Here is a 115,343-nt window from a genome sequence, read left to right on the forward strand (position 1 = left end):
ATCGTCTTATCGCAGACGCCGCCTTGGGCCGGCGTGGGTTTCTGCGGCGGCTTGCACCACAGCGCAAGCTCCATGCCCTCGAGCAACTCCATCGCCCAGGCCACCGTCACCGCCCCGCCATATACGTAGTGATCGGGCCGCACGATCACCACATTGCACCCTCGCTGTTCCAGCCATTGCGCCAGCAGTCCATCGACTTCCTGGTACTCATCGGCAGCGCGGGCTCCTGATTGCTCAGGGTTGACCAACCGCACGACGTGGATAGGCAAGCCTTTAAGCGACTGGCTGCTGCGCAGGCATCTCAACAACGCAGTGGCATCGAAGCCGGGGGCAACGACCACACGAAACGCCTGGCCGGTAAACTCATCAAGCAAGGCCTGCTTGCCGACATGGTTGATCACCATTGGCTGGGGAAACAGCTCACCGGCCGGCGACACTTGCGCGATAAACCCCTGGGACAGACCGGGGATCAGCGATTGCCGGATGGTCCCGCCCGGGTTCTCCTTCATATGTTCGATCAGCCGTGTATCCCGGTTCGCGGCTCTCTCGCTGTCGCGCTCGCAGATCACACCGCCGAACTCCTTGGCCGCCAGGGTGGTCTGGCGCACATGAGGGATACGCTCGATCTGATAGGTCTCCAGGAAATCCGGAGCCGCCAGCCCTTCTTTCACCAGGGCGATTTTCCAGACCAGATTCAAGGCATCGCGAATCCCCTGGCACATGCCTTGCGCCAGGAATGGCGGCGTCATGTGGGCCGCGTCCCCGAGAAAGAACACCCGGTCGGCTTTCCACTGCTCCAGGATCAATGCATGGAATCGGTACGCCGAAGCCCGCCATAACTGATAGTCCTGCTCTGGCAACCAGCGGGCAATCAGCTTCTTGATCGTTTCAGGCTTTGAGATTTCCGAAGGCTGCTCGTCCGGATTGATCATGAACTCCCAGCGACGATGACGCCCGGGGCCGACGACAAAGGTGCACGGCCTGGCCAATTCGCAGAACTGAACGTTCGTCTTCGGCAGGTCCTCCCCCGCCCCTTCGTTGAGGATCACATCGACCACCAGCCACGGCTCGTCGAACGCCAGGTCGTCCATCTTCAACCCCAAGCGGGTGCGGATCGGGCTGGTGCCGCCATCGCAGGCCAGCACATGGGTCGCCGTGACCGTGCGTTCTGTTCCGTCCTTCGCCTGGATGCGCACATTAGCCTGGGACTCGACGGAGTCGACCGACAGCACCTCGGAGCCAAGCTCAACGGTTACCGATTTGAAACGGGCAATTTTGTCGCGAAGGGCGCGCTCCACCGGCGGCTGGGAAAACACATAATTTGGCGCCCAGCCCAGTGGAAACGGCGGTTTGGCAGCGTCAATGCGCTTGATCAATTGTGAACCGGTCGTGCGGTATTCCGAGGGGCGATAAGGCATGACATGTTCGGCAATATCGTCAGCCAGGCCGATATTGCCGAAGACGCGCATCACCTCATGGTCAAAGCCCATGGCCCGAGGGTTGGCGTAGACCGTTTCGCACTTGTCCACCACCAGGGCATTGAGCCCCCACAGACCGGCCAGATTGGCGCACAACGCGCCCACCGGTCCCATTCCAACAATGATGACATCGTAGTCCATCGTCTACTCCGCTTCTTGTAGTTATCGATTGCGCGTGTTGGTTGATGCCGATAGCGACGCCTGCTCGTCAACCAGGCATCGCCTTTATCGGACGGAACGATCAGGCAATCCGGACCCGCTGTTCTTCGATTTTCGCGCGGATGGAGTCCATCCATTGCGCCCGTGTCTGGAACCCTGGACGGCGTATGCACATCGCCTCGGTCTGGGCCAGAATGACCTCAGTCGGTAACTCGAGATCCAGCGGTTCCTTGCACGGCTGAGCGGTATAGAACGGTGTATCCACATACATCTCGACGGGGTTGCCTTCAGGGTCCTTGAAATAGATCGACCAGGCATTCCCGTGATCCACTTGGGCGATGCCCTCAATGCCGCTTTTTTTGGCGAATTGGTAGTAGGCCTTCAGGTCATCCAACGAATTGAGCAGGAACGACAGTTGATTGATCGGGTTGAATGGCAGATCAACAGGTTTGCCGTCAAAGAGCACGACCTGATGGTGCAGCTCCGGATTCTGCGTCATGAAAAACAGGCGATGCCCGGTCGAGGCCACGCCTTTGTCGCTGACGATGAAACCCAGGACGCGACAGTAAAAGTCGACCATCCGATCCAGGTCTGAACAGAACACGCCGGAATGGGTGAAATTGATAGTGGGTAACGCGGGCATGTGGAACCTCCAATTTTTATGATTGTGTAGAGGACAACGCTCAGGCTTCGTCAATGACGCCGTTCGATAGGGTCCCGATTTCAGTGATGACCACCTCGAACACATCACCGGGTTTCAAGAAAATCGGCGGTTTGCGCTTGAAGCCGATCCCGCTCGGCGTGCCGGTTGCCAGAATGTCGCCCGGGTTCCATGGCAGCGCCTTGGACACGTAGGAGATCAAATGTGGAATGTCGAAAGCCAGCTCCGAGAGGCTGCCTTCCTGCAGTTGCTCACCGTTAAGAATGCCCCGTACCACCAGCGTACGGTAATCGGAAATTTCCGACGCTGGAATGATCCAAGGGCCCAGTGCGCCAGTTTTTCTGAACGTCTTGCCCATGCCGTACTGGTGCGTATGGAACTGCCAATCCCGCACGCTAGCATCGTTGAAACAGGTGTAGCCCGCCACATGGTCCATGGCATCGGCCGGATCGATGTGCGCGCCACCTTTCCCAATGACGACGGCCAGTTCAGCTTCGAAGTCGAACTGCTCCGAGACTTTTGGCCTGACCAGTGGTTCGCCGTGGGGCAGTAGCGTTTCGGCAAATCGCTGGAATATCACCGGAAACTCCCCGACCTTCCGGCCGGCCTCTTCAGCGTGAGCCACATAGTTGATGCCCACACAGATAACCTTGCCGGGATTCGGTATGACGGCCTCCAGTTGAATGCTGGAAAACGAATAATCGGCCTGGGCGGTCTCGACGATCTTGCGTGCCTCCTGTACCAGCAGTCGATTGGCCAGAAAGGTGGCGAGGTCCGGAACCTGCGCAAAACGACGGGTCAGCTCGACCACCCCATCACCTGACACGACGCCAAAATGGGCCCTCCCTTCTTTGCGGTACGAAATCAGCTTCATGTTCTTCTCCTGTTTTTTGTGCATAAAAACTAATTTCTTGCACCATACATCATTAAATGCATAATGCAAAAGATCGCGAAAAAAAATAATGAGCCCCATGAGGCTCCTGGTTCTGGAGGCAAGCATGTCGCTGGTGATGGTGCGTAAGATCAAACTGGACATCGAAGAAATATTCCACGAGGGAGGCCCCCGCACATCAACGCCGTTACGCATTGCGGTCGCCACTGCGGTGGTCACCAATCCCTACGCCGGCAGGTATGAAGAAGACCTGCTGCCATTCATGCAGGAGCTCAGGGGTTTAGGCGCACAACTGTCGGAGCAATTGATCCAGGCACTGGGCGGCGCCGCGCAAGTGCAGGCTTATGGCAAGGGCGCGATTGTCGGTGAAGACGGCGAGCTGGAACACGGAGCGGTCTGGCACGAAGCCGGTGGCTGGGCCATGCGTGAGGCACTGGGCAACCCCAAGGCCATCGTTCCAGCAGGCAAGACTATCGGTGGTCCTGGTTGCCGGGTGATGATTCCGCTGGGGCATATCCAGGCAGCTTATGTCCGCAGTCATTTTGGTGTGGCGGAAATGACGGTATGGGACGGCCCCCGCCGCGGGGAAATCGCTTTCGGCCTGGCCATGGCTACCGGCGGCAGGATCCATTCGCGACTGGGCGGCCTGGCGGTCGCCGACGTGAGAGGTGAAGACGGCTTACGTTGACGCCAAGGTTTTGAAGTGTCGCTCCACGATTACGCACTACGACAAAAATAATATGAGTATCGGAGAACATCATGACTGCAAAAACGATGCGCGCCGCACGCCTGTATGAAGGCGGTAAACCCATGGTCATCGAGCAGTTGCCCGTACCGGGCATTCGTCCAACTGAAGTGCTCGTCAAGATCAAGGCATGCGGGATCGTCCCCAACCTCCACAACATCCTGACAAACTGGGTCAAGTGGTTCCCGCAAAATCCCCTGCCGAAACTGCCGGCGACTTTTGGCCTCGACCCCACAGGGATCATCGAGGCCGTAGGCGAACAGGTCTACGACTTCAAGGTCGGAGACCGGGTCTACGTCAATCCGGGCCGCCACTGTGGTTCGTGTCGAGCTTGTCGTGCGGGCAATACCATCGCCTGCACGGCCTACACCTTCAATGGCTATTTCGGCTTCACGCCAAAAAGCCCGCGCATGTTCGAAGACTATCCCTACGGTGGTCTTTGCGAGTACATCCCTGCGCCGCAATACAGCCTGGTGAAACTGCCCGATAACCTCAGCTTCGAGACTGCCGCGCGACTGGGCTACCTGGGTACCGCCTACAAGGCGATGCTCAAGGCCAATGTCGGGCCTGGCACCGTCCTGCTGATCAACGGCATCAGTGGCACACTCGGCCTGGGCGCTGTCGCACTGGCCCTGGCGATGGGCGTTCGCAAGATCCTCGGCACAGCTCGCAACGCGGAGCTCTTCCAACGCGTGAAAGACCTCGCCGCGCCAGGCCGGATTGAGATCCATACCCTGGGCACGCTGCCAACCAATGAGTGGGTCAATGAAGTGACACACGGTGAAGGTGTCGATGTGGTGATCGATGCCCTGGGCCCAGGCGCCCCTCACGAGACCCTGACCCAAGCCCTCAAATCCATTCACCGCGGCGGTCATCTGGTCAATATCGGTGCTATCGCAGGTGAGGTCCCCATCGATCTGCACTGGATCATGGACAACGACATCCAGATCAGCGGCTCGGCCTGGTTCACCACAGGTCAAGGACAAGCCATGGCGGACATGGTGGAGTCTGGAACGCTGGATCTTTCATTCTTCGAAAACACGGCCTTCAGCCTGGAAAAGGTGAACGACGCGATTACCGGTATCGAAAATCGCCAGGGTGGCTTCAGCAACTACGTGATCTGTCCCTGACATTCACGAAACCCGTTCAACACAACGGCGGGCACCCTGATGCCCGCCCACCGAACCCAGGGAATGCCATGAAAATTCGAAGAGTCGTCACCGGCCTGGATGCCACAGGCCAATCCGTATTCATCAGCGATGATTCGGCCCCGCGGTCTTGTGCCTTTGAGTCCATTCCCGGCCATGCCATGGCGCACCTGTGGTCCACCGGTTCAACGGCCGGCGCGCAGCAGGACCCCACCCTGGGGCACCCTTCCCTGGTGCCTGGGCCAGGCGAAACCAGTCTGGCAATCTATGATTTTCCGCCGGACACCGTGATGCAGAACCCGACGGATGTCGGACAGATGATCGAGGAATTGGGCGGCGCCCTGCCCGGCTTGTTCGAATGCTTCGAACCGGACCATCCGGGCATGCACACGACGCCGACCATCGACTACGGCATCCTGCTCCAGGGCGAACTCTGGCTGGAGCTGGACAATGGCGAACAAAAACTGATCCGGCCCGGCGAGGTTGTCATCCAGCGTGGAACCCGGCATGCCTGGCGTAACAAGAGCGATCAAATCGCCCGCGCGCTGTTCGTGATGATCGGCACGAAGCGTGACTAGTCGACACACTCTCTCCCACCGAACCTTAGGTGCTCAACATGACCCTGCAGCACATTGCAGTGATTGGCGCCGGCACAATGGGCAGTGGAATCGCCCAAACCTGTGCGGCAGCCGGCCATACATTATTGCTCATCGATATCCATGAACAGGCGCTCGGCCGGGGCCTGCAAATCGTGCAAAAAAACCTGGACCGGCAAGTTGAAAAAGGGACACTCCTCCCTGCGCAAGCCATTGAGACCCTGCAACGCATCCATACCTCGACCCATTACACCGACTTGGATCAAATGGACGTAGTGATCGAAGCGGCCACGGAGGACTTGTTACTCAAGCGCAAGATCTTGCAGCAGGTTGACACCCATGCTCGCCTGGATTGCCTGATCGCCAGCAACACTTCATCGCTATCGATTACGCAATTGGCGGCGAGCATCAAACACCCGGAACGCTTCATGGGGATTCACTTCTTCAACCCTGTGCCGATCATGGGCCTGGTGGAGCTGATCCGTGGCTTACAAACCAGCGACGCAACCTGTTCCACCGCCGGGGCACTGATCGAACAGTTGGGCAAGACCGCGATCCACACACAGAATCGCCCGGGCTTCATGGTCAACCGAATCCTCATTCCGATGATCAATGAAGCGATTTTCGTCCTTCAGGAAAACGGCGATGCCCAAGCAATCGACGCGAGCATGCGCCTGGGCTGCAACCAACCGATCGGGCCGCTCGCATTGGCTGACCTCATTGGCCTGGATACCGTGCTGGGAATTCTGGACAACCTGCAAACAGGTTTTGGCGATCCGAAATACCGACCTGCCCCGCTGCTCAAAGAGATGGTCGCAGCAGGATTGCTAGGCAAAAAATCCGGACGTGGCTTTCATGTCTACAACTGAAACTTGCGGCGGGTATGACACGATCCGAGAACGGGCCCTGGAGCTTTTCGTCAGCAAGGGATTCGGACAGGTCAGCATGCGCGAACTGGCTCGCCACGTGGGCATCGCCCCTGGCTCGCTGTACAACCATTTCCCCAGCAAACAAGCCCTGTTGTTCGACCTGATCGAAGAGTTCTACGAAGAACTCCACCTGTTGGTCCAGCAACCTGTGCGGCAACGCACCGCTGGACCTCGACCACTGTCGAACCTGATTGCCGCCCACCTGCGCCTGCACCGTGAGCGGCCCCTGCATTTTCGGCTGGCGTTACAGGGTTTCGCCTATCTTGATACCGCCCAGAAGCAACACATCATCCTCAAACGCGGCAGATATGAGCATGCGTTTCTGCGCGCGGTGTTCAGCGATACGTTCAGCGCGCACGAAACAGTTACGGCAGCCGGGCCCATCATCACGCGACTTCTCAACTGCCTGCCGGATTGGCTTGAGGAACGCTCGTTGACTGATGAGGCTTATACCCACCTGGTCGAGCGGCTGATAAGGGGGGCTGTGCAGGAGTGTTCCGCACCTTAGTCTGTACATGTCGACTTGCACGAGGTCGACATTCCACTGGCAGTGCAGCATTTGGCTCGAGCAGGACTGGAAACACCTGATCGGCCAGAAGTTGACATCGCTTGCCGGATCACGAAACTTTCAATATTACATGGCATCCGACTGATCAGGCACTGGCCGCTGTTATTGCGCGGAGGTCGGTCTGGCCCGTGGCGCCTATCAGGTAGAGTTCGACCGCATGCCGGCCTCCTCCGGTGGCCAGGCCCTGCGGGAAATGGTCCCGGTGGTGCGCGCCCTGTGGCAAGGCGACTGCGCCCATGACGGTGAGATCTGGAAGTTCCCCACGTCCCCCAGCGTGCCCAAGCCGATCAGCAAACCTCACCCGCCGATGTGGATCGCCGCCCGCGACCCGGACTCGCACAACTTCGCCGTCGCCAATGGCTGCAACGTGATGGTCACGCCGGGTGCGATTCCCGGCGTTATTCCCTCGCGCAATGGTGTATTCAGCGTCCTCGCCGATCCATGCTGCGCTCGAAAATCGCCCCCTCGATACCCAGCACTTCGCGGGTATCGGCATAGATCCCGACGCCCTTTTCCCAGACATGCTTGATCGATTGATCAGCGCAGCGAATCCGGTAATTGAGTTCGAACGGCTCCTGCCGTGACAAGGCATATTGCACCTCGCGCCAGACGTAATCGGCATCCTGGGCCAGAATCAGGCTGTTGTAGGTGAATTCATGGTTGTCCAACAGCCGCTCCGGTGGATATCCGGTCAGTTGCAGGCAACCGGCACTGACGAATTCCATGGTCCAGTCGCGGTTGTTGCGGCCGCGATAGATCAGCCCCGGCATGCTGTCGAGCAAGCTCATGCTGCTACGCTGGCTGGCCTGCAAGGCAATCTCGCGCCGCTTGTGCGCAGTGATGTCGCCGGCCACCAGATAAAAACCCTGAGACCCGCGCTTCAGGCTGATGTCGAACCAGCGCAGTTCCCCGGAAGGGTGAACAAACCGCAACCGCTGGTTGAACGAGGTTTCAGGACGCCGACGCAATTCATGCAGCGCCTGGCGCCACAACGAACGGTCTTCGTGATGCACATAGTCGATGAGGTTGCGTTCCGTACCCGGCAGATCCATCAGCTCGACCCAGGCCAGATTGAAATGGACGATCTGTCCGTTATCGCTCAACTGGAGCAACGCCGCCGGAAAGCGATCCATCAGGTGCAAGGGCAGTGTCTGCCCAAATGCCTCGGCCTGTTCCATCATCTAATGACGCTCCTCGTGTCTCATCGATGTGCCGTTGTGCACCCACGCCGCCAGCTCCAGGCGCGAGTGCAGGTTGAGCTTCTGCAACAGATTTCTCACATAGATTTTGACCGTGCCATCGCTGATCCCCAGTTCCCGGCCGATCTGTTTATTGCTCATGCCAGCGGCGATCAGGGCCAGGGTCTGCCCCTCGCGCTCGGTCAGGTTGCCGGTGTCGAGCGGGGCCGAATCGTACGCAGGCCGGGGCATCGACTCGCCCTGATCGGCCAGCAGCGCAATCAGGGTTGAATCCAGAACGATCGCACCCTTGTGGCAATTGCGCATGTAGTCCAACAACGCATCAGGCTCGGTTTCCTTGAGCACATAACCACTGGCCCCCAGGCGCAGGGCGGTCAACAGTTCGGCGCGATCCATCGATGCGGTGAGCACCACCACCTGGCAATCGAGGCGCAACTGACGCAGTTCGTCGAGCACCTGCAAACCGCTCAAACCGGGCATGTGCAGATCAAGCAAAACCTGCTGTGGCGCCAGGCTCACGGCCAGGTTGATGCCTTCGCGGCCACTGGCGGCCTGCCCCACCACTTCGAAGTCGTCACTGGCACCGAACAGCTGTGCCAGTCCCTTGCGGAACAACGGGTGATCATCGATCAGTAATAAGGTCGTGCAGTCCATCGAAACTCCCCTGTGGCAGGTCTTGGTGACGGCGAAGTCCAAGGTGTACGCGGACCCCGTGCGGGCGGATCGCCTCAATGGTCAGTCGGGCGCCGATGCTCGCGGCGCGCTCGCGGATAATCGCCAGGCCGAAATGATTTTCCTCCCCTGAGGCCGGGCTCAGTCCGATGCCGTCATCCTCCACCGAAACAGAAGCATCACCGTCTTGGTTCTGCCGCAACTCGATGCGCACATGCCGCGCATGGGAATGGCGTACCGCATTGGCCAGCGCCTCGCGAATGATCTGCAGAATCTGTAATTCGGTTTCCGGGCTCAAAGCGTCATCAGCCAGGCGATTGTCCAGTTCAAAAACGATGATGCAGCGTCGCGAGAACTCGGCGATAGAATCGGCAAGCGCCTGGCGCAGCGAACGCCCGTCCATGGTCAGACGAGCGCTGGTGATCAGCTCGCGCACCTGACGCTGCAGCTGACTCAAGCCGCCGCACAGTTCCTGCAATACGGCGCTGGCCTGCGCGGGCTCGCCCAACTGCGACTGCAGCGAACGCGCCTGGAACGATAGGTAGCCCAACTGCTGAGCCACCGAATCATGCAGCTCGCGGGCCAGGGCGCCGTGCCGGGATGTAGCCTGTTTGCGCTGTTGTTCACGGGTGTAGCCGCGCAAGCGCACCGTGACGCAGACCGCCTGCGCCGCCTCCTCCACCAACTGGCGCCAGCTCGCGTGGACCGGATGTGGGGTATCGAGCAACAACACCCCTTTGCTCGAATCGTCGCTATGCGGCAAGGCACACAGCAGTCGATGCACGCCCCGTTGCCGGCAAGGCCCACAGGCCTGAGCCGCATCCGGCAGTGTCGAGTCACGCCAGGGGCAACGCGCAACGTCCTGACAGCCCTCGAGCAATCCGCGCCGTGCCGGCCCCAGGTCTTCGCCGTCGAGGATCAGATTCAGTCTGCAGGTTGGCAGCAGCGCTTCGAAACGATCCAGAAAACCCGACAAGGCACCGTCAGCGTGCACCTGACACAAGGGCAACCCGGCCAGCAGTTTGCGCACGCTGCGCGCCTGCTCGGGGCGGATACGCCCCAACCAGAGCGGCCACCACTGCGGTCGTGTTCGCACTCTCGATAACTCCCCGTCCGGTTGCTCAGCCATGAGTAAAGACCAGCAACTTCCATGCCCCGAACAAGCGTTGCGCAGGGCTTATCTCCAAAGACATAGCCCTTTTTCCGGATTGAGAAGATTTTCCCCATAGGAAAGTATCTTCCCCAACAGGAAACAAACGCCCAATCCAACGCCACCTTTCTCGCGCTTCGACAGACGCGGATCAGCCAGGAAAATCCTCATGACGGATAGACACAGCGCCGCCCCGGACCGACTTCACAGCCTCCCGCGCTATCGCCAGCCGCTGCCTCGTGAAAGCGCCACCCGGCACATCGTGGTCATGCAATCGGCGGCCGCCTGCTCGCCCTTTGCCGGGGAACTGGAACAACCCTTGGTGCTGGATGGCGAGAGCGCCGACTTTTCCCGGCGCCTGCATCAGGTGCTGGTTGGCGCGACCGTCGGCAGCCATCTCTACATCATGGGCGACGAGGCCTTTATCTGGCGCATCCACGGCGAGGCCCGCAGCGCCGGAATGGAAGATGACGAGATCGACATCACCCGCACGATTGCCGGTGCGCGCCGGGTGTATTGCGTGCACTGCGGCCTGACGCAGGTCGCCGGGCCAGAGGCGCTGCTGACTTGCCTCGGTTGCGACGTAGGGCTGGAAGTCCGCGAACATTTCTCCCGCCGCCTCGGGGCGTACCTCGGCGTCTGCACCAACCCCGACCAGCCTTATGGCGGAGTCCGGTCATGAGCGCCGCCATCGAAGTGCGGGTCAGCGCAGCGAGAATGCTTACCCCAGTGGTGCGCGAATTCACCCTGCAGGCGTGCGCCGGGCCGCTGCCGGCTTTCTCTCCCGGCAGTCATGTGCAGGTCCACCTGCCACTGGCCGAAGGCAAGCTGCGCAATGCCTATTCACTCACCAGCGAACCGGCGGACAGCCAGCATTACCGCATCGCTGTACGCCTGCAGGAGGCCTCCCGCGGCGGCTCGCACTACCTGCATCGGCAGGTCCAGGTCGGGGACAGGCTGCAGATTTCGCCGCCGGCCAATCTGTTCGCCCTGCACTCGACCGCCAGCCTGCACATCCTGATCGCCGGAGGCATCGGCATCACGCCGTTCATGACCTACATCGCGGCCCTTGAACAACGCCAGGCTCACTTTGAATTGCACTACCTCTGTCGTCCTGGCCTGAGCGATGCCTATGTCGAGGCGTTGCAACAACGGCTGGGATCACGTCTGCACACCTACGCCAGCCGCCCGGACCTGAGCCGGATCCTGCGCGATCGACCACTGGGCAGCCACGTTTACACCTGTGGTCCGCAACCGTTGCTCGATGCGGTTCGGCAACAGGCCAGGGCCCTTGGCTGGCCGCCGGGCCGGGTGCATTGGGAAGCCTTCAATGCCGCACAACCGGGCCAACCCTTCGACCTGGAACTGCTGCGCAGCGGCCAGCGCTTACGCGTCGGCGCCGAACAAAGCCTGCTCGAAGCCCTGGAGTCCGCCGGACTGCAGATCCCCAATCTGTGCCGTGGCGGCGTCTGTGGCCAATGCATCACCCGCCATGTGGCCGGCGACATCGAACACCGCGACAGTTTCCTGAGCCCCGCCGAGCAGGCTGACTTTCTCATGCCTTGTGTCTCCCGCGGCTGCGGCCCTTGCGTTTCGCTGGATCTTTAGGAGTCGACCATGACCATTCAATCAAGCCCCCTGCAGAGTTACCGAGACGACTTCAGTTTTCGCAACAGCCCCACGGCCATCCGCCGTTTTCCCTTCCCCTTCACCGAGGACAGCTACCTGTACTCGGTGAACATCGAGCCGGCGATTTCGCGGGACCCAGGCTCGGTTTACCAACACGGGTTCGACATCGACGAACACTACCGTTCGGAAATGGCTGAACGCGCCCTGGTACTGGACAAGGATCCGCGCCGTTACCTGGTGATGCCGCACATGCAAGTGGCAGCCTGGGATGCGTTGCAGATGCTCATGGAACATCTCGCCGCGGATTATCCGCAGTGGTTCTCGCTGGTGCGTGACGGTGATCGCTGGCATTGGCGCAACACGCTGCTGAACATCGATCAGCACTTTGTGTTCGGGGATGCCACCAGCCTGCCCTGCGAACCGTTGGAGTTCATTGGCCGACAGGTACAGGGGGACTTCGCCCTCCTCGATCAACGCGACGGCGATCTGTACATGGACGCCGGCCTGGTCACCAGCCCGGCCGACTGGTCCCTGGCCTTCGACGCCGGCATGAGTTTCAAGCAATGGCATTCACCGGTGCCCATGGCCCACCAGATGGGCATCTTCGACCGCGCGCTGAAGTACCTGCTCAACCTGCAAACGGGGCAGCCGGTGCGGCGCCTGAACTGGACACTGACGATCAATCCGCGCCTGGACTCCTCCCCCGAGACTTTCCATGAATGGGGCGCCGACCGCGGCCGCATCAGCGCCGAAAACGTCGGGCAACAGGTTCACCTGCGGGTCGAGTTGCAAGTGATGGCCCGTCTGCCGCGCAGCAACGCGGTGATGTTCAGCATCCGCACCTACCTGATCAGCATGCAGGAACTGGTCACCCAGCCCGGCTGGGGCTGCCGCCTGCACCGTGTGCTGCGCGACCTGCCCGAGCCGATCGCCGACTACAAGGGCATGAGTCGTTATCGACAGACCCTGGTGGAGTGGCTGAGCCGCTTCGACCCGCAAGCCTGACCCCTCACCTACTTTTCCCGACAAGGATCTTCACATGACGCATTCATGGCGTATTTCCGCGCTGGCCGAACGGCACCGCGCACTCGGCTCGAACCTGGAAGACTGGAACGGCATGGGCACTGCCTGGACCTACGACAGCGATCTGGCCGATCACCATCAGGCAATCCGCACCCGGGCCGGGCTGATGGACGTGTCCGGGCTGAAAAAAGTCCACTACGTCGGCCCCCACGCCGAGAGCCTGCTGCAGTGGGCCACCACCCGCGACATCGCCAAGCTCTACCCCGGCAAGTCGGTGTATGCCTCGATGCTCGACGAGGACGGAAAATTCGTCGATGACTGCATCGTCTATCGCACCGGCCCCAACGCTTTCATGGTGGTCCACGGTGCCGGCAGTGGCCACGAAATGCTGGTGCGTTCATCTCAGGGTCGCCAGGTGGCGGTGCTGTTCGATGACGACTTGCACGATCTGTCACTGCAAGGGCCGCTGGCGGTGGATTTTCTCGCCGAGCACGTCCCCGGAATCCGTCAGCTGCCCTATTTCCATCACCTGCAAACCCGCCTGTTCGATCGCCCGGTGATGATTTCTCGCACCGGTTACACCGGCGAGCGCGGCTACGAGATCTTCTGCAAGGCCGCCGATGCCCCGGCGCTGTGGGACACGATCCTCGAACAAGGCGCCGGCCTGGGCATCATCCCTTGCGCCTTTACCGCCCTGGACTGGTTGCGGGTGGAAAGCTCGCTGATGTTTTTCCCCTACGACAACTCGCAGATGTACCCCTTCGCCGATCAGAAGGCTGGCGACACCCTGTGGGAAATGGGCCTGGATTTCACCGTGTCCCCGGACAAGCGCGAATTCCGTGGCGCCGAAGAGCACTTCCGGTTGCGCGGCCAGGAGCGCTTCAAGATCACCGGCGTGTTGCTCGAAGGCGTCCGCGCTGCGGAGGCCGGGGACACCTTGTGGCAAGGCAACCAGCAAGTCGGGGTGATCACCTGCGGCATGTATTCGCGCCTGAGCAAGCGCTCCATGGCCATCGCCCGGATGAGCGTCGCCTGCTCGAGTCCAGGCGTTGCCCTGCAGGTGCGCGGCAGCCAGGAAAGCGCCGCCGTGACCCACGCCCTGCCCTTCGACGACCCGGAAAAAACCAAGCGCACGGCCAAGGGCTGAGCCTCCAACACTTTATCCAAGGGACCTTCGATGGACACTTCCAGCGAACATTACATTCTCAAGATCAACTGCCCGGCAGCGTCCGGCATCGTTGCCGCGATCACCACCTGCCTGGCCGGACAGCAATGCTACATCAGCGAGCTGGCGCAATTCGACGACGAGTTCACCGGGCAGTTTTTCATGCGCGCGGTGTTTCGTTTCAACACCGGCGTAACCGGCGATGTCGACGCTCTACGCAAAGGTCTGGGCAACCTGGCCGGCGGCTTCGACATGCAGTGGCAGCTGTTCTGCAGCAGTCAACCGACCCGGGTGCTGCTGATGGTCAGCAAGTTCGACCACTGCCTGACTGACCTGCTGTACCGCCACCGCAAAGGCGAGATGGACATGCACATCACCGCAGTGGTCTCCAACCACCTGGACCTGCGAGCCATGGCCGAACGCGAAGGCATTCGCTTCATCTACCTGCCGATCACCAAGGACAGCAAGGCCAGCCAGGAAGCCGAGTTGATGCGCATCGTCGAGGACACTCAGACCGATCTGGTGGTGCTCGCCCGCTACATGCAGATTCTGTCCGACGGCCTGTGTCAGCAGCTGTCCGGCCGGGCCATCAACATCCATCACTCGTTCCTGCCCGGTTTCAAGGGCGCCAAGCCCTATCACCAGGCCTACGACCGTGGCGTGAAGTTGATCGGCGCCACCGCCCACTACGTCACCAGCGACCTCGACGAGGGCCCCATCATCGAGCAGGAAATCCAGCGCGTCGACCACACCCACCTGCCTGATTCGCTGGTTGCCATCGGCCGCGACACCGAAACCGTCGCCCTTTCCAAAGCCCTGAAATACCACCTGGAACACCGGGTATTCATCAACCAGGACAAGACGGTGATTTTTCGCTGAGCGAGCCTTTTTTCCGAATCACAGCCACGAGAAACGACCATGACCACACGTGTAGCAATCATCGGCGCCGGCCCTTGCGGCATGGCTCAACTGCGGGCATTTCAATCGGCCAGGGACCAGGGAACGCCCATCCCGGAACTGGTCTGCTATGAAAAACAGCAAGACTGGGGCGGCATGTGGAATTACACCTGGCGCACCGGTCTGGATGAAAACGGCGAACCGGTGCACGGCAGCATGTACCGCTATCTGTGGTCGAACGGCCCGAAGGAATGCCTGGAGTTCGCCGACTACACCTTCGAAGAACATTTTGGCCGTCCCATCGGCTCCTACCCGCCTCGGGAGGTGCTCTGGGACTACATCAAGGGCCGCGTAGAAAAAGCCGGGGTTCGCGACTACATCCGTTTTAACAACGTGGTGCGCCAGGTCACCTTTGACGAAGAGACTCGCCGCTTCACGGTGGTCGCCCACGACCACGGCAGCGATACCCAGACCTCGGAAGAGTTCGACTATGTGATCAACGCCTGCGGACACTTTTCGACGCCGATGATGCCGTACTTCCCCGGATTCGAGCAGTTCGGCGGGCGCATCCTGCACGCCCACGATTTCCGCGATGCGCTGGAGTTCAAGGGCAAGGATCTGCTGATCGTCGGCAGCAGCTATTCTGCCGAAGACATCGGCTCCCAGTGCTACAAATATGGCGCCCGCAGCATCACCAGTTGCTACCGCACCGCCCCCATGGGCTATGACTGGCCGGCCAACTGGGAAGAAAAACCGCTGTTACAGCGCCTGGAAAAAAACCGCGCGTACTTTATCGACGGCACCCACAAGCACATCGATGCGGTGATCCTGTGCACCGGCTACAAACATCACTTCCCCTTCCTGCCGGACGAACTGCGCCTCAAGACCGACAACCGGCTATGGCCGATGAACCTGTACAAGGGCATTTTCTGGGAGCCCAACCCGCAGCTGATCTACCTCGGCATGCAGGACCAGTGGTACTCGTTCAACATGTTCGACGCCCAGGCCTGGTACGCCCGCGACGTGATCCTGCAACGCATCGCCCTACCCGACCAGGCACAAAGGGCCGCCGATAGTCAGCAATGGCATGCCCGTGAACAGCAGCTTGAAACCAACCAGCAGATGTTCGAATACCAGGGCGCCTATATCCAGCAACTGGTGGACGCCACCGATTACCCGAACTTCGATATCGCCGCGGTCAACGACACCTTCCTGCACTGGAAGCACGACAAGGCCCACGACATCATGGGTTACCGCGACAAGTCCTACCGATCGCTGATGACTGGCACCCAGTCGCCCCCCCATCACACGCCTTGGCTGCATGCCCTTGACGACTCCATGGCGGCGTACCTCGCGGAACCGCCGATGTCCGTCAAGTCGATCGGTTGACCCGGGAGCCTCACCATGAACGCACCTCGTGTTTCCAGCCCGCGGGAGCCCGGACTCTTTGCCCGGGCCCCGGCCCTGGAGCGCTATCGGGTGGCCGCTGGCGGCCTGACCCTTGTTGCGCTACAGCCCGGCGACAGCCTGCAAGTGATCGATCTCGAAGGCCGGCAACCTTGCGAATTGCTGGCCGTGGACAGGCTCGGTCGCAGCGCCTTGGCAGCCTGGGCACTGAGCGGCTCGACGGCCTGCAGATTTATCGGCGCACGGCTCAACGAACCGACCTTGCAGGCTCGGCGCATCTGCCAGGCGTTGAGCCAACGCGGGATTGACCCGCAACATCTGCCCAGCGCCGCGTCACTCTGGGACGAGGACAGCCCCGCCGACTTCAGCCGCCACTTCGTCGCCAGCGATGAGCTACTGGTGATCATCGCGGCGCCCGCCGGCCCGACCGCCGTTGACCGGCAATACCGGCCTAGCGAACTCAGGTCATGGGTGACACGGGCCAATCCCTCGCCCCTGCTACTCCCTGCGTTGCCAGAACCGTTGGGCGAATTAATTGACGAGTTCACCATTGGCGCCGGCACCGCCCACAGTTACACCGTCGGCAAAGGGCAGTACGTGCAGGTGCTGGACGTCGCCGGCCGCCAGTGCTCGGACTTCGTCGCTCTGGACCGGAGGGCACTGGATCGCGGCCAGGAACTGGACCTGGACCAGACCGTGACCCGCACCCTGAACGGCAGCGCCTACCCGGCACCGGGGCTGTTCTCGAAGTTTTTCGACCGGCAGATGCAACCGATGCTGGAGGTGGTGCGTGACACCGTTGGCCGCCACGATTCCTTCGCCCTGGCCTGCGCCGCGCGCTATTACGAGAGCCATGGCTACTTCGGGCACGACAACTGCAGCGACAACCTCAACCGAGTGCTCGCGCCCCATGGGATCAAGGCCCGCAATGGCTGGCCGGCGATCAATTTCTTCTTCAATACCGGGATCGACGCCCACCAGCAGATGACGTTGGACGAGCCCTGGTCGCGTCCCGGCGATTACGTACTGCTGCGGGCCATGACCGATCTGCTGTGTGGCAGCACCTCGTGCCCGGATGACATCGACCCGGCCAACGGCTGGAACCCGACCGATATCCATGTCCGCATCTACAGCGAAAAGGAGCGTTTTTCCATCGCCATGAGCACTCGAACCACGGCCGATGCCGACCCGATCCTTACCCGTGAGTCAGCGTTCCACTCACGTACCAGCGCCTTGACCGGCAGCTTCATCGACTACCGCAATTGGTGGCTGCCGCTGCGCTACGACGGCTATGGCGCCATCGAGGAATACCTCGGTTGCCGCGAACGTGTCGCGGTGATGGACCTGACCGCCCTGCGTAAATTCGAAATCATCGGCCCCGACGCCGAAGCCCTGCTGCAGTACTGCCTGACCCGGGATGTGCGGCGCCTGGCGGTCGGTCAAGTGGTGTACTCGGCGATGTGCCACGAACACGGCGGCATGCTCGACGACGGCACCCTGCTGCGCCTGGGCCCGGACAATTTCCGCTGGATCTGCGGCGAGGATTACGCCGGGGTCTGGCTACGCGAGCAGGCGCAAAAGCTCGGCATGAAGGTCTGGGTCAAATCCGCCAGCGAGCAGATTCACAACCTGGCCGTCCAGGGCCCGATGAGTCGTGAGCTGCTCAAACAGATGGTCTGGACCCCACCGACCCAACCGAGCCTGGAGACCCTGGGCTGGTTCCGTTTCCTGGTGGGCCGCCTGGACGGTTACGACGGCTGCCCGCTGATGATCTCGCGCACCGGCTACACCGGCGAGTTGGGCTACGAAGTCTGGTGCCAGCCCGAGGATGCCGAGCAGGTCTGGGACCGGATCTGGCAACTGGGCCAACCCTTGGGCCTGGTGCCGCTGGGCCTGGAAGCGTTGGACATGCTGCGCATCGAAGCCGGGCTGATTTTCGCCGGCTACGAGTTCAACGACCAGACCGATCCGTTCGAGGCCGGTATCGGCTTTTCCGTGCCGCTGAAAAGCAAAACCGACGATTTCATCGGCCGGGATGCGCTGTTGCGGCGCAGCGCCCATCCCGCTCACAAACTGGTGGGCCTGCAACTGAGCGGCAATGAAGGCGCCCACCACGGCGACCCGGTGTACCGCGGCCGAGCCCAGGTCGGGGTCATCACCAGTGCCTGCCGCTCGCCGCTGCTGGCCAGCAATATCGCGCTGTGCCGGGTCGACGTGGCCTGCGCCGACGTCGGCACGACGCTTGAGATCGGCAAAGTCGATGGCCTTCAGAAGCGCATCAGCGCCACGGTCACCGCAGCGATTTTCTACGACCCGGACAAGAGCCGGGTACGCAGTTGATCGATCACACGAGCCTGTGCGTCACCCGACTTTGACTGCCCCACTACCACTCTACTCAGACATGGGAATACGAAGATGGAAGCGACTACGTTCGAGGCCGTACCGCAGGCCGCCAGCTCAGTGGGCAGCTTGCACCGCAAGATCGATTGGCGCGGGGCGTTCTGGGTCGCCAGTGGCGTGCCCGCGCTGGTGCTGTTCTCTATCGGAGCGATTGCCGCCACCGTAGGCAAACCGGCCTGGATCGTCTGGATCGTATCGATCCTGTTCGGGTTCATCCAAGCCTTCACCTATGCCGAAATCGCCGGGCTGTTCCCACACAAATCCGGTGGCGCCTCGGTCTATGGCGCGGTCGCCTGGGTGCGCTACAGCAAGCTGATCGCACCGGTCTCGGTGTGGTGCAACTGGCTGGCCTGGTCGCCGGTGCTGTCGATCGGTTCAGGGCTGGCAGCCGGTTACATCCTCACCGCGCTGTTTCCCGCTGATGCGCTGATCAACACCTGGCAACTGACCCTGCTTGACCTGGGCTGGATCAAGAGTGGCCTGTCGCTGCGGATCAACGCGACGTTCGCCATCGGCCTGTTGATTTTACTGACGGTGTTCGCCGTGCAGCATGGCGGTATCTTGCGCTCGGCACGCCTGACCCTGGTGCTTGGCGTGACCTCGCTGATTCCTCTGTTGCTGGTGGGTGTGGTGCCGTTGTTCACCGGGGATTCGGCCCAAGCCAACTTCCTGCCCCTGTACCCGCTGGCCCATGACGCGGCCGGGCAAGTGATCGACGGGCCTTGGGACATGTCCGGTTGGTCGTTGATGGCCGGCGGTCTGTTCATGGCCGCATGGTCCACTTACGGTTTCGAAACCGCAGTGTGCTATACCCGGGAATTCAAGGACCCCAAGCGTGACACCTTCAAGGCCATTTTTTACGCCGGCCTGCTGTGCATTCTGGTGTTCACCCTGGTGCCCCTGGCGTTTCAAGGCAGTCTGGGACTCGGGCAACTGGTGACCCCGGCGGTGCTCGATGCCAGCGGCGCGGTGGTTACACCGGCGGTCTACAGCGGACTGTTGTCGCCGGCGATCTACAGCGGCATGGGCGTCGGCCAGGTCATGGCGGACAGCATCGGCGGCGGCAAGCTGGTGGCCAACATCGTACTGATCATGCTGGTCCTGGCCACGCTGCTGGCGATCATGACCTCGATGTCCGGGTCCTCGCGCACCCTGTATCAGGCGTCGGTGGATGGCTGGCTGCCGAAGTACCTGGGCCGTACCAATGAACATGGCGCGCCCACCGCCGCGATGTGGACCGATCTGTCGTTCAACCTGCTGCTGTTGTTGATGTCCGACTATGTCTTCGTGCTCGCCGCGTCCAACGTCAGCTACATCATCTTCAACTTCCTCAACCTCAATGCCGGCTGGATCCATCGCCTGGACCGTCCCGACTGGATCCGCCCGTACAAGGCCCCTACCGTGCTGTTGGTCGCGGGCGGCGTACTGAGCTTCGTCAACCTGGCATGCATGGGACTGGGCGCCGATATCTGGGGCGCGGGAACCCTGATGACCGGCCTGCTGCTGGCGCTGTTGATCCTGCCGGTGTTCTGCTACCGCCACTATGTGCAGGACAAGGGACGCTTCCCCGAGACGATGCTCAGCGACCTGTACATTCAGACCGATGCCGGTCAAAAACGCGCCGGCTGGTTGCCTTATGCCACGCTGATCGCGGGTGTACTGGTGGTGTACGGCTGCCATCAACTGGTAGCCTGAGCGCCCTTGCCAGCAGGTCTCTGATGGATCATCGGGGCGCAACGACGCCTCGATGATCACTTCGCGCCCCTATCAATCAAACGACGGTGACTCTTTTGACCAGCACCATCCCTGCATTTGCCCGCGTTATCGACGGCAAAGCCATCTCTGCCCAGGTTCTTGACGAAGTTCGAGAAGAGGTTCTGCTCCTGGCCGCACAGCAGATTTACCCCGCCCTGGCCGTGCTGCTCGTCGGTGAAGACCCGGCCAGCGAGGTCTATGTGCGCAATAAATTACTGCGGGCCAAGGACGTCGGAATCCGCTCCCTTGAATACCGTCTGCCGGAAACCGCCAGCCAGGTGCAAATACTGGAACTGATTGCGCAGCTCAATGCCGATGCCACGGTGAACGGCATCCTGGTGCAGTTGCCATTGCCGGTCCATGTCGACGAAGGCGCGGTGATCCATGCCATTGATCCGATCAAGGACGTGGACGGTTTTCATCGCGAAAACGTCGGCGGCCTGGTGCAAGGCATCGACGTCCTGACACCCTGCACGCCCAGCGGCTGCATGCGCCTGCTACACGAAACCTGCGGTGACTTGAGCGGCTTGCACGCGGTGGTCATCGGTCGCTCGAACATCGTCGGCAAACCCATGGCGACCTTGCTGCTGCAGGCTCACTGTTCGGTCAGTGTGGTGCACTCACGCAGCGTCGATGCCCCGGCGTTGTGTCGACTGGCCGATATCGTCGTCGCGGCAGTGGGCCGTCCTGGGCTGATCGATGCCAGTTGGCTCAAGCCTGGAGCGGTGGTGATCGATGTCGGAATCAATCGTGTTACTGACGAATCCGGCAGCCATCTGGTGGGCGATGTCGACTACGCCAGTGCGCGCACCGTCGCCCGTGCGATCACGCCGGTTCCGGGAGGTGTGGGGCCCATGACCATTGCTTATCTGCTGAAGAACACCCTGATCGCCAGTCAATTGCAGCGTGCGGCCCAGGCCCGTGAGCAGAAATCCGCCAGCCATCTGGCTGAGATTTGAGCACCACGAAAACGGCCCACTCGAAGGTGGGCCGTGTCGTTGAACAGTAACGATCAGTGGTTGTAGGCACGCTCATTGTGCTCGGCCAGGTCCAGCCCCATCTCCTCCACCGACTCATCGGCGCGCAAGCCGATCACCGCGTTGATGACCTTGAGAATGATCCAACTGATGGCGAAGCAGTACACCGTCGTCAGCAACACGCCCTTGATCTGCGCCACGACCTGAGCGCCCATGCTCACGCCTTCCACCAACCCGCCCAGGGACGGCACGCAGAACACGCCGGTCAACACCGCGCCAATCATTCCGCCAATGCCGTGCAAGCCGAACACGTCGAGGCTGTCGTCATAGCCGAAGCGGCGCTTCAGCACCGTGACGCTCAAGTAGCAGAACACCCCGCACAGCAGACCGATGGCCAACGCGCCGCCGACGCCCACATACGCACACGCCGGAGTAATGCCGACCAAACCGGCCAAGGCACCGCTGGCCAGGCCCAAAGCACTCGGCTTGCCGACCTTGAACCACTCGGTGAACATCCAGCCGAGAACCCCGGCGCAGGCACCCAGTTGCGTATTGAGCATGACAATGCCCGAAGTGCCATTGAGACCGCCACCGGAACCGATATTGAAGCCGAACCAGCCCACCCAGAGCATCGCCGCGCCGGCCATGGTCAGGCTCAGGTTGTGGGCTGGCATCGGCGTGTTCTGATAGCCCTTGCGCTTGCCGAGAATCAGGCACGCCGCCAATGCAGCGACGCCGGCATTGATATGCACCGCAGTGCCACCGGCAAAATCGAGAACGCCCCAGTTATGCATCAAAGCGCCCGCACCACCCCAAACCATATGCGCCACTGGGGCATACACCAGGGTGAACCACAACGCCATGAACCACAGCGCTGCCGAGAACTTCATGCGCTCGGCGAATGCACCGGCAATCAGCGCCGGGGTGATGATCGCGAAGGTCATCTGGAAGGTCACGAACACGCCTTCCGGGATGTCGCCGACCAGGCTTTCCGGGGTCATGCCCGCCAGAAACGCCCGGTTCAAACCACCGACGAAACTGTTGAACGTCACCTGCCCCTCAATCATGCCGGTGCTGTCGACCACCATGCTGTAGCCATAGATCACCCACAGCACGCCGACCAGGCCGGCGATGCCGAAGCACTGGGTAAACAGCGAGAGCATGTTTTTCGCCCGCACCAGACCGCCGTAAAACAAGGCGAGACCCGGTAGACACATAAACAGCACCAGCACCGCGGCAGTAACCATCCAGGCGGTGCTGCCGGTGTTCAAGGTGGGGACGTCGGCTGCCTGGGCGAGCGGCGCGAGCGCGCTGGCCGCCAATAAGCCAAGAAGGGATTTGCCGAGAAGACGATTGACCATGTTCAAAGCTCCTGCGAAGAAAGGTGGGTGTCGGGCAGCGAGCAATAAAGAATGAGATACGGGCCTTTTCGGCCTCTCGAATATAAATGCCATGAACAGGACTTGTGGGAGCGAGCCTGCTCGCGATAGCGGTGGGTCAACTTGCATCGGTTTTGGCTGTGCCACCTTCATCGTGAGCAAGCTCGCCCCCACAATTTTTCGGGGCGTTCACTTACATTGCGCACGCCACAAATCCCTTGTGGGAGCGAGCTTGCTCGCGATAGCGGTGAGTCAACTTGCATCGGTTTTGACTGTGCCACCTTCATCGCGAGCAAGCTCGCTCCCACAATTTTTCGGGGCGTTCACTTACATTGCGCACGCCACAAATCCCTTGTGGGAGCGAGCTTGCTCGCGATAGCGGTGGGTCAGCTTGCGTCGGTTTTGACTGTGCCACCGTCATCGCGAGCAAGCTCGCCCCCACCGTTTTTTGTCAGTAACCGGTACCGGAACCCGGAACCCAGTTGGTCCCCGCCAGCGGCACCCGGGCCATGGCGGCCGACTCCACCGTCAGGGCTACCAAATCCTCGGGATCGAGGTTGTGCAGGTGCGATTTGCCGCAAGCCCGGGCCATCGTCTGCGCTTCCAGCACCAGGACGCGCAGGTAGTTGGCCAAGCGGCGGCCCCCCTCCACCGGATCCAGTCGCTTGGACAGTTCCGGATCCTGGGTGGTGATACCGGCCGGGTCGCGGCCGTTCTGCCAGTCATCGTAGAAACCGGCGGCCGAGCCGATTTTCTTCAGTTCCTCGTCCAGGCGTGGATGGTTATCGCCCAAGGCGATCAGCGCCGCGGTGCCGATTGCTACTGCATCCGCCCCCAGCGCCATCGCCTTGGCGACGTCGGCACCGTTGCGAATCCCTCCGGAAACGATCAACTGAACCTTGCGGTGCATGCCCATCTCCTGCAAAGCCTGTACCGCCTGAGGAATGGCCGACAGAATCGGAATCCCCACGTGTTCGATAAAGACTTCCTGTGTCGCCGCCGTCCCGCCTTGCATGCCATCGAGCACAATCACATCCGCCCCGGCCTTCACGGCCAACTTGACGTCGTAATACGGTCGGCTGGCGCCGATTTTCACGTAGATCGGTTTTTCCCAGTCAGTAATTTCCCGCAGTTCGGCAATCTTGATCGCCAGGTCATCCGGGCCGGTCCAGTCCGGGTGACGGCAGGCGCTACGCTGGTCGACACCGATCGGCAAGGTGCGCATGCCGGCCACACGCTCGGTGACCTTCATGCCCAGCAACATACCGCCGCCACCGGGTTTGGCGCCCTGCCCCAGGACGATTTCAATGGCGTCAGCCTTGCGCAGGTCGTCCGGGTTCATGCCGTAGCGCGACGGCAAGTACTGATAGACCAAATGCTGCGACTGGCCGCGCTCCTCCGGGGTCATGCCGCCGTCACCGGTGGTGGTGCTCGTGCCCGCGATGGTCGCGCCACGGCCGAGGGCTTCCTTGGCATTGGCCGACAACGCACCGAAGCTCATGCCGGCGATGGTCACCGGAATCTTCAGGTGGATCGGCTTCTTGGCAAAGCGGTTGCCGAGGATCACATCGGTGCCGCATTTCTCCCGATAGCCTTCCAGCGGGTAACGCGAAACGCTGGCACCGAGCAGCAACAAATCATCGAAGTGCGGCAGTTTGCGCTTGGTACCGCCGCCGCGAATATCGTAGATGCCAGTCTCGGCGGCACGTTGGATTTCCTGAATGGTCAGGCGGTCGAAGGTCGCGGACTCACGCAACACTGGAGTGGCTGCTTTTTGGTTAATCGGGTCGCTCATATCTGTTCTCCTCGCGCGGATCAGTACGCGGACGCGTTATCGACTTTGAAGTTGTACAACTGACGGGCCGAACCGTAACGCTTGAAGTCAGCCGCCTTATGCTCGAAACCGGCGCGATTGAGCAGTCCTTGCAGCTCTTCCAGGTGCTCGGCACGCATCTCTTTCTCGATGCAGTCCGAGCCGAGGGACTCGACGGTTCCTTTGACGTAAATGTGGGTTTCGTACAACGAATCGCCCAGCGCATCGCCGGCATCACCGCAGACCACCAGGCGACCAGCCTGGCCCATGAAACAGCTCATGTGGCCGATGCTGCCGCCAACGACGATGTCGATGCCTTTCATGGAAATACCGCAGCGTGCCCCTGCGTCGCCTTCAATCACCAGCAAACCACCATGTGCCGTGGCACCGGCCGCCTGGGAGGCGCTGCCTTTGACCCGGACGTAGCCGGACATCATGTTCTCGGCGCAACCGACACCAACGTTGCCGTGGACGGTGATCGAGGCCTTTTGATTCATGCCGGCGCAGTAGTAACCGGCGTGGCCCTGGATATCGATGGAGACGGCTTCGTTCACCCCGACCGCGAGGTTGTGCTTGCCGTTGGAATGAGTCACCAGCCACTCGTGATCGGTCACGTTATTGACCTGGTCATGCAGCGCCTGATTGAGGTCACGCACGGTGGCAGTGGAAAGATCGATAGTTTTCATATGTGCGCTCCTTAAGCTGACTCGCGTTCCCAGATGTACATAGTGGCCGGTGCCGGCTCCCAGACCCTGGCGTGTTCAATGCCCGGCAGGCTCGACAGTGCCTGATACTCGGAGGCCATGGCCACGTAGTCGTCGGTCTCGGCGAGGATCGCCGGCTTGCAAGCAATCGGGTCGCGGATCACGGCAAAACCGTTGCGGGTGCCGATGGCGAAGGTGAAAAAACCGTCCAGATCCACCAGCGAATGGTCCAGCGCTTCTTTCAATGAGTCGCCCTGCTGCAGGCGCCAGGTCAGGTAGCCAGCGGCCACTTCGGTGTCGTTGTCGGTCTCGAAGTGAATGCCTTCGCGCTTGAGTTCCTGACGCAGGCGGAAGTGGTTGGACAGCGAGCCGTTGTGCACCAGGCACAGGTCGGCGCCGGTGGAAAACGGGTGGCTGCCCTCCATGGTCACCGCGCTTTCGGTGGCCATCCGCGTGTGACCGATGATGTGGCTGCCTTGCATGCCGGCCAGGCCGAAACGCTGGGAAATTTCCTCGGGCAAGCCCATGCCCTTGAGGATTTCGATGCTCTGGCCGGCACTCATGATGCGCACGCTCGGGGCCAGTTCGGTGAGGACAAGGCGCACCGGCGCCTCTGCGGCATGGATCTTGAGTACAGCGGCGCTGGCGTTCTGGAACCAGTCCAGCGAACAGCCGAGGCGCCCTTCCAATTCGCCCATCAAGGCTTTCCAGTCGAAGCCTTCGGTGGTCGCCTGCAAGGTCAGCTTGACCCAGCCGTCCGCCACTTCATCGCCGTAAATGGCGAAGCCGGCACTGTCCGGGCCACGATCGGTCATAGCCTGCAACATCGGTTCGAAGAGCTTGCCGAGCTGGGATTCCAGCTGCGGATTTTTCAGGTAAAGACCTACGATTCCACACATATCAAGTCTCCTTCGGAGGCAGTGAACGCCCGACGCCGTGCCGGGTGCCCGAATGGTTGTCAAAGCACACAGTCAGAAAAATTCGGTGTAGCGCTGGATCTCCCAGTCGGAGACGTGGCGGCTGTATTCCACCCACTCCATACGCTTGAGCTTGATGAACTCGTCTACGATCTGCGGACCGAGCATCTCGGCGAACAGCGGGTCGGCTTCGAGCGCGTCGCAGGCTTCCTTGAGCGATTGCGGCAGGGTCTTGATGCCCCGCGCGGCGATCTGCTCCAGGCTCAGGCTGTAGAGGTTTTCATTGCAGACGTGGTCGATTTCCAGCTGACGGTCGATGCCGTCCAGGCCGGCGGCGATGATCGCGGCGCTGACCAGATAGGGATTGCACCCTGCGTCCGGCAGACGGAATTCGAGGCGGCCGTAAGGTACCCGCACCATGGCCGAACGGTTATTGGCGCCGAAAGCGATAAAGGCCGGCGCCCAGGTCGCGCCGGACAAGGAATTGCCCACCACCAGACGCTTGTAGGAGTTGACCGTCGGCGCGGCAAAGGCGCACAGCGCCGGACCATGGGCCAGCAGCCCAGCGGCGAAGTGATAGGCCAGCTTCGACAGGCCCATGCCGCTCGGATCGCTGGCGTCATGGAACAGGTTCTTGTTGTCGGCGCTGCTTATCGAGAGGTGAAAGTGCATGCCGTTGCCGGCGCGTTTCGGGTCGGGCTTGGGCATGAAGGAACAGATCATCCCCAGGTCATTGGCGATCTCACCGGCAGCCATGCGGAAGAAGGTGAAACGATCCGCCGAGGTCATGGCGTCGCTGTAGGTGTAGTTGATCTCGAACTGGCCGTTGGCGTCCTCGTGGTCGATTTGATAGACCTCGAAATCCACCGCCTGCAAGGCCTCGGTCAGGCGCTCGAGAAACACCCGGGAACGCGACAAGCCTTTATAGTCGTAGCAAGGCTTGTCCAGGTTGTCGCTGGGGTCGACCAGTTGCAGCTTGCCACTCTCATCGCGGCGCATCAGGTTGAACTCCGGTTCCAGACCGGTGTTGAGGGTCCAACCCTTTTCCGCCAGGCGTTGTACTTGTTGCCCCAGCACATAACGGCTGTCATACGGATGCGGCTTACCGTCGACGTGGCCAACGCACACCACCCGCCCGTAACCCGGCTGCCAGGGCACCGGGGTCAGGGTGGACAAGTCGCCGCGAGCCATGAAGTCAGGGCCGTGGGGTTCCATGCCCATGCCGCTGATCGCAAACCCGGCAAAACCTGCTCCCTCTTCAGCCACGGTCTTGAGCCCACAGATCGGCACCGACTTGGTCTTGGCCGCACCGTGAATATCCACAAATTGCGCAAGTACGTATTTGATCCCGTGCTTGTCGATGATGCGCTGGGTTTCTGCTGGCAACATTGCTCGTCACTCCTCGCGAAAGGCAAAACATCTTGAATGGGCCTTGACCGTCTTTTTATTCCTAAAAAGAAAGTTATTTTCCCAATAGGAATGCAAAGCCCTTGCCAGATTCGCGAGTGAACGCAGAAACGCCGTGACAGGCGCTTTTGTGCTGTATATATGGGAATATTCTTTTCCCTGTGAGAATACTGCCCACAGGCCAGGCGCCAAGCAGTGCCATTTGCACTTTCTCAGTGCGAAACTAATATTACTGAACGGAAAGTGTGCAGGACCTGATGACTATGTCGACCGAAACCGCCCCGCGCCTCAAGCTTGAGCAATACCTGGGATTGCAGATCAAGCGCCAGCGCCAGGCTCAGGATCTGAAATTATCTGACGTGGCCAAGATTGCCGATATCAGCCAGGGCATGCTGAGCAAGATCGAAAATGCCCAGGTGTCCACCAGCCTCGACACCTTGAGCCGTCTGTGCGACGTGCTCGGCCTGCCACTGTCGAAGCTGTTCAGCGAATACGACCAGCAAGACGGTAGTGCGTTGCTGGTCAAGGCTGATCAGGGAATGGAAGTGGTTCGACGAGGCACCGAGAAGGGTCATACCTATCATCTGCTCAATCACACTCGTGGGCCGAAGAAAAGTTTTGAGGCCTACATGGTCAGCATGGATGATGCGAGTGAAGAGTTTCCGACCTTCTCCCACCCCGGCACCGAATTCCTCCACTTGCTGGAAGGTGAGCTGATCTATCGCCACGGCAATCAGCTTTACCGAATGGAAGCTGGCGACAGCCTGACGTTCGAAGGCGAAATCCCCCACGGCCCCGAGCAACTGGTGCAGGTGCCGATCCGCCTGTTGTCGATCATGAATTACGGCAACGACAAAGAATAACGCCCCCTTCCCTTGCGTTGCCCTGTCTTGAGGCCGACCCAGCGTCGGCCTCACGAATTTTCCTGCCAGTTAAAAAACTTTCTTGAAAGCTCTGGACGCGGCGCGACCATTCCCCTATAAAGCCACAACCAGGAATAATTTATTCCCAACAAGAAAATACGCTCATGGATGAGCCTGCTGTCCGTCGATGATTTTTTTCGCTATGCGATGAGCTGCCGCCATCATCCCGAGGACGTGTCATGCAACACGAAAAAAACCATTTCATCATCAAGATCACCTGTCCCGCGGTGTCCGGCATCGTCGCTGCCGTCACCACCTACCTGGCGGACAACGGTTGCTACATCGGGGAGATGGCGCAATTCGATGACGATTTCAGCGGCCGTTTTTTCATGCGTGCGGTGTTCCGCTTCAACGACAGCCATCAGGGCGACATTCAACAGATCAAGGACGGCTTCGCCGACGTCGCCCAAGCATTCGACATGACCTGGGAATTGCACGACACCCGCGAGCCGATGCGTGTGCTGCTGATGGTCAGCAAATTCGACCACTGCTTGACCGACCTGCTCTATCGCTACCACAAGGGCGAGATGGACATGACCATCACCGCCATCGTCTCCAACCACCTCGACCTGCGGCCCATGGCTGAACGCGAAGGCATTCGTTTCATCTACTTGCCGGTGACCAAGGAAACCAAGGCTCGACAGGAAACCGAGCTGATGAAGATCGTCGACGACACCGGCACCGAACTGGTGGTATTGGCGCGCTACATGCAAATCCTCTCTGATGACCTGTGCAAGCAACTCTCCGGGCGGGCGATCAACATTCACCATTCGTTCTTACCCGGTTTCAAAGGCGCCAAGCCTTATCACCAAGCCTACCAGCGTGGCGTGAAACTGATCGGCGCCACCGCTCATTACGTCACCAGCGACCTCGATGAGGGACCGATCATCGAGCAGGAAGTGCAACGTGTTGATCACGTCTACTTGCCCGACGACCTGGTCGCCACCGGCCGCGACACCGAAACCGTGGCCCTGTCCAAGGCGGTCAAGTATCACCTGGAGCACCGGGTTTTCCTCAACCAGGACAGAACGGTGATCTTCCGGTGAACACGCACAAACTGATCGACGGAAAAGCCACTGCCGCCCGCGTCCTGGTGCAGGTTCGCGAGGACGTGGAGCGCCTGCGCGAGCAAGACATTCAACCGGCCTTGGCGGTGATTCTCGTGGGCAGCGACCCGGCCAGCCAGGTCTATGTGCGAAACAAGATCCTGCGCGCCGAAGAAGTGGGTATCCGCTCGTTGGAACATCGGCTGTCCACGGACACCAGCACTGAACAGTTGCTCATTCTGATCGCCCGACTGAATACCGATCGCTCGATCCACGGCATTCTGCTGCAACTGCCGCTGCCTCCGCATATCGACGAATTACGCGCACTGGAGGCTATCGCTCCGGACAAGGATGTAGACGGGTTCCACAGTCAGAACGTCGGCGGCCTCAGCCAGGGTCGCACGGTACTCGCGCCCTGCACCCCCAGTGGTTGTTTGTATTTGCTGGAACAAACCTGTGGCGATCTACGCGGCAAGCACGCGGTGGTGATCGGCCGCTCGAACATCGTCGGCAAACCCATGGCCGCGTTGTTGCTGCAGGCCGACTGCTCGGTGACCGTCCTGCATTCGCGCAGCCCGGATCCGCAGGCCCTGTGCCGCCAGGCAGACATCGTCATCGCCGCCGTGGGTCGCCCACGGTTGATCGACGCCAGTTGGCTCAAACCTGGCGCAGTGGTGATCGACGTCGGCATCAACCGCATCGAAGACGATGGCCGCAGTCGCCTGGTGGGCGACGTCGACTTCGACAGCGCCCTGGCACACGTCGCGGCGATCACCCCGGTGCCCGGTGGTGTCGGCCCGATGACCATTGCCTTCCTGATGAAAAACACTGTCACCGCAGCCCTTGCGCAACACCAGGCTCAACGCAGCCAATCGGAGGCCCTATGCCATTCAATCTATTGAAATACGGGCTGAGTTCGGAGTATCCGGTGGAAGTGGATTTGCCGCCACCGAAGGAACTCAAATCGAGCTATGACGTAGTGATCATCGGTGCCGGCGGCCATGGCCTGGCCACCGCTTACTACCTGGCCAAGTACCACGGCATCACTAATGTCGCGGTGTTGGAGAAGTCCTACCTGGGCGGCGGCAATACCGCGCGCAACACGGCGGTGATCCGCTCCAACTACCTGACCAGCGAAGGCGTGCGTTTCTATGCCGAATCGGTGCGGATGTTCCAGGGGCTTTCGAACGAGTTCGACTTCAACATCATGTATTCCGAGCGCGGCCAACTGACCCTGGCCCACACCGATGCCACGGTGCGTTCGTTCCGCCAGCGAGCCGAGGTGAACAAACACTTTGGCGGCCGTACCGAGATGATCGACCGCCAGCAGATCCGCGAACTGGTGCCCAGCCTCAACCTCGATCCCGGACACCTGCCGGTGATTGCCGGTCTGTGGCACATCGACGGCGCCACAGCACGCCACGACGCCGTGGCCTGGGGTTACGCCAAGCAGGCGGCCAAGCGCGGCGTCGAAATCCATCAGCTCACCGAAGTCCAGGATCTGATTATCGAGAATGGGGCGATCATCGCCGTGAAAACCAATCGCGGCACGATCAAATGTGGTTGCGCGGTGCAGGCGATTGCCGGGCACAGTTCGTTGCTGATGGCCAAGGCCGGGATCCGTTCGCCGATCCAGACCTTCCCGCTGCAAGCGATGGTCACCCAGCCGTTCAAGCCGTTTCTTGATCCGCTGGTGAGCTCCTCCGCACTGCACTGCTATGTGCAGCAGACCAGCCGTGGTGAGGTGGTATTCGGCGGTGGCTCCGATCCCTATCCACTGTTCAACACCCGTTCGACTCTGGACCTCAAGGAAAGCCTGCTCGCCCATGCGATCGAGATGTTCCCGTTCCTGGCCAACGCCAAGCTGATGCGCCAATGGGCCGGGATCACCGACATGACCCCGGATTACAGTCCGATCATGGGCTTGTCGCCGGTGAAGAATTACTACCTCGACGCCGGCTGGGGTACCTGGGGCTTCAAGGCCACGCCGATCTGCGGCAAGACCATGGCCGAGTTGGTCGCCAGCGGCGGCAAGGTGCCGGAGCTGATCAAACCCTTCGGCCTCGAACGTTTCTCGACCTTCCAGCAAGTCAACGAAATGGGCGCCACGGCGGCCAGCCACTGACGGAGAGCAGACGATGAAAATCATGATTTGCCCGCTCAACGGGCCGCGCAATATCAGCGAGTTCACCTATGGCGGTGAATTCAAGCCGATGCCTGATCCCATCAGTTGCAGCGATGCGGAATGGGCCGACTACGTATTCAACACCGACAACCTCGCCGGCGTGGTGCGCGAATGGTGGATGCACACGCCGTCCAGCTACTGGTTTCTGGCGGAGCGTCACACCGTCACCGATGAAATCCTACGGACCTTCGACCCCAAAGAGCTCTTCAGCACCCGCGTCGAATTTAACGCCGCCGCCAAGGAGATCGCAGGATGAATCGCCTACCCGCCCCCATGGGCTTGCTGATCGACCGTGATCAACCACTGGATTTCAGCTTCGACGGCCAGCGCTACCAAGGTTTGCAAGGCGACAGCATCGCCAGTGCCTTGCTGGCCAACGGGCGTTTCCTGATCTCCCGTTCGTTCAAATACCATCGCCCGCGTGGCCCGCTGACCATGGCCGGCCAGGACGCCAACAGCCTGGTGCAGTTGCCCGAAGAACCCAACGTGCTGGCCGATGCACATGCGTTGTCCGCTGGGTTGCAGGTGACGGCGCAGAACGTCAACGGCTCGCTGGATAACGACAAGGACGCCTACCTCGGCAAGTTCTCGAAATTCATGCCGGTGGGTTTCTACTACCGCTCGTTCTACAAACCCAAGGGCATGTGGAAAGTCTGGGAACCGATCATTCGCAAGAAGGCCGGCCTCGGTGTGCTCGACCTGAAGTTCCAGCCTGAGTATTACGACAAGGCCTACTTGTTTACCGACGTCGCGGTAATCGGCGCAGGCCCCGCCGGGCTCCATGCGGCGCTGACGGCAGCCAACGCGGGGGCCAAGGTGTTGCTCATCGAGCAACAATCGGTTCTCGGCGGTTCGCTAACCTATGCCCGCTTCGATATCGAAGGCAACAGGGCTGAAAACCTACGCCGCGAACTGCTCGCGGCGGTCGAGCAACACGCCAATATCCAGATCCTGACCGAAGCCACTTGCAACGCCTGGTTCACCGACAACTACCTGCCGGTGATTCAGGGCAAACGCCTGTACAAGGTCCGCGCCCGCCAGTGCCTGGTGTGCAGCGGGGCCTTCGATCAGCCGGTGATCTTTCGCAACAACGACCTGCCAGGCGTGATGCTGACCAGCGCCGCGCAACGACTGATGAAACTGTATGCGGTCAAACCCGGTAAACGCGCCGTGGTGCTGACGGGCAACGATGACGGTTACCTCGCCGCGCTGGATCTGCATGACCAGGACGTGGAGGTCGTCGCCGTGGTGGACCTGCGCCAGGGGCCTTCGGACGAATCCTTGCTGCGCGCACTGGCGCAACGCAAGATCTACCACCAGAGCAACAGCACCGTCTATGAAGCCCTGCACGAGAAAGGCATGCGCCATATCAACGGCGTCGACGTGCGCCAGATCACCGCACAAGGCCAGGTCGCCGAGAGCGGGCAACACCTGAAGTGCGATTTACTGTGCATGTCCGCCGGTTACATGCCGGTCTATCAACTGCTGTGCCAGGCCGGCGGCAAGCTTGCCTACGACGATCAGCGTGCCGAGTTCACGCTCAGCGGCCTGCCAAAGAATCTGAATGTCGCCGGCTCGGTCAACGGTCGTCACCAGCTCGATAACGTGATTGCCGACGGTGTGAATGCCGGTGCCGATGCCGCCCTCGCGCTGGGGCTGACCGTCGGCACGCAACGCGCGCCATTGAGCGGTGAGGCTCGGGTCAACTTTAATTGGCCAATCTTCCCGCACCCCAAAGGCAAGGACTTCGTCGACTTCGACGAGGATCTGCAAGTAGCCGATATCGTCAACGCCACCCGGATCGGCTATCGCGACGTGCAACTGGTCAAGCGCTACTCCACCGTCGGCATGGGCCCGTCCCAGGGTCGTCACTCGGCGCTGCCGACCGCGCGGTTGGTCGCCTGGGCCACCCAGCGCAACATCAGCGAAACCGGCGTCACCACAGCGCGGCCGCCGTTTGTTGCGGAAAAACTCGCGCATGTCGCCGGTCGCGCGTTCGACCCATACCGGCAAACGCCGATGCACGCTCGTCACCTGCAAGCCGGGGCGAAGATGATGCCCGCCGGCATCTGGCAACGCCCGGCCTACTACGGCAACGCCAAGGATCGCGAACGCTGCATGCAAGCCGAAGCCTTGCACGTGCGCAACAAGGTCGGCCTCATCGACGTCTCGACCCTCGGCGGCCTGGACGTGCGCGGCCCGGACGCCGCCGAGCTGCTTAACCGGATGTACACCTTTGCCTTCCTCAAACAGCCGATCGGCCGTTCTCGCTATGCGCTGATGACCAATGAGCATGGTGTGGTGATCGACGACGGTGTCTGTGCGAGGTTTGCCGAGAACCATTTCTACGTCACCGCCACCACCAGCGGCGTCGACCGGATCTATCAGCAGATGCTCAAGTGGAATGCACAATGGCGCCTGGACGTGGACGTCGCCAACGTCACCGCAGCCATCTGCGCGGTCAACGTCGCCGGGCCAGACTCGCGCAAAGTGCTTGAGAAAGTCTGCAGTGATCTCGATCTGAGCGCCGAAGCCTTCCCCTATCTGGGCGTCCGTCAAGGCACCGTGGCCGGCATCAAGGCACGGCTGTTGCGAGTCGGTTTTGTCGGCGAGCTGGGTTATGAAATCCACGTCCCGGCACGTCATGGACTCAAGCTTTGGGATGCGCTGATTGAGGCCGGCAAAGCACATGACATCCGCCCCTTCGGCGTCGAAACCCAGCGCCTGCTGCGTCTGGAAAAAGGCCACGTGATCATCAGTCAGGACACCGATGGAATGACTCACCCGGCGGAAATCGACATGGGTTGGGCGGTCAGTCGCACCAAGCCGTTCTTCGTCGGCCGCCGCTCGGTGGACATCCTCGAAGCCCAGCCGCTGAAACGCAAACTGGTGGGCTTCAGCCTGCCCAAAGGCAGCCTGCAACCGCTGGAAGGCCATCTGGTGCTTAACGGCCCGGACATCAGTGGCAACGTCACCTCCTGCGAGTATTCCGCTTCCCTGGGCACGATCATCGGCCTGGCTTACGCCGGCATCGACCAGAGTGCGCCGGGCCAACAGATTCCGATCCGCGTCGAGGGCGGGATCGTGGTTCAGGCCACAGTCGTGCAATTACCCTTCTTCGATCCTGAAAACCAACGGCAGGAGCTTTAAGTCATGTCCAGTCTGAATCCACAAGAGATGATCAGACCACGGCCGGTTGCCCACACGCAAACCTGCACGCTGGTGGATCTGACCGACCTGCCCCGGGTCGGTTTTCGCGGAACACAAACCGCCGATTACCTGAAGGCACGCGGCTTCGTACTGCCGGACGCGCCCAATCGGGCCACCGTCCAGACTGACGGTAGTCAGGTGGCACGCCTGTCGCAAACCGAATACCTGCTGCTGGGGAGCCCCGACGATCAAGGCGAACGGATCGCCGATGAAGAAGCACGCTGGGAACTCGACCACCGAGCCAACTACCTGCTGCCACGTCAGGACAGTCATGCCTGCTTCTTGCTGAGCGGTAGCTCCGTTGCTCAGGTCATGGCCAAGCTGTGCGGCGTCGACCTGAGCCGGCAAGCCTTCAGCCCGGGTGCGGTGGCGCAAACGTCGGCGGCGCGGATCAACGTGATCATCATCTACTCTGGAATCGTTGACACCCCTGCGTTCCACATTCTCTGCGACCGAGCATCACGGGCCTACTTCCATTGCGCCATGCTCGATGCCCTGGAGCAATTCGGGGGGGCTCAACCAGACTGAACGCAACATCGGCTTGTACCTTGAAGCCGGGCTCCCACACCGTGATAGGGGAGCCCGCGCCACATACCACCCCGCTGACCGAGTCGCCTTTACCGCAACCGCCTCTGCAAGAACTCAATGAAGCGTTGTGTCTTCGCGGGCAGCAGACGTGTTTCAGTGATGGCATAGGCGCTCATCGGTACTCCATGCCATTGGGGCATGATGGGACAAAGTCGGCCCAATATGGCAGCCGCCAGTTTCGCCAACGGCTCTGGCGTTACCGCATGCGCCAAAGCATGAGCCGTCGTGGAAACTGCTAGGATAATGCGCCGATGGAGCGTGTGTTTCGCAGCTTGAAAACTGAATGGATACCGACCGTGGGCTACATGACAGCTCAAGAAGCGAATCACGACGTACAACTGGATTAGACCGCATCAGTTCAATAATGGGCTGGCCCCGGCTCAGGCCGAGAAAAAACTTAACGTCGTGTCCGAGTTTAGTTGACCACTACAGATCCCCGCCAGGGCAAAACCGCAATAAAATTGAGACAAGCATGACAATTTATACACCGCATCCACTGATACAAACCGTCACAACCCATCATGCCTTAGATCAGCGCCCCGCCTGACACTCATCCCAAACACCACGCATCAGTTCCTTCAGCATCAGCGCCTCGCCCCAGCGATCCGTTATATCGCGCCCATCCCTCCCCGTGATCGCATAGGGTGGCGGGCCAAGCTCGCAGGTGAAGGACAGGCTCGCGGGTGTGTTCGGTCGCGCCAGCCAATCCTTGATTCCGTAACGCCACCAGCCCAGAAACCGGTCCAACCAGGGGCGATGCTGGGCGAAGGTCAAGGGCACCTGGACCTGCTCACTATTAGCGACCCGCCCGTGAAAACCCCAACTGTGTCGTAGGATGGTGTGAATCTGTTCGTCGTCTTCGGCAGTGGCCGACTCAGGCAATTCGCGGCCCACGACGTAATGGGACAAGTCAGCCAACAACTTGAGGTCGGGCATCTGCGCGAGCAAGTCGAGGGTGAACAACAGGTCACTGGTGAGACGATAGCGGTGGGTTTCCAGCAGGATCGGAAAGTCCACCTGCTCGGCCAGACGCTGCCAGCCTTCGATCAGAGTGATCGCTTGTGCCAGCGTGCGCGGCCGGACATCGGCTTGCAGCGTGAGGTGGTGGCAGCCGTAACGGGAGGCAACCTCAAGTGCTTGCGCCAAGTCATTCACGGTGTGGGGAAACAGTTGACCTTCGATTTGCAGGCCTTGCGCCTTGGCAGCGGCATGCAGACGTCCGGCCTGTGGCGCGATCCAGAAATGGTCGGTGACTCCATCGAAGCCAGCAGCGGCAATCTTCTCCACCTGCGCCTCCAGGGAAAGATCGCATTGACCACGGTGATCTTGCATGGCCCACAGGGACTGAAATACCAGGAACTCACGCATGTCAGGGCCTCAGTAGATGTTTGAGAGGCACATCGGCATCGGCCAACGCGTCCACGGAGAGTGGGGTCAGGTTGGCAATCAGCCGTTCACACAACTTGATGTCCTTGGCAACGCTGTTGCCCTGCCCCCAGCCGCAGGCGCCTTGCAAACGTTGCTCGGTGTCCAGGTAGAACAGCAGCAGACCACCGCTTGCCAAGGTGCGAACGGCCGAAGGTGGCGCCGGTGAGATCACGCCCACCGTCTGCAAGCCCCAGTCGTACTGATCGGACCAGAAGCCGGGAACACCCTCGAACGGCAGCTCGCCGCCCAACAGATTCAATGCCGCGTGACGGCCCTGGGTCTCGGCATTGCGCCAGGTTTCCTGGCGCTGGAATAACGCGTCGGCGTGCAGGCGAAACTCACACACATCGCCGGCCGCAAAGATGTCTGGCGCGCTGGTGCGCAACTGGGCATCGACTCGAATTCCCTGGCCCACCTCCAGCCCCGCCGCCGCGGCCAATTCGATGTTGGGTTGCATACCGATACCGACCACCACCCAGTCACAGGGCAGCACCTGGCCGTCCACCAGTTGCACCACCTCAGCGCGTTCGATGCCTTGTACCCTTTCAAGCGCTACGTTCAGCCGCACGTCAACGCCCTGTTGCCGATGCAATTCCAACAAGGCCTGGGACACAGCTTCAGGCAATACTCGCCCGGCCAGTCGTGGCCCGGCTTCCAGCAACGTCACCTGACAGCCTAAGGTCCGGGCCGTTGCCGCGACTTCGAGGCCGATAAAGCCACCGCCGATGATCACCAGGCGCGTGCCGGGCATCAATGCGCTGCGCAGGGCCAGGGCTTCGTCATGGGTGCGCAGGTAAAGCACGTTGGCCAGAGGTTCAGGCACCAGGGACAAGCGACGCGCTCTGCCCCCGGTTGCCAACAGTAATCGGCTGTAGGGCAACCAACGTCCGTCGGTCAATTGCAGGCGGTGGTGCTGCGGATCCAGGCTTTTTACCGGGTTGCCCGCCAGGTGTTCGATGCTCAGTTCAGTGAGCCGGCTATCGCTCCACAGGCTGCAATCGTCCAGGTTCATCATGCCCTGCAGCAAGCCCTTGGACAGCGGAGGACGCTCGTACGGCAAATGGAGTTCATCGCCGATCAGGATCAGTCGACCGGTATAACCCTGCTCGCGCAAGGTCAGCGCCGCGCGGCCACCGGCATGGCCGGCGCCGACGATAATCAGTGGAGCATTCATGGCGTGTACTCCTGGCGGTCAAACCGAGATGGCGAGCAGAACCCGCCCCGCGTCGACCCGTACCGGATAGGTCTTGAGATTGACACACACTGGCGCCCCCAAGGCTTTGCCGGTGCGATAGTCAAAGCGCCCGTTGTGCTTGGGGCACTCGATGACATGGTCCATCACCAGGCCGTCAGCCAGGTGGATCGACTCGTGAGTACACAGGCCAGCAGTGGCAAAAAACTCGTTGTCAGCAGAGCGGTAGATGGCATAGGTATGCGGACCGTGGTCGAAGCGAATGACGTCTTCTTCATTTATTTCGCCCACGGCGCATACATCGATCCATTGATCGTTCATGGCGTTTTCTCTTGTTCGGGATACAGCCGGAAGGTGTCAGCCCAGGGTGGCTTCAGCCTGTGGATGAGCGTCGGTGGCAGGCCTTGGGCTACCGACGGGGCGTCGCACGAAATACGTCGGGTCCTTGCGCTGCTTCAAGAGGGTCGGAATGATTTCCTTGAAGGCCTCACCGATGTTGGCGTAAGGCGGCGGGCAGTCGTGGCGGATCTCTTCATGGAGCTGCGCCAGGGCGTGGTACGGCACCATCGGGTACATGTGGTGCTCAAGGTGATAATTCATGTTCATGTACAGAAAGCGCAGTACCCGGTTCATATAGATGGTGCGGCAGTTGCTACGGTGGTCCAGCACATCTTCCGCCAGGCCTACATGTTGGGTGAGGCCAAACAGGTAGGACAACCAGCCGCCATACAGGATGGGCAGGCCGATATACATCAGCGGCAACCAGCTGTGCAGGTAAAGCGCCGCGCCAAAGACAACGGCGTAAATCACGAGCCAGATACGGGCCGCCAGGAACACCTTGGGCCACTCGGACTCAGGGATGAACGTCTGTTCCTGGGCATCCATTTTGCCAACCGCGTGCCGGCATACGCCCCCCATCGTTTTCAGCAGCAACGGGATCTGGAACAGGCTCAGCAGCATCATGAACAAGCTCGGTGGACGCGGTTCGACGATTTCCGGATCGCGGCCGACGACGATGGTGTCGGTATGGTGCCGGGCATGGCTCCAGCGCCACACGTGGGGCTCGAACATGCACATGAAGCTCGCCACCTGGTAGAGCGCATCATTCATCCAGCGAGTCTTGAAAGCCGTGCCGTGGCCGCTTTCATGCCAGCGCGGGTTGGAGGCGGTGGCGTACAGAACGCCATACGCAAGAAAAAACGGCACACAAGCCCAAGTGCCCCAGAACCAGTAGCCGCCGAAGCCGGTGATCAGCAGGGCCAGCAGCCAGATGGCGGTGTCGAGCAAGGCCGGGCCGTCGCGGCGTTGCATCAGTTGCTTCATACGTTGACGGGAGATGGGCGACTGGTACCAACTGGCCGATACGAGGCCCTTTTCAGCCGCGCGGGCGGCTTCAGGGCCGGTCAGGCGATAGTCCCGAGTAGAGGCGGTGTTGTCTTGAGACATTGTTATTGTTCTCCGCAAGCGTGAGATGTCAGGTGCTTTGCGTAAGAAAATATAGAGAGCGTGGAAGGCCCTCTCAAGGCCTTGAATACATTCCCTATCAAGCTATCATCCAGCTCCTGCAGGGCTTGATAGTTTTCTATCAAGACGCTTTGAAGGTCCATCATGAATAACAATAAACGCCCCACCATCGCCACGGTCGCCAAACACGCAGGCTTAAGTGTCGCCACCGTCGACCGCGTGCTCAACGCTCGCGCCCCGGTTAATCCAGCCACAGCCGAACAGGTGCTTCACGCCGCAGAAGCCGTGGGCTATTTTGCCGCACGGCTGATCGGCCAACGTATTCTCGAGCGTCGCCCCACGTACCGTTTCGGCATCCTGCTGCTGGGCACCGCCCAGGCGTTCTACGCCAACCTGGCCCAAGCCATCACCGAGGCCGCGCAACGCCAGGTCGGGGCCAACCTGACCTGCCAATTCGAATACGTTTTTGATCGCACCCCCAGCGCCATCATCGCCCAGATCGAACAGTTGGCGGTGCAGTGCGACGGCCTGGCGGTGGTCAGCTTCGCCCACCCACAGATCAACGCCGCCCTTGCCCAGATTCGCGAGGCCGGCGTGCCCGTGGTGGCACTGCTGTCGGGCATTCATGAGGCGGCGACCGAGCCCTATGTCGGCCAAGACAATCACGTCGTCGGGCGCACGATGGGGTGGCTGCTGGCCCGCACCTGTGGCGCGCGCAAAGGCAGCATCGGCATTCTGCTCGGAGGTCATCGCTTTCTTGGCCACCAGGCGCGGGTCGAAGGCTTGCACAGTTACTTGGCCGAACACGCACCTGGGCTGCGCCCGCTGGAGCCGCTGATCAATCTGGACAACTGCGACATCACCGAAGAAGCAACCCTCGACCTGCTGGTTCGGCATGACGATTTGCGCGGGCTATGCGTGGTAGGCGGCGGTGGCGACGGGATTATCAACGCGTTGGCGCAACTGCCCAAGCGCCCGACGCTGTGCTGCATTTTGCAGGAGTCCACCGAGCTGTCACGCCAAGCCCTGGCCCAGGGTTTGGTCGACGTGGTGATCGACTCTCAGCCGCGCCAGACTGCAACGGCGCTGGTGGATCTACTGGTGGAATTGCAGACTGCGGAGCAGTTCGATCCTGTGCGTCACCGGGTGCATATTCCGCTGCAGATTGTGACATCGGAGAATACCCAAACCTGATGGGCTGGCGGCACAATCTGTTCAGCCCTTGATGGCGCGGTTAACCGTCACTTACTACGGCTTCAGCTGACTTCTGTACATTCAATCCCGTCCCTCCTCAACGCTCGGTAGAGGACTTTCACCTCCCAGTCACCAGCGTGACTGGTTGCGCTTGCGCGCAACGCGCCATACCTGGCACACCAGTGATGCTTGATGTCTACCTATTTAAGTGGACACCATTTTTAGCTCATGCAAGCAGGATCGCCATGCGTCAACGGAACTCAAAGCCGTTCAAATCCCAGGTCGTCCAAGAAGGCTTGCAATCATTCAGCGCCGCCATACCTGCCCCTCCGCACTGACCACCCAGGGCGTCTTGCCGACAGCTAAATGCACTCCACCCACCCAACGCTCCGGCGGCTGTTGGTCGAGCCAATGCGCCTGTCCGGTCAGAACCCTGTCACCCAGCTCCGTCAACTGTAGAAGTCGTTGCGGCCAGGTGTTTCCCTGTCCTTCGCGCAATAGCGGCTGGGGCGCATCGATCAATGGCCGCAGCAATGCATGGAACATCAAGTCGCCCAAGTACGGTAGCGGCTCATCGTGCTGCATTAATTGGGCGAACACCCGACCTGCGGGCAGCTCGCCATGCTCTCCCAGGATGCGCAGCACCAGACGCTCGGTCAGACTCAGGCCGTCGTCTACGCCCGGAAGCTCCTGTAGTTGCCGTGCCAGGGCGGGGCCCAGCAGCGGCAAGACCGGATGCTGCTGGCCCGCCAACTGCGCCCACTGGCGCGGATCCGGCGCGGTATACGCGGCCCACGTCTGGCGCGCCAGCGCCAGCGCGTCGTCCCCTAGCGAGCGGCGTTGTGGCCAGAGCCAGGCGAGCAGATCTGGCGCCAGCTGACCGATACCAATAAACCGTTCAACTCCCGGCACCTGGGCAATTTCGATCAGTTCGAGTCGGCGCGGTCGGCTGGAGAGGCTTGCCAGCAGCCGGATCAGGAACAACTGGTCATAGGCGTCGGCTTCGCACCAGAGTACCACTTCGCTATCGGCATGAAGTTGCGCCAATGCCGACCGCTGTGTGGCCTGGCGCTGTGCGATATCACTGGCGGCAAGGCCGAACGCCTGTTGCGCATAGGCGCTGCGCACCTGCCAGTACTCAGGCTCCGGTAGCGTGGGGACTGGCCCCATCACCATCGGGTCGTCGAACATGTGAAACGCGCCTTGGAAGCCAGCAGTGCGCAAGCTGTGCTCGATATCGTTGCCGCACCGCCAATGCTGTACTGCGGTCTCGTCATCGGCAACGAAACCCGGGTGGCGCGCGGCGAAGGCCACTGCATCGGCGTGGGCCCTGAGCTTGGGCCAGCTGGCGAAGCCGGCCTCGCGGGCCACCAGCCACTGGGTGTCAGCGAGACAGTAAGCGGGACCTGGCAAACCGAGCGCGCAAAGTTGTGCGCGAGCTTCGCTGGCCTGGTTATCTTTCAACGCCGTCAACAAGCGCTTGGCGCGTTTACGCAAGGTGGGTAGATCGAGGCGGCCGTGATGGCGGGAAGTATTAATGGCGGGCATGCCAACTCCTTGTCTGGCTCGGTCCGCCCGCAAGCCGGGAGTTGGAAAAAGAAAATGAGTAAAACGAGCCTGGGTTGCCCCTTCGCGCGGACCGCGGGCGCAGCGAACGCCTAAGACCAGACTCTAGCGTTAAGCGCTGAGTGAGGCAACGCTCGCCCACAAAAAACTCCGTTGGTGCGTATGGCGGGACAGGGGTAAGTGAACGAGTATTACGCCTTGCCAGCGGATACCCAGTTGTGCGGCAGCAGCTCGGCCAGAGCGCTGGCCTTCTGCGTCGGCAGTCGTGACATCTCCGTTCAGTTAATCGTCATGGCAGCGGCGAACCCGACATCAGCAACGGGCAGACGCTGGGCGGAGTTAAGAGCGGGGATTGGAGGGATATTTCTGGGTCACCGTCCAAGGCCTTAGGAGCCCAGGACGGTGAAGATTTCAAAGACCCGGTTTCCGGCGGATCATAAGGCTGCTCCGCTTAAGTGACCAGCATTACGTCGATGCGTTTTTTTTGTTTGGACAGGCTCAATCTTGGGTGAGTGCCGCACTCAAGCCGTATCTGCCCCAGCGTCATCAAACAGTTGCTTGTCGAGGTTCAAGACCTTGTCCATTACGTCCTGAGGACTGCCCTTACCCTCAACGGTATGGGTCTTGTAGTTGAAATCGAGTGCTATCCAACCCTGCAACTTCGCCTCATAACTATTAGGATACTGTGCCTGCTCAATAGCGGGCAAATCCTTATAGTATTCAAGTGCTAAAGTAAAGAATTTCGTCAGCTTTCCAGTTTCATTGTATTCCGCGATCGAATTAGCAACAACCTTCTGCCGCCAGGCATATTCCTGATCGGACGATTCACTCCACGCCGCGCGACGCTCGTTAGTCGTAAAACTTCCACTCTCATCATAGATAATCAATGAGAGCTGATCGCTCGACATACCCGCAAATGGATTTTTACCACTGCCATTGACAAACTGCGTTGCATTGTCCGCACGAGCCAATAACACAGGGTCCTGAGTGCCAGGCACTTCAGCATCATTGGCTTTTTTGTTGATAAAATAACCATCACCGGAAATCTTGCTCAAAAGCTCACTCGCTTTCGCGCCAAGCTCTTTCCTGCTCAAACTCGAATCTCTAGCCGCCGCACGGGCGGCACTCTCACTCAACTGTAGAGAGAGTGAAGAAAGGCGACTGGTATCTTTATGACTACCGAGATCAGCGCTTTCAGTTGCCACCTGAGTCTTCGTTAGCGATTCATTTTGGCTCGCCGTCACATTGGAAACCTGCGAACCAGAGAACCCATTTGAATTAATTGAACCGACCAAGATAATGTCTTCCTTGTTATCAGCCGTTCCTGAATACGTGGCTAGTCAATTAATATCGGCAGCACTCAAAAAAACTGTAATGCTTCACGTCGGGATCAACATCGAAGACGGGCTGGGCTCGCCAGAACTGCTTGTCCGAAAGATCGACGTCGCGAGAAAGGTGGCGAATCAGGTGACGGACTGCCATCCCCCGAAGAGAATTGAAGCGTCTGGGCGTTAGACGACTCAGTGCGAGTTCCTGCATCACCGAGTTTCTGTATGGTGTTATGGGAGCGTTGGTCCGCACCACCAGGTGCGCTTTCATGCAAGCCCCCAATGCATCCGAGCCCCTTCGCGAGGAGCGCAGAACACTTCGTCATAGCAGTCGACGTTTAGCAGGACTGATCGCCTTTGATCCAAGAACGAAGCTTGTCCAACGTAGGCGCCTTGACGCCAATCGTGCTCCAGCCCTTGAGGGTGTATAGCTTTATCTCTGCGATACCCTCAGGGGTGGGCTCGATAGTGATGATCGCCAAGCTGAGCCTTACGCCTTGGGCCACCATACGCTGGGTGATCTGTCCGCTACCGAGTTCTGAATCGAACTCGCCTTCCGTTGTGACCGGGGTCCCCAGGGGCGAGTGTTCCAAACAGATTCTGCTTGCTTGACGGATATTACGGTAAGCGGATTGAGCAGTAACGTCCGCCTGGATCGAGCCATCGTAACCGTCTGGATCAGACATCAGATTTGCGGGGGTATTTGTGCATCCTGCCAGCAATAAAAAGCCGATAGCCCATATAAAATTCAAAACCTTGCTCCCTTTTTGTCGACAGAATGAACATGCAAGCAAGGTGTTTTAGGTCATTCAGCGTCCTATTCGCACACTCAATCACACGGCGGTGAGACGTGATGCTGATCTACCCATATGTTTTTTGCCGTTTGTTATAACGCTCTAACGATCAAGTATCTAGCACAGGTATCCAAACGCTGGAGCATTTTCCAGGCACAAAAAAAAGCCACTCATCTGAGTGGCTTTTTTCTGAATCTTGGAGCGGGAAACGAGACTCGTATCTGGCGTCCGACCCATTGAAATCTAAGGGGTTTCTTTTCTTGCCCGAGCAGGAAAAGACTTAATTCTGGACTTGTTATTTGGGAGGATCAAGAGCCAACCATGAATGAAAAGTCAGTGCTCTGAGCCAATCTTCGTCTTTTTTCAGTAGCGCTTGTAAATCCGGAGAAAGCAGCATCGGTGAAAAAGCACTGACATGCGTGTTTTCCGGCCCGAGCACCCCCTTGGATTACAAGTCACGCGGATGTTGTCAAGGACACGGTGGCTTTTATGGGGGCATTCAGTTTTTGGTCAGGTGTCTCGTATTGTCGCCGCGTCGTTGTTTAATAGAGTTCGGGGGCCGATTGGCAATACTGGCAGGGCGCATGACCATTACGTACGACTTTCTCTCTGTGAAACTGTCGAGTTGACGGCCTCTTTGTTACCCTGAATGGGCTTCTCGCTTCTGTTTCCAGCGCTGGTGTCGAGATCCTGAAACACATTTCCCCACAGAACCGACCTGGCTAGTATCGTTCTCGACGATCAGCTTGGTATCGCCGAGTTCCTCCTTGGGAGGCGACGAGCGCAAGCCGTCGAAGAGGTTGCGGGCAGGCGTCGCGGCTTGCCGACGCTGCAGCTGCAGCTGCGCAATGCCTACCCTGATGGGGCTCAGCGCGGCTGAAGACGCAGCAGTTTGCCATCCTGTTCGTCGGTGAGCACGTAGAGCAGGCCGTCAGGGCCCTGCCTGACATCCCGAACGCGGGCATGCCCGTCCTCCAGCAACTTGTGCTCGGCCACGACCTTACCGTCTTTCAGTTCGATACGGTCGAGGTAACCGAACTTGAGCGAACCGACGAAGAGATTGCCCTTCCATGCCGGCCCATAACGGTCGCTAGTCAGGAAGGCCATGCCGGACGGCGCGATCGAGGGCACCCAATAATGCAGCGGCTGCTCCATGCCGTCCTTGGCGGTCAGGCCGTCGCCAATCTTCCCGCCGCCATAGTTTTCGCCGTAGGTTATGACCGGCCAACCGTAGTTGCGACCCGCCAGCGGAACGTTGATCTCGTCGCCGCCCTGCGGACCGTGATCGTTCATCCAGAGGCGGCCGTCCGGACCGAGCGTAGCGCCCTGGCTATTGCGATGGCCATAGCTCCAGATCTCTGGCAAGGCACCGGGGCGGCCGACGAAAGGGTTGTCGGTCGGCACCACGCCGTCCTTCTGGATGCGCACCACTTTGCCCAAGTGGTTATCGAGCTCCTGCGCATCCTCCTTCCGGCTGTAACGCTCCCCCAACGTGACGAAAAGCGTCCCGTCCTTCGCCTCGACGATGCGGCAGCCGAAATGCGCGGAGCTGCTCACTTTCGGTCGCTGACTGAAAATCACCTGCAGGTTGTCGAGACGCACCATGTTGCTCGACAGCGTCGCGCGTGCCACTGCCGTGCTATTGCCCGCGCCACCAGCAGCCGGTTCGGAAAAGCAGAAGTAGACCATGCGATTCACGTCGAAAGCACTGTCGGTCACCACATCCAGCAGCCCGCCCTGCCCGCCTGCCGCGATCGCCGGCAGCCCCTCAACCGGCGGGCCGATGCTCCCATCGGCACCAACCACCCGAAGCCGTCCCGGCCGTTCTGTCACCAAGTAGCGATGTGCCGGCAGAAAGGCCACTGCCCAGGGATTCTCTAATCCGGTTGCCACCCGCTCAGCCCGCACCTCGGCGGCCAGCGCGCTGGCAGCAAAACCCATGGCAAGAAATGCTGGGACCAGAACCCACTCAAGTTTCAGATTCATGTCTGTTCCAATAGTTGATTTGACAGCCGCTAGCACACCCTACGAAGAAAGATATAAATTAGTAAATCTGTGCGCTACGCATGTGCATCCAGATATTTCTCTGCTTTTGCGATCCCGTTAATGCGCCGAAGTTTCTGCATCGTGAAGACGCCCCCCTGCGTCCGAACGCCAATGGCGGGAGGCTTCGACGCCAGGTGTTTAGGCACGGCGCCTCAAGTCGGCGGCTCGCTGAACTTGGCGACGAACGTCTCTATGAAGCTCGGTGATCCGGCGAGGGTCAGCGTCACTTCGTGCCAGCCTCCCAGCTCGACGGTCACTGCAGGTCGTGGTCCCACACTACACGCCCACTGAGGTATTTCATCTCGCCCCACCGAGAACGCGTGCGCCACCGCGCCCGTGGTAACGGAGCCTGCGTCAGTCAGCGCACTTGGTCACGACCCTGCCGTCGACCGACGGATGTACCGGGAATGGCGCCATGGCCTCGAACACGCCGTCGCGTCGCACCAGCGCGTGGAACAGAGCGGCCCCGAGGTGCAGCAGGATCAGCGCGAAGAAGCAGAACGAGAGGAACTTATGAGCGTTCCACAGCCGGCTGTGCAGGCCGGCGTCGGGCGACACGATGGCGGGCAGATGCAGCCCGGCGACGAGCACCGGGTAGTCCGCCGCCGACAACATGGCCCAACCAAGCAAGGGCATCGCGAGCATCAGCACATAGAACGCGACATGCGAGAGTTTGGCGGCGAGCTTCATCGGCTCGGGCATGTCACGCGGCAACGGCGGCGCACCAAGGCGCCAGCGGACGATCAGACGCAGCACCGCGAGCACGAGGATCGCAATACCCAACGGCTTGTGGATCGAGACCAGCATCAAGTACGCGGGCGTGATCGTCGAGACCATGCCGACGCCGATGAACAGCATCGCGAGGATGCAGATCGCCATGCCCCAATGAAGCGCCCGCTGCAACGGCGCGAATTGCTGGTTGACTTGGCTCATGGCTTGGCTCCGGCGGTGGTGGTGGTGATGATGGACGGGGTGCGCGGATAGTCTTTTTCTTCGGCGGTCCGGCGGTTGTACGAGACCGAATAAGCGGCCGAACGTGCGGCGGGGAAAGGGTCGTCGGATGTGCGCATGCCAGCCGGCAGCACGGTGGGATCGAAGTTGATGTCGCGGCATGAGCCATCGGCCTCGGGCTCAATCTTCGTCACCGACAGGGTGCCGACGCCGACGCTGCGGCGATCTTCCGGCCAAGCCTTGCTCGGGTCGGAGGTCGGGTCGCCCGGGCCGGCGACCATGACCGTCATAGCCCAGCGCTGCGTAGCCTTCGCGACGCGCTCGGTGATGTCGGCCAGCAGGAAATCGGGCTCGCGCTTCTTGAGTTCGTCGCTCGAGACCGGCACAGGTATGGCGGCCGGCTTAAAGGACCAGCGCACGGCTTGGTCTTGGCCCTGCGCGTTAGTGAAGACGAAGCTGTTGATGCCGTTGTAGCGGTCTTCGGCGTACGAGCTGGTGAACGGCGCGCTGCCAGCCCACTGGCTAAACGCGCCGATCTCGGGGTGCGCAGTGGCGAAGTTCTTCAACGCATCCGGATGGCTCTTGTCGGCGGAAGCCACCTGCAAATCGTAGAAAGCCTGCGGCGTCGCGACCGGGAAGAACGGCGCATTGATCATCGCGGAGCGCCACTCCTGGCCGTCGGGCGTTCGGATGCGCAGGCTCAGGGAGCGCACGCGCGCCGTGCCATCGGGCGCTTTGAGGTCGGGCGAGGCGAGATTGAAGCGGCCGGTCACGGGATAGGTGCCGGCGGCGAACATCTGTGCCTTGGACAAATCGCTGCCCGCGCCGTTGGCCTCGAAGGTACCGGTGAAGCAGATACCCTTGGCATGGGCGCGGCGGAAACCGAGAGCCGGTCCGGCGGGCGGCGCCAGCACCTCGACGATCTTGGTCGGCGTGAGGCGCGCGGGTGTCAACCAACCGGCTGTGTATGCGAACGCGGCGCCGACGGCGACAACCACCGCCGCGATCAGTACGAGCGGCCCTAGAAAAGACTTATTGGAGTGAGGATGTCGCTCGTTCATCGAAATTTCTTCCGGAGTGCGGGGTGGAGAGTTCTGTAACGAATTTAACGCTTTACTCAAAACCTTGTGCGAAGTCGCTACGGCGCTGAAGACTTCTATACGCACCGACCAGCAACGTTACGTTGCCGCCGGCCGCGCGGCGAAGAAGCAGTACAAGTGGCGACGATCCTATTCCCCCAAGCAAAACTGCACAGCGAGGTGATGGTGAATCTGCATCCGGGCTCCAGAGTGATGCTCTGCGACGCGTTTTGTCTGCCCCCTCAACGGGGTGCCGGCTTCTTTGATTTCTACCGTGCCGACCTGGAAGTACGCTGGCCGGAGATAAGCTTGGCGCTTAATGGGCAAGATATACTGCGGCATATGCCGGGTGTCAGTCATGCCTTCCAAGCGCTGGCGACGTTTATGCTCGTAGATCAGGGCTTGCCTGTCGAAGCGCCGAAAAGTGCCTGCGCATGCCCTTCCCCACTCATCCCGGTCTGGGGGTCAGCGCATTGCCCAACGATTGCGGGGCAGCAATCACTCTCTTATCGTTAATCTAAAGTTCCATAACTCTCTAGCCATCTTGGCTCTAAAAAGCACTATTAACGGCGCATCGCGTAATGGCTACCTATACATGGTTTGAAAATATCACGAGCTTAGTGGGCTCAATCATGCAGCCACGTGCTAGGCCCTATGAATAAAAGCACGCAATGCAAGAAATCACCGCGCTTCGATGGCACATCAACACAGTGATTTAGTGCCCGCTCAACTACGAGCGAGCACGACTCACAACTAAGCAACATGCTTGAGACGATTACCGTTACCGATTCAGGGCTTGCATTTTTTCTTTTGGAAAAACCTGCCAGCCCACAATCTGGATGAAGTATTACTGTTCGGCCAGCGGCTAATTTTTCAAATGGTCTCTTGCCCCTACAGACCTGAAGAACGGGTTTAGAAGCAGCTTCCGCAGGAAGCGCCGGAACGGAAACAGAGGTTGTGATCTCTCTTTCGACGCAGCCCAACAAGCCTTGACCAAACAAGCTTTCACGTCCGTTAAGCCTGGCGGATGTCCTCTACAAGGTCTCCTCCATCGCCTGTCCCAGACCGAGTCACTCGAATCGGCGACCAACGCAGCCTGCGGCGGGTTTTCCGCCGGTCATATAGCAAGGCTGAGCTGATGCAGGCGGACCGAATACTTCCATGTACGGGACTCGATGATCAATGGTCATCGCAGCGTGGTGATATGTCATTCGAACAAGCATGAATTCATCGGGATAGGTTTCCATTTCGAACCGCCTGGGACTTGGGGGCGCGATTATCCAATAGCGTGCATAGATGCTTGCAATTTCATGGGATGTTTTGGGGCAGGGACTGGCATACATTAGTTGGCAAAGCCAATCCCGACGCGCGACGCCATTTGCGAAACGAATATTCCTCATGAAAAGTCTATGACGCCTACGCCGACGACAAGCCCTGCTGCTCGACGGGTATTCAGGCTGGCAGGAACAATCTCAACTACATGTAAGGCAAGCACATGCAACTGACACAGGAATGGGACAAGACTTTCGCCAAGAGCGACAAGGTGGACCATAAGAAGATCACCTTCACGAACCGCTATGGCATCACCCTGGCGGGCGACCTGTACCAACCGAAGAGCGCCAGCGCAAAGCTGGCAGCTATTGTCGTCTGTGGCCCGTTCGGCGCGGTAAAGGAGCAGTCCTCCGGGCTCTATGCGCAAACCATGGCCGAGCGCGGCTTTGTCACGCTGGCCTTCGATGCATCCTACACCGGGGAAAGCAGCGGTGAGCCGCGCAACGTCGCCTCACCAGACATCAACACCGAGGACGTAAGCGCGGCAGTTGATGCTCTCAGCCTGCAACCCTCCGTTGATCGCGAACGGATTGGCGTCATCGGCATCTGCGGTTGGGGTGGCATGGCGCTGAATGCCGTGGCCTTGGATAAGCGCGTCAAGGCGGTTGTCGCCAGCACCATGTACGACATGACCCGCGTCATGTCCAAGGGCTACAACGATAGCGTAACCCTCGAACAGCGCACGCAAGGGCTCGAACAACTGAGCGCACAACGTTGGGTCGACGCGGAAAATGGTGCCCCTGCTTACCAGCCCCCCTACAACGAACTGAGGGGTGGTGAAGCGCAGTTCATGGTCGATTATCACGATTACTACAGCACGACCCGCGGACACCATCCGCGCGCGGTCAACTCGGGCAACTCCTGGACGGTCACTACACCGCTGTCGTTCATGAACATGCCGATCCTGACCTACATCGCGGAAATTTCTCCACGCCCGGTCCTGTTCATCCATGGTGAAAACGCCCACTCGCGCTACTTCAGCGAAACCGCCTACGCGGCCGCGGCGCAGCCAAAAGAGCTGATGATCATTCCAGAGGCCAGCCACACCGATCTGTACGATCGTGTGGACGTGATTCCTTTCGACAAGCTGACGACCTTCTTCACGCAGCACCTGGCCACGGCGGCAGGCGCCGCTTGACGCATTGAAGCGGCCGCATCCTGGCGAGCGAAATGCCACGATGCGGCTGAACTGGCTGGCGCGCCCTACGGTATGGACTCATGCCACTCAACACTTCTGACTTTCCAGTGGGGATCGCAACCAGAACTGGCAATAGACCACTCGCTGAGGGGCATTAGCGCCATATTGCTGCGCGAATTCGCGCTCGAAACCTACGAGTTCACGTGCAGGCGCGGCAACGCGTCTGGCCCATTTTCCGCATTGCAAGGAGAACAACATGCAGAGCAAACACGTTGACGTCGGTGCAGGCGGCACTCTCTCCTCTCTTGGCGCTGCAAGCCGTAGGCATTCCTGGCACCGGCGGGCCATGCGACAGCTTGGAATGCCGCTGGTTCTCCTTGCACTGTGCAGCGGCCATCCCGCCCACGCCGCCAGCACTGCGCTGCCCGTGGCCGCGGAGCAGGATGTCACTCAAGCACCCAATAAATCGGATGAATCACGCCTGTGGATGACCGTCGGGGAACGTCGCTTCGCCATCACCCTTGCCAACAACGAGGCCACTCGCGCATTCGCTGCCACGCTGCCGCTGACACTGGACATGGAGGACCTCCACGGAAACGAGAAGAAAAAAGAACTGCCTGAAGCGCTGCCCACCAGTGAGAGCCGGCCCGGCACGATCCGCAACGGAGACCTTATGCTTTGGGGATCGCGCACCGTGGTCATCTTTTACAAGACCTTCGACTCAGCTTACTCATACACCCGTCTGGGCCGCGTGGACGATCCGACTGGCCTGGCCCAAGCGCTCGGCAGTGGCGATGTTCGGGTGATGTTTTCCCAATAGCAGCGTGCGCTGACAAAGTAGTCCCCACGCGCTCAACACCGACCTGAAATACCGCGTCATCGTCTGCTGCATCTCCTTCGCAGCCCGAATCCAGAGAGAGAGAGATCATGATCAAAGACAAAGTAGTCATCATTACCGGCGCATCGTCCGGAATCGGCGAGGCAACCGCCAAGCTGCTCGCGAGCAAGGGCGCAAAAATCGTGCTCGGCGCCCGTCGAGAAGACAAGCTCAAGCAGATCGCGGACGAGATTCTCCTGAACGGAGGCCAAGTGGTCTATCAAGCGCTGGACGTGACCAAGCAAGAGGACAACAACAGCATCGTCCGCCTGGCCAAAGAAAGGTTCGGTCGCGTGGACGTGATTTTCCTGAATGCAGGGCTGATGCCAAACTCCCCCCTGTCCGCACTGAAGACCGAAGACTGGCACCAAATGATAGATGTCAACGTCAAGGGCGTTTTGAATGGTGTGGCAGCGGTGCTACCCGAGTTCCTGGCACAGAAGGCTGGGCACGTCATCACTACCTCGTCGGTGGCGGGACTAAAGGCCTATCCGGGCGGCGCCGTCTATGGCGGGACGAAGTGGTTCGTTCGCGACTTCATGGAGGTGCTGCGCATGGAATCCGCCATGGAAGGCAATAACATCCGCACCGCGACGATCTACCCGGCCGCCGTCAAGACGGAACTGCTGGCGACGATCAGCGATAAGCTGGCGCTTGACCAGATGCAGGACATCTATGACAAGTACGGCATTTCTCCAGACCGAATCGCCAACATCGTCGCCTTCGCGATCGACCAGCCCGATGACACGACAATCAACGAGTTCACAGTTGGCCCTGCGAACCAGCCTTGGTGAGTGCATTGCATTCACGCAAGGCGTCCGACAGCCCACCACTGTCCTGACAAGGAGCTTTCATGAAGACCGTACCACTAGGATCAACCGACACTCGGGTTCCCAACGTCGTCGCGGGCATGATGCGCATCGCCGGCAGCACCGATGACCAGATCCGCGCGCTCTACACCGCGGCGCGCGAATCGGGCATCAATTTTTTCGATCACGCCGACCTCTACGGATTCAACCATCCCGACGGTGGCCCGCACTTGTGCGAACGCCGGTTCGGCGAGGCGCTGCGACTCAGCAGCGCCGAGCGCGAGCAGATCTTCCTCCAGTCCAAAACCAGTATTGTCGCCGACCCGTGGCACTACGATCAGTCCTATGAGCACATCGTGGCGTCGGCCGAGAGGTCGCTGAAAGCGCTCGGTAGCGACTATCTGGATGTGCTACTGCTGCACCGGCCCGACGCACTCGTGGAACCGGAAGAAGTCGCCCGCGCCTTCGACCATCTGGAGTCCACCGGAAAGGTCCGCGCATTCGGAGTTTCCAACCATACGCCCCGTCAAATCGATCTGCTCAAAACCGCCGTGACCCAACCGATCCTGGCCAACCAGGTCCAGCTTTCGGTGACGCATTCGACGATCGTCGCCCAGGGCCTGTCGTCGAACATGACCGGATTCGACGACTCAATTACTCGTGACGGTGGCGGCATTGTCGACTACGCGAGGATCAACAAAATCACGCTGCAGGCGTGGTCTCCATTTCAGAAAGCCTTTCAGGATGGGGTGTTCTTCGACTCTCCCGACTATCCGGAACTTAACGCTGAACTCAAACGACTCGCTGCACAGTACGACGTCACTCCGACCGCGATCGCTACAGCCTGGATCACCCGTCATCCCGCCGGCATCCAAGTCGTACTGGGTACCACGAGACCCGAGCGCCTAGTCGAGGCAGCCGCGGGCTCGAATATTCCGCTCACCCGCCCCGAATGGTACGGGCTTATCCGAGCGGCAGGTCACAACGTTCCCTGAACGCACCCGGACGTCGAAAGTGGCGCCTGTCCCTCTGATTACTAGCCCCACAACGGCGTTAACACCAGAGCTCTGCTTGGATCATGCACGCCGAAGCGTAATGATCGAAAACAAGGACCACCTCTTCACGAACCACTTCTCCCCGACGGGGACTCCTTGTGTATGGCGAGGGCCTTGGCCAAGCCCTCACCATACTCTCTCAACGCATCTGCAGGATGATCGGGTTGCTGCTGGCCGGATTGGTTCGCTCACGCAGCTCCTTCACCTCGTCAGCCTTCACTGCCCCTCCCTGATTACCCCAAGACGTGCGGACGAAAGTCAGTACATCGGCGACTTCCTGATCAGAGAGTTGGTTGCGGTACGGGGGCATGCGATATGAATCCGGAATGCCATTAGCAACGACACGTTCGGAACCGTTCAAGGTGGCATTGATGCTCGTAGCACCTTCCTTCACCATTGATGAAGATGCGCCTGCCAAAGGAGGTATCCATGGCGCCTGCCCGCTGCCGTCACTGCCGTGGCAACTGCTGCACTTGGCCATATAGTTGGCTGCCCCAGGTGTCGACAGAGGTTGTTCTGCCAGTTTGGCCGCTGGCTTCCATGGCGGCCCGTCACGCTTTGGGTCGCCCGGCAACGACACCAGGTAATGCGCAATGGCTTTTAAGTCCGGGTCGGACATGTATTGCGTCGAGTTGTTGAAGACTTCCGCCATGGTGCCCACGACCACGCTGTGAGCGTTACGTCCGGTTTTCAGATAGTCGACGATCTCCTGCTCGCTCCAGCGCCCCAATCCAGTGTTCGGATCCTGGCGCAGGCTCGGCGCGTACCACCCATCGAGCAGCGAACCGCTGAGGAAAGTAGCGCTGCTTTCATCCAGCGACTTCTCGTTCATCGTCAAGCTGCGTGGGGTATGGCAACTGCCACAATGCCCCGCGCCCTGGACGATGTAGGCGCCGCGGTTCCACAGCGCATCCTCTGAGGGCTTGGCCTGATAGGCACCGTCATCGACAAACGCGGTATTCCACAAAGCCAGCGGCCAGCGCATGTTGAGCGGCCAGGGGATATGGCTTTGCTGGTTCTGCTGCTGCGCCGGCTTAACGCCGGCCATGAAGAACGCATAAAGCGCCCGCACATCATCGTCGCTGAGCTTGGCATAGGATGGGTACGGCATAGCCGGATACAGCCTGTGCCCGTCAGCCGCGACTCCGCTGCGTACTGCGCGATCAAAGTCGGCTAGGCTGTAATTACCGATGCCCGTTTGTTTGTCCGGGGTAATGTTGGTGGCATAGATTGATCCCATCGGGGTCGCCATCTCCAGGCCGCCGGCAAACGGCGCACCTTTGGGCGTGCTGTGGCAGGCCACGCAATCGCTAAGCCTGGCGACATATTCACCACGCTGGACGAGTTGTGCATCTGCCGAGGGTGCAGATGCCTCATTAGCAAAAGGCGAAAATGGCGTGCGATTGACAAACCAGCCCAAGCCAGCTGCCACGACGATGCCTGCTGGCAGCAGATACTTTATAGTTTTATTCACGAACCATTCCTCATCAGGTGTCGAAGCGGTACTGCGATAGAGGCATGCTGCGAATTCGTTGACCGGTCAGTCGCGAGACGGCGTTAGCAACCGCCGGTGCCACCGCAGGCAGAGGCGGCTCACCGATTCCGCCCATTGGCGCACCACTCTCCACCACACGGACATGGACCCTGGCCATCATTTCCGGTGTGAGGATGCGGTAGAGGTCGTAATTGCGCGCCACCGGCGTACCACCTTTGTAGATGGCTTGTTCGACCAGGGTTTGAGACAAGCCAAGGGCCACGGCTGAGTTGACCTGAGCCTCGATGATGGCGGGATTGACGATGCTACCCGGATCGATTGCCTGCCAGATGTCGTGAACCTTCACGGCTCCGTTGCTGATGGAAACCTCTGCGATCACCGCCGTTTCGGTACCAAATGGCGATGCCATTGCAACGCCTCTTGCTCGCTTGGTGCCGTCTTGCGCCGTGAACGGCCCTCGTTTCCACCCCCCGGACAGGTCGGCCACTACTTTGAGCAAGTGGCTTAGCCGCTCGTTGCCCTGTAGCAGCTTGGCCCGTAGCTCATAGGGATCCTGACCGCCGGCATCCGCCACTTCATCCAGAAAAGCTTCATACATGAAGTCATTGATGGAGTTCCCGACTGAACGCCAGTAGCCCAGCATCACCGGGGTCTGCGAGTACAGTTGAGCGATCCGACGATGGGCAATGGCGTATTTTTTACCGGCCAGGCCTTCGACGGCGGTCGGGTCGATTTTGTCTCCTTGTTTGTTAGCGATACCCTCGGTTGGCCCTTCCGTGGCACTAATTGCTTCAAAGGCCACCGGCATGCCCTGTTCATCCAGGCCAGCGCGAAAGCGCACTACGGCGGAAGGACGAAGCACGTCACGCAAAAATTCTTCCTCGCGACTCCAGATCACCTTGATCGGTCGACCTGTGGATTGAGCCAGCTGGATAGCCTGAGGGTAAGGTGATGCATTCGGGTATAAAAAATGCCGGCCGAAAAAACCACCCAGCAGCGGAGAGTGGAGAGTGATTTTGGAAGGGTCCAGACCGGTACGCTTGGCGACGTCGGCCAAAAACAAATCCGGGGCCTGGTTCGGCAGCCACAGATCGAGATTGCCTTCAGCGTCGAAGCGCGCCAGGGCCGAGGGCGGCTCCAACTGGGCGTGGTTGAGGTATTGGGTATGGTAAGTCGCACTGACGACTTTCTTGGCGCCGGCCAACCCTTGCTGCAGGTCACCCTCACGTTCGGCCTCATCCCCGGCGTCGGTGGTTTTACTCAATTGCTCCGCATAGGCCTGGGTGTCGAAATTAGCCGGCATGTAGCGCACGGTTGAATCGCCACCCGGCTCCGTCCACTCCACTTGCAGAGCCTCGACGGCACGCTTGGCCACCCACCAGCGTTGCGCAACCACCGCCACTGCCCCCTCAAGACGGTGCACCGAATGCACGCCTTTGAGGTTTCTGATCTGATCCTCGTTGCGCACCAGCCCCACTTGCAGACCCAAGCGCGGCGCATGCTGTACCGCGGCGTGGAGCATGCCTTCGACACGAGTATCGATGGTGTATTGCGCCTTACCAGTGGATTTGTCGTAGACGTCTATTCGCTGGACCGGCTTACCGATCCAGCGGAATGTGGCAGGGTCGCGCAGAGTAACGGTTTGCGGATCGGGAATGGGCAAATCGAGCGTTAACGGCGCGAGTTCACCGTAGGTGATCGATCGATTGGAAGCGGCATGAATGACCCGCCCTGGCTCAGTAGTCAGCTGCGCCAGAGGCACCTTCCAGTGGGATGACGCGGCCTGCAATAGCATCAGGCGCGCCGATGCGCCCAGTCGGCGCATGGTCATGTAACTCGCGCGCATCGACCGGCTACCACCCGTGAAGCGCATGCCACCTTCCATGACTTTGAAGTCATTCCCGGGCGCCGCGTTCTCCACCAGAAAGCTGGCTGGATCTATATCGAGCTCCTCACCCACGACCTGTGCCATGCCCGTGAAAATGCCCTGCCCACCCTCAATAAAGGGGCTCTGCAGGCGAACGGTATTATCCGGACGAATCTCCAGAAACGCCGGTACACGGGCGCCAGGCGGCAATGCCTGGGCACGCTCGGCAGCACGCAACGGGCCAAGGGGAATTCCGAAGCTGATAACAAGCGCACCCGCCGTGACGCCAGCCGATGCCTGCAAAAAACGGCGGCGAGAGACGTTCACAGGTTGCGCGTCGGAGAGTACGCCGCGCTCGGCGATAGAATCATCCAGTTTTGACATAGTGTTCCCCTGTGTTTGCATTCAATGCTCGGCCTGGCAGCAGACCAATCCCTGCTCCATTAAAGGTGGTCAGGATTAGCCGTCGGCATTGTCACCAGGCACATCGCAGCTCAGTCGAATTGCGCGTGTTCAAGCACCAGCAAGCTCATCGACAGCAGTCTTGATCGCGTTATAAGTGCCGCAACGGCAGAGATTCGTCATGGCGGCAGCAATATCGGCTTGGGAAGGTTTGGGAATGCGCTGCAACAGCGCAGTGGCGGCCATTACCTGGCCAGACTGGCAATAGCCACACTGGGCGACTTGATGCTTGACCCAGGCCGCCACCACGCGCTTGCCCAGCTCGTCGTCTTCAATGGCTTCGATTGTGCGAATCTGTTTGCCCTTTACCCCTTCAACCGGTGTAACGCATGAGCGAAGCAGCACGCCGTCCACCATGACCGAACAGGCGCCGCATTGCGCCAAACCGCACCCGTACTTGGTTCCGGTCAGGCCGATATCGTCGCGAATCACCCATAACAATGGTGTATCCGCATCCGCCTCAACCTCATACACAGTGCCATTTACGTTGAGTTCCATTGTAAGAATGCCTCGATTGAAAACAGTGTGAAAAACCTGGCCGAGCACGACCTGCGGATAATCTTTGGCAACTGACCATTCGCAATAACAACAACTGCAACGTCGTCTTTTTAGACAAGCCTTACCCTACTGGGCTCGTCCGTGGCACAGCAAGCGAACCACGTGAGTCACCTCGCAAGGTGCTATTAATCAGATGAATAAATATTCTCTTCAAACAGCAGGCGTGCCGCGCCAATAATCGGCGCGGCACCGCTTGGTCTTGGATAGTCGCATCAGGCCTTCAACGACGGCAGTGCTGCGGCTTCCTCGTCAAAGCCATAGACCGATTTGATTTCCAGATACTCTTGCAACCCGAAAACGCCCATTGAGCGGCCAATGCCGGATTCCTTGTAGCCACCCATAGGCGTCAGCGAGTTAGTCGGCGCGCCGTTAAAACAAACACGCCCGGCACGCAGGCCGCTGGCGAACTCATACGCCTTGCGCCGGTCCCCACCGAATACATAGCCACCCAACCCATAAGGCGAGTCATTGGCGATTTCCAATGCCTGCGCCTCGGTGGAATAAGGCACCACCACCAAGACCGGCCCGAAAATCTCTTCCCGGCAAATAGTCATCTCGGGGGTCACATCGACGAACACGGTCGGACGGGTGAAAAAGCCACGTTCGAAGCCTTCGGGGCGCCCCAGTCCGCCGACAATCAGCCGTGCACCCTCATCGAGGCCCGACTGTATGTGACGCTGTATGCTGTTAAATTGTGCCCGGCTGACAATCGGCCCCATGGTCGTGGCGGGATCTCGCGGGTCTCCGAGACGGAATCGGTTTGCTTCGTCAACCAGAAACGGAATGATCTGCTCCACCTGACTTTCATGCACCAACATGCGACTCGGCGCGTGGCAGGATTGTCCGGTATTGAAGAAGCCGCGCTGAATATTCCAGCGCGCGGCCTTTTCCAGATCGGCGTCTCGCAGCACGATATTCGCCGACTTCCCGCCCAACTCCAGGCACACGCGTTTGATGGTGCGTGCCGCTGCCTCGCCTACCTGCGCACCGGCACCGGTCGAGCCCGTGAAGGAAACCATGTCGACATCGGGATGCTTCGACATCGCCTCGCCAATCACTCGCCCCGAGCCGTTGAGCATGTTGAAAACGCCCTTGGGTACGCCTGCGGCATCCAGCACCTCTGTCAGCAGAATAGCGCTGACCGGCGAGTTGATACTGGACTTGGATACGACTGTACAACCGGCGGCCAGCGCATAGATCAGCTTGATGACGGTTGTCTGGATCGGCCAATTCCAAGGCGAGATCAGTGCGCAGACACCCAGGGGTTCACGGCGAACGATCGTATTGCCAATTCGCGCCTCGAACTCGTACGTCTTCAACAGGTCGCGAGCGACCTTCATATGTTCGATTGGCCCCATAACCTGAGCACGGGCACTGCAGGGAATACCCACCTCTTGCGCAATGGCCTGTACAAAATCATCGGCGCGCAATTCGTAGGCTTCGATGATACGGTTGATCAGGTCGTAACGCTCATCGAGGGAAGACTGCGAATAGCTTTTGAATGCACGCCGAGCTGCGGCCACGGCAGTGTCCACCTCTTCAACGGTCGCCATGGCGACCGTGGCAAACGCTTCTTCGGTAGTCGGATCAATCAATTCCTGGCGCTGGGAGGCCGCGGCCTCTACCCATTCACCGTCGATATAAAACTTCGCGTAATCGTGCATCTTGCTGGTGCCTCCAGTTGTTGTTATTCGGTGAGCATTTTCGTGACAGGTGGCAACACGGTACCCGCCGATTCAACCAACAGTTTCGACCGGCGAACTGCTTGCCCGGCGAGCCATTGCATCTTCACGAATCAGGTCGGCGGCTTTCACACCAATCATGATGGACGGCGCATTGGTGTTGCCCGACGTGATGAATGGCATGATCGAGGCATCCACCACCCGCAGACGCTCGATACCACGGACACGCAGTCGTTCGTCCACCACCGCCATGGCGTCGTTACCCATCTTGCAGGTGCCGCCCTGGTGGTGGGCCGAGTTGCCGGTTTCGACCAGATAGTTGTAGATATCTTCATCGGTACGAATGTGGAGCCCCGGCAATTCTTCCGAAACCACGCGAGACTTGATGGGTTCGCTGTTCATGATTTTGCGTATCCAGCGCACACCACTGATCACCGCATTGACGTCGTAATCGCTGCTCAGGAAATTTGGCGTGTAATCGGCCGGGTCAGACGGGTTGGTTGAGCGCAGCGTCACTGTTCCCGTGGTGCTGGGACGCAACTGATAGACCGACACACCGAGCCCGGGATGCCTTTCAACGTCAACCGTGCCATCGGGAAAGTATTGAAAGGTCATGGGCCGAAAGCTGATTTGGAGATCAGCGTAGTCCTCGTCCGGGCTACTTTTAACAAACGCCGCGACCTGGGAAGAGCCAAGGGCAAGATACCCTTTGCGGGTCATCAGGTAACGGAAGCCTTCCCAGTACTTGCGCAGGCCTACAAGGTTGGCGTTGTACGAACTGTCTGGGGTGCAACGGAAGGCTGTGTGAATATAAAAATGATCCTGCAGGTTTTGCCCTACTCCTGGGGAATTCAGAACTTCGGGAATTGCGTGTTTTTCCAGTTCAGCCCTTGGGCCGATGCCAGACAACATCAGCATCTGTGGGGTCTTCAGCGAGCCTGCTGACAGAATCACTTCGCGCGCCGCATAGATACGCTCCAAACGGCCACTCTTCAAAACCTCTATACCGACAGCGGTACGCCCCTCGAATAAAACGCGCTGCAGCTCGCATCCGGTTCGAACCGTCAGGTTCGGCCGTTCAATGACAGGCTCGATAAATGCCCGGTAAGTCGACATCCGTTGCCCGTCTTGGATGTTGTGTTGCATGAAACCTACGCCATCGTGCAAGGCGCCATTCATGTCCTCGGTCACCGGGATACCGATACGGTTAGCGGCTTCTATAAAATCGTAGCTACTCTTTTCTTTAACGACCGGATCACTGATCCATAGTGGACCATTCGCTCCGCGATATTCATCGCCGCCCCGCTCAAAGTGCTCCATCTTTTTGAAATACGGCAAGACATCTTCATACCCCCAGCCTGGGTTGCCCAAGGCACGCCAGCCGTCAAAATCCTTTTGGTGACCTCGGATGAATACCATGCCGTTGATGGAGCTGGATCCACCGAGCAATTTGCCCCTAGGCCAGTACATCCGACGCCCTTGAAGCTTCTCCATTGGCGAGGTGCGGAAATTCCAGTTCAATGACTTATTGAAATAGAGCTTGCCCATTCCCGCGGGCGTATTGACCCAGAAACGATCTGAAGCAGGTCCCGCCTCAATAAGCAGGACGTTGTTCCGGGGATCGTCAGACAAACCGCGCGCAACCGGGCAGCCCGAAGAACCGGCACCGACAACGATGTAATCATAAATCTGCATGTACCCGCTCCTCCCGCTATTTCCCGACGCGGGAAGTGCCTTTGAACAACCGGTCAAAACGCTCGAAGCGATAAGCCCATTCGGGCCCCTGGTCCGTTTCGTAAGCCAACACTGCGGAGAGCATCGCGAAAGGCTCTATATAACGGGCGACCTTCAGAGCCCCAGCGTCCACCGGATCAAAGCCCACCTGACTGATAAGATCCGAAACTGTGGCTTTACTGGCTTCGTCCTCGCCACAGAAGATCAAACTGGGACGTAGCACCTCTCCCCTGGCCGCGAATACATCGAACAAAACTTCGCTGGGTGTCGACTGGAAGGCCGCAACGACATGCGCCTCAGGAATCATCTGTGCCAGCGTTTCCGCACCGGAAATCGTATGGCCGATGACAAGCTCGGTGTCTTCTGCGTTTAAAGGATTGCAGCAGGTCACGACGATTTTGCCGCTCAAGTCATCCACCTGGCTGAGGACGTCAGGCACTTGAAGCCAATGCACGGCCAAGAGGACCAAGTCAGCGTTGAATGCCGCCTCTGCCGGCGTGCTGGCCTGTGCATTCTTGCCTGCCGATGCAGCCAGATCGGCAAGTTTCTGCTGATTACGCGAGTAACTGAAGGAAACCTCATGGCCAACCCTGGCAAACATGGTGCCCAGATGACTGCCCATTCGGCCGGAGCCAAGAATTCCGATTTTCATGAAAGGCCTCTTGTTATTTTTTGGATTAAAAACACGGATGGCGTTCGGGTGAAAGGCTCGACGGCGAATAGAGGTATGATCAAAATTGATTAATCCCCTCCACGATTGTCATGGCCGGCTCATGAACATAGATCCTTGGAGCGGGCGCTTGAGCTGATACAGTATTCGCCCCCACGTAGAGAATGATGAATGGCAAAGGAACACTACAGCGACCTGCTCGCGCTCATTGCAGTTGCACGAGAGCAAAGTTTCACGCGGGCGGCCTCCCAGCTGGGAATCTCTCAATCGATGCTCAGTCATAGCATCCAGAGATTGGAGGCTCGGGTCGGCGTACGTCTTCTCACTCGGACGACCCGTAGCGTATCCGTCACCGAGGCCGGTGAACGTCTGCTCAATACCGTTGAACCGCGATTGAGGGAAATCGAGACCGAACTGATCGCCGTGGCTGAATTTGGCGACACCCCCGCCGGCAACATTCGCATCACGGCAACCGATCATGTCATCGAAACTGTGCTTTGGCCGAAATTGGCGCAAGCCCTGCCGAAATACCCACAAATAAGTGTAGAAGTCGTTATCGACTATGGCTTGACGGACATCGTGGCCGACCATTTCGACTTTGGCATCCGGCTCGGGGACGGGTTGGCAAACGGGATCGAAGCAGTTCGTATAGCTCCCGACATGCGTTTTGTGATAGTGGGCGCGCCGTCCTACATGGAGTCTCGTGCCATGCCGACCAGACCTCAAGACCTCATGGAACATGAATGTATAAATATGCGCCTGCCAACACGTGGCGGCCTGTACGCGTGGGAGCTGGAAAAGGACGGCCAGGAAATCAATACGAGAGTCAAAGGCAGGCTCGTATTCAATGGCATCAATCAGATTTTGGATGCCGCTGTATCGGGTTTCGGACTGGCCTATGTTCCCGAGGACATCGCCCAGCCCCATCTGGTTGATGGCACCCTGGTCCCTGTCATGGAAGCCTGGTGGAGAACATTCCCGGGGCTGCACCTTTATTACTCCAGCGAGCGCGAGAAGTCTCGGGCGATGCAGGTTCTAATCGATGAGTTACGGCACCCCGAATAGTCAACGGTGCTCTGAGCCCTTCCTTTTTCGCATCTGAATTATTCGCCATCATTCATAGGCGCTTTCGGATTTCAGATCATTACAGATCATCCTTAGCCCCCTATCATTTCGCCTCAAGCAAGTCGCGATGAGACAGTGTCCCATCGCCCGCTGGGGTCGATCCCTGGTTATTTTTCCTTTCATTATTCGTCCATTCGCCCAGCGCCCTAGTTGTCGAGGGCGTCATGTATTGGCTATTTCACAGGAACACCGATGACTACCTCAACTTTGAATACGGCCCAGATTGACAGCCGGATCTGGAGCGCCGTGGGGTCTTTGACACTCTGCGTCGCTCTGCTGATCGCCGCAGAATTCATGCCAGTGAGTCTCCTGACGCCCATCGCCAACGACCTTCACACCTCACAAGGCATGGCTGGCCAGGCCATTTCCATTTCCGGCTTCTTTGCGGTGGTGGCAAGTCTTTGCATTGCCTCTATCGCCGGACGCTTCGATCGACGTCATGTCCTGGTCTCGATGACCCTGCTGATGCTCATTTCGCTGGTGGTCATCGCTTTGGCGCCGGGCTTCACTTGGTTGATGATCGCCAGAGCTTTTCTAGGCGTCGCAATCGGTGGTTTCTGGGCATTGTCCACCGCCACTGTGCTTCGGATAGTCCCGGAGGAGGCTGTGCCCAAAGCCTTGGGCATGATCTATATGGGCCACTCAGTGGCCGCTGCGTTTGCCGCACCCATTGGGGCCTATGTGGGAGGTCATCTGGGGTGGCGCTTTGTGTTCGCGGCGCTTGTACCGATTGTCATCATTAACGTGATCTGGCAATACAAAAGCTTGCCCGCAATGCAGCCAGAAAAAACCATTCCCCTTTCCAGGCTGTTCGGGGTGCTGAAACGTCGGAACGTCATGTTCGGTCTGCTGGCCGCCATGCTGACGTTTGGTGGTACATTCACCGCTTTCACTTATTTGCGGCCATTTCTCGAACAGGTTACTGGCGTCGACTCCACTCAACTGTCGGTTTTATTGTTGAGCCTGGGCATAGCCGGTTTCGGTGGTACGTACATCGTCAGCCGACTGCTGGAAAAACAATTCCTCTTCCAATTGTTGCGCTGGCTTCCGGTGGCGTTGGCTGTCATGACGGTGGCTCTGGCCGAGTTGGGCTACAGTTTCGCAGCCGCCGCCATCATGATGTTTGCCTGGGGGATGTTGTACTCGGCCATCCCAGTATGCTGGTCGACCTGGCTCGCCAAAGAGGTAAGCGATGAGCCCGAAACTGGCGGTGGACTGATGGTTGCAGCTATCCAGATGGCGATCATGGTCGGAGGCGCTTTCGGTGGCAGCTTGCTGGATCATGTATCGGTAACAGCCCCGCTGATTGGCGGCAGCGTATTGCTCATCCTGGCAGCGCTAGTCGTTGGGAATGGCGGGCGGCTTACCCAGTCCACGCCCGCCTGATAGCCTCTTGTGCCCAAGCCGTCGCTATGCATCCGCTACCTCAATAACAGCGGTGCATCGTCTTTAAGCACGTTCAGCAGTACTTGCGCCGCCGGCGACAAATAGGCGCCGGTTCGCACGAAAACGACAATCGTGCGTTTCATTGTTGTTTCCTTGAGCTTGATCTCCCGAAGGTGCGTCACACCCTTTACGTCTTCGAGAGTCTCCCGGGCCAGAAAACTGAGCAGGTTGGTTTCACCAATCAGGCGCGGCAGCAAGGAGATCGAAGTCGTTTCGATCTGCACTTGAGGCAAAGGCAGGTCTCTGGACTGAAACGCATTGTCTATCCAGCGTCGGGCCGGCACGGCGGTGGCCGGCAGCACCCAACGGTACTGGCACAAATCGCGCAACTCATAACCTGCGCTAAACAGCGGGTGGTTGCGGCTGGCGACCACTACCGCCTCATCGTCAAACAACGCATGAAATTCCAACAAAGGATCTGCTTCGTACTGCGGGCAGATCACCATGTCCAGCCGCCCGGAAAAAAGTGATTCGCGCAGTAAATCGTCCTGCCCAATCACCAGGTTCAAGGTGATCTGCGGCGCACGTGAAAGCAGAGTCGCGGTCAGGTGCGGGAGTAGGTGATCAGCCATGGAAGCAGCGCAGCCCAGGCGAATATTGCCCATCACCCCGTTGGCAACATCACGTATCTCTCGCTGGGTTTCGGCAACGCTCTGCTGTAGCTGTTTGCCACGCACCTTCAGCAACTCCCCCACTGCCGTCAGCTTGATCCGACGCCCGTCGCGTTCGAACAGCCGGGCACCTAGAGACTCCTCAAGTCGTTGGATGCTTTTAGTCAGCGCCGGCTGACTGCGGTTGAGCTTTTGTGCGGCCCTGCCCAGATGGCCCAGCTCGGCGATGACTTCAAAATAGGCAAGGTCACGCAGGTCCATATTCATCAACCAAAGTTATCAATCAATCGATATTAGAAAATAGACTTTATCAAACACGCTATCAATAATTATCAGCACATCGATAGCGATGCCACGCCCTCAAGGCGACCAGCGATTGGAGCACGACTCTTGTCTTCTTCTGCCAGATTTTCTCTACATGCCTACCCCGCGCCATTCAAATGGTTGGCGCTTGCGCTAGTGGCTGGAGCAGCCGGTCAGTTGCTGAAGTTTCTAGGGGTGCCAGCCGGCCAGTTCCTGGGGCCGATGATGGTCGCCATCGTGTTTGGAACGTTCGGTGCGGGTATACAGCTCCATCCCTACGCCTTCAAGCTGGGCCAAGGTTGTGTTGGCATTCTGGCGGCCCATTCCATGACGCTGGCAGTGCTTCTCTCGATAGCCCAGTCCTGGCCGATGATGCTGCTGGCAACCGCCGCAACGGTTTGCCTCAGTGCTCTGGTCGGACTAGCCTTGGTATGGGCAGGCATTCCGGCCAGCACCGCCGCATGGGGAACGGCTCCAGGCGCTGCCTCGGCGATGGTCTCGATGGCGGATGAGTACGGTGCCGATTCGCGAGTAGTCGCCACCATGCAATACGTACGAGTCGTGTGCGTGGTGATGATCGGCGCACTGGTGAGCCACTGGGTCGGGGCACCGACAGGCGGCGAAACGCACGTGACAAACGTCGAGCCGCAGAGCTTCGGACTACTTAATCTAGGCCTGACCATCGCCACGCTGCTTGCTGGTGTTGCACTGGGCAATCGAGTGCCCGCCGGGGCGCTGCTGATGCCGTTGCTGCTGGGTGGCGCCTTGCAAATCAGCGGCCTGTTGCACATCGCGCTGCCCGACTGGCTCCTCGCTACTGCTTATGGCGCACTGGGTTGCTACGTCGGCTTGCGCTTTGACCGCCCAACGATTGGGTACGTCTGGCGGCGCCTGCCGGCGATGATAATGGGTGCCACGCTTTTGATCGCGCTGTGCGCATTATCTGCCTGGCTATTGGCAACAATATCGGACAGGGATTTCCTCTCGATTTACCTGGCCACCAGCCCGGGCGGGCTCGACACGATGGCGATCATCGCGGTGGACACGCATTCCGACGTGGGACTGGTGCTGGCAATGCAGACCCTGCGATTGTTTGCGGTCATCCTGACAGGGGCTTTTGTGGCACGGCTGATCATTCGCTTGTCTGAGCACCGCCAGATAACGTCATAGGCTTAAGCCACACCGCAAATGTCCGCATGCCCGAGGGCTGGCTTCTCCTACTCGGCAACACTTCCCTGTCGCTCACCATCGCTAGCAAACTCCTCCGTAAACTCTACGCACCACGCACCGGAATGTTATTGTTCATGCGCACTCACGAAGATCATTCAAGCCATGCAAGATGACATCCTTAAGCAATCCTTTGGTGGGTTGATGGCCTTTATTGCCGTCGCCCGGGAAAAGAGTTTTACTCGAGCAGCAGCACATCTAGGCCTGTCTCAATCCGCGGTCAGCCATGCCGTCAGCTCACTGGAGCGAAATCTGGGCACGCGCTTGCTTGCGCGCAACTCCCGCTCAGTCTCGCCAACGGAAGCCGGTGAACGGTTACTGGCAACTGTCGGTCCCCGCTTCGAAGAGATCGACGCTGAATTACTGGCGTTGTCAGAGCTGGGCGAAAGCCCAACCGGGACCGTACGCATCACCGCATCGGATCACGCCATCCGATCGATCATCTCCCCAAAGTTGAAGAAATTCCTGCCGAAGTACCCTGGAATAAAAGTCGAGCTGTTCGCGGACAATGGGCTTATCGACATCGCAGCAGATCGTTTCGATGCGGGCGTCCGATTGGGTGAGGCGATAGCCCAGGACATGATCGCCGTACGCATCGGTCCTGACATGCGATTCACCGCAGTAGCGACCAGGCGCTACTTCGCCAGCAGCCCTGAACCAGAGACGCCCGAAGACTTGATGCAGCACAATTGCATAAACCTGCGTCTTCCTACCCATGGTGGATTGTGGCCTTGGGAGTTCGGGGAAGATGGCCGGCAGTTGAACATGCGGGTTGATGGTCAGCTGATTTACAACAGTATTTATGATTGCCTTGATGCAGCCATTGCAGGCTTGGGTATCGCTTATGTACCTGAAGACATCGCTGAGCCCTATGTCAAGGCTGGCCACCTGATTCCGGTACTGAAAGACTGGTGCCCGCTGTGGACAGGACTTCATCTCTATTACCCAAGCCGTCGGCAACCCTCCGGGGCTATGGCTTTATTAATCGCCGCGTTGCGCCACGAGTCATGACAGAAAAAAAAGGCCCTGCACAGCGTACAGGGCCCGAAAGAGCCATGAAGACTCAAGGGATGAACGTTCCACCAAGGGCAAGTCGAGCGATGCGCACTACGACCTACGTTCAGACTTGAAGCCACAACATCCTATGCAAACCGGGCAGTTGCGGCTTCAAAGATGGGTTACTTCAGGTTGGTTCGGAAGAAAGAAGTCAGCTTGTCGAACGGAATCAGGTTCACCCGATCATACAAGTCCACGTGGCCCGCGCCTGGCACGATGAACAACTCCTTAGGCTCACCCGCCAGCTTGAAGGCTTCTTGGCTGAACTCCAGCGAGTGTGCTTCAGAGCCTGCGATGAACAGCATAGGACGAGGCGAAATCGACGCAATATCGTTGAACGGATAGAAGTTCATGAACTTCACGTTGCTGGTCAGCGTTGGATGCGTCGTCACTTCAGGCGAAGACCCGGCCGGGGTGAACTCACCACGAGGCGTGCGATAGAAATCGAAGAATTCGCGCTGGATGGGATGGGTGTTCGCGTCCAGTTTATGCACGGTACCGCCGGTGTACTTGGTTTCCCCACCCGTGAATTCTACATAACGCTGCTCAGCCGCCTCTGCGATGATCTGCTTGCGCTGTTCAAGTGTTTGCGAGTGCTTGAGCGCGTCGCGGTTGGCTGCGCCCATGTCATACATACTGACGGTGGCAATCGCCTTCATCCGAGGGTCGATTTTTGCCGCACTGATGACAAAACTGCCGCTACCACAGATGCCGAGAACGCCGATGCGGTTGCGATCGATATACGACTGGGTTCCAAGGTAATCGACCGCTGCGCTGAACGCTTCGGAGTAAATATCCGGCGCCACGGCGTTACGCGGTTGCCCCTCGCTTTCGCCCCAAAACGATTGATCGATCGCAAGGGTCACAAAGCCTTGTTCAGCGAGTTTCTGAGCGTAAAGATTTGAGCTTTGCTCTTTGACCGCCCCCATCGGGTGGCCAATGACAATCGCAGGGCTTTTGTTGGCCTTATTCAAATTTTTCGGGACATACAGGTTCCCGACGACTTTCATTCGGTACTGATTATTGAAGGATACCTTCTGCTCAGTCACCTTATCACTCTTGAAAAAGTTGTTCGCGCCGTTGGACATATCGGCTGCCACCGCGGTAAACGAACTAGCCAGCAGGGCCAGCGTAAAAAATAATTTCTTCATGGTGTTGTTCCTAATTAAGAACCGATGTGTGGACATCCACAACGACTGCGGCCTGGCCCAGGCTCGATGAACGCCAGTGGAATCAAATCTAGCTGGTCAACTGCGCTGAACGGAGCATTGGGCTTTGACGCCGGGCACTACCCTTCATGGCATTAGGTCTAAGCCCACAAAGGATCAATTCGTCGACGTCAATGTATTCGAGGCGCTGTCTGGAAAACACCACATCCAATTGAATGGAGTCATGCATAAAATTGATTAATAGACACCGGACTGCCTGCAATCCTGGACTGGTGCGCTGACGATTTTATTAGCTGCAGTTTAGGGAGTTCCCACGGAGTACGGGAGATTCATTAAATCCCACCTTTAATCATTGACGAAAAAACTCCATCGCCCCACTGCGCCAAGCATCAATGTAACAGAATAATGCAGACCTAATCGTCGATTCTTCCATACCGGTTTCAGACTATATCGCGTTGATCCGCAGATGCCTTGGCGGCTTCATCGCGAATGCCCGTACTGCTCATCAGTAACCGGCTCCAGCCACTCGACATTTTTCCCGCCCTGTACCTCTTGAATTGCCAAGTGCGTCAAGCCAGTGGTATCCGTGGCCCCGTGCCAATGTTTTACACCCGGCGGGGTCCAAATCACATCACCAGGCTTGATGACGATTTTCTCCCCCCCTTCTTGCTGAATCCATCCAACACCGGCCGTGACGATAAGATTTTGGCCCGCCGGATGAGTGTGCCAAGCTGATCGGGCCCCTGGTTGAAAGGTCACAGCACCTGCCGTAACCCTTGATGGCGGGCGCGCTGCAAATAAAGGATCAACCCTGACGGTGCCGACGAAATTCCTGGACGACCCCAGGACAGAAGGTTGCTCCCCGTTCCTGACAATTTGCATCGCGCTGTCAGGCTCCTCTGCAGCGTGCAACGAACTTGAAACCATCAAGGTTACGCTAAGCATTGACATGGCAAACGTTATTCTCATCGATAAAATCCTGCTTGGAATGGGTTATCTGAACAGGAAGGGACGGCACGGCCGATCATCCTCACAAGGGGCGTATAACGTCCTGGATCCTCATCAATGCCGGCGCCAACCCCCGTACGATTTCGTTGGCCTTGGCCGTGGGCACCAGCTCCCTCGAACGTCGAATGAACAAGGGGTCTTTAAAGTGAACGCGCAGCTTCGCCAGCGTATTACTCACCGCTGGCTGCTTTACGTTCAGTCGTTCGGCTGCCCGCGTCACGCCTCGCTCGCGATAGACCACCAAGAGAATGAACAAGGCATTGAGATCGATCGCCGTAAATAGCGCTTCATCAAGCTTCATCGTGCGGCCCCCTTCCGATTTGGGGCGTGAAACTGGCAAACGTCAGGTTGGAACATGACGTTACCAAATGATTGACCAACGCCGTCATCGACTCACTTTCAAAGTGCTCAGTCATCATCGATGCCGCGCTCCAGTAGCCACTGAAGACCCACAAACCAGGATCGCGGGAGCTGCGAATCACGCTATACCCCAGGCATCCGTGTACTTTTTCAAAGGTCTCCGCGTACGCCTTCAAACGCTGTTCAAAGTGTTGGTCAACCTCTTCGATCACCCGAATCTCCAAGGTATTAACTGCGGCGATATTCATATCCGGCCCTGCTTTGCTTGGGTAATAAAATTAAATGACAACTGCGTGCAATGCCTGTGTTGCGCGCAATCAAGTCCCGCATCCAACGAAAGCATTTCTGCTGCACCAGCGAGACAAAACTAGCCCCGGCAATGGCGCCATGGCTATACGGCACCTGATTGATACGCTAATGAGCTTTTCTCAACAGTGCTCGTGCTTGAACTGCGCCACCACGAGTCCCGTTGAACAACGGTGGCTAAGCCATGAGCGGCACGTCCTGCAAAGACAGATATCGCCGAATCAAGAAGGCACCTATGAAAACAACGAGTTAAGAGCTATCGCGATAAACAGAATGGCAGCACTTGAACATCGTCGGGGCGCGATCCGGTGAATGCCGACTGAGCTTTTGGCAGCCATGAAACGCGGTCGTGAGGATTGCATCTACGCCGCGCGCTCTTCCAGGGAGATATATCCCGCAATAATTTACTGCCGTGGAAAGGCGTGACACCTCCCTCCCATGACCACCACAAGGGAAGCGCTAACGATGAGCAGCGCAAACCCCGAGAGACTTACTATCCCGAAGTAGCTTAGGAGCAAACCACCTACGGCACCTCCGCCAAAAATCCCCAAGTTGTAGATGGTCGTCAATATCGCCGTTGCCACCTCCGCATTATCTTCTGCCACCCGCCCCGTCGCTGATTGAAAAACAGTAGGCATGCCGCCGAACGAAGCCCCCCACACAAATATCGCAGCCGAAGCGATCATTTGATACGGAGCTGCTATCAGCACAACCATCGTCACAGCCGTGCACGTCAACGCGGTGGTCGCTATGAGCCGCAGCCTTGTATCGACGAAACGTCCGGCGATCAGTACGCCCAGGATGGCACCCGTACCGAACAGAAACAGGCCCTGAGCGGTCCCGCCTGACAGCCTGTTTTTTTCCGCAAGCGGCGCCATGTAGGTGTACAGCGTGTAATGAGCCAGGATCGCGCAAAAAGCCGACAGCAAGATCACTCTCAACCCCGGGGTGCGAATGACGTCATGAATCGAAGTGCCTTCCTTGCGCCCCTCTCCCGGCATGGGCGGCACGACCAGCAAAACCCAAACGATGACAAGCAGCGCGAGCAGCGAAAGCAATCCATAGCTGAAACGCCATCCAAGCAATGAACCCAGCATGCTACCCAAGGGCAAACCGGCGACCATGGCCACGGTACTCCCCGCCAGGGTAATCGCGACAGCCCGTCCCATGTCTTTGCGATCGACCAAGCGGATGGCATAACCACAGATGACCGGCCAGACAACTCCTGCGGCCAGGCCAGCCACCACCCGTGACGCGACCGTCAGCGCATAAGACGTCGAGATGGCGGTAATACCGTTAGCCATTGCAAAGCTCAGCACGAGCATGATGTACAAGGATTTGCGAGGCAGACTTCGAGTGAGCGCCACAATGGGGATTGCGGCTGCAGCGGAGGCCAATGCATAGATGGAAACCAATAAACCGATACCAGCGGGGGGCTGCTCAAGGCTCTCCGACATCGCAGGCAGAACCGCTGCCGGCATCGTCTCGGTCAGAATGGTGAGAAACGCTGTAGTGGACAGAGCAAGTAGCCCGATCATAGGCAGGCGACCATTATTGGCACTCATGGGCAAACTCCTTAATCGGATGCGTTCGTGCGAAGCGCATTGATGCCTTGCGCATCAAAAAAAGTCCGACATTAGCAGGAAGCAGCTTCAGGAAATGCCTGCCTCAGTGAATGCTCCTATGAATTCAAGTGGTCACTGGATTGGCCTTGATCATCGGATAAAGCCAAAGCCCCCAACGCCCGTCACGGAAACTGGGGGCACTGAGTCAGACGCGAGCAGTTTTCTGTAGCACGGTCTTGCTGACCATGTACGAGTCCAGACTCCACGGCCCCCCCTCTCTACCAATACCACTGTCCTTCACACCGCCAAACGGAGTGTCAGGATCCGGCGCACCGAAATGGTTAATCGACAGGACTCCAACATCCAGCTCACGACTCAATCGTTCAGCCTGTTCCAGTGAATTGGTGAACGCAAAAGCAGCCAAACCCACGGATAGACTGTTGGAAATCTCGATGGCCTCATCTAGGGTCGAGAAACGAACCGCGACAGCGACCGGCCCAAAAGGCTCATCGGTCATGATGGCGCAATCTAGTGGAGTGTCGACCAGCAGAGTCGGCGCAAAATAATAACCACGCTCACCTACACGATGCCCACCCACGGCAACCTTGCCGCCACGCGCCAATGCGTCATCGACAAAATGCTGCATCGCGGCGAGGCGCCGGACACTGGTGACCGGTCCGATGTCTGCCTTCGTATCCATGCCGTCGGCCACACGTACCTGATCGGCGGTTGCCACAAACGCCGCTACGAATTCGTCGTAGATACTCTCGTGTACCAGGAAGCGACCTGGCGCAGCGCACCACTGAGCGTTGATCCGAATTTTGCTCTTGAGTGCCATCTTGCCGATTTCCGCGGCATTGACCCCTTCGCAAACGATGACCGGGGCATGGCCGCCGAGCTCCATCAGCACCGGCTTCATGGCCGCACCCGCCAGTTGGCTCAAGTGCTTGCCGACTGCCACCGACCCCGTCAAGGTCACCATGCGGGTCACTGGCGACTCGATCAGGGTCGAAGACACTAGCGCCGGGTTGCCAAACACCAGATTCAATACGCCCTTGGGCAAACCGGCTCGCTCGAAGCACTGAACCATTGCTACTGCCGCGCCAGGGGTTTCTTCTGGGGCTTTCAAAATGATGGAGCACCCGGCGCACAGTGCACCGCTGATTTTTCGCGACGGTGCGCTTAGCGGCACATTCCAAGGCGTGAACGCTGCGACTGGACCAATTGGCTGACGAAGAATCGATTTCTGCATTTGAGCTTCGCCCGGAACGATGGTCCCGTAGGCTCGCAGGGCCTGTGCCATGTCCCAATCGAAGAAGCTCGCCGAACGCTCCACCTCCGCACGCGCATCTGCAATTAATTTGCCGTTCTCTCGGGTGATGATCTGCGCGATTTCTTCGGAACGTGAACGCACGCCTGCGATGGCACGACTGATGATGATATTACGCTCAGCCGGTGGTGTGTCCCGCCAGATTTTGAACCCCCGCTCAGCGGCGGCCAACACGCGTTTCAGGTCAGCGGTCGTGGCCCCGGGAACGCTGGTGAGCGATGCTTCGGTGCTGGGGTCCAACACTTCAAAGCAAGAGGGGCGGTCGAAAATCCATTCACCGTCGATGAAGAGGCCTACGCGCGGATGATCAGCGTCGGCGATGACATTATTATTGGTTTCAATGGACATCTGAATTCCCTCTACATTTGGCGCCAAGGGGCTCGGTTGATATCGCCCTCAATCACCGAAAAAACACTGTGCCGGAAAGGCAATTAATCAAATCTCGACCATCTCGAAGTCCAGCTTCGTCGCCGAACACTCAGGGCAAATCCAATCCTGGGGAACATCTTCCCACCGAGTTCCAGCAGGTATGCCCTCTTCCGGAATACCTTCGGCTTCGTCATACATGAAACCGCATAAAATGCATTGCCAAATTTTGAATTCGCCCTCGGACAAGGCTTGTGTGGACGTGTCATTGCTCATGATTTTTCTTCCGTTTCATTTTCTACTTGTTGGCCCCTTTGCCGACCATGGGAAGCGTTTCGTAACCCTTGGGGGACAGCAACCAGGGCGTTGCTTTCACTTTGCCAGAACAGCTGTTACCGGCCGCACGCGGCCATGGTTGCCATTGCCCTGCTTTCATATGACTGATTTCAGCTCTCTCAGGGACAGCCCTTCATTGGCCGCTTTCGACAGCAGCGGACTAGGTGCCCAACGCCTGCCGTATTGCTCATGCCATTGCTGCACTTGCAGATGGATTTCCGTGGCCCCGATCGTGTCAGCCCAGTACAGCAGCCCTCCTCGATGGCGAGGAAATCCAAAGCCGTACAACCACATGACATCAATGTCACTGGCTCGATATGCCTTACCTTCATCCAGGATCTTGCAAGCCTCGTTGATCGAGGCAAATAACAGACGTTTGAGGATTTCACTGTCGGTAAAGGTACGCTGAGGCGTGCCAAGCTCATGGGCGACGGTCGCGATGATCCGCATCACTTCTTCATCGTGACGAGGTGTGCGGTCACCTTCTTCATAGCGATACCACCCGGCCCCATTTTTCTGGCCCTTGCGGCCCAGCTCGACCATCCGATCCGGGACATGGAGCTTCCTGTATTGAGGGTCAGCTGCCGCGCGACGCTTGCGCGTGTCATAGCTGACATCGAGACCGGACAGATCGCTCACTGCGAACGGTCCCATTGGATAGCCAAATTCAACCATGACCCTGTCGATCTGCTCAGGGCGTGCTCCCTCCTCAAGCAGTAGCATCATTTCCGTGACCAGCGGCGCGCGACTGCGATTTGCCGCGAAGCCATCGCACGTTCCGGAGACCGCGCAGACTTTTTTAAGATCGCGACCCATCTTCATTGCCCGCACAACTGTCTCGATCGAGGTTTGATCACCCTTCACGATTTCGCACAGTTTCATCGCGTTCGCGGGAGCGAAGAAATGAGCGCCGGCGACGCTCTGAGGCCTGCCTGTCATGTTGGCCATGACGTTGATATCAATCGCGGAAGAGTTCGTTAGCAACAGCGCGCCAGGCTTCATCACCGCATCAAGTTTGGTGAACACATCCTTCTTCAGATCTATCCGTTCAAACACCGCTTCAACCACGACATCACAGTCGCCGATCTCTTCGTAATGAGAGACAGGCTGGACAAACTGAAGGCATGCATCCATTTCTTGCACAGTCATGCGTCCGCGCTTGACCTTTACGGCGTAGATGTCACGTATGCGCTGCAGGCCCCTGTCCAGTGCTTCGGCACTCGCTTCCAGGAGTTTCACCACAATGCCTGCATCAGCGAAGCAAATGGCAATACCGGCGCCCATCGTTCCCGCGCCGATCACAGCAGCGGACGTCACACCAGCAGGCTTGAAACCCGGGGGCGCATCCGGAACCTTGGCAGCCTCGCGCTCGGCAAAAAATGCGTAGCGAAGTGCCTTGGCAACATCAGAACCCTCCAGCTCAGAAAACAAGCGGCTCTCAACCTCTAGAGCCTCATCAAACGGCAGGTTGAAAGCTGCTTCGATACAATCGATCGCGTACTGAGGCGCCTTGTTGTGAGGAGACTTTTTGGCTGCTTCGCGGCGTGCCGCTTGCAGCAAATCCATGGTTGTCGCATCCATCGGTTCGAGCGCCAAATCGCGTACGCGCTGCGGTTGAGCGTGCGCCACTGCTTTTGCATACCTTACGGCAGCGTCACGAAGCTCTTGGTTTTGTGTTCCTGGAACAATCTGGGAAATAAGCCCGATCTGCAATGCTTCGGGGGCATGGATATGGCGGCTGGAGACGAGCAAATCGGTGGCTACGGCCGCCCCGACCAGCCTTGGTAAACGCTGCGTACCGCCGCCTCCTGGTATCAGCCCGAGAGCGACCTCGGGCAATCCGAGCTTGGCTGTGGGCAATGCAATCCGGTAATGGCAAGCGAGGGCGTGCTCGAGACCGCCTCCCAGCGCATATCCATGAATAGCAGCGACAGTCGGCTTGGCGCTGGCGTCGAGTGCCGCAGCACTCATGCTGGTAGTGATTGTTCTCGCCTTGCCGAACTGTCGAATATCAGCACCCGCGATGAAATTCTGGCCACCCCCCATCAACACGATCGCCGCGACAGCCGGGTCGGCGTTCGCATGGGTAACGGCGTCAATGATGCTCCCTCTCATCTCGGGAGTCAGGGCGTTGACGGGCGGATTGTTGACTGTGATTACGGCCACAACACCTTCGACTTCGTAACTGACCATCAGGCTTTCGCTCATCTCATCTTCCTGTCTCAAAAAAAAATATGGCCTGCCCCTACCCCGCGACCGCTCGCACCCAATGAGCATCCAGGTTTGGCCCGGAAATTTGAGTGCAGCGCCATCCTGCGCTCCAAACAACGTTGAATCGATGGTAGCATGAGTTTTGATAATCAGCACGGATTTCACTGATCGGAACTTTTTGCTGTGCTACTTTAGTCTTTGACGCTGGACCGATCCCCCTGAACGAAGGTACCGGAAAGCACATTCGAGCTTCATCTTCATGCACTGAGGAAACCCTAGAGATGACAATAAAAGGCAGGGCATACATCGTCGGAGCGTATGAGCACCCCCTACGCAAGGCCCCCCACCATTCGGTGGCACAACTACATGCGGAGGCGGCGAAAGGGGCAATTGAAGACGCGGGATTAAGCAAAGATGACATCGACGGATATTTCTGCGCGGGCGATGCACCCGGCGGGAATGTATGGTCGATGGCCAACTACCTGAATCTGGACAAGCTGAGGCATGTCGATTCGACCGATATGGGAGGATGCTCTTATCTCGCCCATATCGCCCACGCTGCAGAATCAATAGCAGCGGGCAGATGCAACGTGGCTCTGATTACACTGGCTGGTCGCCCCAACTCTGAAGGTATCTCTGGGATACAGGCGCGCGTACGAGGAGTCAATCTACCGGACGCGCCATTCGAGATGCCCTATAACCCAGTCACGTTGAACCTCTATGCCATGTGTGCGATGCGCCACATGCATGAGTACGGCACAACCAGCGAGCAACTGGCGTGGGTCAAGGTCGCCGCCTCTCACCATGCGCAACACAACCCTCTGGCGATGTTGCGCAAAGTGGTCTCGGTCGAAGATGTATTGGCATCGCCGATGATTTCTGACCCGCTGCGGCGTCTCGATTCCTGCGTCGTGAGCGACGGCGGCGGCGCAGTTATCGTTGCCCGCCCGGAGATTGCGAAGGCCCTCAACAGACCACGGGTACGGATACTTGGCTGCGGTGAATCCACTAAACACCAGATGGGTGGACGCCTCGACTTGAGCTATACCGGAGCCGCGTGGACCGGCCCTCGAGCCTTCGAAGAGGCGGGTGTGACACCGGCCGACATCCAGTACGCCTCCATCTATGACAGCTTCACCATCACCGTCATCCTACAACTTGAAGACCTGGGATTCTGCAAAAAAGGCGAAGGCGGAAAATTCGTGTCGGACGGCAACCTTATTTCGGGCATCGGCAAGTTGCCGTTCAACACCGATGGCGGCGGCCTGTGCAATAACCATCCCGCCAATCGCGGCGGGATCACAAAAATAATCGAAGCCGTACGACAGCTTCGAGGCGAGGCTCATCCAAAGGTGCAAGTTCCCAACTGTTCGCTAGCCCTCGCCACCGGCATCGGCGGCGCGATAGGTCATCGGCACGGTGCAGCCACCGTCATCATGGAAAGGGAGTAAAAACATGTCGACCCCCTACACAGAACGCCCCATCAGCGACCCCATCCTGAACCCCGGTGATGAACCCTATTTCGATGCTGCGGCCGAGGGGCGCCTGCTCTTGAAGAGCTGCAATGCCTGCCATCAACCGCATCATTATCCTCGTGCGTTGTGCCCGTTTTGCTGGAGCACCAATGTCGAATGGATCACCGCAAGCGGGACCGGGACAATCTACACCTTCAGCATCACAAGACGCGGCGCATCAGCACCGTACTGCATTGCCTATGTGCGCCTTGACGAGGGACTGATGATGCTTACGAATATTGTCGATGTTGATCTGGACAGTGTTCGCATCGGGCAGCGGGTCAGGGTCGCGTTTAAAGAATCAGAAAGCGGCATGTCCGTTCCCATGTTCACAATTGACCATTCGGAGGCTTGAATGAGCAGCCGCGCCGTACTCTACAGCGCCGTAGATGATGTCATCACGCGCTATATGATTGACGTAGACAGCGCAACGCTCCACAGGATGGAAAGCGTCACTGTGGCCTCAAAGGTGCAATACGCATGGCCTCATCCATCCGGCGGCTTCCTGTATGTCTCAACAAGCGACGGTGGCCCGAGGGTGGAGTCCCATCACAATCACGTCAGCGCTTACTCGTTGGGACCTGACGGGCAACTCAACACTCACGGCTTACCTGCGCGACTTCCCTACCGAGCGGTACATTTGTGTATCGACCCCCTGGGACGATTTATCGTCAATGCCCACAATTTCAAGCGCGGCTCATTGACTGTGCACCGCATCAACGCAGACCGTACAATTGGCAGTTGCCAGGCTCAGGATCCGGACACCGACTTTGGGGTCTATCCGCACCAAGTCATGTTTTATCCATCCGCCAAACAAGTCCTGGTAGTTGACCGCGGCAATAACGCAACGACAGACAAGCTGGAAGATCCCGGGGCACTCCGTTCATTTCGGCTAACTGAAGAGCATCTCCAAATGAGCGATGTGGTTGCGCCGAATCATGGCTATGACTTCGGCCCGCGGCATGTCGACTTTCATCCGACGCATCCGTGGCTTTACGCAGCCGACGAGCGAACCAACCGTCTCTACATGTTCCGACATGACGGTGACCGGATCGAGGCCGAGCCAGCCTTCACGCGGGGAACGCTGCGAACCCCTGAGCACGTGCGCCCGCGACAACTCGCCGGTGCAATCCATGTTCATCCAAACGGGAAGTTTGTTTACCTGGTAAATCGCGCAGATGCGACGCACTCCGACCAGGGGCACCAAGTGTTCTCCGGAGGTGAAAACAACATAGCCGTCTACGCTATCAACCCTGAAACAGGCGAGCCCACACTCGTTCAGCATGTGGACACTCGTTCCTTTCACGTCCGAACATTTGCCTGTGATCCCAGTGGCCGTTTGCTCGTCACGGCGAGTATCAAGGCCTTGGCCACATACGATGATGAAAAAGGGCTGGCTGTAACGCCCGCGACACTGTCGATATTCCGGATAGGTGATGACGGGCATCTCAAGTACGCTCGAAGCGTCGATGTCGAGACGCCAGGAAATCAACTTCAGTACTGGATGGGTATTGTCGGGCTACGTTGATTGAGCGGCAATGCGCCGATGGTCCCCCACTGCCAGCAGTGGGGGACTACAATTAAATACGATTGAGCAGCCGGCCGCCGTCCACCGCCAATGAGATACCAGTGATGAAATTGGCTTCATCGGACGCAAGAAACAGGGCCGCATTCGCAACATCCCAAGCGGTTCCCTGGCGGCCGAGCGGCACTTTGGCGTTGCGCTCCGCGCTGACCTGCTCACGCGTCTGGTTCCACGCTTGAATACGCGCCTCAACCGCCATCGGCGTCGAGATCAAGCCTGGCAGGATGCAGTTTGCCCTGATCCCATAAGGAGCATTTTGAAGCGCCAACTGCTCGGTGAAAGCAATGACACCCGCTTTTGTAGCCTTGTAGGTAACGTAGGGATACTTACCCAATGCCGCCGCGGATGACACATTGACGATAACCCCGCCCCCTTGTTCGCGCATGAGTGCTACTGCGTGCTTACAGGCAAAGACGGTACCGCGAAGATTGATACGGCAAATGTTATCGAACTGATCTTCGGTGATGTCCATCAAGTCGGCGTCACCACCGGCGAGGCTGACCCCCACATTGTTGTGCAGGACATCCAGGGCCCCCCAACGTTTTTTTGCCATCTGCATGGCAAGGGCCAACTCATGTTCCCGGGTCACATCCGCAGAAAATGCTGCAGCGGAACCGCCCTCCTGAATGATCATCGCCGCAGTTTCCTCAGCGGACTCGATTTGCCGATCAACGGCCAGAACGTGCGCCCCTTCACGTGCAAATCGAATGGCCGCCGCTCGACCGTTACCCATGCCTTCGCCCGGGCTTTGTCCAGCACCAATAACAACAGCAACTTTCCCGGCAAGCCGCCCTGCCGGTGTGTACCCCTGCGTTTGATCCAGTGAGCCTGCCATTTCCGCCCTCTCTTATTTTCATGTAAGCGATTGAACTAACTGATAATTTTAAATAGTAGACTGGCACCAACGCCGTTTTCCTGAACAGGCGTCGACCCTCGACCTGCCACAGAGACGCTCAGGCAGGTAACGCCCGCGCCCGGAAGGAAGTCGAAATTGATACTATCACATGTTCTTATTATCGATACCTGTTCCGATCATCAGAACCAAGAAAATCAAAACTGACTCTTTATCCAACGACATGATGCCTGTACAAATCGTGGTCATGCCGTTTTCGCAGTGCTATTATCAGTTCTAACTAGCAGCATATGTTTCATTCATCGGAACCATAAATTCCCCACAAAAATAATAGGAGGGAAAATGACATCGAACGCCACCATATTGATCGGCGGGGACTGCGGACCCACGCATGGACCGAAAGACGGCTTCCCGGTGGAGGGATACACAGAGCTCGTCCTGCCGACCCTTGCCTCGGCCGATATGCGCTTCATCAACTGCATGCGCACCTACTCGGACCGCACCGTGCGCGCAGATCATGCCCCACAAGTCGGTCAGCCCGTTGAAATGGCTGCTATTTTCACCAATGGCAGGTTCGATGCGGTGACCCTGGCAAACAATCACAGCTACGACAGCGGCCCGGATGCCCTCGTGGATACCCGGGACTTCTTTGTCTCGCGCGGCATCCAGGTGACAGGCGCAGGTCGGGATCTGGAAGAAGCACGATGTCCAGCAATCATTGAACACGACGGGATCAAGGTCGGTTATATGGGCTATACCTCGCTCGGTCCTGCCGGCAGTGAGGCAGGCCCGCAAAAACCTGGCGTGTCCAGTATCAAGGTCGATACCTCCTATGAAACACGTGGTCCCCACCAGCCCGTTCGCATTCGCACGGAACCCGATTCCAGCGACCTGGCGAACCTGATCGAGGACATCAAGAAGCTGAAAGGTGAGGTAGACGTCGTTATCCTGGCTTTTCATTCCGGCGTCATCCGGCTGCCACGCGTGATCTCCGATTACCAGGTGACCGTAGCCCATGCTGCCATTGATGCCGGTGCAGATATGGTGGTGTGTCACGCACCGCATATTCCCAAAGCGATCGAGATGTATAAGGGCAAAGCCATCTTCTACAGTCTCGGCGTGTTCGCAATGACCAAGTCGTTTCCCGCGCCTTCATGGAACGAACCCGCCTGGTCCCACGGTGCGGTTCGCAATCACGCGGACCTCGACCCCGAATACCCTTTCATGCCCTACGGCAAGGCCTGTACCTTGAGCTTGCTCGCCAAAGCAGTGGCGACCAAAAACGGTATACAAAAAGTTTCGTTCCTTCCGATGGTCATGGACGCACGGTATCGGCCTGAAGTGCTGAATCACGACGATCCTCGATTCCATGAAGTGCTTTCCTACTTGGAATGGGCCTCCGAAGACATGCCACATCGATTTAGCGTTGAAGGCAATGAAATCATCGTATCGGAGTAAATCATGGACCTGAAGATCAACGGAAAAGTGGCAGTCATAACCGCCGCCAGCGCAGGTTTAGGCAAGAACATTGCTCACGCACTGGCGGCCGAGGGCGTTCACGTGGTGCTGTTTGCACGCTCGGCGGACAAACTGGCCGCCCTCGCCCAGGAAATAACGGCAAAGCACGGCGTGCGTGCAGTCGCCATTGCCGGCGACATGCGCGTCGCCGCTGACGTAAAGCGCCTCGCCGACACGGTGAACGCTACATTCAACGGCACCGACATCCTCGTCCTGAACACGGGACGAGCCCCCAATCCGCTGCGGGCGACGCTCGACGAAACTGAAGAGGAACGGTGGCAAGAGGCCTATCAAAATCAACTCTGGGGAACCATCCAGGTAGCCAAGGAAATGGTTCCTCAGATGCTCAAGAAGCAATGGGGTCGCGTCATCGCCATTACCTCGGCATCAGTAAAGCAACCCATGCCGCACCATAGCCTTTCAACCGTTTTTCGCGCCGGCGTTACCGCGTACATGAAACATCTCGCGAACGAAGTGGGCTCTTGCGGCATCACTGTCAATTGCGTAGCACCGGCGTTGATCGACACATCGCACCGCACCGGCACCGCCGCGTACACCCCGGAGCAGGCAGAGGCGCGCCGCAAACTTACGCCGCTCGGCCGCATGGGGGAGCAAGACGAGGTCTGTGGCGTGGTCGCGTTTCTCGCATCCACACAGGCGGGTTTCATCACTGGATCGAGCATCAGCGTTGATGGCGGCATGATCGGTTCATTGCTTTAGCATTCAGGCAATATGCTCTCATCCCCCCCCCAAGAACAATAAAATTATCTGCACCATTCCCCCTATACGTCGCATGCGTCGGTTGAATGGTCACAAGAGAGGCGACAGGCAATGAAAATCGGATACATCGGGCTCGGCGCCCTCGGCAGTCAACTCGCTCGTCGATTCCTGTCTCACTCGTTATGCGTGTGGGATATCAACACGGCTGCCGTCGACACGTTCAAGAAACTGGGCGCCGATGTCGCGCCTACGGCGGCCGACCTGGCTCGCCGGTGTGACGTCATCTTCCTGTGCCTGCCACGCAGTTCGGACGTCAGGTCTGCGCTGTTCGGTCCAAACGGCCTCGCGGCCGGATTGGTGCCGGGGACGCTGATCATTGATCAAACAAGTGGTATCCCGGGCGAGACCAGACGTATGGCCGAAGAACTGGCCGAACGCGGTATCGACATGATGGATGCTGCGGTGTCTGCCAGCCCCCTGGTCGTTGCCGAAGGCAAAGCCACCCTGATGGTTGCGGGCCCGGATACGGTTTACGAGCGCGCCCTCCCCGTTTTACAAGTTATCACCCAAACGATTTATCGTTGTGGCGAAAGGGTCGGCGACGGTCAAGCCATGAAAATGGTCAACAACGCCATGAATGCTGGCTGCCGACTCGGGACCCTTGAAGTCGTGGCCATGGGCAAAAAAGCCGGCCTGTCACTGCCCCTGATGGCGGACGTGTTGAACCGCAACAAAGCGCGAAATCAAACCACGGATAGAATGCTACCCGCGCTTGCCCAGGGAAAACCCTCCACCAATTTCGCCCTCGCATTGATGCTCAAAGACGTCGATCAAGCCGTCGCGCTGGGAATGTCCAGGGATGTCCCAATGCCGCTAACCGCTCTGGTCAGGGCATTGTTGCAAATCGGAACCAACACCCTGGGGCCAATTGCGCAGCTCGAAGACATGGTCGGGCTCATCGAAAGCATGGCGGCGACAAAACTGTACGACGGCGACGCCGTGAAGCTGACCACGGATGGCGCCCCTCAAGCGTGCCCTGAAGGTGACGCCATCGAGTTGGTCACAGGTGCGATCGCATCGCTATGCAGCGCGATTACTTATGAATGCACGGCGGCAGGCCTGCGATATGGGTTGGCATTGGAAGACATGGCACAGGTCCTGGAAAAGACATCGGGATGGAGTGAATCCTCTCGCTCTATTTATACCCAATTGTTATCCAGTCACGCCCTGGACAACACGGCACTCTCGAGCGAAAAAACCATCCTCAAAGCGGCCTGTTTGCGCGGCAATGATCTTGGAGCTCCCATGTTGATCGCCAATGCTGCACGAAGCCTCTTCGAGCAAGCGGATCATCAGATCAGCGATCCAGTCCCGATAAAAGACTTGAGCACGTTCTACAGCTCTATTTCCGCGGTTCAGTTCAAGCCCTCCTCCAACTGCAATTGATTGGCGGCTCACGAATAGTGAGCGTGGAATCGATCGAGGTCTATAGGAAAACCAAAGTCTGTCCCGATGCGGCGGTAAGCCAGCGGCACCTTCTGCAGGAAACAAGCCCACGCTCGGCTACCTGCCTGGTCCGGCAAACCTCGCCAACCTATTAACAAATAGTGAACGCGTATTGCTTTTAAACCCCAGCAACACGCGTCTTTCTAACATAACCTTCGTTAGCGGATTGCGTCATCGCAGAAACGCTTTTCACAAACATTACGCTCGCTGACCACCAAGATTCATCTGGCGAAAATGCAATATTGATCCACGCCTCGAACATCTCTAAGGCCTGATGGCGAAGCAACACTGTTTCATCCTGCAGTCTTGATGCATCAGCTTTGCATCAACTAATAAAAACCATCCTGTCACAGGAGAAGACGCATGACGAAGACGAAAACGACCAGCTCTCGGCGATCGCTAGCCGCTGGCGCTATCGGGAACTTCGGTGAGATCTACGATTTCGCTGTATTCGGGTTCTCAATACCCATTTTATCCGTTCATTTTTTTCCCGGCTCAGATCGAACTGCCGCGCTTCTGAGCACGTTCGCAGTCTATGCAGTGGCCTTCGTAGCCCGCCCCCTGGGTGGCTTGATGTTTGGCTATCTGGCGGACCGCCTTGGCCGTATCAGGGTCATGGCGATGACCGTTTGGCTCATGGCACTAGGCACCGCGATCATCGGGCTGCTTCCGACCTATGCAACCATCGGGATCGCCGCACCGTTACTGCTGTTGCTCTGTCGAATCGCACAAGGCTTGGCACTGGGTGGCGAAACGACCGGCTCGACCAGCTACATCGTCGAGTCGGCACCGGAAAACCGCAGAGGATACTGGCTTGGCTTCACGCTGATTTTCTCTCACCTGCCCAACGCCGTCGTGGCCGGTTTGGTCGTCGCACTCCAGCTTGGAGCGGGGGATCAAGCGTATTCAGACTGGGCGTGGCGCATCCCTTTCCTTCTTGGAGGCATTATCGGAGTTGTCGGGTTCTGGTTGCGCCGCAACATCGATGAGCCTGAAGAGTACAAGCAAGCCCGCCAGGCCAGTAAAGCCAGCAAAATCAAGAAAAATCCGCTGATCGCGGCCATTCGCTGCGGTGGATTGAGGGGTATGTTGCACGTGTTCATGGTCCAACCTGTTTTTTCGGTAGGGGCTTACCTATTGCTCGGCTTTATGTACACCTTTCTAATTGAGGTCGGGAAGCTGGATTCCACCTCGGCTTTAATCTCAAACGCCATCGCCGTCATCGTACTTTCAGCCCTACTTCCGTTAGGAGGTTTATTGAGCGATCGGTTTGGCCGCAAGCGAGTACTGACATTTGGTGCGGCATGGATAGCGCTCTCGGCATATCCGGCCATGTACTTGGCTGCCTCGGGTTCCTTCGCTAGCGCTGTGGCCGGGCAAACACTCCTCGCTGCCGGATTGGGGATTTATGGGGCAGCCAGCTTTGTGGCCGCAGCGGAATTTTTCCCGACATCGTTCCGTGCAACCGGACACGCGATTTCCTATCAGACAAGTGTCGCGATGTTCGGCGGAACGTGCCCATTGATCGCTGCGTACCTGTCCCAGGCGTTTGGCTCCCCGCTGGCGCCGGCCTTTTACGTCACGTTGATTGCCGTGCTCTGTCTGATCACAACTCAGTTTGTTCCTGAGACTCGTGGAGTAAACCTGCGCACCTCGGTGGGCAACAAGACAAGCAACAAGGCGAGTGAATTGCCGCAGCCCCAGAAAGCAATGCGGCAAGAGCTTTCTACATAACCCTTTTTGCAGTCAACTGATCGCTGAGCGGCTCAAGATGTGCGCGGACTGAAAACAGTCCGCCTCATCGGCTGAGCCGCCGAACATATCGCACCCGAACAGGATCGGTTGTAAAGGCGACTACCGCTCCAAATTGGCCGTTTGCCCGTCCTCCCTGTTTATGGGCTTAACTATGAAAATAAAAAACAAGCTTGTGCTGACGTTCGTATTGGTCGCGTTTATACCCGTGAGCTTGGTCGCAGTGATTTCGGTGACTAACACACGAACGCTGGCAGTTGATCAGTTTATGGATGGCAGTACGCGGGAAATACGTCAGATCGATGGCAACATTCGCCAGTTTTTCGACGCCAGCCAGCAAAATGTCGATCAAATGGCAACCGATCCAGTTTATGTATCGGTTGGCGCGCTGAAGAACTACCAGACCGGCGATGCCGCCAGCCGACCATTGCCTCCTGCGGCCCAGCAACTGATCGAAAGGTTTGCGCATTACGGTGCGGCCCACCCGTCCGCGGCGATTCTCTCCATCGGCCTGGAGGACGGCTCCTATGCCAAATGGCCAGATGATCCTCAGCTGGCCAACTACGATCCGCGTTCACGCCCTTGGTATAAAGCGGCGATGGCGAGCCCTGGAAAAACCGTACGAACACCCGCTTTTTATCCAGCCTATGATTACGGTAAGGAAGATGCAGCACTGGTGGGGACAGCCAGGGCAATGATCACGAGCGATGGCATCGTCAAAGGTGTGTTAGCCGTGAACGTGTCTTTGAAAAACCTCACAGAGCTGGTCAAAAGTATCAAGCTTGGCGAAAGCGGCTACGTGATGTTGATCGAGGACGGAATCGTACTGGTAGACCCCCGCGACACGACGCATAGCTTCAAGCCGCTCAAGGACCTGGGCGCGGCCTATGCAAAGTTGGCCACCATCCCGCAGGGATCAACCGAGGTTGAACTCAATGGGATCCCTTACATGGCCAACGTCTGGACGTCGCCTGATCTTGGCTGGCGCTATATCGGCTTGATCGAACGTAGTGAAGTCATGAGCGCGGCCACTCGCATGACCTACCTCACCACCCTCATCGTGGGAGGGTTGACAGTCATTTTTGCCTTGGTCGCCGTGGCATTTTCCAAGTCCATCGTCAAACCCATCAGCCAGGTCAGCACCGGACTGCAATCGATCGCACAGGGCGAGGGAGATCTGCGTCGCGAACTAGAGTTTCAGGGTAACGATGAAACCGCTGAACTGGCAGGCTGGTTCAATAAGTTTCTCAGCGCCATACGTCAGTTGATCCAACACATCGGCGCCGCATCGAGCAATCTGCAAAATGCCTCGAGGGTTAACAGCGAGGTAGCCAACAACATGAACGAGGCCGCCGGGAGACAGCGCGAAGCGGTGGAGTTGGTGTCGACCGCGTTCAACGAGATGGTCGCAACCGCCAATGAGGTGGCCCGTTCATGCAGCGGCGCAGCAGAGTCCGCCGAGAATGGACATCGCCGCGTGGCGGAGGGCAAGCAGCAGATCGAGATCACCACGGACAACGTGAATCGCCTGGGACGCCGTCTGACCGAGTCGTCGCAGTCCATGACAGAGCTCGAAGCCGGCAGTCGCAGCATCAACCAGATCCTTGGCACCATTCGCGCCATTGCCGAGCAAACCAATCTGCTGGCCCTGAACGCAGCCATTGAAGCCGCCAGGGCGGGCGATCAAGGCCGAGGATTTGCAGTGGTGGCAGATGAAGTCAGAGCACTGGCCAAGCGCACATCCGATTCGACCGGCGAAATCGAGCAACTGCTCGGCGCACTAGGCAGCAAGACCCAGGAGGTCATGGGCAAAATGGGTAGCTGCCTGGAGCTCTCGCACGCCAGCGTATCGTCCATCGAGAGCACTCGAGACAGCTTTGAAGGCATCCAATTGTCGGTCAATGAAATAAGGGATCAAAACCTGCAGATATCCGCCGCTGCTGAAGAGCAGCATAGCGTGGCCGAAGAGATCAATCGGCATATCCAGCAGATTTATGACGAGGCTCGGCTGGTGGAGAGCTTGGCCAACTCTGCACAAGATGACTCCGGCAAGTTGTCGAGTCTGTCAGATGAACTGAACGGTCTGGTGGGGCGCTTCAAATCGTGAACCGTCGTCGTTCGCCTGGAAGTCCCAACTGGTCCATTCGCATGGAAGTGACCAGCGGAGCGTTTCGTTCTCGCGATGAGCCGCTGTCAAGACATCCAGGCTTGAGGCCAGGCGCACATCATCAGTCGGATGTAGGGGCGGGCAAGGCCACCTCTCCACCGAATTGTCGCGATATGACTTCGGCACCCTTGATCGCCAATTCGATAAACTCCTTTTCATTCATGTTCATTCGGACAGTCGGTGCCCCCACCGACAAGCAATAGTGCACTTCTTGATTGACGTCCTTGATGGGTACCGAGATCGCCGAGATGCCTAACAGCCGTTCGCCATGGGAAACGGCATAACCCTGCTCCCGGATCATGGCGAACTCTTCAAGCACCGCGCCATTGGTGCGCTTCGTCGCTTTGGCAACATTTTTGACTAACGGGGTGAGCTGGGCTTTGGGCATATAGGCCATCAAGACCTTTGAAGCAGACCCTACCAACAAGGGAATCTGTTCACCCGCCTGGACCACCGCGCGCAACGGTGCCGAGCTGGTAGTGACCGAGTCGAGACAGACTCGATTGCGATCACTCACCGCATGAATGGAGACTGTTTCTTCAGTCTGCTCAGCGAGTTCTTGCAATACGGGTCGAGCGATCTCACGAATACCCAGGGTACTTTTTACCAGGCCAGCCAAGCGCGTGAACCGGAAGGACAAGCAATATTGCTGCTCGAGACGTACCAGGTAGCCAGCCTTTTCAAGACTCTGGACAATACGAAACGTCGTCGACTTCGGTAGCTCGATACGGTCTGCAATGTCTTGAAGCGTAAGGCTGCTGCGGTCTGAACTAAAGCTTTCGAAAACTGCCAAGATACGTTGCACAGAGCGCATCATTCTTGAAAAACCCCATCAAAATCGTTGATCGTAACGATCCTCCTCGACACGAAATGCTTCATTCGCCAACAAACGAGAATCAGTCTCAAAATAACATACTAGCATGACGCTATTTCACTCGCCAACTTCAGTTCCACCCACCGAACTTGAGAACGGAGGCACATCGCGACGGCTGGCGAACGCGCCTTGTTCAGTCGGGCACCGTTACCAGCTGCGTGCCCAGCCAACGTTTATCCGAAACCAACGTACGAACGACGTCAGCCAAAACAACACGTGCTGCCAAACCCGCCGGCGACAACTCATCGTCCGACAAACTGGCGACTTGATTCAAGCGGGTAAAATTGAACTCGGAAATGGGTACCGTATCGAAACGGTCTTTATCATGCCTTGCAAGTGCCGCGCTAGGTTGCACCGTCATCCCCAAGCCCGCCCCCACCGCGTCCATGAGTATCGCAAGCCCGTCGATTTCCGCGATGACGTTCATCGTGCAGCCTTCTCTTTCAAAAGCATTGTTTATCAGCGCCCTGAGGCCGTGCGTACTGCCGGGCAATATAAGGGGGACGTTGGAAAGCTCACTGATTGACAGCGATTCACTCTTGCGGACCAGGGAAAAGTCAGCTGCGGAAATAGCGAAAAGACGTTCATTTACCAGCGGTTGAGTGCTGAATCTGCGCCCATGATCAGCGCCAAACAATATCGCAAGATCGATCTGTCTAGCACTCAGCATCCGCTCCAGGTTGCCCGATAACGCCTCGACAATACGAAGGGAAATATCCGGGTATCGCTCTCGCATCGCCTCCATGAACGGCAGTGCAACGACGCCTGAGGTGGATGGAGCCAATCCCACCGTGACATGCCCGGCGAACCGTCCAGTCCGGGCCGCGTGGGCCGCATCCTCTGCGTTGCGCAATACCAGTTGTGCTCGATGCCAGAATGCCAATCCGGCGCTGGTGGGCTGCACGCCGCTCTTCTTTCTTAGCAGCAACCGAACGGACAGTTCATTCTCCAGTCGACTGATTTGTTGACTGAGGGCCGAGGTGACAACATCGAGTTCAAGCGCTGCTCGCCCCATGCTTCCACACTCAACTACCCGGACAAAGTAGCGCAGTTGACGCAGTTCCATCGGACACCTCCACTATCACAACGATGCCTGGACCGGTCGGTCCAGGCACGACACGCTATTTGCCGATAAAACGCGGTTTCCTTTTTTCCTTGTAAGCTTTGATGGCCTCCTTGTAATCATCCGTGGATTGCACCACGGCCATCTGCGCAGCCACCGACTCCAAGCTCGTCCGCAAATCAGTCCGCAGCGATTGGTATAGCAGCTTCTTTATGCTGCGTTGCTGGATGGGAGGGCCATCCGCCAGGCGTGTAGCAAAATCCAGCGTTTGCTGCATGAGTTCGTCATCACTGAATACTCGGTTGACGATGCCTAATGCCAACGCCTCCTCAGCACTGACGAAATCGCCCGTCCATAATAATTCCAGGGCTTTCGCGGTACCGACTATGCGCGGCAGCAAATAGCAGCCACCATTTCCAGGGATCAGGCCAACACGAATATAAGCCTCAGCAAATCGAGCCGACTCTGATGCGAAACGCATATCACACTGCAACGAAAGATCCATGCCCGCCCCCACCGCCGCGCCGTTTACCGCCGCGATGAGTGGCTTTTCAAAGTTCTCGATCGCTAATGCCACCTGGTGGGTGACTTTTTGCAATCTGATTTTACGCTCGAGCGGCGTTGGATCCCCCTCTGCGCTTTCGGCGGCCCGACGGCCCAGGTCGCCTCCGGAGCAGAATGCATCACCGGCACCGGTAATGACGAAACAACCGATGTCATCATTTTCATCGGCAGCCAGCAATGCAGTGCGAAGCGAATCCAGCATGCTCTCGCTCAAGGCGTTCTTTTTTTCGGGCCGGTTTAGCTTGGCTACCATCACCCGGCCAACGGTACTGACTTCTAGATCAGACATCATATTCCCTCAGTTCGATATGGACACGCCGCCCGTGCAAAACCACACTCGTTGCCCGCTGCGCTATTGCTCGGCCTGAGCCAGTGCACGGTGTCGTGCATGCTCGTCCCGAGCCTGCAACAATGCAGCTCTCAGCGAACGATTGAGCCACCGCTTGTTTTCGGCAAACGTGCGCGGGTTCTTTGCCCCCAACGCCTGCCCCAGCGCCGAAGCTTTCAAATGGAGTTCGTCTCGCAGGGCTACCTCGCGGACCAGCCCTCTCGCCAATGCTTCGGTAGCCTTCATCGCCCTGCCACTCTGAATCAGATCAAGCGCCAAAGCGCGTCCGCCGATGACCTCTAAAATGTTTGCACCCGAGAAGGTGGCGATACCCAAATCAATTTCGGGCAGCGACAGTTTCGCGGTATCGACGGCGACACAGGCATCCGCCAAGAGCGCAAGCATCGCGCCACCTCCCGTCGCGGTACCATTGAGCACTGTGACAACTGGCTTGGGGCAGTCCATCACGGCGTCCTGTAGCGCCGCCAACGCCAACGACCTTCGTTCACGCTGGCGTGCCGTATCACCATCCGCCGGTTGTTCACGAATATCGACCCCTGCGCAGAACACGCGCTCACCAGACCCGGTCAACATCACCGCGTTTATCTGCGGGTCATCAGTGGCCGCCTGCAGTGCAGCCGTCATACGCTCCATCATATCCACCGTCATCGCATTCGCCTTAGCGGCACGATTAAGAGTGATCCACAGGAGCGACTCATGTCGCTCAACCGTCAACTCGCTGGCTAGTTCATCCACGGACATCTTCCTCTACGTGCTTGTTTTTATTTCATCGAGACACACGACCCGAGTTCTACTGGGGAGTCTTTTGTCCCGACACAAACATGTCCGCGAAAAACTCTTCCTCGGGGAGTTTGCGTAAGGCCACAAAATCCTGCCTTGCCGATTGCACGACGACGGGCGCTCCACAGGCATAGACCTGATGCTGGGAAAGATCCTCGTAATCTTCCATGACTGCACGGTGAACAAAGCCGACCCGACCTTCCCATAGGTCGTCGGGGTGCGCTTCTGACAGGACAGGTATGAACGTGACGTTGTGACTTTTCGTCCAAGCCTCGGCAACGGAACTCAAATACAGATCCGAGGCCCTTCGCCCGCCCCAATAGAGCGTTATTTCACGACTCGATGCTTTTTCAAGTTCGCGCTCAATCATGGCTTTGATCGGTGCGAACCCTGTGCCGCTGGCAACGAAGACCATTGGTTTGTTACTGTCTTCACGCACAAAAAAAGTACCTAGCGGGCCTTCAAGGCGCACCAGGTCGTTTTCTTTCATGACATTGAAAACGTGTTGGCTAAACGGGCCACCGTAATTCCTGAGATGCAATTCCAACACGTTGTCGTCGGGCACGTTTGCCAGCGACAAACTGCGACGAATACCGCCTGGCATCACCACGTTGATGTATTGCCCAGGCAAAAACCTGAAAGACTCCTTGGCAGGAAGGCGCAGGCGAATTCTCATCACATCCTCGGCCAGGCGCTCGAGACGATCGACACGGGAAACAAGCCGACGAATAGGGATGTCTTGCGTTGCTTCCACCACCTCGCAGGCGATCGTCAATGCGGTTAAAGCCTTTGCCTGGCACAGGAGCGCGTATCCCTGCTGCCGGTCCTCGTTGGAAAGTATCGCCATGCTGGACTCCGCATGATCGACCACCCCGTCGAGTACTTTGGCCCGACAGGTTCCGCAGATGCCATTTTGACAACTGTAGGGCAGTTGACACCCGCTTTTGAGGGCGGCAGCAAGTATCGTATCGTCTTGCTGCACCTCGAACGTGCGGTCGATAGGCTTCACATTGACCCGATGCGTCAATGTGGCGGACAGGCTGTCATTCATAGCGATTCACCCCTTTACAGAATGTTTTGTACATTGCTCTTCCTCGCGACAAGCTTGGGGGCGGTTCATTAACCGCGCACAATCAAGGCGTCCGCGGCAATCACACCGTGGGGCAATACAAACATTGGATTGATGTCGATTTCGGCTATATCGCTGCGCTGCTGCCAGGCAAATTGCGATAACGCCACCAACGCGCGGGCAACAGCATCGACGTCAAGGGGAGGCGCGCCCCGAACCCCGTTCATGATCACGCTGCATTGCAATTCATCGAGCATTTCCATAGCGGTTGGCAGGCCGAAAGGGGCGATTCGACACGCGGAATCCTTCAGTACTTCCGCATAAATCCCACCTGCGCCGACTACCACCACTGGGCCAAATGAAGGATCCTTGACCACCCCGGCAATCAGTTCGAAGCCACCTGTCACCATCTCGGAAACGAGGACACCTTCAATGTGGGCGGCAGGCACATGCCGTTGCGCGCTGGCTAACACCTGCTCGATCGCTGACTCCAGCTCCTGGGCTGTCCGAATGCCGACCTTTACGCCGCCTATTTCGGTTTTGTGCGCAATGTCCGCAGAGACAATCTTGACGACTAGGGGCGCTTTGACTTTGTCGAACAGCGCAGTGTCAAAACCCTTCACGATCAGGTCGGTTGTGACGGGGATACCGATGGAACGCAGCATTTCCTTGGACTCGACCTCGGACAACGATGCCCGACTGCCAACGGCGGTGCTAAGCGGTACAGAAGCTCGCTCTACTTTGAGCCCCTCATCCTCTTGCATCTGCAAAATGCGCGATTGAGTCCGCTTGAATCGCATCAGCATTGCGATAGCTTTGGCGGCTCGCGACGGCGAAGGCAACACCGGAATTCCCGCATCAGCGAATACACGCAGCGCCTCTGCAACCTGAACGCTGGGGGCTGAGGAAAAAACCAGGATCGGCTTCGACGCCGACGCGGCAATTCGGGCCAATACCTGGGCTGCCGCCAGGCTGCCAGAGGCGCCTGTGGTTGCCAGGTTAATGCAAAGCGATCCTACGGCGGGGTCTTCAAGCGTCGCGCTTACAGCGGCTTCCAACTTCTGCGCATTGGCCGCTGAAAAATACCCTGCGGTAAGGTCGATTGGATTATGGACGGCCCCGATGTTAGGCACGACCGCCAGCAGCTTTTGCTGGGTATCGTTACCAAGTTCACACAAGGTCAGACCTTCAGGCTCACCCGCATCTGCGAATACGATCGCAGACCCGCCTGATACCCCCATCACCGCGACACCCCCATTGTCCGGGTATTTTTTGCTTTCCAATGCCTTGAGGAAATCCACTGCTTCATGGATCTCTCTGATCTCGACGATCCCCGTTTGCTTGAACAGGGCACGATAGAAATCATAGACACCCGTCATGCTGGCGGTATGCGATGCGGCCGCTAGTGCGCCCTGCTCGGTGACGCCCCCCTTCCACAGCAGGATCGGCTTGCCGCGCGCCGTAGCCTTGCGGCCGATTTCCAACAGCGCACGACCGTCATTGGTTCCCTCGATATAGGCGACGATGGTGTGTGTCTCGTCATCATCAAGCAGCGCCTCAATGAGCTGTACCGTGTTGACATCGCTTTCGTTGCCCGTCGCGATGACATGCCGGAAACCAATACCGGCTTCGGCACATGCAAGGGCGATGCTGTAGCCGAATCCCCCACTCTGCGTCACCAGCGATACCGACCCTTTCTCGAGTTTCGGTTCACGCGTAATGCTACCGAATGCGGCGTAGACACGAGAATGGATGTTGGCAAAACCGAGGCAGTTGGGCCCGATAATACGCATGCCCGCCGCCCGGGCAATCGCGAGCATTTTCTCCTCCCGGAGAATCCCTTCCGGACCGCTCTCTCGAAAGCCACCGCTCAGAACCACCGCAAAAGGAACCTTCTTCTGCGCACTCGATTCCAGCACGGCTAAAACACCCTGCGCAGGAACGCCAACCACTACGAGGTCGACGTCGCCTTCGATATCGGCAACGGACCCATAGCACTTCAAACCTTCAAAGGTTTCGTATTTGGGATTCACCGGATAGATCGCACCGGTGTATCCATTGCTCATCAGAGCTCTTACGGCCTGAGAGCCGGGACGTCCCGCATCCTCCGACACGCCTACAACCGCAATCGAACGTGGTTCAAGCAAGTTTTTGTAATTATTCATATCGGTACTGAAGCCCTTGATCGATATCGAAAATCGGGAGACGAGGTAAAGAGATGCAGTCGTTTCTCTGCTCTCCCCAAAAGCAGAGCTGCCACGGTGCACTGTCGTCCGCAGCCAGCCGAAAGTCAATTATTTTTGGAATTGGTTCCAATGAATGAAACCTAAAACACCCTTTTACACAAGCTTGAACCGGCGCTAACCCAGCACGCATCTGTTACGCACAAGTTCCACTCATTGAAACTTGTGCTAATTATCAAAACACATGCTAGTATGATTTTGCGTCGACCGAGGGCAGCTACGGCCTCGTATGGACGGTTGATTTGTCCTGCATACATGCAGATTCAATAGGAGCATTGGTGATGATTTACACGCGCAGTGGGGCAGACGCCCTTGCAAACCGGAGCGTTATCGTTTCGCCCGGTACCGGAAACCAGCATTGGGGAACGACCTTCTTTGGCCCGCGGAGCTCTCAAGCGCGGGCCCCAGGCCCTCAGGCGACAATGTCTGAACTCAGAGCACACGAAGCAGTAGTGCCCCATTTCCACGGGGTGTCGATGTTTCAGTTGTTCATCGCTGGCAGTGGCACACTGGGTAATCGCGGGCAGGTACTTGAGCCGCTCACCGTCCAGTTCAAAGACCATCACACGGCTTACGGGCCGATCGTGGCGGGTCCGCAAGGGCTGTCCTTCGTCGCCATGCGGATGTACACCGGAAACTCCCAACCGGTCTATTTGAGTGAGCCTGGCTACCGGGAACAACTGCGTCCCAGCAAACGCCGGCACCTGACGTCCGAGCCCATCAAGTTCTCCATTGCCCCTGTGATGCAGGCCCGCGAAGAAGCGAGTTGGGAACTGCTTTTTGAAGATGAGGCAGATGGCCTGCGCGCTCAGGTATTACGATTGGGCGCTGGTATGAAGGTGGACGGTCCGCCCCCTGGTATTGCGTCGGGTTATTACGTTTTCGTCGGAAACGGCAGCGTGCTGCATGGCGAAGAGGAGCTTCCTCTCTGGTCCATGATCGTCGTGGAATCAACTGAGGAAAAGTTCGAGATCCAAGCAGGTGACCAAGGTGCCGAGGTTCTCGTGCTCCAGTACCCCCGGGAAGAGATTTGAAGTAGGGGTTCCCTCCGGCGAACTGACATTCGCTGGTCGTGTGCCCAACCTTAACGCGTAAGAAACACAGCTTCACCCTATCAAACAATAAACAAGTCTACGCCCCTGAGGGGGAGTAAAAGGCTTTGCACAATGGAGTTCGTTATGAGCATTGGCGTAACGTTCAATTTCAAAAGGCTGGTCGCGCCGATATCCGGCGCGCCCCCCAGCCGGCTATTCGCTACGACCGCTTTACCCACGCTGACACAACTCGACATGCCTGCACCGCACACAGCGATAAACGCGACAAGCATCCATGTCTGTAGGAAACGTTCGGATAGAAAAAGCACCAGTGCTCATGGAGCGCTCAAAAAACTCCAGCTCCGCAGCCTGCTGGCCTGTCTGGCCCTTGGCGCCGCCAGCGTCGCTACAGGCGCATATGCCGGGCCACTCCCCCCCTCTTCAGCATTGGCCTACGACAAGCAGACCCAAGGCCCAGTACCCATCCCGGTATCGGAACGAGGCCTTCCAACGGTTACTGCTCAAACCTGGTTCAAAGCATCCAACGAAGGACGGATACTGGAAGGCGCCATATTTGACCGCGAGGGCAACCTGCTTTTCTGTGATGTTTCGGGTAAACGCGTACTTCGCCTCTCGCCGACCAAACAGCTTTCAATCGTAGCCACGATAGAGAACCTCTCCCCTGGCGGACTGGCATTTCATCCCGACGGACGTCTGTTCATCGCGGCTCTCGATCTGAACCGCAACCTCGGCGCGATTTTCGCGGTCAAACCCGATGGCACGGGAATGCAAACCATCATCGCGCAAGACACCGGATTCATGCCCAATGACTTGGCGTTCAACAAACAGGGTGGTTTCTACTTCAGTGATTTCAAAGGTATCTCGACCGAGCCAAAGGGCGGGATCTATTACGTTTCTCCCGATCTTTCGCCTCCCGTTGTCGTCTTGCCGCATCTCTCGATGGCCAACGGCGTTACGCTAAGTCCAGACGGAAAAACGCTGTGGGCAACCGAATTTGGCCGCAACCTTCTGCATCGCATCGACCTGGCCAACGCTACTACCATCGCCACCATCAGTTCGTCCATCCCCTACCGTTTCACGGGGCCCTCCCCCGATTCGATGCGGGTCGACGCCGATGGCAATGTCTATGTGGCGATCTATGGGCAAGGTCGTGTAATGGTCTTTAACCAGATCGGTATCCCGATTGGCCAGGTGCTGCTGCCGGGGCGCGAACAAGGGCACAATCTGCTATCGACTAGCCTCGCAATTGATCCCCATACGAACACCTTGTACTCCGTCACCAGTGATGGAGATAAGGGGCAAGGAGCGACAATATTCCACGCCAAGGTGTTTACCCATGGCTTGCCGCCGGCGTCATTCAAATGAGCCGTCTCAATGTTTGTTCCCCACACGTGTGTCCTATTGATCACATGGAGAAACCCCTATGACCCCTATTGGCGCAGAGCCTGACTCTTTGAATGCCAAGCGCGATACGACAAAAGCCTCGCGATGGGTATGTCGTATCTTTGCCATTGTATTACTGATGCTTGGGCTGGCCCTTTCCATTGGCGGTATCATCTTGGTTGCGGACGCAGGTTCTGCGTACTACCTGATTACCGGGCTGGCCTTCATCACAAGCGCTGTACTTCTCTGGCGCGGCGATGCGCGAGGGATTTGGGTCTATGCCGCAATGCTGGTCTGGACCACGGCCTGGAGTTTGTGGGAGGTGGGTTTTAACGGCTGGCAACTGGCGCCGCGGCTCATTGGTCCGTTTGTTCTCGGCGCAGTACTTCTGCTACCGCATTTCACCCGACTCAAGCCAGCGCCGAGCACCCGGAAACTTCCACGCGGCTGGCCATCGTTTGCCGGCGGTCTGGTCGCTGCAATTGCTTTGGGGAGCGTCAGCCACGCTTTCGGACCCGATGCCCCGGACTTTCCGATGTTGAGACGCGGCGTGCAATCGCAGGCGCCAGCGAAACTACCTCAACCACTGGCCAACAACGAGCGTACCGACTGGCAAGCCTACGGCAATGACCAGGGCGGGACCCGCTTCAGTCCGCTTGCAGACATAGACACAACCAACGTCTCGAAACTGGTCAAAGTCTGGGAAGCCGACATGGCGCCAGTGAACGGCGATCTCAACGCGATCGAAGGCACCCCCATCATGATGGGTAGCTCCCTGTACGCGTGTGATGGCAATAACGGTATCCATGCATTCGATGCGGAAACCGGCAAAGAATTGTGGCGCCGCGACATTTCCAACGGCGTACCGCAGTCGGGCAAACCTTGTCGGGGTGTGGCGTACTACAAAGTGCCTGACGCCAATGGGTTTTGCTCAGAGCGCATCTACGCCCCCAGCCACAACCCCACGCTGGTGGCACTGGATGCGAAAACCGGTGAGTATTGCCCTGGGTTTGGTAACAACGGCGCAGTCGATCTGACAAAGGGCGTCGCACCTTACCCCCATGGCTTGTTCTATGTCAGCTCGGCACCGCAAGTCATCCGCGGCAAGATTGTCGTCGGTGGCGGCATTCCCGACGGGCAATACTGGGGTGGTCCGTCCGGCGTTATCAGGGCGTTTGATGCAGTAACAGGCGAACTCGCCTGGGCCTTTGATGCCGGCGCGCCAAATCGCCTCGGCCTGCCACCTGAAGGACAGTATTACACGCCTTCCACGCCCAACAGCTGGGCCCCGATCAGCGCGGATGAGAAGCTCGGTCTTGTCTATTTGCCAGTGGGCAACGCGACACCTGATGCTTACGGTGGGCAGCGCCGTCCCTATGACGAGGACATCTCCAGTGCGGTGATCGCTCTCGACGCGGAGACTGGTCGACTGCGCTGGAAATTTCAGGCCACGCACCATGACATCTGGGATTATGACGTCGCTTCTCAGCCCACTCTGTTGAATTGGCCTACCGCAAAGGGCATGCGGCCAGCACTGATCCAACCAACCAAGCGCGGCGAGATTTTCGTGCTCGACCGCGAGACTGGCGAGCCGATCAAGGCGGTGGAAGAACAGCCTGTGCCTCAGCGTGATATTGCTAAAGGCGAATGGCTGTCCCCTACCCAACCTGCCTCTGTCGAGCTCCCTGCTTTCAGGGGGCCTCAACTGCGCGAAAAAGACATGTGGGGGGCGACGCCGATCGACCAGATGGTTTGCCGGATCATGTTCAAACAATCGCGCTACGAGGGCCAGTTCACGCCCATCACGCTCGACAAAAATGTCTTGATCGATCCCGGTTCAATGGGGGGTGTGAACTGGAATGGCATCTCGCTGGACGTTGATCGTGGGCTGATGATCGTCAACTGGACTCAGGTCCCTGACCGAATCGAGTTGGTCACACGCGAAGAAGCAACGCAACGCAATTTCAGGATTGCACCGGGTCTGGACGCAGGGGGACAAGCCGAGCAGCCTATGCTTGACACGCCCTACGGTGCTTATCGGGTCAACTTCCTTTCGCAGCTTGGCATTCCTTGCAATGCGCCGCCTTGGGGCCTGATTGGCGCTGTTGATCTTGTCAGTGGCAAGCTCATCTGGTCCAAGCCATTTGGCTCACCGCGTGACATTGGCCCGTTCGGTCTGCCGACCCTGGTCTCCATCCCAATCGGTACACCGACCGCCGGTGGCGCCGTGACGACACGTGGCGGCCTGGTATTTATCGGTGGTGCAGCAGAGCATACGTTCCGTGCCTTGGATGCCGCCACCGGCCGGGAGCTGTGGAGCAGCCGCCTGGCCACCAGCGCCAATGCCACACCCATGACCTACCGCAGTCCTGTGAGCGGAAGGCAATTTGTGGTGGTCGCCGAAGGTGGGCGCCCGCATTATCGTACGAAGCCTGGTTCGAAGCTGGTTGCCTTTGCAATTCCAGACAGCAAGTGATCGCTGCTGACAATAGCTGATCGACTAAGGAGCCAGGCCATCGCGACCTGTCTCCAAAGTCTTGGACAGGGCAAATTTGCCTGCCTCTGAAATGGGTCTATATCCATTTCAGTATCAAAACGCCCGGTGCATTAGCATCGGGCGTTTTGTATTTCAGGGAGAGTGGTAACGCCTGCCACATATCCCCCTGCACAGAAACATCACCCTTCACTAAAACTGAAGCCCTCACCTCTAAATCCGCCTTTCGCCGCGATGAGCCCATCCCTATGGTTAATCCACTGGCCGGCAGTCACTTCGCCCTGCCAGTGAATCGAGGAGATACGATGGTCGACGTTCTGGTGATAGGTGGCGGCAACGCTGCGTTATGTGCCGCATTGATGGCACGAGAGGCTGGCGCCAGCGTGATGCTGCTGGAAGGCTCGCCGAAAGTCTGGCGCGGCGGAAATTCGCAGCACACGCGCAACCTGCGCTGCATGCACGATGCGCCTCAGGATGTGCTGGTCGATGCCTATCCCGAAGAAGAATATTGGCAAGATCTGCTTAAAGTCACCGGTGGTCTTACCAACGAGAAACTGGCGCGCATCGCCATTCGCGCATCGTCATCTTGCCGTGATTGGATGCGTTCACATGGTGTGCACTTTCAGCCGCCCTTGTCGGGTGCTCTTCATGTGGCTCGCACCAACGCGTTTTTCATGGGCGGCGGCAAGGCATTGGTCAATGCCTACTTTCGCAGCGCCGAACGCCTGGGCGTGAAGATCCGTTATGACGCTCAAGTCACCGACATAGAACTGGAAAACGGTGCTTTCGTCGCAGCTCACCTGGCCGAACGCATGATAGGTGGACAGCGATTCCCAGCGGAACGTATCGAAGCACGCGCTTGCGTCCTGGCGGCTGGCGGGTTTGAGTCCAACCGTGAATGGTTACGGGAGGCTTGGGGCCAAAACGAGCGTGGTGAATGGCCATCGGACAACTTTCTGATCCGCGGCACTCGCTTCAATACCGGTGTGTTGTTGCGACGAATGCTCGATCTTGGCGCCGATGCAGTTGGCGACCCGACCCAGGCACATATGGTTGCCATCGACGCCCGGGCTCCGCTTTACGACGGCGGTATATGTACCCGCATCGACTGCGTGTCCCTGGGCGTGGTTGTCAACCGCGATGGCGAACGGTTTTACGATGAGGGTGAGGATTTCTGGCCCAAGCGTTATGCGATTTGGGGCCGTCTGGTTGCAGGACAACCCAACCAGCAGGCCTACTCGATTATCGACCAACAGGCGCTTGGCCGCTTCATGCCGCCGGTGTTCCCCGGAACCACAGCCCGGACGTTGCCAGAACTTGCTCGCCTGTTGAACTTGCCGCAAACGCAGTTCGTTAAAACCATCGAAGACTACAACAACGCTTGCCATGTCGGCACGTTCGACCACACCACGCTCGACGACTGCCATACCGAAGGGCTTATTCCCGCCAAGACTCACTGGGCAAGGCCGCTCACCAAACCACCCTACTACGCCTACCCCCTCAAGCCAGGTGTCACCTTTACCTATCTCGGCTTGGCGACCGACGAAACGGCCGCCGTGCACTTTGATGGCAAGGCCAGCCCGAACCTGTTTGTCGCCGGAGAAATGATGGCTGGCAACGTACTAGGCAAGGGTTATACCGCGGGTATTGGCATGGCCATCGGTACCGCCTTCGGACGAATCGCCGGCGTACAGGCCGCGCTTTGTGCGGGGTTTGGCCTTTCTCCTGTGAAATCGGAGCTTCAACATGCAGCTGTTTGATCCCCAGGTATCCAGTCAACTGATCCCGGTCCTCAACCTGCAGGAAACCGAAGTCGGACGGCAGATGACCATTTGCAATGCCTGCCGCTATTGCGAAGGTTTCTGTGCCGTATTCCCCGCAATGACCCGGCATCTGGAATTCGGTCAGGCCGACATTCACTACCTGGCGAACCTTTGCCACAACTGCGGCGCATGCCTGTCAGCCTGCCAATACGCTGCCCCGCACGAATTTGCCGTCAACGTGCCCAAAGCCATGGCTAAGGTACGTCTGGAAACCTACACCAATTACGCCTGGCCGCAGCCACTGGGCAAATTGTACCAACGCAACGGCCTTACCTTGGCACTGGCTTCAGGCGCGGGGTTGGCGCTGTTCCTATCGCTGACCTTGATGATCATGGGCAACCTGTTCATTGCCATGCCAGACGGTAACTTCTACAAGATCTTTCCACACAACACGTTGGCACTGATGTTCAGTGCGGTGTTCGGTTTCGCCGTGTTGGCCCTAGGCATCGGCGTGCGTCGATTCTGGCGCGAAATCTCACCCGCCGAGGCACCGCTGCCGTTGAAAGCCAGTGCAGCACTGGAGGCCGGCGCCAACGTCGCACAACTCAAGTACCTGGACGGCGGACATGGGGAAGGCTGCAACAACGCTGACGACGAATTCACCCTCTGGCGCCGCCGCTTTCATCACCTCACTTTCTACGGGTTCATGTTGTGCTTCGCAGCCACGGGCGTTGCCACCCTTTATCACTTTTTGCTGGATTGGTCGGCGCCGTACCCGATTTTGAGCCTGCCGGTATTGCTCGGCATTTTCGGTGGTGTAGGTCTGTTGATCGGCCCGGCAGGTTTGCTCTGGATGAATTTGCGGCGTAACCCGCAACAGGGTGATGAGAACCAGAAACCCATGGACCGTGGCTTCATCGCGCTCTTGTTCCTGGTCAGCGCCAGCGGCCTGGCATTGCTTGCCGGGCGCGAAACCAGTGCGTTGGGCCTGTTGCTTGCGATCCATCTGGGCCTGGTCATGGCGTTCTTCCTGACCATGCCCTACAGCAAATTCGCCCACGGCATATTCCGCAGCGCTGCGTTGCTGAAATACACCATTGAAAAACGCCAACCCAACCCGATCAGTGCGGGCGGCGAATGACAGGTGTTTTTCAAGAGCGCGCCGACGGCATCCTCGGCGCCGTTAAGTTGAAAGTAACCTTCATGAGAATCACAAGGAGAGTTTTACAGATGCTCAAATAAATTACCGAGACATTTCTCAAGAACAGACGTGACATGACTTAGGTCCCGTCTTCTCATCAACTTACCGTGTGTCACGTCAAGCTCGACGCGTCCACAAAAAATCCAGTAGAGCTTCGCTGGGATCAACCGTTGCAGACATTCTTTAATGCTCTTCCGAGCGGAAGACCAACCTGAAGATGTGTTCGATTATCTGACTAATAAAAACAAAAGCAGAGATTATCATGACCACTCATTTGAACTGCAACACGCTTAATACTTCCATCGCATTGCTGCTGCTTTGCGGAGCGGCCAACAGTCATGCACAAGAAGCCTTCAGTCCCGAATCCCCTTGGATGTTGGGAGACTGGGGCGGCCTACGCACAGAATTGCTGGAAAAAGGTTATACCTTTAACGTGCTCTACACGGGCGACGCAGCGACGAATCTTGCTGGTGGCTACGATTCGCACACCACGGCGCGGTATACCGACCAACTTGCGCTGATGAGCAATTTTGACCTTGAGAAAATACTTGGCTGGGAAGATGCTGATTTTCAATTCACCATATCGGATCGTAACGGGCGCAATCTAACCAACGATGTACTCACCGATCCTCGTGTGGGAGGCATCAGTCAGGTTCAAGAGGTATACGGGCGCGGCCAGACCTGGCGACTTACGCAACTCTGGTATCGTCAAAAGTTCTTTGACGGCGGGCTGGATATCAAACTGGGTCGCATGAATTTTGGCGAGGACTTCGGCAGCTTCCCCTGCAAATTCCAGAACTTGGCATTTTGCGGCGCGCAGCCTGGTAACTGGGCCGGCGATATCATTTATAACTGGCCAATCACTCAATGGGCGGGCCGTGTAAAGGTCGCATTGAGCGATAACACTTATGCGCAGATCGGTGCGTACGAACAAAACCCTTCCTACCTGGAAATAGGTAACGGCTTCAAACTCAGCGGCAGCGGCAATGAGGGTACCTTGGTACCTGTCGAGCTGGTCCATACCACGTCGCTGGGAGCCGGACGGCTGCCAGGGGAATATCGCGTAGGGGCGTATTACAGCAGCCGTGACGCAAACGACGTCAACACAGAAGAAAACGGCATAGCAAAATCCCGCGACAGTAAACACGGCGCATGGATTGCCGGGCAACAACAAGTCTGGAAAGATCCGGACTTCGCTGCTCGCGGGCTGACGGTGTTTGCCTATGCCACCGTGCATGACAAAGCCACCAATATGATCGATCGCTATGCGCAAGTAGGCGCTTACTACACGGCCCCCTTCAAATCTCGCCCGAATGACGAGATCGGCGTCGCCATCGCCAGTCTCCATGTGAATAACCGTTTCACAGATCGTCAGCAGCAACTGAACGACCGGGCGGGGGTGAGCGATTACGACGACCCTCGCTACACACCGACACAAAGCTCAGAAACCAACATGGAAATTTACTATGGCTTCGGCGTGACCAAGTGGCTGACCGTGCGCCCCAACCTGCAATTTGTAGGCAATCCTGGCGGAGTCAGCGAGGTCAGGGATGCATGGGTGGCCGGTTTGAAATTCGAGACCAGTCTGTAAGAGGCTCTTCCTATGCAATTTATTTTCAGCCTGAATTCGCACAAACACGGGAGACTACGACAATGACGTTTTGCAGCCTACAGAATCGAGTTCAACTGCTCACGAAGTGCGTCGCCGCCCTGGCCTCTAAATTGTCGAGTCACTCGTTCTCGTACTTGGAGCAATTTCCCGAAGCCGTCCTGTTGTCCGATCGTCCGGCAGCACAAGACGAGGTATAACAGCCGAAACACGGCGCCGTAGGTTGGGCGCGCCTTGGAACGCTGCAAAATGATCCCAACCAAACTCAGAAATATGTACCTGACAAACGTCTCATCACTTGATAGGAGTACTTTCATGTCTTGGTCCAAACCTGCTTACACCGACCTGCGTATCGGTTTTGAAGTCACCATGTACTTCGCAAACCGTTAAGTTTGTATCTGATGGACAGCGCCTCGGCCTGCCGAGGCGCTTTATTTTAAGTTCCAGAATGATGGAGCAGCCATGTTCGTCCAGATTCTAGGTTCCGCGGCCGGTGGCGGTTTCCCCCAGTGGAACTGCAACTGCGCCAATTGCGCAGGTTTTCGCAACGGCAGCCTGCGGGCCCAGGCGCGCACTCAGTCATCCATCGCGATTTCCGATGACGGTGTGAGTTGGGTGCTGTGCAACGCCTCTCCGGACATTCGCGCCCAGCTTCAGAGTTTCGCCCCTATGCAGCCGGGCCGAGCCCTGCGGGACACCGGCATTGGCGCGATCATCCTGATGGACAGTCAGATCGACCACACCACGGGCCTGCTCAGCCTGCGGGAAGGGTGCCCGCATCAGGTCTGGTGCACCGACATGGTCCATGAAGACCTGAGCACCGGTTTCCCGCTGTTCAACATGCTGACCCACTGGAACGGCGGGCTGAGCTGGAACCGTATCGAACTCGACCAGTCTTTCACCGTCCCGACCTGCCCGAACCTGCGCTTCACCCCGTTGCCATTGCGCAGCGCCGCGCCGCCCTATTCACCGCACCGCGTCGATCCGCACCCCGGCGATACCATCGGGTTGATCGTCGAAGACCTGCGCACCGACGGCAAACTGTTCTACGCCCCCGGCCTGGGCAAGGTCGATGGGCCATTGCTGGAGATCATGGCCGGCAGCGATTGCCTGCTGGTGGACGGCACGATGTGGAACGACGATGAAATGCAGCGCCGTGGCGTTGGCACCCGCACCGGCCGGGAAATGGGCCACCTGGCGCAGAATGGTCCCGGCGGGATGCTGGAAGTGCTGGAGCAACTGCCCAATCAGCGCAAGGTCCTTATCCATATCAACAACACCAACCCGATCCTCGATGAAGACTCCGCCGAGCGGGCCGAGCTGGTGCGGCGCAATGTCGAAGTGGCTTACGACGGCATGAGTATTGAACTGTAGGAGCAACCGAAATGACTGACACCCCCCTGTCCCCCGCCGAGTTCGAAGCGGCCCTGCGTGCCAAGGGCGCGTATTACCACATCCATCACCCGTATCACGTGGCGATGTATGAAGGCCGCGCCACTCGCGAGCAGATTCAGGGCTGGGTCGCGAACCGTTTCTACTATCAGGTGAATATCCCGCTCAAGGACGCCGCGATCCTGGCCAACTGCCCAGACCGGGAAATCCGTCGCGAGTGGATCCAGCGCCTGCTCGACCATGACGGCGCGCCCGGCGAAGACGGCGGCATCGAAGCCTGGCTGCGGCTGGGCCAGGCGGTGGGCCTGGACCCCGACCAACTGCGCTCCCAGGAACTGGTGTTGCCAGGGGTGCGCTTCGCGGTGGACGCCTATGTCAACTTCGCCCGCCGGGCCAGTTGGCAAGAGGCCGCCAGCAGCTCGCTGACCGAACTGTTCGCCCCGCAGATCCACCAGTCGCGCCTGGACAGTTGGCCCCAGCATTACCCGTGGATCGACCCGGCCGGCTATGAATACTTCCGCACCCGCCTGGGCCAGGCCCGGCGCGATGTGGAGCATGGCTTGGCGATCACCTTGCAGCACTACACCACCCGCGCAGGGCAGGAACGCATGTTGGAGATTCTCCAGTTCAAGCTGGACATCCTCTGGAGCATGCTCGACGCCATGAGCATGGCCTACGAATTGAATCGCCCGCCCTATCACAGCGTGACCGACCAACGGGTTTGGCACAAAGGAATTACCTTATGAGTTTCGACCGCAGCCAAACCCCGCGCTGGCGCCCCGGCTATCGTTTCCAGTACGAACCGGCCCAGAAAGGCCACGTGCTGCTCTATCCTGAAGGCATGATCAAGTTGAACGACAGCGCTGCGCTGATCGGTGGCCTGATCGACGGCGAACGGGATGTCGCGACCATCATCGACGAGTTGGCCAAGCAGTTTCCCGACGTGCCGGAACTTGGTGACGACATCGAGCAATTCATGGAGGTCGCCCGTGCACAGCACTGGATCGAACTTGCCTGACACCCGTGCCCTGCCGCCCAGGCCGGAAGTCGGCCTGCCGCTGTGGCTGCTGGCGGAGCTGACCTATCGGTGCCCGTTGCAATGCCCGTACTGCTCCAACCCGTTGGACTTCGCCGAGCAGGGCAAGGAGCTGAGCACCGAGCAGTGGTTCAAGGTCTTTCGCGAAGCCCGGGAGATGGGCGCCGCGCAGCTGGGTTTTTCCGGCGGCGAGCCGCTGGTGCGCCAGGACCTGGCCGAGCTGATCGGTGAAGCGCGCTGGCTGGGTTTCTATACCAACCTGATCACCTCCGGCATCGGCTTGACCGAACAGAAAATCAGTGACTTCAAGAAGGCCGGGCTGGACCATATCCAGATCAGTTTCCAGGCCAGCGACGAGCAGGTGAACAACCTCCTGGCCGGCTCGAAGAAAGCCTTCGCGCAAAAACTGGAAATGGCCCGGGCGGTGAAGGCCCACGGCTATCCGATGGTGCTGAACTTCGTGACCCACCGGCACAACATCGACAAGATCGACCGCATCATCGAGCTGTGCATTGCCCTGGAGGCCGACTTCGTCGAACTCGCCACCTGCCAGTTCTACGGCTGGGCGCAATTGAACCGTGTCGGCCTGCTGCCCACCCGGGAGCAACTGGTACGCGCCGAGCGCATCACCAATGAATACCGCGCCAAGCTGGAAGCCGAAGGCAATCCGTGCAAGTTGATCTTTGTCACGCCGGACTACTATGAAGAACGCCCCAAGGGCTGCATGAACGGCTGGGGCAGCATTTTCCTCACCGTCACGCCGGACGGCACGGCACTGCCCTGTCACGGCGCCCGACAGCTGCCGGTGCAGTTTCCCAATGTGCGCGACCACAGCATGCAGCACATCTGGTACGACTCGTTCGGTTTCAACCGTTTCCGCGGTTATGACTGGATGCCCGAACCGTGCCGCTCCTGCGATGAAAAAGAAAAGGACTTCGGTGGCTGTCGCTGCCAGGCGTTCATGCTCACGGGGGACGCCAGCAATGCTGATCCGGTGTGTAGTAAATCCGCACATCACGGGATAATCCTGCAGGCTCGCGAAGACGCAGAGTACGCCACGCAAACCATTGAAGAACTGGCCTTCCGCAATGAACGAAACTCGCGCCTCATCGTTAAAGGCTGATCGTCTCAGCGACAGAAACAACTGATTGGTCGACGATAGATTCGATGACGGTAACGTCCAACGCGCAGCAAATATCACCTGCAACACCTGAGGGATTCAGGCGCCCGGCGTCGTGGATGGCTCATCATTAGTGAGTAAAGCTCAGCACTGCATCAATAGCTCACAGGCTAATCAATTAAAAATCAGCCTGTAGAATATCCCCATACCGACAACAAATTCATTCCGGATATCGAGTAGGCATCTTAACCCTTGCCGCCCTCGATCATCTCGCGTCATCCACAGAAGCAACGGGCGCACGTTCCCAAACCAATGCGTTATTAGGCGGGAACAGCTTGCTTAAAACCTTCCCTATTTAACGGTTCAGAACAAGCTTATAGCTATTCTCGACCCCCAAAGAACTCAGGACACTTATGAACCTTGCCAAACTTACAGCTTCTATCATTTTAATCACCGGCCTGGCTGGCTGCGCGACTGAACTTCCGACGCTTAAGGATGGCGAATCCATTGTCAATCTTCACGAGCAGATCGGTGATGAAATGCTGGCCAGACGCCTGGATACGCAACGTGCAGAGAACCTGACTTATTTCAAAGTATCGCCAGGGGCGCATACGATGGAAGTTGGGGTAGTTACCAAGGGCTACCAGGAAAGCCAACACCGCTGTGTTGCCACCCTGTCCTATGACAATTTCTTACCGAATGAACGTTACACCTTGATGGAAAGTAGTGCGGGAAAAGAGGTAAAAATTGAACTTATTGACAGCAAAGGTAATACCTTGGCTCAAACTGACAAAATGCCCTGCTTGTAATTTCCCGCAGAGCAGGTGACAGCGAGGTACCACCTAAGTACACAGTAATCATGACAGTTTCACTCCACGCTAAAACAATAACGCCCGGCCTATCGCCGGGCGTTTTTGCTTAGTCGCCCTCAGAGTTTATGCGTGCCCCGCTCGTTCCATCCCCCACCCAGTGCACGATACAAGCTCACTTCAGCCTGCAACTGCGCAAGACGATCGTTGATCAGCCCTTGTTGGCTGCTAAACAGCGAGCGCTGCGCGTCCAGGAAAGTCAGGTGGCTGTCCACGCCGATTCGATAGCGACGCTCGGCAAGCTGATAATAATCTTGGCTGGCGTTAACGAGATCCTTCTGTGCCTGCAACTGGTCGACGTAAGTTTTACGTGCAGTCAACCCGTCGGAGACCTCCTGGAAAGCAGTCTGGATAGCTTTCTCGTAGTTGGCCACACCAATGTCTTTCTGGATCTTTGAGTAATCCAGACTAGCGCGTAACGCGCCAGCATTGAAAATCGGCAAGCTGATGGTAGGGGAAAACGCCCAACTGCCTGAGCCACTTTTGAACAGCCCATCCAGATTCGCGCTCGAGGTGCCAGCATTTGCCGTAAGGCTGATGCTAGGAAAAAACGCCGCTCGCGCCGCACCGATATTTGCGTTAGCCGCCAGGAGCGAATGCTCGGCAGCTAGTATGTCAGGACGGCGGACGAGTAAATCACTAGGCAGTCCGGCCGGTACGTTGGCGAGCAAGTCGCCATCCAAGGACTGTGGCTCTGGCAAATCGGCGGGCAGTCCTGTACCGAGAAGAAGCACCAAAGCATTCTCGTCTTCGGCTACCCGGCGCTGGTAGTTTGCCAAGCTCGCCCGCGCACCTTGCACCGAGGTACGCGCCTGTGCGAGATCAAGCGCAGAAGCCACACCCACCTGATTGCTCCGAGCGGTCAGACGCAAGCTCTCTTCATAGGCGCCCAATGTATTCTCGGTGAGCTTGAGCAATTCACGGTCAGCTTGCCAGGTGAGGTAGGCATTGGCCACGCTCGAAACGATGCTGATCTGGGTCGAGCGTCGGGCCTGGGCGGTAGACAGATACGTTTCCAATGCCTGCTGGCTGAGACTGGCGATGCGACCAAACAGATCCAACTCGTACGAACTGATTCCCAGGTTGACGTCATATTGGCTGGAAATACTGGCCTGACCGGACTGCGTCTGAGCACTCGGCAGTCGCTGTCGTGTTCCGCTGGCGTTGGCGCCAATCGCCGGAAACAGGTCAGCTCTCTGGATTCGGTATTGCGCCCGGTACGCCTCAACGTTCAGTGCCGCGACCTTCAGGTCGCGGTTATTGATCAAGGCAGTCTGGATCAATCGCTGCAATGCCGGATCGTGGAAAAACTCGCGCCACCCCTGCTCCACAGCGGCCTGGTCGGCAGCGTTGGTTGCCTGATAGGCAGGACCCTGCGGATATTGCGCCGCAACTGGAGCCTGCGGTCGCTGATACTCAGGGATCAGTGAGCAACCACTCAGAACAGCGGCGCTGATCGCGAGACCGATTAAAGAGCGAGTCATTGGCCTGCCTCCTCACGCATAGCAGTTTCGTCCTGCTTCTTGCGGCTGCCTTTAAACAAGGTTGAAACGGAAACGAAGAACAGGGGAACCCAAAAAATCGCCAGAACGGTGGCCGTTATCATGCCGCCGATCACCCCCGTGCCGATGGCGTGCTGACTGCCAGAGCCGGCTCCGCTGGAAATGGTCAGAGGCAGCACGCCGAGAATGAATGCCAAGGACGTCATCACGATCGGACGCAGACGCATACGACAAGCCTCGACCGTCGCTTCCAGCAACGGTGTACCTTTTTCATTCAATTCCTTGGCAAACTCGACGATCAGGATCGCATTCTTCGCCGCCAACCCCACAGTCACCAACAGACCCACTTGGAAGAACACGTCGTTGGACAGTCCCCGCAATGCCGTGGCCATTAGCGCGCCGATTACCCCAAGAGGCACGACCAAGATGACCGCAATCGGGATCGACCAGCTTTCATAGAGTGCCGCCAGACATAGAAACACGACGAGAATCGACAGCGCATACAGAGCAGGCGCTTGTGACCCTGAAAGACGCTCTTCATAGGACAACCCGGTAAAAGAGATGCCTACGCCGGGCGGCAGTTGTTCTGCAATTCGCTCGACCTCCGCCATCGCCTGGCCAGAGCTGTAACCCGGGGCGGGAGTCCCGAGAATTTGCTCGGCAGGAACGCCGTTGTAGCGCGACAGTTTTGGTGAGCCGAAGATCCACTCGGCACTCGCAAATGCCGAGAACGGGACCATCTGACCCTGGTTGTTACGCACGAACCATTTACTCAGATCCTCTGCGGTGCTGCGCGAGTCAGGCTGGCCCTGTACGTACACCCGCTTAACTCGGCCGCGATCAACGAAATCGTTCACATAACTACTGCCGTATGCCACTGACAGCGTGGTGTTGATATCGGCCAGAGAAATACCCATCGCCCGCGCGCGCTCGTCGTCGATGGTCAGGTGGTACTGTGGCTCGTCGGCCAAGCCGTTTGGGCGAACACCGGCGAGGACCGGGCTCTGGGCAGCCAGCTCAAGAAACTTGCCGCGCGCTTCCATGAGTTTTTGATGGCCCACGCTATCCTGGTCCTGCAGGTAGAAATCGAAGCCGGTGGCGTTACCCAACTCCAGTACCGAAGGCGGAACCACCGCATATACCAGGGCGTCGCGGTACTTCAGGAACTCTTGCTGGGCACGCTGGGCAATTTTGAACACAGTATTGTCACTGTCTCGTTCATCCCATGGCTTCAGGTTGACGAACGCAATCCCTGAATTCTGCCCGCGGCCGGCAAAGTTGAAGCCGTTAACGGTGAACACCGTCGCAACGGCTTTACCTTCTCCGTGCTCTTTGTCCAGCAAGTACTGACTCATGCGATCAAGCACTTTTTGCGTGGTCTCAGCCGAGCTGTTGGCCGGCGTCTGCACCTGCGTAAAAATCAAACCCTGGTCTTCATCGGGCAGGAACGAGGTCGGTATCCGGGCGAACATCCAGATCGTGCCGGCGACGATTACCAGGTAAACCATAAAGCCCGGCACCCTATGCCGAATGATCTGGCCTACGCCCTGCTCATATCCGTTGACGCAGGCATCGAACCGTCTGTTGAACCATCCAAAAAAACCGCGCTTGGGCTGACCGTGCTTTGTCGGATCGATGGGCTTGAGCAGCGTGGCGCAAAGCGCCGGGGTGAATACCAAAGCAACAAATACCGAAAGCGCCATGGCCGATACGATAGTGATCGAGAACTGCCGGTAGATCACGCCAGTGGAGCCACCAAAGAAAGCCATGGGCAACAGCACCGCCGAAAGCACCAAGGCAATACCCACCAGCGCTCCCTGGATCTGCCCCATCGATTTGCGCGTGGCCTCCCTGGGTGACAGGTGCTCCTCCGCCATCACCCGTTCGACGTTTTCAACCACCACAATCGCATCGTCGACGAGTAATCCAATCGCCAGGATCATGCCGAACATGGTCAAGGTATTGATAGAGAAGCCGGCCGCGGCAAGGACGCCGAACGTACCCAACAACACAACGGGCACTGTCAAAGTCGTAATGATGGTGGCGCGCAGATTTTGCAAAAACAGCAGCATGACCAGAAAGACCAGAACTACCGCCTCGCCCAGTGTATGCATCACTCCGCTGATGGATTCGGTGACCACCGGCGTCGTGTCATACGGGTACACCGCTTCAATCCCGGCCGGGAAGAATGGTTTCAGTCGGTCGACCGTGGCGCGAATCGCCCTGGCGGTATCAAGGGCGTTGGCGCCTGTGGCCAAGCGGATGGCGATACCCGAGGCAGGCTTGCCATTGGCTTGGGCGTTGATGCTGTAGTTTTCACCGCCCAAACTGATATCAGCCACATCACTCAGGCGCACCTGGGAGCCGTCGCTATTGACCTTAAGCAAAATGTCACCAAATTGCTCGGAGGTCTGCAGTCGCGTCTTGCCGATGATAGTTGCGGTAAACACCGTACCTTTGCGCGCAGGAAGACCACCGATCGTGCCCGAAGCTACCTGTACGTTCTGCGCCTCAATCGCCTCGGTCACGTCGACTGGCGTCAACTGGAACTGGTTCAGTTTGGCCGGGTCCAGCCAGACTCGCATGGCGTATTGCGTGCCCCAAATCTGAAAGTCACCAACACCTGAAGTCCTCGAAATCGGGTCCTGGATATTTGAGACGATGTAGTTGGATAGGTCCTCCTTGGTATGTTTTCCATCGGTGGAAACCAGACCGATGAACATCATGAAATTCTGTTGGAATTTTGTGACGCGCAGCCCTTGCTGCTGCACTTCCCGCGGCAACAGCGGCGTGGCCAGGTTCAGCTTGTTCTGTACCTGAACCTGGGCAATATCCGGGTTGGTACCCTGGTTGAAGGTCACGATGATTCGCATGCTGCCATCGGCATTACTCTCCGAAGAGATGTAGCGCAGATTGTCGATGCCGTTCATCTGCTGCTCGATCACTTGCACGACCGTATCTTGCACTGTCTGCGCGGAAGCACCGGGGTAAGAAACCTGAATCGCGACAGCGGGCGGTGCGATGTCAGGGTATTGATTGATCGGCAAATTGAGGATCGACAATGCCCCAACGAGCATGATGATCAGTGCAAGCACCCACGCGAAGATCGGTCTATCAATAAAATACTTCGACATGGTCTACTCCGCCTTAGCGCTGGTGTTTAGCGCTACAGGGGCTCTGTTCGCCTCATCTGTCATCGCTTCCTGAGCGACCACGGTGATCCCCGGCTTAATGAACTGAAGCCCTTCGACGATGATTTTGTCTCCGGCGCTCAAGCCGCTTTCCACCAGCACATTCGCACCGACGGTGCGGCCAACCTTGAGCTGGCGTTGCTCGACTTTGTTATCGGCGGTAACGACCATGGCGGTCGGGGTGCCCTTGAGATCCCGGGTCACACCAATCTGTGGAGCAAGAATGGCCTGCTCGGCGACCCCCTCCTGCAACCGCGCATGCACAAAAATCCCGGGCAGCAGCAAGTGATCGGGGTTGGGGAACACGGCGCGCAGGGTGACCGAGCCGGTTGCTTCGTCGACGGAGACTTCTGAAAACTCCAGCGAACCCTGCAGCGGATACTGGCTACCGTCCTGAAGTGTCAGGCTGACTTTCGCAGCCCTGTCAGCAGTTTTCTGCAACTGCCCGCTTTCAAGAGCCCGACGCAGTTTGAGCACCTCGCCATAAGGCTGAGTGACATCGACATAAATGGGGTCGAGTTGCTGGATAATCGCAAGGGGGGCTGCTTGGCCATTAGAAACTAGCGCACCCTCGGTCACAGCCGAACGTCCAATTCGCCCGCTGATGGGCGCGAACATTTTGGTATATCTCAGATTGATCTGGGCGCCCTTGACTTGTGCCTCTGCCTGCATCTGCTGAGATCGAGCGGTGTCATACTCCTGCTTGCTCACCGCCTGCTCATCGATCAGTTGCCGATACCGGGTGGTCAGCGAGCGAGATTGCTCCAAACTGGCCTGCGCACTGGCGAGCGTCACCTCGTAAGTTGATGGATCGATCTGATAAAGCTGCTGACCAGCCTTGATATCTGCGCCTTCCTTGAACAAGCGTTTCAGGACGATGCCATCCACCTGCGGCCGAACCTCAGCAAGGCGGTAGGCACTGGTACGCCCGGGCAGGTCGTTGAACAAGGTCACCGCCTGAGGTTTCAGGGTCACCACACTGACTTGAGGGGCTTGCGCCGGGGTAGCAGCAGCCTGCTCCTTGTTGCATCCACTGAGCATCGTGGCAAAAGCAATGGCGGTCACCAAAGCAGGAAAGATAGGCTTGAATGGCATAAAGTCCTCGAACATCGCGCTGAAAAATGCGCGCATGAGTTTGCAAACTGCCGCAGCACAGGCTGAAACAGCTGCTGACGGCAATGGGGAGACAGAGTTCGGCAAGTACGCGCAAGAGGCGCGGTGCGAAGATCAAGCTTATTGACCGGGTTAATAAACCCGATGAGCCAATGCGCTGCGCATTGGATTGTTATGTGAGCATGCTAACAATGGAGGGGCCTGAGGATTAGCCCGACTTTACTGAAATCACCAATGAGTGATATTCAGCAATAAAATGTTTTCAGAATTTTGCAGATTACTCACAACGCTCTATA

At 58.2% G+C, this 115,343-nt stretch carries 97 protein-coding genes and 6 pseudogenes (1 of these 103 cut by a window edge); 56 read left to right on the forward strand and 47 right to left on the reverse strand.

Annotated features, from left to right (window positions below; translation table 11 throughout):
• The 3 genes from AO356_RS29990 to AO356_RS30000 all read right to left on the reverse strand — a co-directional run.
• On the reverse strand, positions 1–1,619 hold the 5' portion of the coding sequence (locus AO356_RS29990) for a bifunctional 3-(3-hydroxy-phenyl)propionate/3-hydroxycinnamic acid hydroxylase (RefSeq protein WP_060742952.1). It extends 19 nt beyond the left edge of the window; 1,619 of the gene's 1,638 nt are visible here — the first part of the coding sequence; it begins with the start codon at positions 1,617–1,619; its stop codon lies off the left edge, out of view.
• A gap of 100 nt (positions 1,620–1,719) precedes the next feature.
• Positions 1,720–2,280 carry a VOC family protein gene (locus tag AO356_RS29995; RefSeq protein WP_060742953.1) on the reverse strand — a complete coding sequence of 187 codons (561 nt, stop codon included), beginning with the start codon at positions 2,278–2,280 and terminating at the stop codon, positions 1,720–1,722.
• Positions 2,281–2,320: 40 nt separating this feature from the next.
• Positions 2,321–3,271 carry a fumarylacetoacetate hydrolase family protein gene (locus AO356_RS30000; RefSeq protein ID WP_237140785.1) on the reverse strand — a complete coding sequence of 317 codons (951 nt, stop codon included), beginning with the start codon at positions 3,269–3,271 and terminating at the stop codon, positions 2,321–2,323.
• Positions 3,272–3,296: 25 nt separating this feature from the next.
• Between AO356_RS30000 and AO356_RS30005 the strand changes: the two genes are divergently transcribed.
• From AO356_RS30005 to AO356_RS31275, 6 genes and pseudogenes are all read left to right on the forward strand, one after another.
• The gene (locus AO356_RS30005; RefSeq protein WP_060742955.1) at positions 3,297–3,878 is read left to right on the forward strand and encodes an amino acid synthesis family protein; all 582 of its coding nucleotides are present in this window, start codon (positions 3,297–3,299) and stop codon (positions 3,876–3,878) included.
• A 71-nt stretch (positions 3,879–3,949) separates the two neighbouring features.
• A complete protein-coding gene (locus AO356_RS30010) occupies positions 3,950–5,065 on the forward strand; it encodes an alcohol dehydrogenase catalytic domain-containing protein (protein ID WP_060742956.1) in 1,116 nt (371 codons plus the stop codon).
• Positions 5,066–5,133: 68 nt separating this feature from the next.
• Positions 5,134–5,661, forward strand: a complete 528-nt coding sequence (locus tag AO356_RS30015; protein ID WP_060742957.1) for a cupin domain-containing protein — start codon at positions 5,134–5,136, stop codon at positions 5,659–5,661.
• Positions 5,662–5,699: 38 nt separating this feature from the next.
• Positions 5,700–6,548, forward strand: coding sequence for a 3-hydroxyacyl-CoA dehydrogenase NAD-binding domain-containing protein (locus AO356_RS30020; RefSeq protein ID WP_060742958.1), 849 nt, complete (start codon positions 5,700–5,702; stop codon positions 6,546–6,548).
• Complete coding sequence (locus AO356_RS30025) at positions 6,535–7,116, forward strand: TetR/AcrR family transcriptional regulator (protein ID WP_060742959.1); 582 nt, start codon at positions 6,535–6,537, stop codon at positions 7,114–7,116. The genes AO356_RS30020 and AO356_RS30025 overlap by 14 nt, the downstream gene beginning before the upstream one ends.
• 172 nt (positions 7,117–7,288) lie before the next feature.
• Positions 7,289–7,558: pseudogene (locus tag AO356_RS31275) on the forward strand (LLM class flavin-dependent oxidoreductase); the annotation flags it as partial.
• 40 nt (positions 7,559–7,598) lie between these two features.
• On the opposite strand, the gene AO356_RS30030 reads toward AO356_RS31275, so the two are convergent.
• From AO356_RS30030 to AO356_RS30040, 3 genes are read right to left on the reverse strand one after another with little or no spacing between them, the layout of a single operon-like run.
• Positions 7,599–8,357, reverse strand: coding sequence for a PAS domain-containing protein (locus tag AO356_RS30030; RefSeq protein WP_060742960.1), 759 nt, complete (start codon positions 8,355–8,357; stop codon positions 7,599–7,601).
• Positions 8,358–9,029: a response regulator gene (locus AO356_RS30035; protein WP_060742961.1), complete on the reverse strand. Its 672-nt coding sequence runs from the start codon at positions 9,027–9,029 to the stop codon at positions 8,358–8,360.
• Positions 8,998–10,143, reverse strand: a complete 1,146-nt coding sequence (locus AO356_RS30040; protein ID WP_404942913.1) for an ATP-binding protein — start codon at positions 10,141–10,143, stop codon at positions 8,998–9,000. The genes AO356_RS30035 and AO356_RS30040 overlap by 32 nt, the downstream gene beginning before the upstream one ends.
• A 223-nt stretch (positions 10,144–10,366) precedes the next feature.
• Here AO356_RS30040 and AO356_RS30045 point away from each other — a divergent pair, with 223 nt between their 5' ends.
• The 9 genes from AO356_RS30045 (at position 10,367) to AO356_RS30085 (ending at position 21,432) form a co-directional block, all read left to right on the forward strand.
• Entirely contained in the window at positions 10,367–10,879 is a 513-nt protein-coding gene (locus tag AO356_RS30045; protein WP_060742963.1) for a dimethylamine monooxygenase subunit DmmA family protein, read from the forward strand.
• A complete protein-coding gene (locus tag AO356_RS30050; protein WP_060742964.1) occupies positions 10,876–11,805 on the forward strand; it encodes a PDR/VanB family oxidoreductase in 930 nt (309 codons plus the stop codon). Before AO356_RS30045 ends, AO356_RS30050 begins: the two co-directional genes overlap by 4 nt.
• A 9-nt stretch (positions 11,806–11,814) precedes the next feature.
• The gene (locus AO356_RS30055) at positions 11,815–12,831 is read left to right on the forward strand and encodes a heme-dependent oxidative N-demethylase family protein (protein ID WP_060742965.1); all 1,017 of its coding nucleotides are present in this window, start codon (positions 11,815–11,817) and stop codon (positions 12,829–12,831) included.
• 34 nt (positions 12,832–12,865) lie between these two features.
• Entirely contained in the window at positions 12,866–13,996 is a 1,131-nt protein-coding gene (locus AO356_RS30060; RefSeq protein WP_060742966.1) for an aminomethyltransferase family protein, read from the forward strand.
• A 30-nt stretch (positions 13,997–14,026) separates the two neighbouring features.
• On the forward strand, positions 14,027–14,893 hold the full coding sequence (purU, locus tag AO356_RS30065) for a formyltetrahydrofolate deformylase (protein ID WP_060742967.1): 867 nt from the start codon (positions 14,027–14,029) through the stop codon (positions 14,891–14,893).
• A 39-nt stretch (positions 14,894–14,932) separates the two neighbouring features.
• Positions 14,933–16,300, forward strand: a complete 1,368-nt coding sequence (locus tag AO356_RS30070) for an NAD(P)-binding domain-containing protein (protein ID WP_060742968.1) — start codon at positions 14,933–14,935, stop codon at positions 16,298–16,300.
• Positions 16,301–16,315: 15 nt separating this feature from the next.
• Entirely contained in the window at positions 16,316–18,658 is a 2,343-nt protein-coding gene (locus AO356_RS30075) for a DUF1989 domain-containing protein (protein WP_060742969.1), read from the forward strand.
• Positions 18,659–18,733: 75 nt separating this feature from the next.
• Positions 18,734–20,413 carry an APC family permease gene (locus tag AO356_RS30080; protein ID WP_060742970.1) on the forward strand — a complete coding sequence of 560 codons (1,680 nt, stop codon included), beginning with the start codon at positions 18,734–18,736 and terminating at the stop codon, positions 20,411–20,413.
• An 86-nt stretch (positions 20,414–20,499) separates the two neighbouring features.
• A complete protein-coding gene (locus tag AO356_RS30085; RefSeq protein WP_060742971.1) occupies positions 20,500–21,432 on the forward strand; it encodes a bifunctional 5,10-methylenetetrahydrofolate dehydrogenase/5,10-methenyltetrahydrofolate cyclohydrolase in 933 nt (310 codons plus the stop codon).
• A gap of 53 nt (positions 21,433–21,485) precedes the next feature.
• Here the strand turns inward: AO356_RS30085 and AO356_RS30090 are convergent, their stop codons facing one another.
• The 5 genes from AO356_RS30090 to glnT form a co-directional block, all read right to left on the reverse strand.
• Positions 21,486–22,811 carry an ammonium transporter gene (locus tag AO356_RS30090; RefSeq protein WP_060742972.1) on the reverse strand — a complete coding sequence of 442 codons (1,326 nt, stop codon included), beginning with the start codon at positions 22,809–22,811 and terminating at the stop codon, positions 21,486–21,488.
• Positions 22,812–23,280: 469 nt separating this feature from the next.
• The gene (locus tag AO356_RS30095) at positions 23,281–24,624 is read right to left on the reverse strand and encodes an FMN-binding glutamate synthase family protein (RefSeq protein WP_060742973.1); all 1,344 of its coding nucleotides are present in this window, start codon (positions 24,622–24,624) and stop codon (positions 23,281–23,283) included.
• Positions 24,625–24,644: 20 nt separating this feature from the next.
• Positions 24,645–25,328, reverse strand: coding sequence for a protein glxC (locus AO356_RS30100; protein ID WP_060742974.1), 684 nt, complete (start codon positions 25,326–25,328; stop codon positions 24,645–24,647).
• Positions 25,329–25,339: 11 nt separating this feature from the next.
• A complete protein-coding gene (locus AO356_RS30105; protein ID WP_060742975.1) occupies positions 25,340–26,245 on the reverse strand; it encodes a class II glutamine amidotransferase in 906 nt (301 codons plus the stop codon).
• Between the two features lie 72 nt (positions 26,246–26,317).
• Positions 26,318–27,652: a type III glutamate--ammonia ligase gene (gene glnT / locus AO356_RS30110; protein ID WP_060742976.1), complete on the reverse strand. Its 1,335-nt coding sequence runs from the start codon at positions 27,650–27,652 to the stop codon at positions 26,318–26,320.
• 281 nt (positions 27,653–27,933) lie between these two features.
• Between glnT and AO356_RS30115 the strand changes: the two genes are divergently transcribed.
• The 7 genes from AO356_RS30115 (at position 27,934) to AO356_RS30145 (ending at position 35,562) form a co-directional block, all read left to right on the forward strand.
• Positions 27,934–28,533, forward strand: a complete 600-nt coding sequence (locus tag AO356_RS30115; protein ID WP_003200568.1) for a helix-turn-helix domain-containing protein — start codon at positions 27,934–27,936, stop codon at positions 28,531–28,533.
• A 239-nt stretch (positions 28,534–28,772) separates the two neighbouring features.
• Positions 28,773–29,639: a formyltetrahydrofolate deformylase gene (purU, locus tag AO356_RS30120; RefSeq protein ID WP_060742977.1), complete on the forward strand. Its 867-nt coding sequence runs from the start codon at positions 28,773–28,775 to the stop codon at positions 29,637–29,639.
• Positions 29,636–30,541: a bifunctional methylenetetrahydrofolate dehydrogenase/methenyltetrahydrofolate cyclohydrolase FolD gene (gene folD / locus AO356_RS30125; protein ID WP_060742978.1), complete on the forward strand. Its 906-nt coding sequence runs from the start codon at positions 29,636–29,638 to the stop codon at positions 30,539–30,541. Before purU (AO356_RS30120) ends, folD begins: the two co-directional genes overlap by 4 nt.
• Complete coding sequence (locus AO356_RS30130) at positions 30,523–31,764, forward strand: FAD-dependent oxidoreductase (RefSeq protein ID WP_060742979.1); 1,242 nt, start codon at positions 30,523–30,525, stop codon at positions 31,762–31,764. The genes folD and AO356_RS30130 overlap by 19 nt, the downstream gene beginning before the upstream one ends.
• Positions 31,765–31,777: 13 nt before the next feature.
• Positions 31,778–32,080 carry a sarcosine oxidase subunit delta gene (locus AO356_RS30135; RefSeq protein ID WP_060742980.1) on the forward strand — a complete coding sequence of 101 codons (303 nt, stop codon included), beginning with the start codon at positions 31,778–31,780 and terminating at the stop codon, positions 32,078–32,080.
• Positions 32,077–34,974 carry a 2Fe-2S iron-sulfur cluster-binding protein gene (locus tag AO356_RS30140; RefSeq protein WP_060742981.1) on the forward strand — a complete coding sequence of 966 codons (2,898 nt, stop codon included), beginning with the start codon at positions 32,077–32,079 and terminating at the stop codon, positions 34,972–34,974. Before AO356_RS30135 ends, AO356_RS30140 begins: the two co-directional genes overlap by 4 nt.
• A gap of 3 nt (positions 34,975–34,977) precedes the next feature.
• Positions 34,978–35,562, forward strand: a complete 585-nt coding sequence (locus AO356_RS30145; RefSeq protein ID WP_060742982.1) for a sarcosine oxidase subunit gamma — start codon at positions 34,978–34,980, stop codon at positions 35,560–35,562.
• 89 nt (positions 35,563–35,651) lie between these two features.
• On the opposite strand, the pseudogene AO356_RS33185 reads toward AO356_RS30145, so the two are convergent.
• Positions 35,652–35,780, reverse strand: a pseudogene (locus AO356_RS33185) (LysR family transcriptional regulator); the annotation flags it as partial.
• On the opposite strand from AO356_RS33185, the pseudogene AO356_RS31280 reads away from it, so the two are divergent.
• Positions 35,772–36,045: pseudogene (locus AO356_RS31280) on the forward strand (integrase core domain-containing protein); the annotation flags it as partial. The pseudogenes AO356_RS33185 and AO356_RS31280 overlap by 9 nt on opposite strands.
• Positions 36,046–36,153: 108 nt before the next feature.
• Here AO356_RS31280 and AO356_RS30150 read toward each other — a convergent pair.
• Genes AO356_RS30150 through AO356_RS30165 form a run of 4 tightly spaced genes read right to left on the reverse strand, consistent with a single transcriptional unit; the run spans position 36,154 to position 39,688 of the window.
• A complete protein-coding gene (locus tag AO356_RS30150; protein ID WP_060742983.1) occupies positions 36,154–36,990 on the reverse strand; it encodes a sugar phosphate isomerase/epimerase family protein in 837 nt (278 codons plus the stop codon).
• 1 nt (position 36,991) lies between these two features.
• Positions 36,992–38,224 carry an NAD(P)/FAD-dependent oxidoreductase gene (locus AO356_RS30155; RefSeq protein ID WP_060742984.1) on the reverse strand — a complete coding sequence of 411 codons (1,233 nt, stop codon included), beginning with the start codon at positions 38,222–38,224 and terminating at the stop codon, positions 36,992–36,994.
• An 18-nt stretch (positions 38,225–38,242) separates the two neighbouring features.
• Positions 38,243–38,563 (reverse strand): MocE family 2Fe-2S type ferredoxin, encoded by a 321-nt coding sequence (locus tag AO356_RS30160; protein ID WP_060742985.1) that lies wholly within the window; start codon positions 38,561–38,563, stop codon positions 38,243–38,245.
• Between the two features lie 36 nt (positions 38,564–38,599).
• A complete protein-coding gene (locus tag AO356_RS30165; protein ID WP_060742986.1) occupies positions 38,600–39,688 on the reverse strand; it encodes a fatty acid desaturase family protein in 1,089 nt (362 codons plus the stop codon).
• 162 nt (positions 39,689–39,850) lie between these two features.
• Between AO356_RS30165 and AO356_RS30170 the strand changes: the two genes are divergently transcribed.
• Positions 39,851–40,900, forward strand: a complete 1,050-nt coding sequence (locus AO356_RS30170; protein ID WP_060742987.1) for a LacI family DNA-binding transcriptional regulator — start codon at positions 39,851–39,853, stop codon at positions 40,898–40,900.
• Between the two features lie 306 nt (positions 40,901–41,206).
• On the opposite strand, the gene AO356_RS30175 is transcribed toward AO356_RS30170, so the two are convergent.
• Positions 41,207–42,448 (reverse strand): DUF1835 domain-containing protein, encoded by a 1,242-nt coding sequence (locus tag AO356_RS30175; RefSeq protein WP_060742988.1) that lies wholly within the window; start codon positions 42,446–42,448, stop codon positions 41,207–41,209.
• A gap of 288 nt (positions 42,449–42,736) precedes the next feature.
• On the opposite strand from AO356_RS30175, the pseudogene AO356_RS31285 reads away from it, so the two are divergent.
• A pseudogene (locus AO356_RS31285) lies at positions 42,737–42,925 on the forward strand (IS4 family transposase); the annotation flags it as partial.
• A 62-nt stretch (positions 42,926–42,987) separates the two neighbouring features.
• Here AO356_RS31285 and AO356_RS30180 read toward each other — a convergent pair.
• A complete protein-coding gene (locus AO356_RS30180; RefSeq protein ID WP_237140786.1) occupies positions 42,988–43,761 on the reverse strand; it encodes a hypothetical protein in 774 nt (257 codons plus the stop codon).
• Positions 43,762–43,849: 88 nt separating this feature from the next.
• Between AO356_RS30180 and AO356_RS31290 the strand changes: the two are divergent.
• Positions 43,850–44,048, forward strand: a pseudogene (locus AO356_RS31290) (hypothetical protein); the annotation flags it as partial.
• 84 nt (positions 44,049–44,132) lie between these two features.
• Here the strand turns inward: AO356_RS31290 and AO356_RS32765 are convergent.
• From AO356_RS32765 to AO356_RS30200, 4 genes are all read right to left on the reverse strand, one after another.
• Positions 44,133–44,546 (reverse strand): hypothetical protein, encoded by a 414-nt coding sequence (locus tag AO356_RS32765; protein WP_162491242.1) that lies wholly within the window; start codon positions 44,544–44,546, stop codon positions 44,133–44,135.
• 909 nt (positions 44,547–45,455) lie between these two features.
• Positions 45,456–46,574, reverse strand: coding sequence for a PQQ-dependent sugar dehydrogenase (locus tag AO356_RS30190; protein WP_192260541.1), 1,119 nt, complete (start codon positions 46,572–46,574; stop codon positions 45,456–45,458).
• A 414-nt stretch (positions 46,575–46,988) separates the two neighbouring features.
• A complete protein-coding gene (locus AO356_RS30195) occupies positions 46,989–47,567 on the reverse strand; it encodes a cytochrome b (RefSeq protein WP_060742991.1) in 579 nt (192 codons plus the stop codon).
• Positions 47,564–48,646, reverse strand: a complete 1,083-nt coding sequence (locus AO356_RS30200) for a catalase family peroxidase (RefSeq protein ID WP_060742992.1) — start codon at positions 48,644–48,646, stop codon at positions 47,564–47,566. The genes AO356_RS30195 and AO356_RS30200 overlap by 4 nt, the downstream gene beginning before the upstream one ends.
• 201 nt (positions 48,647–48,847) lie before the next feature.
• Here AO356_RS30200 and AO356_RS33565 point away from each other — a divergent pair, with 201 nt between their 5' ends.
• The 5 genes from AO356_RS33565 (at position 48,848) to AO356_RS30225 (ending at position 53,815) form a co-directional block, all read left to right on the forward strand.
• Positions 48,848–49,180, forward strand: a complete 333-nt coding sequence (locus tag AO356_RS33565; RefSeq protein ID WP_371919202.1) for a hypothetical protein — start codon at positions 48,848–48,850, stop codon at positions 49,178–49,180.
• Positions 49,181–50,159: 979 nt separating this feature from the next.
• Entirely contained in the window at positions 50,160–51,134 is a 975-nt protein-coding gene (locus AO356_RS30210; RefSeq protein ID WP_060742994.1) for an alpha/beta hydrolase, read from the forward strand.
• Positions 51,135–51,390: 256 nt separating this feature from the next.
• The gene (locus AO356_RS30215; protein ID WP_310650538.1) at positions 51,391–51,954 is read left to right on the forward strand and encodes a cyclophilin-like fold protein; all 564 of its coding nucleotides are present in this window, start codon (positions 51,391–51,393) and stop codon (positions 51,952–51,954) included.
• 107 nt (positions 51,955–52,061) lie between these two features.
• On the forward strand, positions 52,062–52,805 hold the full coding sequence (locus AO356_RS30220) for an SDR family oxidoreductase (protein ID WP_060742995.1): 744 nt from the start codon (positions 52,062–52,064) through the stop codon (positions 52,803–52,805).
• A gap of 59 nt (positions 52,806–52,864) precedes the next feature.
• Entirely contained in the window at positions 52,865–53,815 is a 951-nt protein-coding gene (locus AO356_RS30225) for an aldo/keto reductase (protein WP_060742996.1), read from the forward strand.
• Positions 53,816–54,014: 199 nt separating this feature from the next.
• On the opposite strand, the gene AO356_RS30230 is transcribed toward AO356_RS30225, so the two are convergent.
• From AO356_RS30230 to AO356_RS30255, 6 genes are all read right to left on the reverse strand, one after another.
• A complete protein-coding gene (locus tag AO356_RS30230; RefSeq protein ID WP_060742997.1) occupies positions 54,015–55,349 on the reverse strand; it encodes a c-type cytochrome in 1,335 nt (444 codons plus the stop codon).
• 13 nt (positions 55,350–55,362) lie between these two features.
• The gene (locus AO356_RS30235) at positions 55,363–57,621 is read right to left on the reverse strand and encodes a xanthine dehydrogenase family protein molybdopterin-binding subunit (protein WP_060743252.1); all 2,259 of its coding nucleotides are present in this window, start codon (positions 57,619–57,621) and stop codon (positions 55,363–55,365) included.
• 129 nt (positions 57,622–57,750) lie between these two features.
• Positions 57,751–58,197: a (2Fe-2S)-binding protein gene (locus tag AO356_RS30240; RefSeq protein ID WP_013692840.1), complete on the reverse strand. Its 447-nt coding sequence runs from the start codon at positions 58,195–58,197 to the stop codon at positions 57,751–57,753.
• 272 nt (positions 58,198–58,469) lie between these two features.
• Positions 58,470–59,921, reverse strand: a complete 1,452-nt coding sequence (locus tag AO356_RS30245) for an aldehyde dehydrogenase family protein (protein ID WP_060742998.1) — start codon at positions 59,919–59,921, stop codon at positions 58,470–58,472.
• A gap of 72 nt (positions 59,922–59,993) precedes the next feature.
• Positions 59,994–61,634, reverse strand: a complete 1,641-nt coding sequence (locus AO356_RS30250; RefSeq protein WP_060742999.1) for a GMC family oxidoreductase — start codon at positions 61,632–61,634, stop codon at positions 59,994–59,996.
• A 16-nt stretch (positions 61,635–61,650) separates the two neighbouring features.
• Positions 61,651–62,325 (reverse strand): NADPH-dependent F420 reductase, encoded by a 675-nt coding sequence (locus AO356_RS30255; RefSeq protein ID WP_060743000.1) that lies wholly within the window; start codon positions 62,323–62,325, stop codon positions 61,651–61,653.
• Between the two features lie 189 nt (positions 62,326–62,514).
• Here AO356_RS30255 and AO356_RS30260 point away from each other — a divergent pair, with 189 nt between their 5' ends.
• On the forward strand, positions 62,515–63,408 hold the full coding sequence (locus tag AO356_RS30260; protein ID WP_060743001.1) for a LysR family transcriptional regulator: 894 nt from the start codon (positions 62,515–62,517) through the stop codon (positions 63,406–63,408).
• Positions 63,409–63,660: 252 nt separating this feature from the next.
• Complete coding sequence (locus tag AO356_RS30265) at positions 63,661–64,854, forward strand: MFS transporter (RefSeq protein ID WP_203225770.1); 1,194 nt, start codon at positions 63,661–63,663, stop codon at positions 64,852–64,854.
• Between the two features lie 35 nt (positions 64,855–64,889).
• Here the strand turns inward: AO356_RS30265 and AO356_RS30270 are convergent, their stop codons facing one another.
• A complete protein-coding gene (locus AO356_RS30270; RefSeq protein WP_013692834.1) occupies positions 64,890–65,786 on the reverse strand; it encodes a LysR family transcriptional regulator in 897 nt (298 codons plus the stop codon).
• 129 nt (positions 65,787–65,915) lie between these two features.
• Between AO356_RS30270 and AO356_RS30275 the strand changes: the two genes are divergently transcribed.
• Both AO356_RS30275 and AO356_RS30280 read left to right on the forward strand, forming a co-directional pair.
• Positions 65,916–66,998 carry an AbrB family transcriptional regulator gene (locus AO356_RS30275; RefSeq protein ID WP_060743002.1) on the forward strand — a complete coding sequence of 361 codons (1,083 nt, stop codon included), beginning with the start codon at positions 65,916–65,918 and terminating at the stop codon, positions 66,996–66,998.
• 162 nt (positions 66,999–67,160) lie between these two features.
• Positions 67,161–68,066 (forward strand): LysR family transcriptional regulator, encoded by a 906-nt coding sequence (locus tag AO356_RS30280; protein ID WP_013692832.1) that lies wholly within the window; start codon positions 67,161–67,163, stop codon positions 68,064–68,066.
• A 167-nt stretch (positions 68,067–68,233) separates the two neighbouring features.
• On the opposite strand, the gene AO356_RS30285 is transcribed toward AO356_RS30280, so the two are convergent.
• The 8 genes from AO356_RS30285 to AO356_RS30320 all read right to left on the reverse strand — a co-directional run bounded on the left by AO356_RS30285 (position 68,234) and on the right by AO356_RS30320 (position 76,759).
• On the reverse strand, positions 68,234–69,262 hold the full coding sequence (locus AO356_RS30285) for an alpha/beta hydrolase (protein WP_013692831.1): 1,029 nt from the start codon (positions 69,260–69,262) through the stop codon (positions 68,234–68,236).
• 498 nt (positions 69,263–69,760) lie between these two features.
• Positions 69,761–70,249, reverse strand: coding sequence for a cupin domain-containing protein (locus AO356_RS30290; protein WP_060743003.1), 489 nt, complete (start codon positions 70,247–70,249; stop codon positions 69,761–69,763).
• A gap of 61 nt (positions 70,250–70,310) precedes the next feature.
• Positions 70,311–70,589: a LysR family transcriptional regulator gene (locus AO356_RS30295; protein ID WP_060743004.1), complete on the reverse strand. Its 279-nt coding sequence runs from the start codon at positions 70,587–70,589 to the stop codon at positions 70,311–70,313.
• Positions 70,579–70,896: an antibiotic biosynthesis monooxygenase family protein gene (locus AO356_RS30300; RefSeq protein WP_060743005.1), complete on the reverse strand. Its 318-nt coding sequence runs from the start codon at positions 70,894–70,896 to the stop codon at positions 70,579–70,581. Before AO356_RS30300 ends, AO356_RS30295 begins: the two co-directional genes overlap by 11 nt.
• 462 nt (positions 70,897–71,358) lie before the next feature.
• Positions 71,359–72,519, reverse strand: coding sequence for an MFS transporter (locus AO356_RS30305; RefSeq protein WP_060743006.1), 1,161 nt, complete (start codon positions 72,517–72,519; stop codon positions 71,359–71,361).
• A gap of 205 nt (positions 72,520–72,724) precedes the next feature.
• On the reverse strand, positions 72,725–74,197 hold the full coding sequence (locus AO356_RS30310) for an NAD-dependent succinate-semialdehyde dehydrogenase (protein ID WP_060743007.1): 1,473 nt from the start codon (positions 74,195–74,197) through the stop codon (positions 72,725–72,727).
• Positions 74,198–74,284: 87 nt separating this feature from the next.
• Complete coding sequence (locus AO356_RS33250; protein ID WP_041931358.1) at positions 74,285–74,416, reverse strand: rubredoxin; 132 nt, start codon at positions 74,414–74,416, stop codon at positions 74,285–74,287.
• Positions 74,417–74,647: 231 nt separating this feature from the next.
• On the reverse strand, positions 74,648–76,759 hold the full coding sequence (locus AO356_RS30320) for a 3-hydroxyacyl-CoA dehydrogenase NAD-binding domain-containing protein (RefSeq protein WP_060743008.1): 2,112 nt from the start codon (positions 76,757–76,759) through the stop codon (positions 74,648–74,650).
• Positions 76,760–77,043: 284 nt separating this feature from the next.
• On the opposite strand from AO356_RS30320, the gene AO356_RS30325 reads away from it, so the two are divergent.
• The 3 genes from AO356_RS30325 to AO356_RS30335 are packed head-to-tail and all read left to right on the forward strand — an operon-like array spanning position 77,044 to position 79,804.
• Positions 77,044–78,213 carry a thiolase domain-containing protein gene (locus tag AO356_RS30325; protein WP_013692824.1) on the forward strand — a complete coding sequence of 390 codons (1,170 nt, stop codon included), beginning with the start codon at positions 77,044–77,046 and terminating at the stop codon, positions 78,211–78,213.
• Between the two features lie 4 nt (positions 78,214–78,217).
• On the forward strand, positions 78,218–78,631 hold the full coding sequence (locus AO356_RS30330; protein WP_060743009.1) for a Zn-ribbon domain-containing OB-fold protein: 414 nt from the start codon (positions 78,218–78,220) through the stop codon (positions 78,629–78,631).
• Positions 78,632–79,804 (forward strand): lactonase family protein, encoded by a 1,173-nt coding sequence (locus AO356_RS30335; RefSeq protein ID WP_060743010.1) that lies wholly within the window; start codon positions 78,632–78,634, stop codon positions 79,802–79,804. It abuts the gene before it with no gap.
• A gap of 52 nt (positions 79,805–79,856) precedes the next feature.
• On the opposite strand, the gene AO356_RS30340 is transcribed toward AO356_RS30335, so the two are convergent.
• On the reverse strand, positions 79,857–80,696 hold the full coding sequence (locus AO356_RS30340) for an SDR family NAD(P)-dependent oxidoreductase (RefSeq protein WP_060743011.1): 840 nt from the start codon (positions 80,694–80,696) through the stop codon (positions 79,857–79,859).
• A 360-nt stretch (positions 80,697–81,056) separates the two neighbouring features.
• Between AO356_RS30340 and AO356_RS30345 the strand changes: the two genes are divergently transcribed.
• From AO356_RS30345 to AO356_RS33575, 6 genes and pseudogenes are all read left to right on the forward strand, one after another.
• Positions 81,057–82,172, forward strand: a complete 1,116-nt coding sequence (locus AO356_RS30345) for a CapA family protein (RefSeq protein ID WP_060743012.1) — start codon at positions 81,057–81,059, stop codon at positions 82,170–82,172.
• 3 nt (positions 82,173–82,175) lie between these two features.
• Positions 82,176–82,952, forward strand: coding sequence for an SDR family oxidoreductase (locus AO356_RS30350; protein ID WP_013692819.1), 777 nt, complete (start codon positions 82,176–82,178; stop codon positions 82,950–82,952).
• 111 nt (positions 82,953–83,063) lie between these two features.
• Positions 83,064–84,398 carry an NAD(P)-dependent oxidoreductase gene (locus tag AO356_RS30355; RefSeq protein WP_060743013.1) on the forward strand — a complete coding sequence of 445 codons (1,335 nt, stop codon included), beginning with the start codon at positions 83,064–83,066 and terminating at the stop codon, positions 84,396–84,398.
• A gap of 423 nt (positions 84,399–84,821) precedes the next feature.
• Entirely contained in the window at positions 84,822–86,192 is a 1,371-nt protein-coding gene (locus AO356_RS30360; RefSeq protein WP_060743014.1) for an MFS transporter, read from the forward strand.
• A 370-nt stretch (positions 86,193–86,562) separates the two neighbouring features.
• Positions 86,563–87,414: pseudogene (locus tag AO356_RS33570) on the forward strand (cache domain-containing protein); the annotation flags it as partial.
• A gap of 198 nt (positions 87,415–87,612) precedes the next feature.
• Entirely contained in the window at positions 87,613–88,317 is a 705-nt protein-coding gene (locus AO356_RS33575) for a methyl-accepting chemotaxis protein (RefSeq protein WP_420480626.1), read from the forward strand.
• A 121-nt stretch (positions 88,318–88,438) separates the two neighbouring features.
• On the opposite strand, the gene AO356_RS30370 is transcribed toward AO356_RS33575, so the two are convergent.
• From AO356_RS30370 to AO356_RS30395, 6 genes are all read right to left on the reverse strand, one after another.
• On the reverse strand, positions 88,439–89,191 hold the full coding sequence (locus AO356_RS30370) for an IclR family transcriptional regulator (RefSeq protein ID WP_060743254.1): 753 nt from the start codon (positions 89,189–89,191) through the stop codon (positions 88,439–88,441).
• Positions 89,192–89,384: 193 nt separating this feature from the next.
• On the reverse strand, positions 89,385–90,317 hold the full coding sequence (locus AO356_RS30375; RefSeq protein ID WP_013692814.1) for a LysR family transcriptional regulator: 933 nt from the start codon (positions 90,315–90,317) through the stop codon (positions 89,385–89,387).
• Positions 90,318–90,372: 55 nt separating this feature from the next.
• Positions 90,373–91,167 (reverse strand): enoyl-CoA hydratase/isomerase family protein, encoded by a 795-nt coding sequence (locus AO356_RS30380; RefSeq protein ID WP_060743255.1) that lies wholly within the window; start codon positions 91,165–91,167, stop codon positions 90,373–90,375.
• A 63-nt stretch (positions 91,168–91,230) separates the two neighbouring features.
• Positions 91,231–91,962 carry an enoyl-CoA hydratase/isomerase family protein gene (locus tag AO356_RS30385; RefSeq protein ID WP_081015488.1) on the reverse strand — a complete coding sequence of 244 codons (732 nt, stop codon included), beginning with the start codon at positions 91,960–91,962 and terminating at the stop codon, positions 91,231–91,233.
• 55 nt (positions 91,963–92,017) lie between these two features.
• The gene (locus AO356_RS30390; protein WP_060743017.1) at positions 92,018–93,058 is read right to left on the reverse strand and encodes a CDP-6-deoxy-delta-3,4-glucoseen reductase; all 1,041 of its coding nucleotides are present in this window, start codon (positions 93,056–93,058) and stop codon (positions 92,018–92,020) included.
• Positions 93,059–93,126: 68 nt separating this feature from the next.
• Positions 93,127–95,241 (reverse strand): acetate--CoA ligase family protein, encoded by a 2,115-nt coding sequence (locus AO356_RS30395; RefSeq protein WP_060743018.1) that lies wholly within the window; start codon positions 95,239–95,241, stop codon positions 93,127–93,129.
• Positions 95,242–95,795: 554 nt separating this feature from the next.
• Here AO356_RS30395 and AO356_RS30400 point away from each other — a divergent pair.
• From AO356_RS30400 to AO356_RS30455, 12 genes are all read left to right on the forward strand, one after another.
• A complete protein-coding gene (locus AO356_RS30400) occupies positions 95,796–96,353 on the forward strand; it encodes a hypothetical protein (protein WP_013692809.1) in 558 nt (185 codons plus the stop codon).
• A 144-nt stretch (positions 96,354–96,497) separates the two neighbouring features.
• Positions 96,498–97,739 carry an SMP-30/gluconolactonase/LRE family protein gene (locus tag AO356_RS30405; protein ID WP_203225771.1) on the forward strand — a complete coding sequence of 414 codons (1,242 nt, stop codon included), beginning with the start codon at positions 96,498–96,500 and terminating at the stop codon, positions 97,737–97,739.
• 58 nt (positions 97,740–97,797) lie between these two features.
• On the forward strand, positions 97,798–100,233 hold the full coding sequence (locus tag AO356_RS30410) for a pyrroloquinoline quinone-dependent dehydrogenase (RefSeq protein WP_060743019.1): 2,436 nt from the start codon (positions 97,798–97,800) through the stop codon (positions 100,231–100,233).
• A 323-nt stretch (positions 100,234–100,556) separates the two neighbouring features.
• Positions 100,557–102,011, forward strand: a complete 1,455-nt coding sequence (tcuA, locus tag AO356_RS30415) for an FAD-dependent tricarballylate dehydrogenase TcuA (protein ID WP_060743020.1) — start codon at positions 100,557–100,559, stop codon at positions 102,009–102,011.
• A complete protein-coding gene (gene tcuB, locus AO356_RS30420) occupies positions 101,998–103,155 on the forward strand; it encodes a tricarballylate utilization 4Fe-4S protein TcuB (protein WP_060743021.1) in 1,158 nt (385 codons plus the stop codon). Before tcuA ends, tcuB begins: the two co-directional genes overlap by 14 nt.
• Positions 103,156–103,477: 322 nt before the next feature.
• Positions 103,478–104,806, forward strand: a complete 1,329-nt coding sequence (locus AO356_RS30425) for a carbohydrate porin (protein WP_060743022.1) — start codon at positions 103,478–103,480, stop codon at positions 104,804–104,806.
• A 333-nt stretch (positions 104,807–105,139) separates the two neighbouring features.
• Positions 105,140–105,214 carry a pyrroloquinoline quinone precursor peptide PqqA gene (pqqA, locus tag AO356_RS31295; protein ID WP_020295432.1) on the forward strand — a complete coding sequence of 25 codons (75 nt, stop codon included), beginning with the start codon at positions 105,140–105,142 and terminating at the stop codon, positions 105,212–105,214.
• A 72-nt stretch (positions 105,215–105,286) separates the two neighbouring features.
• On the forward strand, positions 105,287–106,198 hold the full coding sequence (gene pqqB / locus AO356_RS30435) for a pyrroloquinoline quinone biosynthesis protein PqqB (protein WP_060743024.1): 912 nt from the start codon (positions 105,287–105,289) through the stop codon (positions 106,196–106,198).
• An 11-nt stretch (positions 106,199–106,209) separates the two neighbouring features.
• On the forward strand, positions 106,210–106,962 hold the full coding sequence (gene pqqC, locus AO356_RS30440; RefSeq protein WP_060740340.1) for a pyrroloquinoline-quinone synthase PqqC: 753 nt from the start codon (positions 106,210–106,212) through the stop codon (positions 106,960–106,962).
• The gene (gene pqqD, locus AO356_RS30445; RefSeq protein WP_060743025.1) at positions 106,959–107,234 is read left to right on the forward strand and encodes a pyrroloquinoline quinone biosynthesis peptide chaperone PqqD; all 276 of its coding nucleotides are present in this window, start codon (positions 106,959–106,961) and stop codon (positions 107,232–107,234) included. The genes pqqC and pqqD overlap by 4 nt, the downstream gene beginning before the upstream one ends.
• Entirely contained in the window at positions 107,206–108,375 is a 1,170-nt protein-coding gene (pqqE, locus tag AO356_RS30450) for a pyrroloquinoline quinone biosynthesis protein PqqE (protein WP_060743026.1), read from the forward strand. The genes pqqD and pqqE overlap by 29 nt, the downstream gene beginning before the upstream one ends.
• 410 nt (positions 108,376–108,785) lie before the next feature.
• On the forward strand, positions 108,786–109,181 hold the full coding sequence (locus tag AO356_RS30455; RefSeq protein WP_060743027.1) for a hypothetical protein: 396 nt from the start codon (positions 108,786–108,788) through the stop codon (positions 109,179–109,181).
• A 119-nt stretch (positions 109,182–109,300) separates the two neighbouring features.
• Here the strand turns inward: AO356_RS30455 and adeC are convergent, their stop codons facing one another.
• From adeC to AO356_RS30470, 3 genes are read right to left on the reverse strand one after another with little or no spacing between them, the layout of a single operon-like run.
• The gene (adeC, locus tag AO356_RS30460) at positions 109,301–110,725 is read right to left on the reverse strand and encodes an AdeC/AdeK/OprM family multidrug efflux complex outer membrane factor (RefSeq protein WP_060743028.1); all 1,425 of its coding nucleotides are present in this window, start codon (positions 110,723–110,725) and stop codon (positions 109,301–109,303) included.
• Positions 110,722–113,877 (reverse strand): efflux RND transporter permease subunit, encoded by a 3,156-nt coding sequence (locus tag AO356_RS30465; protein ID WP_060743029.1) that lies wholly within the window; start codon positions 113,875–113,877, stop codon positions 110,722–110,724. Before AO356_RS30465 ends, adeC begins: the two co-directional genes overlap by 4 nt.
• A 3-nt stretch (positions 113,878–113,880) precedes the next feature.
• Positions 113,881–115,029, reverse strand: coding sequence for an efflux RND transporter periplasmic adaptor subunit (locus tag AO356_RS30470; protein ID WP_060743257.1), 1,149 nt, complete (start codon positions 115,027–115,029; stop codon positions 113,881–113,883).
• Between the last annotated feature and the right edge of the window lie 314 nt (positions 115,030–115,343).

This window comes from Pseudomonas fluorescens, assembly GCF_001307275.1.
Classification (GTDB): domain Bacteria; phylum Pseudomonadota; class Gammaproteobacteria; order Pseudomonadales; family Pseudomonadaceae; genus Aquipseudomonas; species Aquipseudomonas fluorescens_AA.

Coding starts and splice junctions, on each gene's coding strand:
- AO356_RS29995 (WP_060742953.1), bottom strand. CDS start 2,280: ATGCCCGCGTTACCCACTATCAATTTCACCCATTCCGGCGTGTTCTGT.
- AO356_RS30000 (WP_237140785.1), bottom strand. CDS start 3,271: ATGGGGCTCATTATTTTTTTTCGCGATCTTTTGCATTATGCATTTAAT.
- AO356_RS30005 (WP_060742955.1), top strand. CDS start 3,297: ATGTCGCTGGTGATGGTGCGTAAGATCAAACTGGACATCGAAGAAATA.
- AO356_RS30010 (WP_060742956.1), top strand. CDS start 3,950: ATGACTGCAAAAACGATGCGCGCCGCACGCCTGTATGAAGGCGGTAAA.
- AO356_RS30015 (WP_060742957.1), top strand. CDS start 5,134: ATGAAAATTCGAAGAGTCGTCACCGGCCTGGATGCCACAGGCCAATCC.
- AO356_RS30020 (WP_060742958.1), top strand. CDS start 5,700: ATGACCCTGCAGCACATTGCAGTGATTGGCGCCGGCACAATGGGCAGT.
- AO356_RS30025 (WP_060742959.1), top strand. CDS start 6,535: ATGTCTACAACTGAAACTTGCGGCGGGTATGACACGATCCGAGAACGG.
- AO356_RS30030 (WP_060742960.1), bottom strand. CDS start 8,357: ATGATGGAACAGGCCGAGGCATTTGGGCAGACACTGCCCTTGCACCTG.
- AO356_RS30035 (WP_060742961.1), bottom strand. CDS start 9,029: ATGGACTGCACGACCTTATTACTGATCGATGATCACCCGTTGTTCCGC.
- AO356_RS30045 (WP_060742963.1), top strand. CDS start 10,367: ATGACGGATAGACACAGCGCCGCCCCGGACCGACTTCACAGCCTCCCG.
- AO356_RS30050 (WP_060742964.1), top strand. CDS start 10,876: ATGAGCGCCGCCATCGAAGTGCGGGTCAGCGCAGCGAGAATGCTTACC.
- AO356_RS30055 (WP_060742965.1), top strand. CDS start 11,815: ATGACCATTCAATCAAGCCCCCTGCAGAGTTACCGAGACGACTTCAGT.
- AO356_RS30060 (WP_060742966.1), top strand. CDS start 12,866: ATGACGCATTCATGGCGTATTTCCGCGCTGGCCGAACGGCACCGCGCA.
- purU (WP_060742967.1), top strand. CDS start 14,027: ATGGACACTTCCAGCGAACATTACATTCTCAAGATCAACTGCCCGGCA.
- AO356_RS30070 (WP_060742968.1), top strand. CDS start 14,933: ATGACCACACGTGTAGCAATCATCGGCGCCGGCCCTTGCGGCATGGCT.
- AO356_RS30075 (WP_060742969.1), top strand. CDS start 16,316: ATGAACGCACCTCGTGTTTCCAGCCCGCGGGAGCCCGGACTCTTTGCC.
- AO356_RS30080 (WP_060742970.1), top strand. CDS start 18,734: ATGGAAGCGACTACGTTCGAGGCCGTACCGCAGGCCGCCAGCTCAGTG.
- AO356_RS30090 (WP_060742972.1), bottom strand. CDS start 22,811: ATGGTCAATCGTCTTCTCGGCAAATCCCTTCTTGGCTTATTGGCGGCC.
- AO356_RS30095 (WP_060742973.1), bottom strand. CDS start 24,624: ATGAGCGACCCGATTAACCAAAAAGCAGCCACTCCAGTGTTGCGTGAG.
- AO356_RS30100 (WP_060742974.1), bottom strand. CDS start 25,328: ATGAAAACTATCGATCTTTCCACTGCCACCGTGCGTGACCTCAATCAG.
- AO356_RS30105 (WP_060742975.1), bottom strand. CDS start 26,245: ATGTGTGGAATCGTAGGTCTTTACCTGAAAAATCCGCAGCTGGAATCC.
- glnT (WP_060742976.1), bottom strand. CDS start 27,652: ATGTTGCCAGCAGAAACCCAGCGCATCATCGACAAGCACGGGATCAAA.
- AO356_RS30115 (WP_003200568.1), top strand. CDS start 27,934: ATGTCGACCGAAACCGCCCCGCGCCTCAAGCTTGAGCAATACCTGGGA.
- purU (WP_060742977.1), top strand. CDS start 28,773: ATGCAACACGAAAAAAACCATTTCATCATCAAGATCACCTGTCCCGCG.
- AO356_RS30130 (WP_060742979.1), top strand. CDS start 30,523: ATGCCATTCAATCTATTGAAATACGGGCTGAGTTCGGAGTATCCGGTG.
- AO356_RS30135 (WP_060742980.1), top strand. CDS start 31,778: ATGAAAATCATGATTTGCCCGCTCAACGGGCCGCGCAATATCAGCGAG.
- AO356_RS30140 (WP_060742981.1), top strand. CDS start 32,077: ATGAATCGCCTACCCGCCCCCATGGGCTTGCTGATCGACCGTGATCAA.
- AO356_RS30145 (WP_060742982.1), top strand. CDS start 34,978: ATGTCCAGTCTGAATCCACAAGAGATGATCAGACCACGGCCGGTTGCC.
- AO356_RS30150 (WP_060742983.1), bottom strand. CDS start 36,990: ATGCGTGAGTTCCTGGTATTTCAGTCCCTGTGGGCCATGCAAGATCAC.
- AO356_RS30155 (WP_060742984.1), bottom strand. CDS start 38,224: ATGAATGCTCCACTGATTATCGTCGGCGCCGGCCATGCCGGTGGCCGC.
- AO356_RS30160 (WP_060742985.1), bottom strand. CDS start 38,563: ATGAACGATCAATGGATCGATGTATGCGCCGTGGGCGAAATAAATGAA.
- AO356_RS30165 (WP_060742986.1), bottom strand. CDS start 39,688: ATGTCTCAAGACAACACCGCCTCTACTCGGGACTATCGCCTGACCGGC.
- AO356_RS30170 (WP_060742987.1), top strand. CDS start 39,851: ATGAATAACAATAAACGCCCCACCATCGCCACGGTCGCCAAACACGCA.
- AO356_RS30175 (WP_060742988.1), bottom strand. CDS start 42,448: ATGCCCGCCATTAATACTTCCCGCCATCACGGCCGCCTCGATCTACCC.
- AO356_RS30190 (WP_192260541.1), bottom strand. CDS start 46,574: ATGAATCTGAAACTTGAGTGGGTTCTGGTCCCAGCATTTCTTGCCATG.
- AO356_RS30195 (WP_060742991.1), bottom strand. CDS start 47,567: ATGAGCCAAGTCAACCAGCAATTCGCGCCGTTGCAGCGGGCGCTTCAT.
- AO356_RS30200 (WP_060742992.1), bottom strand. CDS start 48,646: ATGAACGAGCGACATCCTCACTCCAATAAGTCTTTTCTAGGGCCGCTC.
- AO356_RS33565 (WP_371919202.1), top strand. CDS start 48,848: ATGGTGAATCTGCATCCGGGCTCCAGAGTGATGCTCTGCGACGCGTTT.
- AO356_RS30210 (WP_060742994.1), top strand. CDS start 50,160: ATGCAACTGACACAGGAATGGGACAAGACTTTCGCCAAGAGCGACAAG.
- AO356_RS30215 (WP_310650538.1), top strand. CDS start 51,391: ATGCAGAGCAAACACGTTGACGTCGGTGCAGGCGGCACTCTCTCCTCT.
- AO356_RS30220 (WP_060742995.1), top strand. CDS start 52,062: ATGATCAAAGACAAAGTAGTCATCATTACCGGCGCATCGTCCGGAATC.
- AO356_RS30225 (WP_060742996.1), top strand. CDS start 52,865: ATGAAGACCGTACCACTAGGATCAACCGACACTCGGGTTCCCAACGTC.
- AO356_RS30235 (WP_060743252.1), bottom strand. CDS start 57,621: ATGTCAAAACTGGATGATTCTATCGCCGAGCGCGGCGTACTCTCCGAC.
- AO356_RS30240 (WP_013692840.1), bottom strand. CDS start 58,197: ATGGAACTCAACGTAAATGGCACTGTGTATGAGGTTGAGGCGGATGCG.
- AO356_RS30245 (WP_060742998.1), bottom strand. CDS start 59,921: ATGCACGATTACGCGAAGTTTTATATCGACGGTGAATGGGTAGAGGCC.
- AO356_RS30250 (WP_060742999.1), bottom strand. CDS start 61,634: ATGCAGATTTATGATTACATCGTTGTCGGTGCCGGTTCTTCGGGCTGC.
- AO356_RS30255 (WP_060743000.1), bottom strand. CDS start 62,325: ATGAAAATCGGAATTCTTGGCTCCGGCCGAATGGGCAGTCATCTGGGC.
- AO356_RS30260 (WP_060743001.1), top strand. CDS start 62,515: ATGGCAAAGGAACACTACAGCGACCTGCTCGCGCTCATTGCAGTTGCA.
- AO356_RS30265 (WP_203225770.1), top strand. CDS start 63,661: ATGACTACCTCAACTTTGAATACGGCCCAGATTGACAGCCGGATCTGG.
- AO356_RS30270 (WP_013692834.1), bottom strand. CDS start 65,786: ATGGACCTGCGTGACCTTGCCTATTTTGAAGTCATCGCCGAGCTGGGC.
- AO356_RS30280 (WP_013692832.1), top strand. CDS start 67,161: ATGCAAGATGACATCCTTAAGCAATCCTTTGGTGGGTTGATGGCCTTT.
- AO356_RS30285 (WP_013692831.1), bottom strand. CDS start 69,262: ATGAAGAAATTATTTTTTACGCTGGCCCTGCTGGCTAGTTCGTTTACC.
- AO356_RS30290 (WP_060743003.1), bottom strand. CDS start 70,249: ATGAGAATAACGTTTGCCATGTCAATGCTTAGCGTAACCTTGATGGTT.
- AO356_RS30295 (WP_060743004.1), bottom strand. CDS start 70,589: ATGAAGCTTGATGAAGCGCTATTTACGGCGATCGATCTCAATGCCTTG.
- AO356_RS30300 (WP_060743005.1), bottom strand. CDS start 70,896: ATGAATATCGCCGCAGTTAATACCTTGGAGATTCGGGTGATCGAAGAG.
- AO356_RS30305 (WP_060743006.1), bottom strand. CDS start 72,519: ATGAGTGCCAATAATGGTCGCCTGCCTATGATCGGGCTACTTGCTCTG.
- AO356_RS30310 (WP_060743007.1), bottom strand. CDS start 74,197: ATGTCCATTGAAACCAATAATAATGTCATCGCCGACGCTGATCATCCG.
- AO356_RS33250 (WP_041931358.1), bottom strand. CDS start 74,416: ATGTATGACGAAGCCGAAGGTATTCCGGAAGAGGGCATACCTGCTGGA.
- AO356_RS30320 (WP_060743008.1), bottom strand. CDS start 76,759: ATGAGCGAAAGCCTGATGGTCAGTTACGAAGTCGAAGGTGTTGTGGCC.
- AO356_RS30325 (WP_013692824.1), top strand. CDS start 77,044: ATGACAATAAAAGGCAGGGCATACATCGTCGGAGCGTATGAGCACCCC.
- AO356_RS30330 (WP_060743009.1), top strand. CDS start 78,218: ATGTCGACCCCCTACACAGAACGCCCCATCAGCGACCCCATCCTGAAC.
- AO356_RS30335 (WP_060743010.1), top strand. CDS start 78,632: ATGAGCAGCCGCGCCGTACTCTACAGCGCCGTAGATGATGTCATCACG.
- AO356_RS30340 (WP_060743011.1), bottom strand. CDS start 80,696: ATGGCAGGCTCACTGGATCAAACGCAGGGGTACACACCGGCAGGGCGG.
- AO356_RS30345 (WP_060743012.1), top strand. CDS start 81,057: ATGACATCGAACGCCACCATATTGATCGGCGGGGACTGCGGACCCACG.
- AO356_RS30350 (WP_013692819.1), top strand. CDS start 82,176: ATGGACCTGAAGATCAACGGAAAAGTGGCAGTCATAACCGCCGCCAGC.
- AO356_RS30355 (WP_060743013.1), top strand. CDS start 83,064: ATGAAAATCGGATACATCGGGCTCGGCGCCCTCGGCAGTCAACTCGCT.
- AO356_RS30360 (WP_060743014.1), top strand. CDS start 84,822: ATGACGAAGACGAAAACGACCAGCTCTCGGCGATCGCTAGCCGCTGGC.
- AO356_RS33575 (WP_420480626.1), top strand. CDS start 87,613: ATGGTCGCAACCGCCAATGAGGTGGCCCGTTCATGCAGCGGCGCAGCA.
- AO356_RS30370 (WP_060743254.1), bottom strand. CDS start 89,191: ATGCGCTCTGTGCAACGTATCTTGGCAGTTTTCGAAAGCTTTAGTTCA.
- AO356_RS30375 (WP_013692814.1), bottom strand. CDS start 90,317: ATGGAACTGCGTCAACTGCGCTACTTTGTCCGGGTAGTTGAGTGTGGA.
- AO356_RS30380 (WP_060743255.1), bottom strand. CDS start 91,167: ATGTCTGATCTAGAAGTCAGTACCGTTGGCCGGGTGATGGTAGCCAAG.
- AO356_RS30390 (WP_060743017.1), bottom strand. CDS start 93,058: ATGAATGACAGCCTGTCCGCCACATTGACGCATCGGGTCAATGTGAAG.
- AO356_RS30395 (WP_060743018.1), bottom strand. CDS start 95,241: ATGAATAATTACAAAAACTTGCTTGAACCACGTTCGATTGCGGTTGTA.
- AO356_RS30400 (WP_013692809.1), top strand. CDS start 95,796: ATGTTTCAGTTGTTCATCGCTGGCAGTGGCACACTGGGTAATCGCGGG.
- AO356_RS30405 (WP_203225771.1), top strand. CDS start 96,498: ATGAGCATTGGCGTAACGTTCAATTTCAAAAGGCTGGTCGCGCCGATA.
- AO356_RS30410 (WP_060743019.1), top strand. CDS start 97,798: ATGACCCCTATTGGCGCAGAGCCTGACTCTTTGAATGCCAAGCGCGAT.
- tcuA (WP_060743020.1), top strand. CDS start 100,557: ATGGTCGACGTTCTGGTGATAGGTGGCGGCAACGCTGCGTTATGTGCC.
- tcuB (WP_060743021.1), top strand. CDS start 101,998: ATGCAGCTGTTTGATCCCCAGGTATCCAGTCAACTGATCCCGGTCCTC.
- AO356_RS30425 (WP_060743022.1), top strand. CDS start 103,478: ATGACCACTCATTTGAACTGCAACACGCTTAATACTTCCATCGCATTG.
- pqqB (WP_060743024.1), top strand. CDS start 105,287: ATGTTCGTCCAGATTCTAGGTTCCGCGGCCGGTGGCGGTTTCCCCCAG.
- pqqC (WP_060740340.1), top strand. CDS start 106,210: ATGACTGACACCCCCCTGTCCCCCGCCGAGTTCGAAGCGGCCCTGCGT.
- pqqD (WP_060743025.1), top strand. CDS start 106,959: ATGAGTTTCGACCGCAGCCAAACCCCGCGCTGGCGCCCCGGCTATCGT.
- AO356_RS30455 (WP_060743027.1), top strand. CDS start 108,786: ATGAACCTTGCCAAACTTACAGCTTCTATCATTTTAATCACCGGCCTG.
- adeC (WP_060743028.1), bottom strand. CDS start 110,725: ATGACTCGCTCTTTAATCGGTCTCGCGATCAGCGCCGCTGTTCTGAGT.
- AO356_RS30465 (WP_060743029.1), bottom strand. CDS start 113,877: ATGTCGAAGTATTTTATTGATAGACCGATCTTCGCGTGGGTGCTTGCA.
- AO356_RS30470 (WP_060743257.1), bottom strand. CDS start 115,029: ATGCCATTCAAGCCTATCTTTCCTGCTTTGGTGACCGCCATTGCTTTT.